The 112,799-nt window shown below is 41.1% G+C and carries 141 protein-coding genes, 3 pseudogenes, 1 riboswitch and 1 other annotated feature (1 of these 146 cut by a window edge); of the genes and pseudogenes, 17 read left to right on the top strand and 127 right to left on the bottom strand.

Going from position 1 to position 112,799, the window contains the following annotated elements; translation table 11 throughout:
• Positions 1–44 carry the beginning of an SDR family NAD(P)-dependent oxidoreductase gene (locus tag H538_RS0106180; protein WP_026676856.1) on the bottom strand. 748 nt of this gene lie to the left of the window's left edge, so only the first 44 of its 792 coding nucleotides appear in the window; its start codon is at positions 42–44; the stop codon falls past the left edge of the window.
• Positions 41–1,024 carry an MBL fold metallo-hydrolase gene (locus H538_RS23240; RefSeq protein ID WP_035350213.1) on the bottom strand — a complete coding sequence of 328 codons (984 nt, stop codon included), beginning with the start codon at positions 1,022–1,024 and terminating at the stop codon, positions 41–43. The genes H538_RS0106180 and H538_RS23240 overlap by 4 nt, the downstream gene beginning before the upstream one ends.
• A gap of 141 nt (positions 1,025–1,165) precedes the next feature.
• Positions 1,166–1,379 (top strand) — a binding site (T-box leader).
• Positions 1,380–1,438: 59 nt separating this feature from the next.
• Between H538_RS23240 and proC the strand changes: the two genes are divergently transcribed.
• A complete protein-coding gene (gene proC, locus H538_RS0106170; RefSeq protein WP_026676855.1) occupies positions 1,439–2,266 on the top strand; it encodes a pyrroline-5-carboxylate reductase in 828 nt (275 codons plus the stop codon).
• A gap of 6 nt (positions 2,267–2,272) precedes the next feature.
• Here the strand turns inward: proC and H538_RS0106165 are convergent, their stop codons facing one another.
• Positions 2,273–2,602: a DUF3889 domain-containing protein gene (locus tag H538_RS0106165; RefSeq protein WP_026676854.1), complete on the bottom strand. Its 330-nt coding sequence runs from the start codon at positions 2,600–2,602 to the stop codon at positions 2,273–2,275.
• A 162-nt stretch (positions 2,603–2,764) separates the two neighbouring features.
• Here H538_RS0106165 and H538_RS26010 point away from each other — a divergent pair, with 162 nt between their 5' ends.
• The 3 genes from H538_RS26010 to namA all read left to right on the top strand — a co-directional run bounded on the left by H538_RS26010 (position 2,765) and on the right by namA (position 4,950).
• Complete coding sequence (locus H538_RS26010; protein WP_154657914.1) at positions 2,765–2,923, top strand: hypothetical protein; 159 nt, start codon at positions 2,765–2,767, stop codon at positions 2,921–2,923.
• Positions 2,924–3,049: 126 nt separating this feature from the next.
• On the top strand, positions 3,050–3,829 hold the full coding sequence (locus H538_RS23235) for a glycerophosphodiester phosphodiesterase (RefSeq protein ID WP_081412591.1): 780 nt from the start codon (positions 3,050–3,052) through the stop codon (positions 3,827–3,829).
• A gap of 104 nt (positions 3,830–3,933) precedes the next feature.
• A complete protein-coding gene (gene namA / locus H538_RS0106150; protein ID WP_026676853.1) occupies positions 3,934–4,950 on the top strand; it encodes an NADPH dehydrogenase NamA in 1,017 nt (338 codons plus the stop codon).
• Positions 4,951–4,998: 48 nt separating this feature from the next.
• Here the strand turns inward: namA and H538_RS0106145 are convergent, their stop codons facing one another.
• The 9 genes from H538_RS0106145 to H538_RS0106105 form a co-directional block, all read right to left on the bottom strand.
• A complete protein-coding gene (locus H538_RS0106145; RefSeq protein ID WP_035350331.1) occupies positions 4,999–5,967 on the bottom strand; it encodes an NAD(P)H-dependent flavin oxidoreductase in 969 nt (322 codons plus the stop codon).
• Between the two features lie 173 nt (positions 5,968–6,140).
• Entirely contained in the window at positions 6,141–7,070 is a 930-nt protein-coding gene (gene rnz / locus H538_RS0106140; protein ID WP_026676851.1) for a ribonuclease Z, read from the bottom strand.
• Between the two features lie 11 nt (positions 7,071–7,081).
• Positions 7,082–7,732: a phosphatase PAP2 family protein gene (locus tag H538_RS0106135; protein ID WP_026676850.1), complete on the bottom strand. Its 651-nt coding sequence runs from the start codon at positions 7,730–7,732 to the stop codon at positions 7,082–7,084.
• A gap of 57 nt (positions 7,733–7,789) precedes the next feature.
• Positions 7,790–8,980, bottom strand: coding sequence for a DNA polymerase IV (locus H538_RS23230; RefSeq protein WP_035350211.1), 1,191 nt, complete (start codon positions 8,978–8,980; stop codon positions 7,790–7,792).
• Positions 8,981–9,230: 250 nt separating this feature from the next.
• A complete protein-coding gene (locus tag H538_RS25025) occupies positions 9,231–9,728 on the bottom strand; it encodes a MarR family winged helix-turn-helix transcriptional regulator (protein ID WP_051291334.1) in 498 nt (165 codons plus the stop codon).
• 147 nt (positions 9,729–9,875) lie between these two features.
• Complete coding sequence (locus tag H538_RS0106120; RefSeq protein ID WP_026676849.1) at positions 9,876–10,997, bottom strand: tripeptidase T; 1,122 nt, start codon at positions 10,995–10,997, stop codon at positions 9,876–9,878.
• Between the two features lie 41 nt (positions 10,998–11,038).
• The gene (locus H538_RS0106115; protein ID WP_026676848.1) at positions 11,039–12,586 is read right to left on the bottom strand and encodes an acyl-CoA carboxylase subunit beta; all 1,548 of its coding nucleotides are present in this window, start codon (positions 12,584–12,586) and stop codon (positions 11,039–11,041) included.
• On the bottom strand, positions 12,586–13,428 hold the full coding sequence (gene mce, locus H538_RS0106110; protein WP_026676847.1) for a methylmalonyl-CoA epimerase: 843 nt from the start codon (positions 13,426–13,428) through the stop codon (positions 12,586–12,588). The genes H538_RS0106115 and mce overlap by 1 nt, the downstream gene beginning before the upstream one ends.
• A 44-nt stretch (positions 13,429–13,472) precedes the next feature.
• Entirely contained in the window at positions 13,473–15,116 is a 1,644-nt protein-coding gene (locus H538_RS0106105) for an acyl-CoA mutase large subunit family protein (protein ID WP_026676846.1), read from the bottom strand.
• Between the two features lie 143 nt (positions 15,117–15,259).
• On the opposite strand from H538_RS0106105, the gene prli42 reads away from it, so the two are divergent.
• Positions 15,260–15,361, top strand: coding sequence for a stressosome-associated protein Prli42 (prli42, locus tag H538_RS26005; RefSeq protein ID WP_154657913.1), 102 nt, complete (start codon positions 15,260–15,262; stop codon positions 15,359–15,361).
• A 30-nt stretch (positions 15,362–15,391) separates the two neighbouring features.
• On the opposite strand, the gene H538_RS0106095 is transcribed toward prli42, so the two are convergent.
• The 13 genes and pseudogenes from H538_RS0106095 to H538_RS23220 all read right to left on the bottom strand — a co-directional run.
• Complete coding sequence (locus tag H538_RS0106095) at positions 15,392–16,351, bottom strand: aromatic acid exporter family protein (protein WP_026676845.1); 960 nt, start codon at positions 16,349–16,351, stop codon at positions 15,392–15,394.
• Positions 16,352–16,431: 80 nt separating this feature from the next.
• Positions 16,432–17,154: an amino acid ABC transporter ATP-binding protein gene (locus tag H538_RS0106090; RefSeq protein WP_026676844.1), complete on the bottom strand. Its 723-nt coding sequence runs from the start codon at positions 17,152–17,154 to the stop codon at positions 16,432–16,434.
• Positions 17,147–18,625 carry an ABC transporter substrate-binding protein/permease gene (locus H538_RS26940; RefSeq protein WP_026676843.1) on the bottom strand — a complete coding sequence of 493 codons (1,479 nt, stop codon included), beginning with the start codon at positions 18,623–18,625 and terminating at the stop codon, positions 17,147–17,149. The genes H538_RS0106090 and H538_RS26940 overlap by 8 nt, the downstream gene beginning before the upstream one ends.
• A gap of 235 nt (positions 18,626–18,860) precedes the next feature.
• Positions 18,861–19,220 (bottom strand): DUF488 domain-containing protein, encoded by a 360-nt coding sequence (locus H538_RS0106080; protein ID WP_026676842.1) that lies wholly within the window; start codon positions 19,218–19,220, stop codon positions 18,861–18,863.
• Positions 19,221–19,270: 50 nt separating this feature from the next.
• Positions 19,271–19,702 (bottom strand): BrxA/BrxB family bacilliredoxin, encoded by a 432-nt coding sequence (locus tag H538_RS0106075; RefSeq protein ID WP_026676841.1) that lies wholly within the window; start codon positions 19,700–19,702, stop codon positions 19,271–19,273.
• Between the two features lie 79 nt (positions 19,703–19,781).
• Positions 19,782–21,068, bottom strand: a complete 1,287-nt coding sequence (locus tag H538_RS0106070) for a dihydrolipoamide acetyltransferase family protein (RefSeq protein ID WP_026676840.1) — start codon at positions 21,066–21,068, stop codon at positions 19,782–19,784.
• A 27-nt stretch (positions 21,069–21,095) separates the two neighbouring features.
• Positions 21,096–22,079 (bottom strand): alpha-ketoacid dehydrogenase subunit beta, encoded by a 984-nt coding sequence (locus tag H538_RS0106065; RefSeq protein WP_026676839.1) that lies wholly within the window; start codon positions 22,077–22,079, stop codon positions 21,096–21,098.
• A 14-nt stretch (positions 22,080–22,093) separates the two neighbouring features.
• Positions 22,094–23,086 carry a thiamine pyrophosphate-dependent dehydrogenase E1 component subunit alpha gene (locus H538_RS0106060; protein WP_026676838.1) on the bottom strand — a complete coding sequence of 331 codons (993 nt, stop codon included), beginning with the start codon at positions 23,084–23,086 and terminating at the stop codon, positions 22,094–22,096.
• 37 nt (positions 23,087–23,123) lie between these two features.
• Complete coding sequence (gene lpdA / locus H538_RS0106055) at positions 23,124–24,545, bottom strand: dihydrolipoyl dehydrogenase (RefSeq protein ID WP_026676837.1); 1,422 nt, start codon at positions 24,543–24,545, stop codon at positions 23,124–23,126.
• Positions 24,546–25,670: a butyrate kinase gene (gene buk, locus H538_RS0106050; RefSeq protein WP_026676836.1), complete on the bottom strand. Its 1,125-nt coding sequence runs from the start codon at positions 25,668–25,670 to the stop codon at positions 24,546–24,548. It abuts the gene before it with no gap.
• 21 nt (positions 25,671–25,691) lie between these two features.
• Positions 25,692–26,792, bottom strand: coding sequence for a branched-chain amino acid dehydrogenase (gene bcd, locus H538_RS0106045; RefSeq protein ID WP_026676835.1), 1,101 nt, complete (start codon positions 26,790–26,792; stop codon positions 25,692–25,694).
• 30 nt (positions 26,793–26,822) lie between these two features.
• Positions 26,823–27,713, bottom strand: coding sequence for a phosphate butyryltransferase (gene yqiS, locus H538_RS0106040; protein ID WP_407636375.1), 891 nt, complete (start codon positions 27,711–27,713; stop codon positions 26,823–26,825).
• 139 nt (positions 27,714–27,852) lie between these two features.
• A pseudogene (locus H538_RS23220) lies at positions 27,853–29,556 on the bottom strand (sigma-54 interaction domain-containing protein); the annotation flags it as partial.
• 176 nt (positions 29,557–29,732) lie between these two features.
• On the opposite strand from H538_RS23220, the gene H538_RS0106030 reads away from it, so the two are divergent.
• A complete protein-coding gene (locus H538_RS0106030; RefSeq protein WP_026676833.1) occupies positions 29,733–29,978 on the top strand; it encodes a DUF2627 domain-containing protein in 246 nt (81 codons plus the stop codon).
• A 99-nt stretch (positions 29,979–30,077) separates the two neighbouring features.
• On the opposite strand, the gene spo0A is transcribed toward H538_RS0106030, so the two are convergent.
• From spo0A to H538_RS0105900, 26 genes are all read right to left on the bottom strand, one after another.
• On the bottom strand, positions 30,078–30,878 hold the full coding sequence (spo0A, locus tag H538_RS0106025; RefSeq protein WP_035350325.1) for a sporulation transcription factor Spo0A: 801 nt from the start codon (positions 30,876–30,878) through the stop codon (positions 30,078–30,080).
• Between the two features lie 293 nt (positions 30,879–31,171).
• A complete protein-coding gene (spoIVB, locus tag H538_RS0106020; protein WP_026676831.1) occupies positions 31,172–32,479 on the bottom strand; it encodes a SpoIVB peptidase in 1,308 nt (435 codons plus the stop codon).
• A 132-nt stretch (positions 32,480–32,611) separates the two neighbouring features.
• Positions 32,612–34,324, bottom strand: a complete 1,713-nt coding sequence (recN, locus tag H538_RS0106015) for a DNA repair protein RecN (RefSeq protein WP_026676830.1) — start codon at positions 34,322–34,324, stop codon at positions 32,612–32,614.
• A gap of 23 nt (positions 34,325–34,347) precedes the next feature.
• Entirely contained in the window at positions 34,348–34,797 is a 450-nt protein-coding gene (gene ahrC, locus H538_RS0106010; RefSeq protein ID WP_026676829.1) for a transcriptional regulator AhrC/ArgR, read from the bottom strand.
• 141 nt (positions 34,798–34,938) lie between these two features.
• Positions 34,939–35,760, bottom strand: a complete 822-nt coding sequence (locus H538_RS0106005; RefSeq protein WP_026676828.1) for a TlyA family RNA methyltransferase — start codon at positions 35,758–35,760, stop codon at positions 34,939–34,941.
• Entirely contained in the window at positions 35,757–37,661 is a 1,905-nt protein-coding gene (gene dxs / locus H538_RS0106000) for a 1-deoxy-D-xylulose-5-phosphate synthase (RefSeq protein WP_026676827.1), read from the bottom strand. The genes H538_RS0106005 and dxs overlap by 4 nt, the downstream gene beginning before the upstream one ends.
• 10 nt (positions 37,662–37,671) lie before the next feature.
• Entirely contained in the window at positions 37,672–38,283 is a 612-nt protein-coding gene (locus tag H538_RS0105995) for a CNNM metal transporter family protein (protein WP_026676826.1), read from the bottom strand.
• A gap of 729 nt (positions 38,284–39,012) precedes the next feature.
• Complete coding sequence (locus H538_RS0105990; RefSeq protein WP_035350208.1) at positions 39,013–39,894, bottom strand: polyprenyl synthetase family protein; 882 nt, start codon at positions 39,892–39,894, stop codon at positions 39,013–39,015.
• Positions 39,894–40,133 (bottom strand): exodeoxyribonuclease VII small subunit, encoded by a 240-nt coding sequence (locus tag H538_RS0105985; RefSeq protein WP_026676824.1) that lies wholly within the window; start codon positions 40,131–40,133, stop codon positions 39,894–39,896. Before H538_RS0105985 ends, H538_RS0105990 begins: the two co-directional genes overlap by 1 nt.
• Positions 40,134–41,477 (bottom strand): exodeoxyribonuclease VII large subunit, encoded by a 1,344-nt coding sequence (gene xseA / locus H538_RS0105980; protein WP_026676823.1) that lies wholly within the window; start codon positions 41,475–41,477, stop codon positions 40,134–40,136. It lies immediately after the preceding gene.
• A 27-nt stretch (positions 41,478–41,504) separates the two neighbouring features.
• On the bottom strand, positions 41,505–41,894 hold the full coding sequence (gene nusB, locus H538_RS0105975) for a transcription antitermination factor NusB (protein ID WP_026676822.1): 390 nt from the start codon (positions 41,892–41,894) through the stop codon (positions 41,505–41,507).
• Between the two features lie 77 nt (positions 41,895–41,971).
• The gene (locus H538_RS0105970; RefSeq protein WP_026676821.1) at positions 41,972–42,376 is read right to left on the bottom strand and encodes an Asp23/Gls24 family envelope stress response protein; all 405 of its coding nucleotides are present in this window, start codon (positions 42,374–42,376) and stop codon (positions 41,972–41,974) included.
• Positions 42,377–42,461: 85 nt separating this feature from the next.
• Complete coding sequence (gene accC, locus H538_RS0105965) at positions 42,462–43,820, bottom strand: acetyl-CoA carboxylase biotin carboxylase subunit (RefSeq protein WP_026676820.1); 1,359 nt, start codon at positions 43,818–43,820, stop codon at positions 42,462–42,464.
• 12 nt (positions 43,821–43,832) lie between these two features.
• Positions 43,833–44,336 carry an acetyl-CoA carboxylase biotin carboxyl carrier protein gene (accB, locus tag H538_RS0105960; protein ID WP_026676819.1) on the bottom strand — a complete coding sequence of 168 codons (504 nt, stop codon included), beginning with the start codon at positions 44,334–44,336 and terminating at the stop codon, positions 43,833–43,835.
• A gap of 227 nt (positions 44,337–44,563) precedes the next feature.
• Positions 44,564–45,103, bottom strand: coding sequence for a SpoIIIAH-like family protein (locus tag H538_RS0105955; protein WP_026676818.1), 540 nt, complete (start codon positions 45,101–45,103; stop codon positions 44,564–44,566).
• Position 45,104: 1 nt separating this feature from the next.
• The gene (spoIIIAG, locus tag H538_RS0105950; protein ID WP_051291332.1) at positions 45,105–45,812 is read right to left on the bottom strand and encodes a stage III sporulation protein AG; all 708 of its coding nucleotides are present in this window, start codon (positions 45,810–45,812) and stop codon (positions 45,105–45,107) included.
• Positions 45,749–46,396, bottom strand: coding sequence for a stage III sporulation protein AF (gene spoIIIAF, locus H538_RS0105945; protein WP_051291330.1), 648 nt, complete (start codon positions 46,394–46,396; stop codon positions 45,749–45,751). Before spoIIIAF ends, spoIIIAG begins: the two co-directional genes overlap by 64 nt.
• Positions 46,397–46,414: 18 nt before the next feature.
• A complete protein-coding gene (gene spoIIIAE, locus H538_RS0105940; RefSeq protein ID WP_035350319.1) occupies positions 46,415–47,596 on the bottom strand; it encodes a stage III sporulation protein AE in 1,182 nt (393 codons plus the stop codon).
• A 31-nt stretch (positions 47,597–47,627) separates the two neighbouring features.
• Positions 47,628–48,023: a stage III sporulation protein AD gene (spoIIIAD, locus tag H538_RS0105935; protein ID WP_026676814.1), complete on the bottom strand. Its 396-nt coding sequence runs from the start codon at positions 48,021–48,023 to the stop codon at positions 47,628–47,630.
• 32 nt (positions 48,024–48,055) lie between these two features.
• Positions 48,056–48,259 carry a stage III sporulation protein AC gene (gene spoIIIAC, locus H538_RS0105930; protein WP_026676813.1) on the bottom strand — a complete coding sequence of 68 codons (204 nt, stop codon included), beginning with the start codon at positions 48,257–48,259 and terminating at the stop codon, positions 48,056–48,058.
• A gap of 19 nt (positions 48,260–48,278) precedes the next feature.
• Positions 48,279–48,791, bottom strand: coding sequence for a stage III sporulation protein SpoIIIAB (gene spoIIIAB / locus H538_RS0105925; RefSeq protein ID WP_026676812.1), 513 nt, complete (start codon positions 48,789–48,791; stop codon positions 48,279–48,281).
• Positions 48,788–49,729: a stage III sporulation protein AA gene (gene spoIIIAA / locus H538_RS0105920; protein WP_026676811.1), complete on the bottom strand. Its 942-nt coding sequence runs from the start codon at positions 49,727–49,729 to the stop codon at positions 48,788–48,790. The genes spoIIIAB and spoIIIAA overlap by 4 nt, the downstream gene beginning before the upstream one ends.
• A gap of 117 nt (positions 49,730–49,846) precedes the next feature.
• Positions 49,847–50,404 (bottom strand): elongation factor P, encoded by a 558-nt coding sequence (gene efp / locus H538_RS0105915; RefSeq protein WP_026676810.1) that lies wholly within the window; start codon positions 50,402–50,404, stop codon positions 49,847–49,849.
• A 47-nt stretch (positions 50,405–50,451) separates the two neighbouring features.
• Positions 50,452–51,528 carry a M24 family metallopeptidase gene (locus H538_RS0105910; protein WP_026676809.1) on the bottom strand — a complete coding sequence of 359 codons (1,077 nt, stop codon included), beginning with the start codon at positions 51,526–51,528 and terminating at the stop codon, positions 50,452–50,454.
• Positions 51,529–51,539: 11 nt separating this feature from the next.
• Positions 51,540–51,971 carry a type II 3-dehydroquinate dehydratase gene (gene aroQ, locus H538_RS0105905; RefSeq protein WP_026676808.1) on the bottom strand — a complete coding sequence of 144 codons (432 nt, stop codon included), beginning with the start codon at positions 51,969–51,971 and terminating at the stop codon, positions 51,540–51,542.
• Positions 51,972–52,045: 74 nt separating this feature from the next.
• Positions 52,046–52,540: a YqhR family membrane protein gene (locus tag H538_RS0105900; RefSeq protein WP_026676807.1), complete on the bottom strand. Its 495-nt coding sequence runs from the start codon at positions 52,538–52,540 to the stop codon at positions 52,046–52,048.
• A 203-nt stretch (positions 52,541–52,743) separates the two neighbouring features.
• Here H538_RS0105900 and H538_RS0105895 point away from each other — a divergent pair, with 203 nt between their 5' ends.
• Positions 52,744–53,691, top strand: a complete 948-nt coding sequence (locus H538_RS0105895; protein ID WP_026676806.1) for a DUF1385 domain-containing protein — start codon at positions 52,744–52,746, stop codon at positions 53,689–53,691.
• Positions 53,692–53,712: 21 nt separating this feature from the next.
• Positions 53,713–54,057, top strand: coding sequence for an SA1362 family protein (locus H538_RS26425; RefSeq protein WP_026676805.1), 345 nt, complete (start codon positions 53,713–53,715; stop codon positions 54,055–54,057).
• Here H538_RS26425 and H538_RS23215 read toward each other — a convergent pair.
• The 5 genes and pseudogenes from H538_RS23215 to H538_RS0105870 all read right to left on the bottom strand — a co-directional run bounded on the left by H538_RS23215 (position 54,054) and on the right by H538_RS0105870 (position 59,861).
• On the bottom strand, positions 54,054–54,983 hold the full coding sequence (locus tag H538_RS23215) for a patatin-like phospholipase family protein (RefSeq protein WP_051291328.1): 930 nt from the start codon (positions 54,981–54,983) through the stop codon (positions 54,054–54,056). The genes H538_RS26425 and H538_RS23215 overlap by 4 nt on opposite strands.
• A 148-nt stretch (positions 54,984–55,131) precedes the next feature.
• Positions 55,132–55,563, bottom strand: a complete 432-nt coding sequence (gene mntR, locus H538_RS0105880; protein WP_026676804.1) for a transcriptional regulator MntR — start codon at positions 55,561–55,563, stop codon at positions 55,132–55,134.
• Positions 55,564–55,704: 141 nt separating this feature from the next.
• Positions 55,705–57,477, bottom strand: a pseudogene (locus H538_RS23210) (vitamin B12-dependent ribonucleotide reductase); the annotation flags it as partial.
• Between the two features lie 415 nt (positions 57,478–57,892).
• Positions 57,893–58,681 (bottom strand): annotated as a pseudogene (locus H538_RS23205) (ribonucleotide reductase N-terminal alpha domain-containing protein); the annotation flags it as partial.
• 343 nt (positions 58,682–59,024) lie between these two features.
• Complete coding sequence (locus H538_RS0105870) at positions 59,025–59,861, bottom strand: lipoate--protein ligase family protein (protein ID WP_026676803.1); 837 nt, start codon at positions 59,859–59,861, stop codon at positions 59,025–59,027.
• 173 nt (positions 59,862–60,034) lie between these two features.
• Between H538_RS0105870 and H538_RS0105865 the strand changes: the two genes are divergently transcribed.
• Entirely contained in the window at positions 60,035–60,415 is a 381-nt protein-coding gene (locus H538_RS0105865) for a rhodanese-like domain-containing protein (protein ID WP_026676802.1), read from the top strand.
• Positions 60,416–60,439: 24 nt separating this feature from the next.
• Here H538_RS0105865 and gcvPB read toward each other — a convergent pair whose 3' ends face one another.
• From gcvPB to gcvT, 3 genes are read right to left on the bottom strand one after another with little or no spacing between them, the layout of a single operon-like run.
• Positions 60,440–61,900 carry an aminomethyl-transferring glycine dehydrogenase subunit GcvPB gene (gcvPB, locus tag H538_RS0105860; protein ID WP_026676801.1) on the bottom strand — a complete coding sequence of 487 codons (1,461 nt, stop codon included), beginning with the start codon at positions 61,898–61,900 and terminating at the stop codon, positions 60,440–60,442.
• On the bottom strand, positions 61,900–63,240 hold the full coding sequence (gene gcvPA, locus H538_RS0105855; RefSeq protein WP_026676800.1) for an aminomethyl-transferring glycine dehydrogenase subunit GcvPA: 1,341 nt from the start codon (positions 63,238–63,240) through the stop codon (positions 61,900–61,902). The genes gcvPB and gcvPA overlap by 1 nt, the downstream gene beginning before the upstream one ends.
• A 36-nt stretch (positions 63,241–63,276) precedes the next feature.
• Positions 63,277–64,374, bottom strand: coding sequence for a glycine cleavage system aminomethyltransferase GcvT (gcvT, locus tag H538_RS0105850; RefSeq protein WP_026676799.1), 1,098 nt, complete (start codon positions 64,372–64,374; stop codon positions 63,277–63,279).
• Between the two features lie 228 nt (positions 64,375–64,602).
• A riboswitch (glycine riboswitch) is annotated at positions 64,603–64,690 on the bottom strand.
• A 136-nt stretch (positions 64,691–64,826) separates the two neighbouring features.
• Here gcvT and H538_RS0105845 point away from each other — a divergent pair.
• Complete coding sequence (locus H538_RS0105845) at positions 64,827–66,524, top strand: DEAD/DEAH box helicase (RefSeq protein WP_026676798.1); 1,698 nt, start codon at positions 64,827–64,829, stop codon at positions 66,522–66,524.
• A complete protein-coding gene (locus H538_RS0105840) occupies positions 66,493–67,284 on the top strand; it encodes a YqhG family protein (RefSeq protein WP_026676797.1) in 792 nt (263 codons plus the stop codon). Before H538_RS0105845 ends, H538_RS0105840 begins: the two co-directional genes overlap by 32 nt.
• Positions 67,285–67,340: 56 nt before the next feature.
• Here the strand turns inward: H538_RS0105840 and moaA are convergent, their stop codons facing one another.
• The 14 genes from moaA to H538_RS0105770 form a co-directional block, all read right to left on the bottom strand.
• Positions 67,341–68,357 (bottom strand): GTP 3',8-cyclase MoaA, encoded by a 1,017-nt coding sequence (moaA, locus tag H538_RS0105835; RefSeq protein WP_026676796.1) that lies wholly within the window; start codon positions 68,355–68,357, stop codon positions 67,341–67,343.
• A 115-nt stretch (positions 68,358–68,472) separates the two neighbouring features.
• Positions 68,473–68,658 (bottom strand): YqzE family protein, encoded by a 186-nt coding sequence (locus H538_RS0105830; RefSeq protein WP_026676795.1) that lies wholly within the window; start codon positions 68,656–68,658, stop codon positions 68,473–68,475.
• A 24-nt stretch (positions 68,659–68,682) separates the two neighbouring features.
• A complete protein-coding gene (locus H538_RS0105825) occupies positions 68,683–69,201 on the bottom strand; it encodes a shikimate kinase (protein ID WP_026676794.1) in 519 nt (172 codons plus the stop codon).
• Positions 69,198–69,593 carry a competence type IV pilus minor pilin ComGG gene (comGG, locus tag H538_RS0105820; protein WP_161627197.1) on the bottom strand — a complete coding sequence of 132 codons (396 nt, stop codon included), beginning with the start codon at positions 69,591–69,593 and terminating at the stop codon, positions 69,198–69,200. The genes H538_RS0105825 and comGG overlap by 4 nt, the downstream gene beginning before the upstream one ends.
• The gene (gene comGF, locus H538_RS0105815; protein ID WP_154657912.1) at positions 69,568–70,038 is read right to left on the bottom strand and encodes a competence type IV pilus minor pilin ComGF; all 471 of its coding nucleotides are present in this window, start codon (positions 70,036–70,038) and stop codon (positions 69,568–69,570) included. Before comGF ends, comGG begins: the two co-directional genes overlap by 26 nt.
• Entirely contained in the window at positions 70,017–70,346 is a 330-nt protein-coding gene (locus H538_RS0105810; protein WP_026676791.1) for a type II secretion system protein, read from the bottom strand. The genes comGF and H538_RS0105810 overlap by 22 nt, the downstream gene beginning before the upstream one ends.
• Positions 70,330–70,788 (bottom strand): competence type IV pilus minor pilin ComGD, encoded by a 459-nt coding sequence (comGD, locus tag H538_RS0105805; RefSeq protein WP_026676790.1) that lies wholly within the window; start codon positions 70,786–70,788, stop codon positions 70,330–70,332. Before comGD ends, H538_RS0105810 begins: the two co-directional genes overlap by 17 nt.
• Positions 70,785–71,093 carry a competence type IV pilus major pilin ComGC gene (gene comGC / locus H538_RS0105800; protein ID WP_026676789.1) on the bottom strand — a complete coding sequence of 103 codons (309 nt, stop codon included), beginning with the start codon at positions 71,091–71,093 and terminating at the stop codon, positions 70,785–70,787. Before comGC ends, comGD begins: the two co-directional genes overlap by 4 nt.
• A 13-nt stretch (positions 71,094–71,106) precedes the next feature.
• A complete protein-coding gene (locus tag H538_RS0105795; protein ID WP_081412587.1) occupies positions 71,107–71,856 on the bottom strand; it encodes a type II secretion system F family protein in 750 nt (249 codons plus the stop codon).
• Positions 71,853–72,143: a type II secretion system F family protein gene (locus H538_RS0105790; protein ID WP_026676787.1), complete on the bottom strand. Its 291-nt coding sequence runs from the start codon at positions 72,141–72,143 to the stop codon at positions 71,853–71,855. Before H538_RS0105790 ends, H538_RS0105795 begins: the two co-directional genes overlap by 4 nt.
• A gap of 5 nt (positions 72,144–72,148) precedes the next feature.
• Positions 72,149–72,532, bottom strand: a complete 384-nt coding sequence (locus H538_RS0105785) for an ATPase, T2SS/T4P/T4SS family (RefSeq protein WP_081412585.1) — start codon at positions 72,530–72,532, stop codon at positions 72,149–72,151.
• Positions 72,533–72,547: 15 nt separating this feature from the next.
• The gene (locus H538_RS0105780; RefSeq protein ID WP_026676785.1) at positions 72,548–73,015 is read right to left on the bottom strand and encodes a hypothetical protein; all 468 of its coding nucleotides are present in this window, start codon (positions 73,013–73,015) and stop codon (positions 72,548–72,550) included.
• A gap of 12 nt (positions 73,016–73,027) precedes the next feature.
• On the bottom strand, positions 73,028–73,564 hold the full coding sequence (locus H538_RS0105775) for a replication-relaxation family protein (protein ID WP_245595194.1): 537 nt from the start codon (positions 73,562–73,564) through the stop codon (positions 73,028–73,030).
• Positions 73,542–74,864, bottom strand: coding sequence for an FtsK/SpoIIIE domain-containing protein (locus tag H538_RS0105770; RefSeq protein WP_026676783.1), 1,323 nt, complete (start codon positions 74,862–74,864; stop codon positions 73,542–73,544). The genes H538_RS0105775 and H538_RS0105770 overlap by 23 nt, the downstream gene beginning before the upstream one ends.
• A gap of 290 nt (positions 74,865–75,154) precedes the next feature.
• Between H538_RS0105770 and H538_RS0105765 the strand changes: the two genes are divergently transcribed.
• Together H538_RS0105765 and H538_RS0105760 are read left to right on the top strand one after the other, a co-directional pair.
• Positions 75,155–75,358: a helix-turn-helix transcriptional regulator gene (locus H538_RS0105765; RefSeq protein ID WP_035350308.1), complete on the top strand. Its 204-nt coding sequence runs from the start codon at positions 75,155–75,157 to the stop codon at positions 75,356–75,358.
• A gap of 5 nt (positions 75,359–75,363) precedes the next feature.
• Entirely contained in the window at positions 75,364–76,029 is a 666-nt protein-coding gene (locus tag H538_RS0105760) for a hypothetical protein (RefSeq protein ID WP_026676781.1), read from the top strand.
• A 13-nt stretch (positions 76,030–76,042) separates the two neighbouring features.
• Here the strand turns inward: H538_RS0105760 and H538_RS0105755 are convergent, their stop codons facing one another.
• The 41 genes from H538_RS0105755 to H538_RS25990 all read right to left on the bottom strand — a co-directional run bounded on the left by H538_RS0105755 (position 76,043) and on the right by H538_RS25990 (position 104,092).
• Positions 76,043–76,756, bottom strand: coding sequence for an N-acetylmuramoyl-L-alanine amidase (locus tag H538_RS0105755; RefSeq protein WP_026676780.1), 714 nt, complete (start codon positions 76,754–76,756; stop codon positions 76,043–76,045).
• Positions 76,753–77,145: a phage holin family protein gene (locus tag H538_RS0105750; RefSeq protein ID WP_026676779.1), complete on the bottom strand. Its 393-nt coding sequence runs from the start codon at positions 77,143–77,145 to the stop codon at positions 76,753–76,755. Before H538_RS0105750 ends, H538_RS0105755 begins: the two co-directional genes overlap by 4 nt.
• A gap of 34 nt (positions 77,146–77,179) precedes the next feature.
• Positions 77,180–77,383, bottom strand: a complete 204-nt coding sequence (locus H538_RS0105745) for a hypothetical protein (RefSeq protein ID WP_026676778.1) — start codon at positions 77,381–77,383, stop codon at positions 77,180–77,182.
• Between the two features lie 11 nt (positions 77,384–77,394).
• Positions 77,395–81,243 (bottom strand): LPD38 domain-containing protein, encoded by a 3,849-nt coding sequence (locus tag H538_RS0105740; RefSeq protein ID WP_026676777.1) that lies wholly within the window; start codon positions 81,241–81,243, stop codon positions 77,395–77,397.
• A gap of 99 nt (positions 81,244–81,342) precedes the next feature.
• Positions 81,343–82,335, bottom strand: a complete 993-nt coding sequence (locus H538_RS25020; RefSeq protein ID WP_051291324.1) for an aggregation-promoting factor C-terminal-like domain-containing protein — start codon at positions 82,333–82,335, stop codon at positions 81,343–81,345.
• Between the two features lie 11 nt (positions 82,336–82,346).
• The gene (locus H538_RS25015; RefSeq protein ID WP_051291322.1) at positions 82,347–83,387 is read right to left on the bottom strand and encodes a M23 family metallopeptidase; all 1,041 of its coding nucleotides are present in this window, start codon (positions 83,385–83,387) and stop codon (positions 82,347–82,349) included.
• Between the two features lie 31 nt (positions 83,388–83,418).
• Entirely contained in the window at positions 83,419–83,547 is a 129-nt protein-coding gene (locus tag H538_RS25430) for an XkdX family protein (protein WP_081412584.1), read from the bottom strand.
• Positions 83,544–83,879, bottom strand: coding sequence for a hypothetical protein (locus H538_RS23190; protein ID WP_035350201.1), 336 nt, complete (start codon positions 83,877–83,879; stop codon positions 83,544–83,546). Before H538_RS23190 ends, H538_RS25430 begins: the two co-directional genes overlap by 4 nt.
• Positions 83,880–83,890: 11 nt before the next feature.
• A complete protein-coding gene (locus H538_RS0105715) occupies positions 83,891–84,667 on the bottom strand; it encodes a hypothetical protein (protein ID WP_026676776.1) in 777 nt (258 codons plus the stop codon).
• Between the two features lie 13 nt (positions 84,668–84,680).
• Positions 84,681–86,204, bottom strand: coding sequence for a hypothetical protein (locus tag H538_RS23185; RefSeq protein WP_051291320.1), 1,524 nt, complete (start codon positions 86,202–86,204; stop codon positions 84,681–84,683).
• A 12-nt stretch (positions 86,205–86,216) separates the two neighbouring features.
• Positions 86,217–87,707, bottom strand: a complete 1,491-nt coding sequence (locus tag H538_RS23180; RefSeq protein WP_051291318.1) for a phosphodiester glycosidase family protein — start codon at positions 87,705–87,707, stop codon at positions 86,217–86,219.
• A 15-nt stretch (positions 87,708–87,722) separates the two neighbouring features.
• Positions 87,723–88,274: a phage adaptor protein gene (locus H538_RS0105700; protein WP_026676775.1), complete on the bottom strand. Its 552-nt coding sequence runs from the start codon at positions 88,272–88,274 to the stop codon at positions 87,723–87,725.
• A gap of 90 nt (positions 88,275–88,364) precedes the next feature.
• Positions 88,365–88,592, bottom strand: coding sequence for a hypothetical protein (locus tag H538_RS0105695; protein ID WP_026676774.1), 228 nt, complete (start codon positions 88,590–88,592; stop codon positions 88,365–88,367).
• A gap of 13 nt (positions 88,593–88,605) precedes the next feature.
• Positions 88,606–89,052, bottom strand: coding sequence for a hypothetical protein (locus tag H538_RS0105690; RefSeq protein ID WP_026676773.1), 447 nt, complete (start codon positions 89,050–89,052; stop codon positions 88,606–88,608).
• A gap of 12 nt (positions 89,053–89,064) precedes the next feature.
• Entirely contained in the window at positions 89,065–89,328 is a 264-nt protein-coding gene (locus tag H538_RS0105685; RefSeq protein ID WP_026676772.1) for a hypothetical protein, read from the bottom strand.
• Between the two features lie 57 nt (positions 89,329–89,385).
• Positions 89,386–90,357: a N4-gp56 family major capsid protein gene (locus H538_RS0105680; RefSeq protein ID WP_026676771.1), complete on the bottom strand. Its 972-nt coding sequence runs from the start codon at positions 90,355–90,357 to the stop codon at positions 89,386–89,388.
• Between the two features lie 14 nt (positions 90,358–90,371).
• Positions 90,372–91,109 carry a hypothetical protein gene (locus H538_RS0105675; protein ID WP_026676770.1) on the bottom strand — a complete coding sequence of 246 codons (738 nt, stop codon included), beginning with the start codon at positions 91,107–91,109 and terminating at the stop codon, positions 90,372–90,374.
• A gap of 78 nt (positions 91,110–91,187) precedes the next feature.
• Positions 91,188–92,939, bottom strand: coding sequence for a portal protein (locus tag H538_RS0105670; RefSeq protein WP_026676769.1), 1,752 nt, complete (start codon positions 92,937–92,939; stop codon positions 91,188–91,190).
• 4 nt (positions 92,940–92,943) lie between these two features.
• The gene (locus tag H538_RS0105665) at positions 92,944–93,177 is read right to left on the bottom strand and encodes a hypothetical protein (RefSeq protein WP_026676768.1); all 234 of its coding nucleotides are present in this window, start codon (positions 93,175–93,177) and stop codon (positions 92,944–92,946) included.
• Positions 93,171–94,565, bottom strand: a complete 1,395-nt coding sequence (locus H538_RS23175) for a phage terminase large subunit (protein ID WP_051291316.1) — start codon at positions 94,563–94,565, stop codon at positions 93,171–93,173. The genes H538_RS0105665 and H538_RS23175 overlap by 7 nt, the downstream gene beginning before the upstream one ends.
• The gene (locus H538_RS0105655; RefSeq protein ID WP_026676767.1) at positions 94,555–94,989 is read right to left on the bottom strand and encodes a transposase; all 435 of its coding nucleotides are present in this window, start codon (positions 94,987–94,989) and stop codon (positions 94,555–94,557) included. Before H538_RS0105655 ends, H538_RS23175 begins: the two co-directional genes overlap by 11 nt.
• An 871-nt stretch (positions 94,990–95,860) precedes the next feature.
• Positions 95,861–96,307 carry a LuxR C-terminal-related transcriptional regulator gene (locus H538_RS0105645; protein ID WP_051291314.1) on the bottom strand — a complete coding sequence of 149 codons (447 nt, stop codon included), beginning with the start codon at positions 96,305–96,307 and terminating at the stop codon, positions 95,861–95,863.
• Positions 96,294–96,611 carry a hypothetical protein gene (locus H538_RS0105640; RefSeq protein WP_026676764.1) on the bottom strand — a complete coding sequence of 106 codons (318 nt, stop codon included), beginning with the start codon at positions 96,609–96,611 and terminating at the stop codon, positions 96,294–96,296. The genes H538_RS0105645 and H538_RS0105640 overlap by 14 nt, the downstream gene beginning before the upstream one ends.
• Positions 96,604–96,846: a DUF3310 domain-containing protein gene (locus H538_RS0105635; RefSeq protein WP_026676763.1), complete on the bottom strand. Its 243-nt coding sequence runs from the start codon at positions 96,844–96,846 to the stop codon at positions 96,604–96,606. The genes H538_RS0105640 and H538_RS0105635 overlap by 8 nt, the downstream gene beginning before the upstream one ends.
• Before the next feature lie 2 nt (positions 96,847–96,848).
• On the bottom strand, positions 96,849–97,175 hold the full coding sequence (locus H538_RS0105630) for a hypothetical protein (protein WP_026676762.1): 327 nt from the start codon (positions 97,173–97,175) through the stop codon (positions 96,849–96,851).
• 173 nt (positions 97,176–97,348) lie between these two features.
• Positions 97,349–97,489, bottom strand: a complete 141-nt coding sequence (locus H538_RS26000; RefSeq protein WP_154657910.1) for a hypothetical protein — start codon at positions 97,487–97,489, stop codon at positions 97,349–97,351.
• Entirely contained in the window at positions 97,490–97,741 is a 252-nt protein-coding gene (locus H538_RS23170; RefSeq protein ID WP_245595193.1) for a hypothetical protein, read from the bottom strand.
• Positions 97,738–98,145 (bottom strand): DUF1064 domain-containing protein, encoded by a 408-nt coding sequence (locus H538_RS0105610; RefSeq protein ID WP_026676761.1) that lies wholly within the window; start codon positions 98,143–98,145, stop codon positions 97,738–97,740. Before H538_RS0105610 ends, H538_RS23170 begins: the two co-directional genes overlap by 4 nt.
• A complete protein-coding gene (locus H538_RS25995) occupies positions 98,138–98,272 on the bottom strand; it encodes a BH0509 family protein (RefSeq protein WP_154657909.1) in 135 nt (44 codons plus the stop codon). The genes H538_RS0105610 and H538_RS25995 overlap by 8 nt, the downstream gene beginning before the upstream one ends.
• Positions 98,269–98,454 (bottom strand): hypothetical protein, encoded by a 186-nt coding sequence (locus H538_RS0105600; RefSeq protein WP_026676760.1) that lies wholly within the window; start codon positions 98,452–98,454, stop codon positions 98,269–98,271. The genes H538_RS25995 and H538_RS0105600 overlap by 4 nt, the downstream gene beginning before the upstream one ends.
• Positions 98,455–98,579: 125 nt before the next feature.
• Positions 98,580–98,879, bottom strand: a complete 300-nt coding sequence (locus H538_RS0105590) for a MazG-like family protein (RefSeq protein WP_026676759.1) — start codon at positions 98,877–98,879, stop codon at positions 98,580–98,582.
• The gene (locus tag H538_RS0105585) at positions 98,858–99,040 is read right to left on the bottom strand and encodes a hypothetical protein (RefSeq protein WP_026676758.1); all 183 of its coding nucleotides are present in this window, start codon (positions 99,038–99,040) and stop codon (positions 98,858–98,860) included. Before H538_RS0105585 ends, H538_RS0105590 begins: the two co-directional genes overlap by 22 nt.
• 11 nt (positions 99,041–99,051) lie before the next feature.
• Positions 99,052–99,456: a single-stranded DNA-binding protein gene (gene ssb / locus H538_RS0105580; RefSeq protein WP_026676757.1), complete on the bottom strand. Its 405-nt coding sequence runs from the start codon at positions 99,454–99,456 to the stop codon at positions 99,052–99,054.
• Between the two features lie 4 nt (positions 99,457–99,460).
• Positions 99,461–100,387 (bottom strand): DNA cytosine methyltransferase, encoded by a 927-nt coding sequence (locus tag H538_RS0105575; protein WP_035350197.1) that lies wholly within the window; start codon positions 100,385–100,387, stop codon positions 99,461–99,463.
• Positions 100,388–100,581: 194 nt separating this feature from the next.
• Positions 100,582–101,094: an HNH endonuclease signature motif containing protein gene (locus H538_RS0105570; protein WP_245595192.1), complete on the bottom strand. Its 513-nt coding sequence runs from the start codon at positions 101,092–101,094 to the stop codon at positions 100,582–100,584.
• A gap of 12 nt (positions 101,095–101,106) precedes the next feature.
• On the bottom strand, positions 101,107–101,904 hold the full coding sequence (locus H538_RS0105565) for a zinc-finger domain-containing protein (protein ID WP_026676754.1): 798 nt from the start codon (positions 101,902–101,904) through the stop codon (positions 101,107–101,109).
• A gap of 156 nt (positions 101,905–102,060) precedes the next feature.
• Positions 102,061–102,327: a hypothetical protein gene (locus H538_RS23165; RefSeq protein WP_035350195.1), complete on the bottom strand. Its 267-nt coding sequence runs from the start codon at positions 102,325–102,327 to the stop codon at positions 102,061–102,063.
• 12 nt (positions 102,328–102,339) lie between these two features.
• Positions 102,340–102,855: a replicative helicase loader/inhibitor gene (locus H538_RS0105550; protein WP_026676753.1), complete on the bottom strand. Its 516-nt coding sequence runs from the start codon at positions 102,853–102,855 to the stop codon at positions 102,340–102,342.
• Positions 102,852–103,700 (bottom strand): DUF4373 domain-containing protein, encoded by an 849-nt coding sequence (locus tag H538_RS23155; protein WP_051291312.1) that lies wholly within the window; start codon positions 103,698–103,700, stop codon positions 102,852–102,854. The genes H538_RS0105550 and H538_RS23155 overlap by 4 nt, the downstream gene beginning before the upstream one ends.
• Positions 103,701–103,707: 7 nt before the next feature.
• Entirely contained in the window at positions 103,708–103,890 is a 183-nt protein-coding gene (locus H538_RS0105540) for a hypothetical protein (protein WP_026676752.1), read from the bottom strand.
• 40 nt (positions 103,891–103,930) lie between these two features.
• On the bottom strand, positions 103,931–104,092 hold the full coding sequence (locus H538_RS25990) for a ribbon-helix-helix protein, CopG family (RefSeq protein ID WP_154657908.1): 162 nt from the start codon (positions 104,090–104,092) through the stop codon (positions 103,931–103,933).
• Between the two features lie 177 nt (positions 104,093–104,269).
• Here H538_RS25990 and H538_RS25985 point away from each other — a divergent pair, with 177 nt between their 5' ends.
• Both H538_RS25985 and H538_RS0105525 read left to right on the top strand, forming a co-directional pair.
• Positions 104,270–104,443, top strand: a complete 174-nt coding sequence (locus H538_RS25985) for a ribbon-helix-helix domain-containing protein (RefSeq protein WP_154657907.1) — start codon at positions 104,270–104,272, stop codon at positions 104,441–104,443.
• A gap of 61 nt (positions 104,444–104,504) precedes the next feature.
• On the top strand, positions 104,505–104,711 hold the full coding sequence (locus H538_RS0105525) for a ribbon-helix-helix domain-containing protein (protein ID WP_026676751.1): 207 nt from the start codon (positions 104,505–104,507) through the stop codon (positions 104,709–104,711).
• Here H538_RS0105525 and H538_RS26550 read toward each other — a convergent pair.
• From H538_RS26550 to H538_RS0105445, 13 genes are all read right to left on the bottom strand, one after another.
• Positions 104,706–104,900: a hypothetical protein gene (locus H538_RS26550; RefSeq protein WP_026676750.1), complete on the bottom strand. Its 195-nt coding sequence runs from the start codon at positions 104,898–104,900 to the stop codon at positions 104,706–104,708. The genes H538_RS0105525 and H538_RS26550 overlap by 6 nt on opposite strands.
• The gene (locus H538_RS0105515; RefSeq protein WP_026676749.1) at positions 104,890–105,072 is read right to left on the bottom strand and encodes a hypothetical protein; all 183 of its coding nucleotides are present in this window, start codon (positions 105,070–105,072) and stop codon (positions 104,890–104,892) included. The genes H538_RS26550 and H538_RS0105515 overlap by 11 nt, the downstream gene beginning before the upstream one ends.
• A gap of 335 nt (positions 105,073–105,407) precedes the next feature.
• A complete protein-coding gene (locus tag H538_RS23145; protein WP_035350191.1) occupies positions 105,408–105,665 on the bottom strand; it encodes an SMC-Scp complex subunit ScpB in 258 nt (85 codons plus the stop codon).
• A complete protein-coding gene (locus H538_RS0105505) occupies positions 105,662–105,856 on the bottom strand; it encodes a hypothetical protein (protein WP_026676748.1) in 195 nt (64 codons plus the stop codon). Before H538_RS0105505 ends, H538_RS23145 begins: the two co-directional genes overlap by 4 nt.
• A complete protein-coding gene (locus H538_RS25010) occupies positions 105,849–106,307 on the bottom strand; it encodes a DUF1653 domain-containing protein (RefSeq protein WP_051291310.1) in 459 nt (152 codons plus the stop codon). Before H538_RS25010 ends, H538_RS0105505 begins: the two co-directional genes overlap by 8 nt.
• Positions 106,297–106,569: a hypothetical protein gene (locus H538_RS0105495; RefSeq protein WP_026676747.1), complete on the bottom strand. Its 273-nt coding sequence runs from the start codon at positions 106,567–106,569 to the stop codon at positions 106,297–106,299. The genes H538_RS25010 and H538_RS0105495 overlap by 11 nt, the downstream gene beginning before the upstream one ends.
• A 79-nt stretch (positions 106,570–106,648) precedes the next feature.
• On the bottom strand, positions 106,649–107,278 hold the full coding sequence (locus tag H538_RS0105490; RefSeq protein WP_026676746.1) for an ERF family protein: 630 nt from the start codon (positions 107,276–107,278) through the stop codon (positions 106,649–106,651).
• Between the two features lie 123 nt (positions 107,279–107,401).
• A complete protein-coding gene (locus H538_RS25005) occupies positions 107,402–107,929 on the bottom strand; it encodes a hypothetical protein (protein ID WP_051291308.1) in 528 nt (175 codons plus the stop codon).
• 10 nt (positions 107,930–107,939) lie between these two features.
• Positions 107,940–108,425: a siphovirus Gp157 family protein gene (locus H538_RS0105470; RefSeq protein WP_407636374.1), complete on the bottom strand. Its 486-nt coding sequence runs from the start codon at positions 108,423–108,425 to the stop codon at positions 107,940–107,942.
• Positions 108,403–108,591 (bottom strand): hypothetical protein, encoded by a 189-nt coding sequence (locus tag H538_RS0105465; RefSeq protein WP_026676744.1) that lies wholly within the window; start codon positions 108,589–108,591, stop codon positions 108,403–108,405. Before H538_RS0105465 ends, H538_RS0105470 begins: the two co-directional genes overlap by 23 nt.
• Positions 108,581–108,805, bottom strand: coding sequence for a hypothetical protein (locus H538_RS0105460; RefSeq protein ID WP_026676743.1), 225 nt, complete (start codon positions 108,803–108,805; stop codon positions 108,581–108,583). Before H538_RS0105460 ends, H538_RS0105465 begins: the two co-directional genes overlap by 11 nt.
• A 123-nt stretch (positions 108,806–108,928) precedes the next feature.
• Positions 108,929–109,690 carry a phage antirepressor gene (locus tag H538_RS0105450; RefSeq protein WP_026676742.1) on the bottom strand — a complete coding sequence of 254 codons (762 nt, stop codon included), beginning with the start codon at positions 109,688–109,690 and terminating at the stop codon, positions 108,929–108,931.
• A 117-nt stretch (positions 109,691–109,807) separates the two neighbouring features.
• On the bottom strand, positions 109,808–110,017 hold the full coding sequence (locus H538_RS0105445; protein WP_026676741.1) for a helix-turn-helix domain-containing protein: 210 nt from the start codon (positions 110,015–110,017) through the stop codon (positions 109,808–109,810).
• Positions 110,018–110,171: 154 nt separating this feature from the next.
• Here H538_RS0105445 and lexA point away from each other — a divergent pair, with 154 nt between their 5' ends.
• Both lexA and H538_RS0105430 read left to right on the top strand, forming a co-directional pair.
• Complete coding sequence (gene lexA / locus H538_RS25000) at positions 110,172–111,173, top strand: transcriptional repressor LexA (RefSeq protein WP_051291306.1); 1,002 nt, start codon at positions 110,172–110,174, stop codon at positions 111,171–111,173.
• Between the two features lie 72 nt (positions 111,174–111,245).
• Positions 111,246–112,676, top strand: coding sequence for a recombinase family protein (locus H538_RS0105430; protein WP_026676740.1), 1,431 nt, complete (start codon positions 111,246–111,248; stop codon positions 112,674–112,676).
• Positions 112,677–112,799 lie beyond the last annotated feature (123 nt).

The following is a 112,799-nucleotide window of genomic DNA, read 5'->3' as shown; positions in this document are numbered from 1 at the left end:
GACGCGCCTGTAATGACAATCACTTTTCCTTGCCAGTTGTTCATGTATTCACCCCATGTTTGGTTCTCGTATAGTGAGTAATCCCATTTTTGTCTTTTTTCGCAATTGCTCCCCATTCTTCTAATAAATCGAGATGGCCGATCGTCTCTGACATGGTTAAATCCAATTCCCGTAAGTAAATGTGTGAAAAAAGCTTCTGACATAGTTCAAATGCCGTATGCTCGCCAACTATTAATTCATACAACCGATTCGCCCGCTCATCTTGCGCTTCCAGCCGTTCCTCGATGAGTTGCCCGACCGCAGTAATTTCCTTCCCGTGACCGGAATAAACGATCGAGACGCCAAGCTCTGCCACTTTTTTAAACGAAGTACGGTATTCAAGTAGCGGTTTAGGACGCGGAAGATTTGCCTGTAATGGCGGCTCAATTAAAGCATTGGAAGAAATATGGGCAATTAAAAAATCCCCGCCGACCATCACGCCGCTCTCTTTATGAAAAAGGGAAATATGGTCAGGAGAATGCCCGGGCGTTTCAATCACTGTCCACCCGGAAAGACCCGGGACTTCATCTCCGTCTTTTAAAACAATGTCCGGTTTAATTTTCGCCGAGTACGATAAATATTCATTTGTTTTTTCCAGTTCAGCCGGAATAAGATGTGGTGAAACTCCCATTTTTTTATAAATGGACTCATAAAACATTTTTCGTTCACTATAAAATTCCTCGTTTTGTTCAAGGTAAGGAATACTTTTTTCTGAGGAGATGACTTGTAGAGAAGCAATATCAAAATAGCCAAGACCGCCAACATGATCAGGATGATAATGGGTTAAAACAATCTGCTCAATATCATGTATGGATATACCATGGGCGTGCAGGTGATCAACAAGCACGCGGTGGGCCTCTTCCGTTTTCGGTCCACAATCAATCAACGTCAGCTTTTCCCCTTTTACTATGTACGCATTTACCTTTCCTACTTTAAACGGTGTCGGCAATTCAATTTTTGTAATTTTATCGGATAATGTGTTCATTTTCTTCTCCTTCACCTGATCTTTCTTTCTGTTTTCAGTATAGCAAGGAAAGGATGCCAATCAAATGAAAATGCATTTTTCTCTTGACATTTCCCCTCATTACCGTGCATAATATTTTTTAAAAAATCAAACTTTAACATATGAATGGTGTTGAAAGGGACTAGTAAATCAACCTTCGATCGAAAGAGAGTGGAATTCACCGGCTGAAAGATTCCATCGATACGAAATGATTGAACCTGCCCTGGAGCTATCGGGGATAGAACCCGATCGTCGACCTACGTTACAGGCAATAAAGCGGGCATTATTTAATGCCAATGAAGGTGGTACCGCGGATCAGTCTCCCTCCGTCCTTTTTATAGGATAAGGGAGACTTTTTGTTTTAAGTTTATGTGTTTTTATTCAGGAGGTAATGACATGATGCAGAAGCAAAAAGTTGCTTTTATAGGTGCAGGCTCAATGGCCGAAGCGATGATCAGCGGTTTACTCAAGCGGAACATGTATCATCCAGATGAAATCTTCATTACAAATCGTAACAATATAGAAAGGCTTACTGAATTAAAAAATAAGTACCGCGTAACCACTTCCACCAATAAAGAAGAGGTCGTAAAGGAAGCGGACATTGTTGTCCTTGCGATGAAACCGAAAGATGTAGTAGACGGCATTCAGGCCATAAAGCCTTACATTCATGAAAATCAATTGTTTATTTCTGTGCTTGCCGGTATTTCGACTGAAAGAATAACAAATTTGCTTGATGCCCATGTTCCTGTCGTCCGGGCAATGCCTAATACTTCTGCTGCCATCGGGTTTTCGGCAACCGGGATTGCCGCAGGAAAATACGCAACGGAAAAACATATTGACATCGTCACTTCCATCTTCGACTGTATCGGAATTACAACGGTTACAGAGGAAGAAGAGTTGCATGCAGTTACCGGTCTTTCCGGGAGCGGTCCTGCGTATATTTATTACATTGTCGAAGCAATGGAAGACGCCGCAAAGGATTTAAATATGAATGAAGCGGCCGCAAAAGATTTAATCGCCCAAACATTGCTTGGTGCAGCACATATGCTGAGAATGAGTAAAGACAACTGTCAAACGCTTCGCCGTAAAGTAACGAGTCCCGGCGGCACGACAGAAGCGGGGATCCAAACCCTTGACGCCTTTAACGTCCGTGAAGCCTTTCAGGCATGTATTAAACGGGCAGCGGAACGGTCAATGGAATTAGGCAAATTAAATGCGGAATAGTCATCGTTATCTTTCGGTTTTTTGAAACGAAATTGAACGCATTTGGTCCGTTCTTTCGTCAACAATGATTCGGACGATGACGCCCATTTCCCGGTTTCCTTTTTTTAGCCATAATTTAAATGTTTCCTGAAACGTTCCGTGTCCTTTCTTTTCTTTGCCCATATATAAATAATCCACTACGTCAAAATCGGAGTAACGTTTTTTTGTTTCTAAGACGGCTGTTCTTCCCCATTTACTATAAGAAACTTCTGCCCGCTCCAGGACAGGGATGGAAAAAGCATGAACCGGGGATAAACTCACTAATGAAAAAAGGAAAATAATGATGATTTTTTTCATATCTTTTGTATCCTTTCATTTAAAATCGATTATTTGTAGTGTATGGAAATGTATTTGACAATAAACGATGAATTCTATAAATAAAAGACAAAAGAAGAAATTGACAATCATTCCATCCCGTCCTATAGTTAAAATAAAAATACGTCTTTCGGGAGGAATCTTATGCGCACACAAGAAGAATCCAGACGTTATAATGAATTGTTTAAGGAATTTGAGCAGTTTACGAACCGACAGTTGACAAAAAAAGAAATAGAATTTCTTAAATGGATTGTAAAGAACGATTTGAGCGTAGAGCAAAAAACTTTCATTCCCGAAACATGATTAAAAAGAAGCTGAATTGTTTCAGCTTCTTTTTATTTATTTTTAAGGCAAAAGGGAAATGAAGAGCTAACGATTTGCCGCTAGATATCATAAGGTGGAAATAGAGAATAGAAAGGGGTGCTTCATATGACAAAAATTTTCGGACACCGGGGAGCCAGTAAAGAATGCCCGGAAAACACAATGATTTCGTTCCAAAGAGCTTATGAAATTGGTGTTCATGGGATTGAAACCGATGTCCAATTATCAAAAGATGGCATCCCTGTCATCATTCATGATGAAAGTGTTAATCGTACGACGAACGGAAAAGGCTATATAAAAAATTTAACAATCAATGAAATTAAGGCGCTGGATGCCGGGAGCTGGTTTTCAAATGTCTTTCGAAATGAGACGATACCAACCCTTGAAGAGCTCCTGCATTGGATTTACACGAAACCTTTACTTTTAAATATTGAATTAAAAAATAACCGATTCGCTTATGAAGGGTTAGAGAAAAAAGTATATGATCTTGTTTGTGCTTATGGGATGAAGGAGCGAACAATCATCTCTTCGTTTAACCATTATAGTCTGGTAAGAATGAGGGAAATTGATGATATGATTGACATCGCACCGCTTTACTCTTCCGGAATTTACGAACCGTGGCATTATGCGAAAAGTCTTGGGGCAAGAAGCGTCCACCCAAAATTCAGAAGTTTGCCTCCTTATATTCTTGAAGGCTTTCATTTTAACCAGATCAATGTACGCCCCTATACCGTCAACAACAAAAAATGGCTCATGTATTTTCTCGACTGGAAGGTAGATGCCATTATTACCGATAAACCTGATTTAGCCCTTTCATTATTAAACGGATTCATCCCTCCGCCTAAAAGCTTCTTGCATATGGTCTACAATAAATTAACCGGAAAATGAGCGATTCAATACGGAGCGCTCATTTTCTTTGAGCATATGAAAACAAAATCCAAGCAAACTATGTTATAAAAGATGTAATCCGTACATAAAAGGAGTGATTCATCATGTCGAGTAAACTATTTAGCCCACTAACGATAAAAGACGTCACACTTAAAAATAGGATTGTTATGTCCCCAATGTGCATGTATTCATGTGAAAAAGAAGACGGAATGGTAAACAATTGGCATCTGACTCATTATACGTCAAGAGCGGTCGGGCAAGTCGGGCTGATTATTGTAGAAGCAACAGCCGTTACCCCACAGGGAAGAATATCTCCCCGGGATCTTGGCATCTGGAGCGATGAACATAGAAGCGGTCTTCAACAGCTTGTTGAGATGGTTCACGAGCAGGGGGCGAAAATCGGGATTCAACTTGCCCACGCCGGAAGAAAGGCTGAGCTAGACGGGCCGATTATTGCACCTTCAGCGATCAGTTTCAGCGAAAATATGAAACGACCTGAAGAAATGACGATTAAGCAAATTCAAGATACGGTCCAGGCCTTTAAAGAAGGCGCAAGGCGGGCAAAAGAAGCCGGTTTTGACATTATCGAACTGCATGGCGCCCACGGTTATTTAATCAATGAATTCCTTTCACCGCTTTCGAACCACCGAAAGGATGAATACGGTGGAAGTATGGAAAAACGCTACAGGTTTTTAAAGGAAATCATTGAAGCGGTGAAAGAAGTCTGGAGCGGTCCGTTGTTTGTCCGCATTTCGGCAAATGATTATCATGAAGAAGGATATGGACCTGCAGATTATGCCATAATGGCTTCATGGATGAAAGAGCAAGGAGTAGACCTGGTGGACTGCAGCTCCGGGGCGGTCGTACGTGCGAAAATTGACGTATATCCCGGCTATCAAGTCCCCTATGCGGAACTTATAAAAAAAGAAGCGAATGTGCTAACAGGAGCAGTTGGTCTGATCACTAGCGGGATTCAGGCTGAAGAAATATTGAAAAACGAACGGGCGGACCTTATCTTTCTTGCCCGGGAATTGCTCAGGGATCCGTATTGGCCAAGAACGGCGGCAAAAGAACTCGGCGTGAACTTAACGCCTCCGAAACAATATGAACGGGGATGGTAAGAAAAAAGGAAGAACGATCACGTGGTCGTCCTTCCTTTTTTAAGATATCTAGAAACTTTTTGCATGCTTTTCCACTATGCCGTTCAATGCTTCTTCATATTCTTCCTTTAACTTGCGAACAATTTCAGCAATCGGAGCGATCTTTTTAATGGTGCTGACCCCCTGCCCCGCCGACCAGATGTCTTTCCATGCTTTTGCATCTGACATTTTCGAAAAATCAACGGCCGCCTTTTTCTGAAGTTGATCCAGGGATACTCCCGCTCTTTTAATGCTTGGGATAAGGTAATTTGCGTTCACTCCACTGAACGCATTCGTATAAATTAAATCTTCTAACGTGGAGCCAATGATCATATCACGATAATCGCTACTCGCAAAACTTTCAGTTGAAGCGATAAAGCGTGTACCCATATAAGCGAAATCTGCACCGAGCGTCCGGGCCGCAAGAATATCCCGGCCGCTTGAAATACACCCGGCAAGAATCGTCATTCCATTCCAAAATTCCTTTACTGCTCCTAAGAAGGCAAACGGATTAATCATCCCTGCATGCCCCCCGGCCCCGTTACAAACGAGGATCAATCCATCAACACCGGTATTCGCCGCTTTTCGTGCATGGACAAGGTTGCTCACGTCTGAAAAAACGAGACCGCCATATTGATGGACGATATCAACAACTGCCTTTGGGTCACCAAGAGATGTAATGACGATTGGAGGTTCATACTTCTCGATCAGCTCCAGGTCTTCCTCAAATCGTTTATTCGTTCGGTGTACAATAAAATTGACAGCCCACGGTGCAATCCGCCTCTTAGGATTTTCGAATCGCGCTTGATTTAATTCCTCTGTAATTTGCTTCATCCAATCTTCTAAAATCGCAGATGTTCGTGCGTTTAATAGCGGAAACGAACCAATGATTCCAGACTTGCATCCTTCAATTACCATTTCTGGACTGGATACGAGAAACATCGGGGCAGCGATAACGGGCAAAACGAGTTCTTCAGCCAGTTGAGAGAATGTTTTCATCTGTTCCATCCCTTTCCCTATGTATAAAATAAGCATAACTTATGGATTTTTCCTGGAATCACTATATCACTACTTATCAAAATTTTCAATTAATTTCTCTTGTGTTTGAAAACCATTAAGAAATTTTAAAGCCAGTGTCTTATCTGTAAAACGCGAAAAAAACACCCTCTTAACTAGAGAGTGTTTTTCTTTTTTAGCGCATAAACGCTAAAATCTTCTGCTATCGTTGTGTTTTCAAAAATGGTTTTCGCTTCCTCTAGCAGACGGTCTATTTCTTCTTTTTGATATCTTGAACTAATATGAGTCAATATTAATTGTTTTGCGCCTGCCCTTACAGCGATTTCAGCTGCCTGCTTTGTCGTTGCATGCCCGAACAATTGCGCATGCTCGCTGAGGTCGGCTGAAAATGTCGCTTCATGAACGAGGACATCCGCATTTTTAGCAAGGGCAATCGCATTTTCACAATAACGGGTATCTCCTAAAATGGCCACAACTCTTCCGGGAAGCGGAGACGTAAGGAACTCGCGGCTGTAAAGGACCAAACCGTCTTGCAACTTGACGTCTTCCCCGTCTTTTAATTTCTTATAAATCGGCCCCGGAGGAATCCCTTTTGCTTTTAATAAGCTGGCCTTCAGCTTACCCGGGCGCTCTTTTTCCTCGATTCGATAGCCGAAACTATCGATGACGTGATCCAGCTTTTTACTGAATACCCTGTACTCGCTGTCTTCAAAAATGAGGCCCTCCTCTATTTCTACCACTTCAAACGGATATGTGAGGTGTGTCTCGCTCACTTTCAGGCTTGTTTCAACAAACTGCCGTATTCCTTCAGGTCCGTAAATGACGAGCGGGCTGTCTCCGCTCTGAAATGAACGGCTTCCAAGCAAGCCGGGCAATCCGAATATATGGTCTCCATGCATATGGGTAATAAAAATTTTTTCTATTTTCCTCGGTCTAATCGATGTATGTAAAATCTGGTGCTGCGTCGCCTCGCCACAGTCAAACAGCCAGACGTTCGCACTCTGTAAAAATGTCAACGCAACGGCCGTTACATTTCGCTGTTTTGAAGGCATTCCAGCTCCAGTTCCTAAAAATTGTATTTCCATTCGTCTCCACCTTAAAGAAGTACTTTTATTCGTTTTTTGGCAAAAAAGTCGTATATGCCGATACAAGCTAAAAGCCAGATTCCTCCAACGGCAAATCCCGCTAATATGTCACTTGGATAATGCACTCCTAAATAAATCCTGCTAATGCCGACAAGCAAAATAAATAAAGCAGTAACTATGGCAATCCACCGTTTAACGATCACTCGTTCCTTTATAACCGAAATAATCAAATATGCCGCCATGCCAAAAAAAGCGATCGAAATCATCGCGTGGCCGCTTGGAAAGCTGTACCCTCCCGCCTCAATTAATGGATGAGAAGCAGGCCGCTCGCGGCCGAACCAATCTTTTAACAAATGATTTCCGTATCTGACGCCAATCAACGTGACAGCGAGCATAACCGGTTCCAGCATTCTTCGTAAAAACAGGAGAAAAATGACGGCAAACAGGGCTAAAAATAAATATTCATAGTATTTTGTGGCGATCGTTGTAAGAACAATAAAAAAAGAAGTCACGTTCTTCGTCTCAAAACCGGTAATAAAATGGATAACGGTTCGGTCAAACGATCGCACCAACTGTTTGTTGTATTGGAACGCTAAAAACAGAAACAACAATAAGAAAATAACGATAAGCGCCGATTTAAAATAGCGGGCGAATCGATTCAATTCAAATCACCAACCTATCAATTGCTTTAGGATGATTGTATGTAAAGGTGACGGGCCTTATTCCTTACACTTTTTATTGTTTCCTTTTTGAATCGCTTTATCTCCATACTTTTTTCGGATCGCATCCAATGCTTTCGTTAGATCTTCTCTTCTTTTTTCCTCATGGTAATGGAAAAGATCAAGCTGGATATAAGCCGAATCTCGTTCCACTAAATCAAGGGCTGTTACGCCGAGCAATCGAATGGGTTCACCGTTCCAATGTTTCTTAAAAAGCTGCCACGCGTTTTCATAGATTTTTTCTTTTTCTTGAATGGGGTTTTCTAGTTTTTTACTGCGAGTGATTGTATGACGATTCGCGTAACGAATGACAATTTGAATGGCAGAAGACACCACCTGTTTTTGCCTTAATCTCCTCTCAACCGACTCCGCCAATCTTGAAAATACAGCGCTTAGCATCGTCTGGCTCACCGTATCTTCTTTTAACGTCGTGGAATGGCCGATCGATTGATAATCATTAGCACTGTCAGGATCCACCTTTCTTTCATCGATCCCGTTCGCTCTCTCCCACATTTTGACACCATTGACGCCAAACCGCTGCTTCATCGCATAAGAATCTTCTTTCGCAAGGTCGCCTATCGTAAAAATGTCGTATTCGTTTAGTTTATGTTCCGTCTTTTTTCCAATCCCATGCATTTCCCCGACTTCTAACGGCCAGAGAATTTTTGGGATATCCCTCTTTCTGAGAATGGTAATGCCCATCGGCTTTTTCATATCGGATGCCATTTTCGCAAGAAACTTATTCGGAGCAACCCCGATGCTTGAAGGAAGGCCAAGTTCATCTTTCAATCGCCTTTGAATATCATAGGCAATGAAAAGCGGATCAGCTTTTACATAGGTTAATTCCATATAGCCTTCGTCGATTGAGACTGGTTCTACGAGATCGGTATATTCTCTCAGCAATTGAAACATTCGTGCAGACATCGCTTTATACTTTTGGAAATCTGGTTTTTTCACAAGCAGATGCCGGCATAATCGTTTCGCTTCCCAGAGCGGCATGGGCGGTTTGATCCCAAACTCGCGCGCTTCATAGCTGCAAGTGACGACAATGCCCCGCCGGTCTTCCACATCACCGGCAATTGCGAGCGGCTTACCTTGAAGAGACGGATCGAATGCGCATTCAACAGAAGCATAGAAACAATTCATATCTACATGCAATATGATTCTTCTTTTTTGATTTTGCTCGCCCATCTCTTCACCACCTTTTAGTCTCTGCAATGATTGATAACGCACGCAAACGAACATACATTCTTTTTCATTATTAGAATATCAGCCATCCGTTTAGTAGTCAATTAGTTACTTTTCTACATTCCCAATAAAAAGGGAGCAAGGGCAATAGCCGCCGCTCCCTATTACTAATAAATAAAAAAGGAATGGACAAAATGAACTTTTTCGCATCTCATCCACCCCTATCGGGCCACTAGTTATGTATGTATGCTTCTTATTCCGCTATGTTTTTCGTTGTGCTTTCTATCCACTTTACATATTCCCGGCCGTGAAAATGCTGGTTAATTTCTCTATGCAGCTCAATTAATTCAGCGATGAATTCTTTCTTCGTCTCATCTTCGAGCCATTTTTTGAAAAAACGATAAATTTTCAAATCGAGCTGTTCGGATTCTTTTCGCTTTTTCTTTCCTTCTTCCGTTAACATTACATAAGAAATCCGGCGATCATCGCTTTTTTTCACGACTTGAACGAGCTGTTTATCTTTTAATCGCTTAATAACTTGCATGACAGTGGATACATCCCAGAGACCAATTTTAGCGATTCTTGAAATGGTCACATCTTTCTCGAAAGAAACGATCCATAATATGTGTTGTTCCGCCTGCGTCAGGCCAAGAGCCTTTGCCGCTGTTTGCAATTCTTCTTCTAAAACCTTATACGTTCCCCTCATATAATTCAGCATCATATGCATGTTCGCTAGTTCGTTCATTGACATTCCCCTAACCCTCCTGATTCTCATCTCTCTACTCTTTATCATAATCTTCCAAACAGTTCTATTATAAAAATATTCTATAGACTATGTAAACAATTGTCAAATTCCTAATTAAAAATGGGCCTTCCGTACCAGAAAGGCCCATTTGTATTATTCACCTGCTGTTTCTTGTATGACTGCTACAACCATCTCCGCTGTTTTTACCAATTCCTCGATTGGCATCTTTTCATTTGTCGTATGAATTTCCTCATACCCGACAGCGAGATTGACTGTTGGAATATTAAATCCGGCGATCACATTGGCATCGCTTCCTCCACCACTGTGCAGTAGACGGTGAGGTCTTCCAATTCTTGCAGCCGCTTTTTTCGCAACTTCAACGACATGATCCCCATCGCCAAATTTAAATCCCGGATACATAATTTCGACTTCAACTTCGGCTCTTCCGCCCATTTCTTTCGCTACCGTTTCAAACGCCTCTTTCATTTTTGCAACCTGCGCTTCCATTTTTTCCGGAATAAGCGAGCGGGCTTCGGCGAGAATAAACACATGGTCACATACGATATTTGTTTGTGTTCCGCCTTCAAAACGGCCGATATTTGCCGTCGTTTCTTCATCTATTCGGCCGAGCGGCATTTTAGCAATTGCTTTTGCAGCAAGTGTGATCGCTGAAATGCCTTTTTCAGGTGCGACTCCGGCATGAGCCGTTTTCCCATAAATGTTCACTTTTAATTTTGCCTGAGTTGGAGCAGCGACGATAATATCTCCAACTTTTCCGTCACTGTCAAGGGCAAAACCGTATTTAGCCGTAATTCGCGTCGAATCTAGTACTTTCGCCCCGACTAAACCGGATTCTTCCCCAACCGTAATTATAAATTGAATGTCGCCGTGTTTTATGTTTTGTTCTTTTAATTGTTTTATCGCTTCGAAAATAGCAGCAAGCCCTGCTTTATCATCCGCTCCAAGAATCGTCGTTCCATCTGTCACGATCACTCTATCTTTAATGGATGGCTTTACGCCTTTGCCGGGTACGACCGTGTCCATATGGGAAGTAAAATAAATCGGATCAACCCCTTCTTTATTGCCTTTTAATGTACAAATAAGGTTGCCGGCGCCGTGTTCCGTTTTCGATTCCGCATCATCTTCGTACACTTCGACGCCAAGCTCAGTAAATTTTTGAATCAATACTTTAGAAATTTCCTTTTCATTTCTCGTTTCTGAATCAATTTGAACGAGTTCAAGAAACTCATCCACTAAACGTTTTTCGTTGATCATGCTGCCAGTCCTCCTATTGTTTTAAAGATGGTCAGGCTATTTTACAGCGGAATGTTCCCGTGTTTTTTCAACGGCCTGTCCTCCTGTTTTGTCTTAAGCATTTCAAGAGCCTGTATTAATTTGATTCTCGTTTCCCTCGGATCGATCACGTCATCGACCATGCCCATTGAAGCGGCCACATATGGATTGGCAAATTTTGTTCGGTATTCTTCAATTTTTGCCGCACGTGTTTCCTCTGGATTGCCGCTCTGCTCGATTTCCTTCGCGAAAATAATATTGGCGGCACCCTGCGGCCCCATTACTGCGATTTCTGCATTCGGCCATGCATAAACAAGATCGGCTCCAATTGATTTACTATTTAGCGCAACATACGCCCCGCCAAACGCTTTTCTTAAAATTACTGTAATTTTCGGAACGGTCGCCTCCGAATAGGAGTATAGAATTTTGGCGCCGTGCCTGATAATGCCGCCATGCTCTTGCTTGATTCCCGGGAAAAAGCCGGTTACATCTTCAAACGTAATGAGCGGGATATTAAACGAATCACAAAAACGAATAAAACGAGAGGCCTTATCCGAAGAATCGATATCCAGGCCGCCTGCCATCACTTTTGGTTGGTTACATACTAATCCTACCACTTCACCTTTTATTCTTGCAAAGCCGACGACGATATTTCTCGCAAATTGAGCGTGAACTTCCATAAACGAATGAGGATCCACCACTTGTTCTACAACGTTTCGCACATCGTACGGCTTCGTTGAATCAAACGGCACGCTATCTGCAAGATCCGGACAATAGTCATTTTCCCTACCGCAAGCTTTGCTTACGGGCTTTTCCTTATTGTTTTGCGGTAAATAAGAAAGGAGACGGCGTACTTCTTCCAATACTTCTTCTTCATTGTCCGCCATAAAATGAGCATTTCCGCTTTTCGTGCTATGTACTTTAGCACCGCCTAAATCTTCGGAAGTAATTTTTTCACCTGTTACCGTTTCAATGACTTTCGGTCCGGTAATGAACATTTGGCTCGTCTCCTTCACCATGAAAACAAAATCGGTGATAGCTGGCGAATAGACAGCTCCTCCGGCGCACGGCCCCATAATGACGGATATTTGCGGAATAACTCCGGAGTAGATCGAATTTCTGTAAAAAATATGGCCATATCCGTCAAGGGAAACGACACCTTCCTGAATTCGCGCGCCACCCGAGTCATTCAGTCCAATAAACGGCGTTCCGTTTTTCGCCGCCAGATCCATCACATTGGCGATTTTTTGTGCATGCATTTCACCGAGGGCGCCACCGAACACGGTAAAATCCTGGGCAAATAAATAAACAGGACGCCCGTGAATTTTTCCATATCCTGTGACAACCCCTTCTCCAGGGGCCTTCATATCTTTCAACCCAAAATCCGTGCATCGGTGTTCAATAAACGGATTTAATTCGACAAAAGTCCCTTCATCAAGCAATAAATCGATGCGCTCACGGGCAGTCAGCTTTCCTCGTTCATGCTGCTTATCGATTCGCGCATCTCCGCCTCCAAGCTCTATTTCTCTTTTTTTATCATAAAGTTCGCTAATTTTATTATAAATATCCATTACTTCTCGTCTCCTTTTGGCTTCTCACAAAGTTCAAACAATACTTTATGTGTGGAAGCTGGATGAAGGAATGCTACATTTGCTCCTCCCGCTCCTTTAACAGGCGATTCATTAATGAGTTGAACGCCATGTTCTATTAATTCTTCGATCCTTTTTTCGATTTCCTTCACCCCGAGGGCAACATGATGCACCCCCTGGCCGCGCTTTGCTATAAATTTAGCGACGGCGCTTTCCCCATCCATCGGCTCAAGGAGCTCGAGACGTGTTTGCCCGATGTTTAAAAAGGCAACCTTTACTTTCTGTGATGAAACTTCTTCAATGCCTTCAAGCTTTAATCCAAGCGTGTTCACATAAAATGGCAGAACTTCTTCAAGCGAGGAAACCGCAATGCCGATATGATCGATTTTTTCAGCTGGTTCCATTCCGTGAGAGCCAGCGATCCCATCTCTTTCATAAACCGCTTTTTCGATAAACTTCGCGGTTTCAATGGTTGGCGTACCCGGGGTAAATATTTTTCTAATCCCTTTTGACTCAAGAAACGGAATATCTTCCCAAGGAATCACCCCGCCACCGATCACGATAATGTCATCTGCACCCCTTGCCTTCAACAAATCAATAATTTCTGGAAACAATTCATTATGGGCTCCTGAAAGGCAGGAGAGCCCGATTGCATCAACATCTTCCTGAATCGCCGATGCGACGATCTGTTCCGGAGTTTGCCGAAGGCCTGTATAAATGACTTCCATCCCGTAATCTCGTAACGCCTGTGAAATAACGAGAGCACCGCGGTCATGTCCGTCAAGGCCCGGTTTTGCGATGAGCACACGTATTTTCTTTTTCATCTTTCCCCACTCCTGTCTTTTCATCTCGTTATACTAAACAGTGGCTAAATACCTGTGAATTCGCCAAATTCTTCTCTCAAAACGCCGCAAATTTCGCCAATCGTGCAATAATCTCGGACACAATCGATAATGAGTGGCATTAAATTATCCGTTCCTTGTGCTCCTTTTCGCAATGCTTCCAAGCGAGCGCTCGCTCGGTTTGAATTGCGTCTCAATCGAAGTTCGGCTAATCTCGCTTTTTGTTTTTCGCCAAGTGATGGGTCCACTCTTAACAGCTCCGGCTGCTTTTCGTTATTAATCGTAAACGAATTCATCCCGACTATAATTTCTTCCCCTTTTTCAATCGCCTTTTGCGTTTCGTAAGCGGTATGATGGATTTCGCGCTGCATGTACCCTTGTTCAACAGCTGATACCGCGCCGCCTAATTCATCAATTTTAGCCATGTAGCGGAGGACTTCTTTTTCCATTTCATTGGTTAAATGTTCAACATAGTAGGAGCCTCCGAGTGGATCCACTGTATCGGCCACACCGCTTTCATGGGCAATGATTTGTTGTGTACGGAGGGCAATTCTTGCCGATTCCTCCGTCGGCAATGCGAGCGCTTCATCTCTTGAGTTCGTATGCAAGCTTTGCGTGCCGCCAAGAACTGCAGCAAGCGCCTGAATCGTCACACGAACGATGTTATTATCCGGCTGTTGGGCCGTTAAGGTAGATCCGCCCGTCTGCGTATGAAAACGCAGTTGCCAGCTTTTAGGATTTTTGGCACCATACGTTTCTTTCATCAATTTTGCCCATATTCTCCTTGCTGCCCTGAACTTTGCCACTTCTTCAAAAAATTGATTGTGGGCGTTAAAGAAGAAGGCGAGCCTTGGCGCAAAATCATCGATATCAAGACCGGCACCTATAGCAGCATCCACATACGCTTTCCCGTTTGCGATCGTAAACGCCAATTCTTGCACTGCATTAGCACCTGCCTCGCGAATGTGATAGCCTGAAATGCTGATCGTGTTCCACTTTGGCACATGGTCTTTACAATATGCAAAAATATCGGTAATGAGGCGCATGGACGGTTTGGGCGGAAAAATATACGTCCCCCTCGCAATATATTCTTTTAAAATATCATTTTGAATCGTTCCTGCTAACTTCTCTGGAGGGACTCCCTGCTTTTCCGCGACGACAATATACATTGCCAGCAAAACGGATGCCGGAGCGTTAATCGTCATCGATGTGCTGACTTTATCAAGCGGGATATCCCGTAAAAGCGCTTCCATATCTTCCAATGAATCAATCGCTACACCGACTTTCCCGACCTCTCCCTTTGCCATTGCATGATCAGAGTCATAGCCAATTTGAGTTGGTAAATCAAATGCAACAGATAAGCCTGTTTGTCCTTGTTCTAGTAAATACAAAAACCGTTTGTTCGTTTCTTCCGCTGAACCAAAACCCGCATACTGGCGCATCGTCCAATATCTTGCACGGTACATGGTCGGCTGAATCCCTCTCGTAAAGGGATACTCACCTGGAAAACCTAATTCATCTACATCATATTCATGAATATCCGGTAAATAGAGACGGTCAACCGGTATATTCGAGCTTGTATAAAACTCTTTTTTTCGTTCGGGAAACCGTTCAATCGTTTTCTCCGTTTTTGTTTTCCACTGATTCAAACGTTCTTGCTGTTCACTCATGCAGGCAGCCCCCCAAAATCGAAATTTCGACAAATCGTATCATTACTACTTTCGTTCTTGAAAGCGTTTTTTCCTGCCTGTTTTTTTAAATTTATCGGCCGTTATGCTACTATAGACACATAGAAAATTGCTGGAGGTTATGTATGTCACGCAAATTAATGAAGACGGTAGTATATATTATGATTGGTTCCCTTGTCTTTACGACATTGTTAACAGGAGCAGCTTATTTCTTTAGTGCAAAATAAAAATAAGCCGATTGGTTTCATCGGCTTATTTTAATTGTTCCCGGGCTTAAACTCCCGCTTGATGATCAAATAGCGTTCGATTTCATTGAGCAAATAAAATAATTTTGCCCTTGTTTCAAATTCCTCTCTTTCCACAGGCAATGGCATTTGACGAAAGTCGCTTCTCATTTCATTCAATTCTTCAAGAAATAAAACAGCTGTATTTCCCGGATGGACGGCTTCACCTAAATTACCGAAAAAATCTCCAAGTTTTTTTCCTTGAACATAGCTTTTATCTATGGATGAAACAATCGGTAGCATCCGCTCAATAATTTCGAATTGCTTTTCCCGCATCTTAAAATAATGATAATAGACGTTTTCATCACGCAAGAAATGATTTTCAATGTCCCGAAAAGCAAGGTTTTTCCCTTCTTCGATGAGCCGGTCTGCAATCAGTATCTCTTTCCCATCCCACGTCGATTGGCCATTATGTAAGTAATTTTTAAATTCCATAAAAATGATTTTAAATTGGTCTTCTAGTTCACGCTGGCATCGCTTCAAGTCTTTTTCCATATTTGGCATGTATACATTCACGATGAGGGCGATTCCAATCCCGATCACAATCAGGGCAAGTTCATTTAAAAAAATGGTCCATGATAGCTTCTCAAGTGTATATAAATGCAAGATGATAACCGAACTTGTAACAAATCCTTCTTTCACTTTTAGGAAGACAACGGTTGGAATAAAGAGAAGGATAAGTAAACTAATGCTGAAGGGGTTATAGCCGAGTAATGAGAAAAAGACGAAAGCAAAAACCATGCCGATCATACAGGCGGCAAACCGTTCCCATGCGTTGATTAATGACCGTTTTTTCGTCACTTTTATGCAAAGGATAGCCAATATCCCCGCAGAACTATAAAAATTCAAGCCCCAATATTGGGCAATAGCTATGGCCGCCCCCGCTCCGATCGCGGTTTTAATCGTTCTGTAACCGATTTTGAATTTAGGCATTGTTGAACTCCTTCTATCGATGATGTCCCTTACATTCTATCCTTTCAACCATAAAATAAAAAGACCCGAATAGGGTCTTTTTATAATACTTTTTCAAGAAATGATTTCGCACGTTCTGTTTTCGGGCTTGCAAAAAATTCTGCCGGTGGCGCATCTTCAACCAGTTTTCCTCCATCCAGGAATAAGACGCGATCCGCCACTTCTCTGGCAAATCCCATTTCGTGTGTCACAATCGCCATTGTCATGCCGCTTTTCGCAAGTGACTTAATAACTTCCAACACTTCCTTGACCATTTCCGGGTCAAGTGCTGAAGTCGGTTCATCAAACAACATAATGTCAGGGTTCATTGCCAGTGCACGGGCGATGGCGACACGTTGTTTCTGGCCGCCGGATAGCCGGCTCGGATATTCATTTTCTTTTTCCGCAAGGCCTACTTTTTGCAGCAGATCACGGGCGATTTTTACCGCTTCTTCTTTTGACAGCTGGTTCACTTTCATCGGTGCATAAGTCAAATTCTCAAGCACTGTCATATGTGGAAACAAATGAAAGTGCTGAAACACCATGCCGATTTTTTTCCGCACTAGAGCAACATTTGTTTTCGGATTAGTAATTTCTTTGTCGTTTACCCACACCTGGCCGCTTGTTGGAGTTTCAAGCAAATTTATGCAGCGGAGAAACGTTGATTTTCCCGAACCGGACGGACCGATGATAGCCACAACTTCCCCTTGTTTAATTTCTGTGTCGATCCCTTTCAATACTTCATTGTTCCCGAATGTTTTATGAAGATCTTTAATCTTAATCACCGCGTCTCATTCTCCTTTCAAGCATGCGTCCTAAAACGGTTAAGATCATTACCATAGCGTAATAAATGATGGCTGCAATGATCAACGGTTCAAAATAGCGGTACGTATTCGAACTAACAATTTGAGCTCGGCGCATAATATCCATCGTACCGATGACGGAAATAATGGCAGATTCCTTCGTTAACGTAATGAATTCGTTCATTAACGCCGGCAAAATATTTTTCAACGCCTGCGGCAAAATGATTTGCCGCATCATTAATTTATAAGGAACGCCCAGTGCAACCGCGGCTTCGCTTTGCCCTTTATCCACCGCCTGGATGCCGGCACGGATGATTTCTGATACATATGCCGCGGAGTTAAGCCCGAACGTCAGAACTCCCGCTACAAATGGAGTGATTTTGTAATCCGTTAATTGCGGTGTGGCAAAATAAATAAGCACAAGTTGCAGAATAAGCGGGGTTCCCCGGAAAACCGACGTATACGCATCCGCAAACCATTTTAGTATACGAATTTTACTAATCTTAAATAGTGAAAGGATTGTTCCTAATATAAATCCGAGAACGATCGAAACGACGACAAATTTTAAAGTCGTTATAATTCCAGTGAATATAAACCCGATAGAAGGTTTAATCGCTCCGAAGTTAATAATGCCTTCATGTGATTTTTTCGCTTTTTTTCTTGGCTCAAACCATTTTTTTCGAAGTTTTTCGATTTCGCCGTTTGCCTTCATTTCTTTTAATTCATTATTAAATGCTTCAACAAGCGGACTGCCTTTAGGAAAAGCAATCGCCGAGCCTTCCGCTTTTACGCCGGGAATCGGAAATCCATTTAATTGACTGTACTTGTTTAAAAACTCGATCGCCGGGCCGTCTTCAATGACTGCCGCATCAAATCGGCCAGAAAACATTTCTTGCACGAGGTCAGGTATTTTGTTTCGCTTTTCAATCTTTTTAATTTTCACTTTTTTCGAGAGATCCTTTGCGATCCCTTCCTGAATGGATCCCAATTGAACACCGACCGTTCTTCCTTTAAGGTCATCAATCGTTTTGATTTTAGGGTTGTTTGTCACTATTAGTTGCTTTGCCGCATAATACGTATCGGAAAAATCAACCACTTTTTTCCTTTCTTCGTTTGCGGTCATGCCTGCCATGACGAAATCAGCCCGTCCCGCATTCAATGCAGGGATTAAGCCGTTGAAATCCATATCTTTGACGACTAATTTATATCCTAATTTATCGGTAATCTTTCTTGCGATATCGATGTCAAAACCAGTGATTTCTTTATTCCCCTTAGCAGTATCGATAAACTCATAAGGCGGATAGTCCGCTGATGTAGCCATAACAAGCGTTTTTTTGTTTCCCTCGGCATGGGCAACTGAACCGTTTTTTGAATGGAGAAAACCGAAGCTTCCCATGGCCGAAAGGAGAAATGAAAAAATAAGTGCAAAAATGATCTGCTTCTTTTTGAACATGTGTCATCCCCCTAGTTTTTGTCGAACAATTACTAATATTATGAATTAGGATTTGTATTCTGGCAAGATAAATATTCATAAATATTTATTCATTATACTGTATTTTAACACAAGAATACTGACATTCCCGTTTTTATATAATTCTGAATGTATGTTTATACAATTTCACGAATAAAAAACAGGATGTCGAAAAATGACACCCTGTACTATTCAAGGGAAACACATAATTTGTCATTTAAATTTTGCCTCCCTCCAATCTTTCTAAATATTCCTTTAAAACGACCGCCTGGTTATGCGTCTTATCTTTGGCAGCATAAAGAAGGGTAAGCGTCCCTTCCATTGCCCATTTTTTTAATTTCTGTACATCTTCCTTCTTTTCTTGAAGTTCTTTTTCATACTTCTTTTTAAAAACGGCAAATTTTTCGGGGTCGTGACCGAACCATGTTCTTAATTCCGTACTCGGTGCAACTGTCTTTATCCATTCGTCGAGACGGGCATTCTCTTTAGATACTCCTCTTGGCCAAATACGGTCAACAAGCACTCTTTTTCCGTCTTTATCGCTGAACTCTTCATAGATTCGCTTCGTTTGAATCATGACCCGTCACTCCTTTTTGCACAGAAAGAAGAGGGATTCCCCTCTTCTTTCTACTTGCAATATTGGTCAAAAGCAGCACGCAATTTATTTACGACTTCCATAGGATCATGTCCTTCAATTTCGTGCCGCTCAACCATCGTCTGAATTTCGCCGTCTTTTAATAAAGCAAATGAAGGTGAGGAAGGCGGATAACCGGTAAAATAGGAACGCGCCTTTTCTGTCGCCTCTTTATCCTGTCCGGCAAAAACGGTTACGAGGTAATCGGGCCTTACATCCTGTTTAACGGAAAATGCCGCAGCCGGCCGCGCGATCCCGCCTGCACAGCCACAGACTGAGTTAACCATGACAAGTGTCGTTCCTTTTTTACTTAATGCCTCTTCAACGGCTTCCGGCGTTTTTAGTTCTTCATACCCCGCTTCAATCATTTCTTTTCGTGCGGTTTCAACGACATCATTCATAAAAAGGTTAAAGTTGAAATCCATACTTCCACTCCTTTGAAAACATTCTGCTTTTATTTTATCCCTTTCTCTCCATAAAGAAAAGACGCCTGCTCGGCGTCTTTTAATAGATGGACGTATTTTCTGCTGTCATATTTTCGAGACGTTCTTTTACCCTTGCCAGGAAACGTCCGCAAACTAATCCGTCGAGGACGCGGTGATCTAAGGAAAGACAAAGATTGACCATATCCCTTACCGCGATCATTCCATTGTTCATGACAACAGGACGTTTAACGATCGATTCAACGGAAAGAATAGCTGCTTGCGGGTAATTGATAATCGGTGTAGACATGACTGAGCCGAATGAACCTGTATTATTTACAGTAAATGTTCCGCCTTTCATATCATCCGCTAATAAGCGGTTTGATCTCACCTTATCCGCAAGTTCTTTAACTTCACGGGCAATTCCTTTTATGCTTTTCTCATCAGCATGTTTAATAACAGGCACGTAAAGAGCATCGTCTGTCGCAACTGCAATAGAAATATTGATGTCTTTTTTCTGAATGATTTTATCTCCTGCCCACATGGAATTAAGCTGTGGAAATTCCTTTAATGATTCGACAACCGCTTTAATAAAGAATGGCAAGAACGTTAAATTGTAGCCTTCTTTTGCTTTGAAATCATTTTTCACACTGTTTCGGTAGTTCACCAAGTTCGTTACATCGACTTCAACCATCGTCCATGCATGTGGAGCTTCATGCTTGCTTTTAACCATATTGGCAGCAATTGCTTTTCTTACCCCGGAAACCGGAATTTCGATATCTCCAGGCATGCTGGATATAGAAGGTGCTGGCGTTTCACTTGTTATTTTTGTTTTTTCCGTTTCTTGTTTTTCGGTTGCACCTGCATTTGGAACTTGTTCTTGCACAACCGGCGCACTACCTGACTCTATTAGCTTCTGAATGTCTTTTCGGGTAATTCGGCCATTTAAGCCCGTACCGCTTACTTGAGACAGATCAATGTTATGCTCATTCGCCAATCGTAAAACGGCCGGTGAGTATCGGCTCTTTGCGGATTGATCCCCTTTAGGCGCAGAAACAGCAGTTTGAGTTTTTTCTTCGTTAAGGGCCTCTTCTTTTTTGGCTGTTTCTTGTTTTTCTTTTCCGGATTCTTCCGTCTCAATGTAACAAATTAATTCACCAACGCCGTACGTTTCTCCTTCGTTTCCAACAAGCTCTTTAATGGTTCCGCTAAAAGATGAAGGAACTTCCGCATTCACTTTGTCCGTCATTACTTCTGCGATCGGATCGTATTTTTTAACCGTGTCTCCAACATTAACAAGCCATTTACTGATCGTACCTTCTGTTACACTTTCCCCAAGCTGGGGCATTAAAATTTTTTCGGTAGCCATGTTTTATTCCTCCTGCCTGTCTTTCCATTAAAATTCAGCAAGTTCTCTCATTGCTTTTTCAATTTTTTCCGGATTGATCATGAAGTATTTTTCCATTGTCGGAGCATATGGCATCGCCGGTACGTCAGGTCCCGCCAGACGTTTTACTGGTGCGTCAAGATCGAACAGGCAGTTTTCCGCAATAATGGCCGCCACTTCGCTCATCACGCTTCCTTCTTTGTTATCTTCCGTAACGAGCAGCACTTTCCCAGTCTTTGAAGCCGCTTCAATAATCGCTTCTTTATCTAAAGGATAAACGGTTCTTAAATCAAGAACGTGCGCGGAAATGCCGTCTTTTTCAAGTTTTTCTGCCGCTTGAAGGGCAAAATGAACGCATAATCCGTACGTAATAACCGTAATATCTTCCCCTTCACGTTTTACATCCGCTTTTCCGATCGGAAGTGTATATTCTTCTTCCGGCACCTCACCTTTAATTAAACGGTAGGCCCGTTTATGTTCAAAGAAAAGAACAGGATCTTCGTCACGAATGGCAGATTTTAAAAGTCCTTTTACGTCATAAGGCGTTGAAGGCATAACGATTTTCAATCCCGGAACATTGGCGAATATCGCTTCTACCGATTGAGAATGATAGAGGGCGCCGTGGACACCTCCGCCATAAGGGGCACGTATCGTGATCGGACAATTCCAGTCATTATTGGAACGGTAACGGATTTTTGCCGCTTCGGAAATGATCTGGTTAACCGCGGGCATAATAAAATCGGCAAATTGCATTTCGGCAATCGGCCTCATTCCGTACATTGCTGCTCCAATTCCAACACCAGCAATCGCGGATTCGGTCAGCGGGGAATCAATCACGCGGTCCTCGCCGAACTCTTCAATTAATCCTGCCGTTGCACGGAATACTCCGCCCCGTACGCCAACGTCTTCTCCGACAACAAACACTTTTTTGTCTCGTTTCATTTCTTCTCTAATCGCTTGAGTTACCGCATCAATATATGAGATAACAGGCATTAACTATTCCCCCTTTACTCCGCATATACATGCCGCAGCGCTTCTTCAGGGTCAGCATATGGCGCATTTTCGGCATAATCTGTCGCTTCGTCGATAATGTTTGCAATTTCTTCGTGCAATTTTTTTTCCGAATCGTCTGTTAAAACGCCTACCTCTTTTAAATATTGAGCAAACGTATAAATGGAATCTTTCTGTTTCGCTTCCTCAACTTCTTCCCGGGTCCGATACGCACGATCATCATCATCGCTTGAATGCGGGGTTAACCGATAAGATACCGTTTCAACGAGGGTCGGGCCTTCTCCCCGGCGTCCCCGGTCTGCCGCTTCCTTCACCGCTTCATATACGGCAAGCGGATCGTTTCCATCAACGGTTACCCCTTTTATTCCGTAACCGATCGCGCGGTCCGAAACATTTTCACAAGCCAATTGCTTAGAAATTGGAACAGAAATCGCATATTTATTATTTTCGCACATAAAAATAACGGGCAATTTATGTACACTCGCAAAGTTCACGCCTTCATGGAAATCCCCCTGGTTTGACGAACCTTCGCCAAATGTTGTAAAGGTAACGAGATCCTTTCCGTCAAGTTTTCCGGCGAGGGCGATCCCAACTGCGTGAGGAACCTGTGTCGTTACCGGTGATGAACCTGTTACGATGCGCAGTTTTTTAGAACCAAAGTGCCCTGGCATTTGTCTCCCGCCGCTATTAGGATCTTCCGCTTTCGCAAAGCCGGATAACATTAAGTCCTTTGCCGTCATTCCAAACCATAAGACAACACCCATATCACGGTAGTACGGAAGAACGTAGTCTTTTTCACGGTCAAGTGCCATAGCAGCCCCTACTTGAGCCGCCTCCTGCCCCTGACATGAAATGACAAACGGAATTTTACCCGCACGGTTTAATAGCCACATGCGCTCATCAATTTTGCGCGCAAGAAGCATTGTTTTATACATTTCAAGAACGTCTTTATCCGTTAAACCAAGTCGTTCATGACGATTTTCCGCCATAAATGTAGCCCTCCTTTTTTCAAAACCAAGTTCCTTTTTAAAAATGAATCGCTTTTCCATCAACACTAAGAGCGGCCTCTGCCATTGCTTCAGAAAGCGTAGGATGAGGATGAATCGTATGGGCAATTTCCCACGGAGTCGCATCAAGCACCCGGGCAAGACCCGCTTCAGAAATCATATCCGTCACATGCGGCCCGATCATATGGCACCCCAGCAAATCATTTGTTGATTCGTCGACAACAAGTTTAATAAACCCGTCCGATTCCCCATAAACGAGCGCTTTACCGATTGCTTTAAATGGAAACTTTCCGATTTTTACGGTAAAGCCTTTTTCTTTTGCTTCTTTTTCCGTTAAGCCGACACTTGCCATTTCCGGATTGGAGTAAATGCATTTTGACACAAACGAAGGATCAATTGGATGAGTGTCGACCCCTGCTAAATGCTCAACAGCAACAATTCCTTCGTGTGAAGCAACATGCGCAAGCTGAAGGCCACCAATAACATCCCCTATTGCGTACATATGGCTCTCAGCTGTTTGATAATATTCATTCGTTTTGATAAAGCCATTCTCGACTTTAATCGCTGTGTTTTCAAGGCCAATTCCTTCAACATTCGCCTGCCGTCCGACGGAAACAAGAATTTTGTCTGCCGTAAATGATTTTTGTTCGCCTTTATGCTCGGCCGAAATTTGAACGTTATTCTCTTTTTGCAACGTTTCCGGAAGCACTTTGGCGCCTGTTACAAGCTTAATCCCTTTTTTCTTTAAAATTCGGGCCGCTTCTTTCGAAATGTCTTCGTCTTCTGTCGGGAGAATTCGATCGGCATACTCAATGACCGTCACATCCACACCAAAGTCATTTAACATGGATGCCCATTCAATCCCGATCACTCCTCCGCCGACGATAATGATAGAACCAGGGAGTTCCGTCAATTCAAGCGCTTCATCAGAAGTTATGACCTTCTCGCCGTCGATGTCAAGTCCCGGGAGGGTTCTTGGTCTTGAACCTGTAGCGATAATGACATTTTGTGGAACGAGAATTTCGTTTTCACGTCCATCATTAAACTCAACGGAAATCGATCCAGGCATTGGTGAAAAGATTGATGGCCCTAATATTCGGCCAATGCCTTCATACACCTCGATTTTCCCTTTTTTCATTAAATGTTTGATTCCATTGTGCAATTGATCGACAATCGCTTGTTTTCTCGCTTGCACTTTTTCAAAATTTAATGTGACGTCATGCACGCTTACTCCATATTCATCGGCTTTTTTTGAAGTGGCATATACTTCCGCGCTCCGAAGCAAAGCCTTACTCGGAATGCATCCTTTATGCAGGCATGTCCCACCAAGTTTTCCTTTTTCAACAATTGCTACCTTTTTCCCGAGCTGAGCGGCGCGGATGGCTGCTACATAGCCACCCGTGCCGCCGCCGAGAACGACAAGATCAAAATCTGTTGCCATTTATTCGGTCCTCTCCTTTAATCGGATCTCTTCCCTTAACGTAGTTGGGTATTCCTTCGCATGTTCCTCGCCTTTTAAAACCCGTAAAGCACCTTCAGCAAGGGCTTGAAGTTCATTTTCTCCCGGCTGGATAATAACGTCGCATATCCATTCGACACGTTCTGTAATTTTTTTGACAAACTCTTTTCCATATGCGAGTCCGCCCGTCAAAATAATGTAGTCAACTTGCCCTGATAACACCGTACTTGCCGCACCGATTTCTTTTGCAATTTGATAGGCCATTGCATCATAGATAAGTTCGGCTTTCTTGTTGCCTCCGGCGATCATCTTTTCGACTTTCACAGCATCGTTCGTTCCGAGGTAACCAACAAGTCCGCCCTGTCCGACCAATTTTTTCATGATTTCATCGATATAATATTCTCCTGAAAAACAGAGGTCAACAAGATCACCAATCGGCACTGTACCTGCCCGCTCCGGAGAAAAAGGACCTTCCCCGTGCAGGCCGTTATTCACATCAACAACTCTTCCATATTTATGAACTCCTACGGTAATGCCGCCACCCATATGAGTGACGATCAACCGAAGATCATTATAGGGCTTCCCAACCATTTTTGCTACCCGGCGGGCAACCGCTTTTTGGTTGAGCGCATGAAAGATGCTTTTTCGTTCTATTTCGGGAATGCCGGAAATCCGTGCTATAGGCTCCATTTCATCGACGACAACAGGATCTACGATGAACGCAGAAATATTGAGGAGCGTAGCAATCTCATAAGCAAGAATGCCGCCAAGATTGGAAGCATGTTCCCCGGCATAGCCTTTTCTTAAATCTTTCAACATCTCATTGTTTACTCTATATGTTCCGCCTTCAATGGGACGCAAAAGGCCTCCCCTTCCTACTACGGCACTGAGTTTGGAGATGTTGATTCCTTCATGGTCAAGCGCCTCCAGGATCGTTTTTTTTCGAAAATCATATTGATCAATGATCGAATGGTACGTATTGATCACATCGATGTCATGTCGTATTGTCTTTTCAAAAATGCAATGTTCATCATCAAAAACGCCAATTTTGGTAGAGGTTGATCCTGGATTAATTGTTAAAATGCGGAATTCTTTATGGTGAACCATTTAACCCTCCGTATTTTCCGTTTATCGCACACGATTGGAAAGAGCATGACGTTCATTTAATAAAAATTGGCTTCTTGAATTGCGCATTTTTTCAATACGTTCTTCTGCTAAACGATCAGCTGCAACATAAGTTGGGATTTGATCACGCTTAGAAATTTCTATGATTTTTTCAATTGTATCGTAAATCGTTTCTACTTTCTTCAAAGCACGTTCGCTATTGTAACCATTTAATTCGTCGGCTACGTTGATAACGCCGCCTGCATTAATGACGTAATCCGGTGCATAAACAATTCCCATTTCTTGAATTGCGTCACCATGTCTTGTTTCTTTTAACTGATTGTTTGCCGACCCGGCGATTACTTTTGCTTTTAATTGCGGAATCGTATCATCATTAATAATCGCTCCGAGAGCACATGGTGCAAAAATGTCACATTCAACACCGTAAATGTCTGCCGGATCGACCGCATCTGCTCCAAATTCTTGTACGACCCGGTCTACGGCTTCTTTATTAATGTCGGTTACAATTAATTTTGCTCCTTCTTCATGTAAATGTTTGCAAAGCGAATAAGCAACATGGCCGACACCTTGAACGGCGATTACTTTTCCTTCGAGTGAATCCGTTCCAAATGCTTCTTTGGCAGCTGCTTTCATACCGCGGTAAACTCCATAGGCCGTTACAGGAGATGGGTTTCCAGATGATCCAAATGCCGGTGAAATTCCCGTTACAAATGGCGTTTCCTGATAAATTAAATCCATATCTTCAACCGTAGTTCCTACATCTTCAGCAGTAATATAGCGGCCGTTTAAACCGTGAATAAAGCGGCCAAACGCCCTGAACATTTCTTCATTTTTATCTTTTTTCGGGTCGCCAATGATAACTGTTTTACCCCCGCCAAGATTGAGTCCGGCTGCGGCATTTTTGTAGGTCATTCCGCGCGCCAGACGAAGCGCGTCCTCAAGTGCCGCCTCTTCTGAATCATATGTCCACATTCTCGTGCCGCCAAGCGCCGGGCCTAACGTCGTATCGTGAATGGCAATAATCGCCTTTAATCCTGACTGTTTATCCTGGCAAAATACAACTTGTTCATAATCATACATCTCCATATATTTAAAAAGTTCCATTTTAATTTCCTCCTTGTGATTTCGCATGTTTTAACTTATAGATCGAACGGCAAGCGCAATCGAAAATAACTTACTTTCTGCCGAATCGGCTCTTGATGTTAAGACGATCGGCGCACGCGCTCCAGTGATGACTGCTCCAACTTTTGCCTTTGCAAAATAAATGAGAGATTTGTATAAGGCATTTCCTGTTTCGATTTGAGGAACAACCAGGATGTCGGCAACTCCAGCTACATCACCGCTAATTCCTTTATGCTCTGCCGCTTCTATCGATATTGCATTGTCTAATGCAAGCGGTCCTTCAACAAGACAATTTTTGATTTGTCCCCGTTTGTTCATTGCCATAAGGCAAGCCGCATCAAGTGTCGCCTGCATCGATGGATTCACCACTTCTACCGCTGATAAGACAGCCACTTTCGGGGTATCTACTCCAAGGCCGATGGCAAATTGTGCAGCATTCTCAATGATCTGCGCCTTTTGTTCTAGATCAGGCGCAATGTTCATCGCGGCATCGGTGATAAAGATAAGCCGATCATATCCAGGTATCTCAAACGCCGCAACATGAGAGAGAACTCTGCCTGTTCTCAGTCCGTGCTCTTTATGAAGCACTGCTTTTAATAAAGATGCGGTCGTTACCATTCCTTTCATGACGATATGCGCCTCGCCGCTGCTGACAGCTTTCACAGCCTCCAGTGCCGCACTATCTGCTGATGTATGGATAATTTTTAATTCATCGTTTTCTTCTAATTCAAATTGTTCTAAATGAAATCGAATTTTTTTGCTGTCACCGTACAGCAAAAATGATGCTAACCCTGATTGATAGGCTTCTTTTACTGAAGCGATCACATCTTCATCCTCTGCTCTAGCAACTGATACAATTTTTTTTGACGGAGAATGGGTGTTAAGATACATTCTTAGTTTCAATAGCTCTACCCTCCTTTAAAACACAATAAATGATACTGCAAAAAGTATGCCAAATTGAAAAAGAGGGTTTTGAAAGCGTTTACGTCCTTGAACCATGCAATTCATTTCACATCATGAAAAATAATGCATGCACAGTTTTTCAAACCGAATCGACCAATCCATACTTCTCAAGCTTATAATATAAATTCCGAAGTGAAATTCCTAATGATTTGGCGGTCTTTGTTTTATTACCATTAAACTTCTCTAAAGTTGCCTGAACAATTCTTTTTTCATAACGTTCCATTTGCACTGTTAATGGTTCGATAGACAATTCATGATTATTTTGTTCATTTCCCTTTACTAATTCCGGCTTGTCTTTTTCAATAAAGTTCATATGAGAAATATTAATATATTGTTCGTTATTATTCATATAAATGATGGCCCGTCCTAAAACGTTTTCTAGTTCACGCACATTTCCCGGCCAGTCATATTGATTGAGAAAATCGGCCGCCTCTTCAGTCACTCCCTCGATATTTCTTCCGTAATCTTGATTTAGCTTATGAATAAGGTGCTCGGTTAATAGAGGGATATCTTGCTTTCGCGAACGTAATGGCGGGATGTAGATCGGCATGCGATTTAAACGATAGTATAAATCTTCCCTGAACGAACCTTCCGCAATTTTCCGTTCGAGATTAACGTTTGTCGCCGCAATGACCCTAACATTGATCGGAATCGCTTTTGTTCCGCCCACTCTGCGAATTTCATTTTCTTGTAGTACCCTTAATAGTTTAGCTTGTGTATTGGGAGCTAATTCGCCGATCTCATCTAAAAAAATACTTCCTCCATTCGCTTCTTCAAATAATCCTCGTTTCCCCCCTCTAAGCGCCCCTGAAAAAGCGCCTTCAACGTAACCGAACAACTCGCTCTCCAACAAAGATTCTGCAATTGCGGCACAGTTTACCCTGATAAATTTGTTAAACTTCCGGCCGCTTGCATTATGAATCGCATGGGCAAAAAGTTCTTTACCTGTTCCCGATTCTCCTCGTAATAGTACGGTTGCAGGAGTTGAAGCGGCGAGTTTTGCCTGTTCAATGGCAAACATTATTTCTTCTGACTTTCCAATAATGTCTTCAAACGAATACTTCGCTTCTAATGTTCGTATAATTTGTCTTGCTCTTTGCAATTCTTCAGTCAGTTCTTTTATCTCAGACACATCTCGGATCACTCCAACACTGCCTTTTAAAATTCCATCTACAATTACCGGAGCAACATTGACAATCACTTCACGTTTATTTGGCCCAACTTTTAACCTTGCTCCGCGGACGGGTTTTCTCGTCTGCAATACTTGCATATGTATACTTTCGCCCTCTGATATATCGATGGCGGCTGGCTTTCCAATGATCTGCTCTTTTGTTAAACCAGTCAACCTTGTATACGCAGGGTTGATCATAATTCCTTTTCCTTTTTCATCGACGACAGATATCGCTTCTTCGGATGATTGGATGATCGCGTGGAGCATTGATTGTATGCTTTTTAAATTGGTTACTTCTTCAGCTAGATTAACGATTTCTGTAATGTCTTTGAATACTGCAAAAGCCCCTATTTTATTTCCACTTTCATCAATGATCGGGATCCTCGTCGTAATAATTTTCGTTCCATTGTCCAACATTTGTTCTCGATTGATTTCCGCTTCTCCATTTGCCAGGACGCGTGGCAGCTTGCTTGTCGGCAATACATCAAGAATAAATTTGCCAATGGCCTCTTCTTTCCGAATCCCTGTCATCCGTTCGGCACTTTTATTAAACAGGGTTACATTACGATCTTTGTCGATCGCAATCATCCCATCATGAGTAGCTTCTAAAATACTCCGCAATGTATTTTGCATACAAAACCCTCTTATAATTGCAATTTATTTCACATTCTTACTATACTTTTTTATGAAAAGTTTTGCAAGAATGAGTCATTCGACATTCTGTTAATGATTTTGTAAAATGGAGACAACACAGGGTGCTTTATTCTGCACTTCAAAGGAGAATTATGATGCAACGATTTATCGCCCTTATTATTATGGTCATTCCAGGCATCATCGCAGTCATAGGAATTAAATTGATGAGAGATGTCCTTTTTGGCGTTTTGCATTCGCCATTTATCAAACTCTGGCTGCAATTTTTAGCCGGCGCCATTTTTTTTGCTGTTGGTTTTGCATTTGTTGGAGGATTTATTTTTTATCGGGACCGCAAAAGAAACAAAGTGCAACCTAGATTTTCAAAAAAGAGACCCTTGTGAGGGGGTCTCTTTACTTCATTTGTATTTAGGCAAAAAACACCTTTAAAACATTTGATCAAATGTTTTAAAGGTGTTTTTTATAAGGCCGTTCTAATCCTTTCAAACGACGGACTTATGCTCGATTCTGAGTTTATCGGCAACCATCGCGATGAATTCCGAATTGGTCGGTTTTGCTTTTGACATGGAAACCGTATAGCCGAACAAAGAAGAGATGCTTTCAATATTTCCGCGGCTCCATGCTACTTCGATTGCATGCCGTATGGCGCGCTCAACCCGACTGCTTGTTGTGTTAAATTTCTTCGCAATATCAGGGTATAGAACTTTTGTAATTGAGCCAAGAAGTTCAATGTCGTTATAAACCATTGAAATGGCTTCGCGTAAATACATGTATCCTTTGATGTGTGCAGGAACTCCAATTTCGTGAATAATGCTAGTAATGCTTGCATCCAAGTTTCGGGGCTGTTTAACTGATTTGATGGCATTTGTTCGTGATGTTGATGCAGATCGTTGGACGGTCGACTTCTCACTTCCACAAATTTGGCGAATTTGATTCGCAAGATTTTCCATATCAAACGGTTTCAAAATAAAATACGACGCGCCTAAATCAACCGCTTTTTTTGTTACATCTTCCTGTCCAAATGCGGTTAACATAATGACATTTAATTGTGCGAAATTTTCATTTGAACGAATTTTTTCAAGTACGGCAAGCCCATCCAAATGCGGCATAATAATATCCAACACAAGTACATCCGGATCTTTCGTTTCAAGTAATGATAAGCATTCCTGACCGTTATAAGCAACACCGATTACTTCCATATCTTCCTGATTGGAAAGATATTCTTCCAACAAATTTATAAGCTCACGATTGTCATCCGCCAAACAAACTTTTATTTTTTGCACCATTATTCCTCCCCATACTTCTTGTTCATACGTTATAAATTCAACAATAAAACGCAAATTCCTTTATTTCAACCCCCTTTTTAGATAATTTTTTTTATTTTACTAAAATGGCTTTGATTTTCTTGAATTTACTCTTGTTTTCGACATTTTTCCTATTCATTCATATTTACCTGTGTCGAATTTTCTTTATTCAATTTATATTCTACAAGGAACTTTTAACCATGTCCATACGATAAAAGAACTATCCATTAAAATATTCAAAATTTTTATGTAAAAAAAACGAAAGACAAGCATTAGCTTGCCTTTCGTTTTTGGCCACTATATATGTCTATTCCAGCTTCTTTCAGCATCCATTCAATATGAACCCCGTAGCCCGAAGTTGGATCATTGACAAAAACGTGCGTAACTGCACCGATTAATTTCCCATTTTGAATAATTGGACTTCCGCTCATTCCTTGAACGATTCCTCCGGTCAACCGCAATAATTTAGGATCCGTTATTTTTATAACCATTCCTTTCGTTGCCGGGAATTTCTGTGGAATCGAGCTTACAACTTCTACATTAAAAGCCTGTACTTTAGAACCGTCCACGACGGTTAAAATTTTTGCAGGTCCCTCTTTTACTTCTTCTGAAAACGCGATTGGCAATGGCTCATCCCATTTGCCATTTGATATTTTTGATTGTAAATTCCCAAAAATCCCAAACTGACTATTTCTAAAAATCGTTCCTAATGTTCGATCATCATTTGAAAACCGTGCTAATTTTTCTCCCGGATGACCGTTGCTTCCTTTTTCAATTGACGTTACAGTTGACTTTACAATTTGGCCATTATTGACAACAATAGGGCGTTTTGTATCCATATCTGAAATAACATGCCCTAATGCACCGTATTTATGCGAAACGGGATCATAAAAAGTCAGAGTGCCAATGCCCTGTGCCGAATCCCGAATATAAAGACCAATTCGATAAGAGTGATCATTTTTATCTTTTAACGGCATCAAATGTTTATGAAAGGTTTTTTTATTGCGGATAATAGTTACATCAAGTGAGTGTCCGGCTTCTCCAGCTTTTTTTACAAATGGAGCAACATCGCTCATTTTCTCTATTGCTTCGCCATTGATTTTTGTAATAATATCCCCAACTTGTATATCTGCGAGTTCCCCAGGGGATTTATGTCCATTAACGGTTTGAACGAGATGGTGCCCGACAACAAGAACACCTAATGTGTTTAATTTCACTCCAATTGACTGCCCGCCCGGTATTACTTTAAATTCGGGCAATACGTTAACCCCCACTTTTTTTATAGGAAAGCCTGCTACATTTAAAGTGACCATTGAATCACCTTTTTCTTTCGCATCAATGGAAAAGGAATTCTTCTTCCCTTTTTCTGCTTTTCCTATCGAATAAACAGCGTTTTGTTTGAATTGGTTTTCCGCTTTTATTCCTGTAGGAAGGTGGGAAATAATTTTGCTTTGCCCTTGAAAAACATGAATAGAAGAAGGAAGGTTTACATAGTCCCTGATAGGCTCTAAAAAACCAACTCCTACTAAACATCCAAGGAGAATTACACCTACAATCCGTCTTATATAATCATTTTTCATTTTTCACTCTCCTCGTTGACTCACCCACACCTCCACCATGGCTGTAACTATAATTTTGCCTCAGACCCTTTAGTTTATAACTGTTTCAAAAGAAAAAAGCTATCCTATTTTGGATAGCTTTTCAACTGCTTCTTAAGATGATTTTTTTATTTCTTCGGCGAGTTCAATCAGTTCTTTTGCATGTTTAATCGTTAAATCCGTTATTTCTACTCCTGAAATCATACGGCCGATTTCTTTTACTTTTTCTGAAGTTTCCAAAAGGGAAACATTTGTCACTGTACGATCATTTAAAACATTTTTCGAAATGTGTAAATGTTGATCTGCCATTGCAGCGACTTGAGGTAGATGTGTAATACATAATACTTGTGAACCGACAGAAACTTTATATATTTTTTCTGCGATGGCCTGTGCTACTCTTCCGCTTACTCCTGTGTCTACTTCGTCAAAAATAATTGATGCAACATCTTGATGTTGTGAAAAAATGGATTTCAACGCTAAAATTACTCTTGAAAGTTCCCCTCCGGACGCTACTTTTGCCAGAGGCTTAAGCGGTTCACCTGGATTGGTTGAAATGTAAAATTCAACTTCATCAATCCCTGTTTTACCGAACCGGTCTATTAAAGGGGTTTTATAAGAAGCCGTCTCATTTTTAAATTGAATATCAAAAACCGTTTTTTCCATGTATAACTCTTTTAATTCACGGTGAATCGCTTCTTTTAGCTTGTCCGTCAATAGCTTGCGTTCATTGCTAAGTTCAAGCGCTGCTGTTTGCAACTCCACCATGATTTTCTCTAAATTGGCCTTTAACTTATCGATTCGTCCATCTTTATTTTTCAACAGCTCAAGCTCTTCCTTAATCTTCTTTCCATAATCAATGATTTCATTTACAGTATTTCCATATTTCCTTTTCAGGTTACTAATTTCATTTAACCTGCTTTCAATTAAGTTTAACCGTTTTGGATCAAACTCAAGCGTTTCAAAATAGGATCGTATGGCATACGAAACTTCTTCTAACGCATAAAAATGATTGGCCATATTTTCATGCATTTTTGATAATGATTCATCTAAATTAGAGACCGTTTGAAGATGCTCTAATGCGACGGACACATATTCAAGGCCTTTTTGGTCACCGTAAAGGTTAAAATACGCATCTTGAAGATTGTTATAGAGCTTTTCAAAATTTCCGAGCTTAATTCGCTCTTCCAAAAGTTCTTGATCTTCATTTGGTTTTAATTTCGCATTTTCAATTTCTTCAAGCTGGTATTGAAGAAGGTCGAGCCTTTGATTCATTTGCTGTTCATTTTTTGTTAACGTATTCAATTGCTTGGTAATTTCTTTATATTGTTCATAAATCTGTTTATATTGTAACAGCGCTTTGCTGATGATATCTTTACCAAAACTGTCAAGGAGATGGAGATGTTTTTCCGGCTGAAGCAAAAATTGGGTTTCATGTTGTCCATGAATATCAACTAATAGTTGTCCCACTTCTTTCAGAACGGAAAGTGTAACAAGCTTACCGTTTATTCGGCATACACTTTTTCCCGAGTCTGTAATATCACGTTTTAAAATAACCATTTCATCCGTAATATCAATGCCAAGTTCCATCACTTTCTCATGAATTGGATGACTTTGAGTGATATGAAAAAGTCCTTCAATCTCTGCTTTATTTTTGCCAAATCGTACAAATTCGCTAGAGCCGCGCCCTCCAATGAGCAAACCAATCGCATCAATGATAATTGATTTTCCTGCACCAGTTTCACCTGTTAAAACAGTTAAGCCTTTTTGAAAAGAAATCGTTAAGGAATCAATTATAGCAAAATTACGTATGGTTAATTCTGCTAACACTTCTATCACACCTTATCAAAAAATTACAACATATCTAGAAAACGTTGGGAAATTTCGGGGCTATATTCCCTCGAGCGGCAAATAATTAAAATGGTGTCATCACCGCAAATTGTTCCCATAATTTCTTCCCAATCTAAATTATCGATTAAAGCACCGATCGCATGTGCATTTCCCGGCAACGTTTTCATCACAATCAGGTGATCGGCGTGATCGATACTTACGAAACTGTCGACCAGGATTCTTCTTAATTTATGCAACGGATTAAACCGTTGATCTGCCGGCAAGCTATATTTATATCTGCCGTCACTCATCGGCACTTTCACAAGATGTAACTCTTTTATATCCCGGGAGACAGTCGCCTGTGTAACGTTAAAATTAGCCTGCCTTAGCCGATCAACAAGTTCGTCCTGTGTTTCAATGTCGTTATTTGCAATAAGTTCTCGAATTTTAATGTGGCGTTGGCCTTTGTTCACGTTTGTTCCACCTCATTTAATTTCTATTCGACACTATTCTTTATTCCTTTATCTTATAATATTGCATAAAACTTGTCACTTTCTTTTCGAAATCGATAACTTTCGTTTTTTAAAAAAGAACGGGAAGATTTTTCCCGTTCTTTAGTCCCGTTCTTTTTTGAAAGCGTGATGTGCATCTTCTACAACCTCATCAATTATACTTGCATTAAAAGACCGTTCTTCTTCCGGTGCTAAAGAAAGATGTAGTAAAAATTCGATATTCCCATCGCCGCCTGTGATGGGCGAATAGGATAAATGCAAGACGTGATACCCTTCACTCCTCGAAAAATCAACCATTTCTCGAATGACCCGGCGATGAGTTGCCGGATCGCGGACAATTCCTTTTTTCCCGACTTCCTCTCTTCCCGCTTCAAATTGTGGTTTGATCAGTGCAATAACGTCGCCATTTTGTTTTAAAATCGACTTTAATACTGGCAGTATAAGCTTTAATGAAATAAATGAAACATCGATCGTTGCAATATCGGGCAGGCCAAATTTTAAATGGTCACGTTCAACATAGCGAAAATTGGTGCGTTCCATAACTTCGACACGCTTGTCCTGTCTTAATTTCCAGGCTAATTGATTGTAGCCCACATCAAGAGCATAGACAAATTTTGCCCCATTTTGCAGCGAACAATCCGTAAACCCACCGGTAGAAGCCCCAATGTCGAGGACGACTTTATCGGTAAAATCGATGTTAAATTCTTTTATCGCTTTTTCAAGTTTCAAGCCTCCCCGGCTGACATACGGAAGCACATCTCCTTTAATTGTTAGCGGAGTGTCCCTGTCTATTTTCAATCCAGGTTTATCTATTCGCTCTGTATTGCTATAAACAAGCCCTGCCATGATCGACCGTTTCGCTTTTTCTCTCGTTTCACATAATCCCCGCTCAACGAGCAATACATCAACCCGTTCTTTTTTCATGTGAGTAATCCTTTTTTCGTTTTTCGATTGACCAGCCGTTTTACTCTCTCGACTGCAGCCTCGGTTGTTAAATCAATTTCATTAAGCAATTTATCGACACTGCCATGTTCAATAAAGCAATCCGGAATTCCCATACGGTCAACAAGTATATGGTCAAAGCCGCCATCATGGATATATTCCAGGACGGCACTGCCAAACCCGCCTTGCAGAACCGCTTCTTCAATTGTCAAAATCGGAAGTCCTTCATTTAGAAGGCTTAGCATAAGCTCCTCATCAAATGGCTTAATAAACCGGGCATTAATTACTTTAACGGAAATCCCCTGTTTCGCGAGAATTTCCCATGCTTTTAGCGCCAGCGGTATGGTTGTGCCGAACGTTAAGATGGCCGCTTCATTTCCTTCTTTCAACACTTCCCATGAGCCGATTGGAATGGTTTCAAATTCCTCATCCATTGGAACACCGGAGCCATTTCCGCGCGGAAGGCGAACGGCAATGGGACCGTTATTATATTGAATCGCGGTATACACCATATGTTGCAACTCATTTTCATCTTTCCCCATCATAATGACCATATTTGGAAGATTGCGCATAAATGCAATGTCAAATACGCCTTGATGGGTTTCGCCATCCGCCCCGACAAGGCCAGCCCTGTCAACGGCAAACACGACGTTCAAATTTTGCCGTGCTACGTCATGAACTAACTGATCATATCCACGCTGCAAGAATGTAGAATAAATCGACAAAACCGGCTTCATATTTTGTGTAGCTAGACCTGCAGCAAGTGTTGTTGCATGTTGTTCTGCAATTCCCACATCAATTAGGCGGTCAGGAAATTCCTTTCCGTAATCCACTAATTTTGAACCGACCGTCATTGCCGGAGTAATCACTACAATTCGGTCATCATTTCTTGAGATTTTTTGCAACGTGTCGCTCACTACTTTGCTATAGGATGGACCCGTTTGTTTTTCCGGCTTAATGCTTTCACCTGACTCGATTTTATATTGCCCTACACCGTGCCAATTTCCGGTAGCATCCATTTCCGCCGGAGCATATCCCTTCCCTTTTTTTGTGAGAACATGCACAAGTACAGGGCCTTTCGTTTTTTTGGCATATTTTAAATTATCCTCTAACGCTTCGAAATCATGGCCATTTACCGGTCCAAGATAAGTAAATCCTAACTCTTCGAAAAACATTCCAGAAACAAGCAAATATTTCAAGCTGTCTTTCACGCGCTCGGCTGTAGATGCCAGCTTCCCGCCAAAAGCGGGTATTTTACGAACTAGCGATTCCAGTTCTTCTTTTGCTTTATTATATTTTCTAGCCGTGCGCAGACGGCCGAGCACATTATGAAGAGCTCCGACATTTGGCGCAATCGACATTTCGTTGTCATTTAAAACAACAATTAAATCTTTTTGTTCATGTCCAATATGATTCAATGCCTCAAGCGCCATACCACCTGTTAATGCCCCGTCTCCTATAACGGCAATAATTTTATCATCAGTTCCTTTTAAGTCCCGTGCAATCGCCATTCCCATTGCCGCAGATAACGAGGTAGAACTATGCCCGGTCTCCCATACATCATGCTCGCTTTCAATTCGCTTCGGAAATCCGCAAAGCCCTTTAAACTGGCGAAGAGTATCGAATTGGTCCGCTCTTCCCGTCAATATTTTATGCACATAGGATTGATGTCCGACGTCCCAGATGATTTTATCTTTCGGGCTGTCAAATTCTTTATGCAAAGCTAATGTCAATTCAACAACACCAAGATTCGGGCCAAGATGTCCGCCTGTCATAGATAATTTTTCGATGAGAAAATCCCGAATCGCCTTTGCAAGCATCGTCAATTGTTCTTTGCTATATGTTTTTAAAAATTGAGGGTTTTGAATGTCTTCCAATTTCATGGAAAAATCCTCACTTTCCATATGAATTCCTTCTTTTCCCTTTTTTAGAAGAAGTGTCAAATAGTTTAATCTTTAATTTTTCCTCAAAAAAATAAATTAGTCGAGCGACTTGAAAAATAATCGTTGTCGCATGTTGTATTGCAAATGATTTGCCGAGCGCTTTTCCCCCGACCGTTACCGCCGCCACAACACTCGTGAACACTACAGATACGATATATTCAAAAAGAGAACCGCTCTTATGGCCGAGGTTGACCGTCAATTCAAGTACAACCGCGGCAGAGGCTGTTCCACTAATGATTCCAGATATATCACCAACAACGTCATTACAAAAATTGGCCACCCTGTCGGCATTTCTTGTAATATAAATCGCATGTCTCGCTCCGGCGACCCGTTCAGAGGCCATTGCATGAAAAGGAACTTCCCTCGCCGCTGTTGCGGCTACACCAATAATATCAAAAATAACGCCCGTAAGTATAATAAGGAAAACAATAAGCATTCCAATCGCCCACGTCACCCCGCGGAGCATTGACGTTGATATGACTGAAAAAAGAGCCGCTAACACTAGCGTGATAACGGCTATACCGGTACTCCATTTGATTGATTTATCGAATGAGTGTTTCATGAACAACTCCTTAAAGTCACTTTTTAGCGTTATGTATGGTGGAGTGGTCATTCAATAGGTAAACACTGCGGCTTAGGTCCAGTAGGTTTTCCCAGGCAGAAACGAAAATGTCGCCATCTTCGCGGTTTCCCTTTACTTCCGCCTTAACGCTGTCGCCAAACGTTAGACTAGATTGCCACTTAGTCCGCACTATAATCCCTATTGAATGTCTGAAGCGAACAGTCTAGGAGTTTTCCTCGGACAGCCCTTGCCATTTCCCTAGCCTCTTTTGCAGAGTTGATTTCATATGGGACAGAATAAACACCAGCGGCCAACTACTGTTTATTCCTTATGCCATAATCCCCTCAAACTCCACTCAAGGCAGGCTACGCTGCTTGCCTCAACCTCATACGTATAAAGGTGAAACAAAGACAGGTTTAAACCCCAATTCGCATGCAAGGTATTGCCACACAAGCCGCAAAAATGGGGGCCTCCGCGGAAGCAGGGTCATCGCCCACATGCCATTGTGGATCGCCCTACGACCTTAACTCCCAGCGTTAACCCAAGGCTGGGCGCCTCAAGCCAACACAAGGAACTTCATCGATGTGCCCTTTGACGGATTTTTAGCCCCGCCTTCAGGAATGGAGGACTGACTAGAATACTGCACCACTCCAAATTAACAATTATCATATCATAAAATGGATAGACCAACAATATAACAGTTTTGGAACTGCCGCTACTTTTATTCCATTATTGGTTCCTGTTAACAATGTAATCTGTTATTGCCTCTAATATGACTGTATTAATTCCCGTCTTTATTAATTGTTTTTTTGCTTCAAGCAAATGCCTGTTCAATTCTCTTGACGCGCCTTCGAGCGTTAAAAGTTTTGGATACGTGTTTTTATGATTATGTTCATCACTTCCAACCGGTTTTCCCATTACAGTAGCATCACCGATACAATCGAGAATGTCATCTTGAATTTGGAATGCAATGCCAAGATGAAAAGCAAATTTCCGCAAATGTTCCAATTGCGATAGGGTTGCATTTGCCAGCATTGCACCCGCAAGTATTGATGCCATAAGGAGCTTGCCGGTTTTCCGTTCATGGATAGATTGGAGCTCCTCAAGGGTCAATTCTTCATTTTCCGAATCGATATCAACCGCTTGTCCGCCAACCATTCCTTCAGGGCCTGCCGCTTCGCTAATCAGCTCAATGATTTCAAGTTTCTTCTCGGGGCTTATATTAGGTGCCGAAGCAATCAATTGAAAACTATATGTCAATAACCCGTCTCCGGCTAGAATTGCATTTGCTTCACCAAATACTTTATGATTCGTCAATTTACCCCTTCGATAATCATCATCATCCATAGATGGAAGGTCATCGTGAATTAAGGAATACGTATGAATCATTTCAATCGCACAGGCGATCTTCATCCCTATGGAGCTTTCTTTTTCAAACGCCTCAATGGTTGCCAGCGTTAAAATCGGGCGAATTCGTTTCCCACCAGCCTTTACAGAATAAAGCATCGCATCGATTAAAGGATTAGGGACGTTGATTTCATTTAAAGACAGAAGAAGGTGTCGATCGATCTCTTTTCGTTTCTTCGTCAAAAATTCCTGTAGCTCTTCCACTAATTTTCTTCCTCCTGAATGACAAAAGGCTTTAACTCTCCATCTTCTTGCAAGATTAAATCCATTTTCTTTTCAACGTTTTGCAATTTTGAATGACACAATTTCGAAAGATTCATCCCTTGTTGAAACAATTCAATGCTTTCTTCAAGAGGGACTTCCCCTTCCTCCAACCGCTCAACGATATGCTCTAATTGTTCCATCGCTTCTTCGAACGTCATCTCTTTTTTTTCTTCGGACATTTAGTTCTCCTCCATTCCCCAGACATGACAATCAAGTTTGCCGTCTTTCAACTGAACTTGCACGGTATCTCCCGGCTGAACGTGTTTTATTGATTTAATCAAATTTTTTTCCGGCGTATAGACAAGGCTATAGCCTCTTTCCATAATCGAAAGAGGATTTAATGCGTTTAGGCGGGAAATGATGTGGCTAAAATCAGATTGCTCACTTTTAACGATTTGTTTCATTTGCCGCACGATCGATTTCTTCAGCTTCATCTGCGCTTCTTTCGCTCTTTTCAATTGCAAGGCCGGCGAGAAATAGAGAAGCTGTTTCTGTTTTTGCTCGGTTTGTACGCGCTTTGTTTCGATTGTTCTCGCTGTTTCTTTATGAAGCGACTCGAGAAGCCGATCCAATTCCAGCTCTTTTTGTTTTACTAACTGCGTCGGATACCTGAAAGCGTACGATTTTTGAATCCTTCCTAATTTCTCGCGCAAGGATGCCGTTTGCTCAGAAACTGCCCGTTTTAACCGAAGCTTTCGTTGATTTAATCGGTCTTGTAATTCTAACAAATGAGGCACGGCCAATTCGGCCGCGGCTGTTGGCGTCGGAGCACGCAAGTCTGCGACAAAGTCGGCAATCGTAAAATCGGTTTCATGACCTACAGCGGAAATTATCGGAATGGTTGATTGATGGATAGCCCGGGCGACCATTTCTTCATTAAAGGCCCATAGCTCTTCAATTGAGCCTCCTCCCCTTCCAACGATTAAAACTTGCAAATGACGGGCCTTGTTCGCCGTTTCAATCGCCTTTGCAATCGAAGGTGCCGCACCGCTTCCTTGCACTAGAGCGGGGAATATCGTGACACGCGCGATCGGAAACCGCCTTTTGATCGTAGTCAAAATATCGCGAATGGCCGCTCCAGTTGGGGAAGTAATAACTCCAATTTCCATAGGAAAAAGCGGCACTGCCTTTTTTATTTCTTCTGCAAACAACCCTTCTTGCTCAAGCTTTTTCTTTAATTCTTCGTAAGCTAAAAAGAGGTTCCCAATTCCATCTTTTTTCATTGTTCTCGCATATAGCTGGTATTGTCCCTGCGGCTCATAGACGGAGATTTCACCTTGAATAAGCACCTTCATTCCTTCCTCCGGCCTAAAGGACAAAAAACGATTATTCCCGGCAAACATCACCGCATTGATTCTGCTCTGTTCGTCTTTTAACGTAAAATACAAATGTCCCCTGCTATGCATTTTTACGTTCGAAAGTTCACCGCGTACCCAGACATTTTGCAAATTCCCATCTTCTTCAAACTTTCGTTTAATATATCGGGTTAACGCGCTGATCGTAACATAACGGTCATTTTGCATGTTAAAACTCCCCTAAACTTGAATGGCTCATAGTTGTTTACTTATTTTAACAAGCACGCCATTAACAAACCTTCCTGATTCTTCACTCCCGAATACTTTCGCCAATTCAATAGCTTCGTTCATGGAAACATTAACCGGGATCTCTTCTAATTGTGTCATTTCAAAAGCGGCCATCCGAAGCACAACTCTTTCGACATTTGCCACCCGGTTTAAGCTCCAATTTTCTAGATGTTCAGAAATGATCCGATCAAGTTCATCTTTCTTTTCAATCGTCCCAAAAATAAGTGTATTCATAAATTCATCGTTCTTTTCATTATCATCACATACGTGCTCAATCGCCGCTTTTGGATCGATTTCGCTAACTTCTACCTGAAACAATGCCTGGAAAGCTTTTTCCCTTGCTAGTCTACGTTTCATTCCCATACTCCTTTTCGTTTTCAGCTCCGCCAATACCTATTAAAAAATCAAAGGGGATGATACCCCTTTGATTTTTATCAATATACTTCAGGTGCTTCCTGGAGCTTTTCCTTTGCATCGAATTGAACACCGACAATAAAGATGTTAATCTCATTTGCTTCCAGCGCTGTCATATTCATCAAAGCCTGTCGAATATGATCCTGGATATTTTGAGCAACTTCCGGTATGGAAACACCATAATTGACTACAACATAAACCGAAATGGTGATTCCGTCTTCTGTCAGTTCCACTTTGACGCCTTTCCCGTGCGATTTTCTTCCTAATCGTTCGGCTACGCCTGCGGCAAAGCTTCCTCTCATTGAAGCAACACCTTCTACATCCGATGCAGCAATGCTGGAAATTACTTCAATGACTTCAGGTGAAATTTCAACTCTACCTAGATCCGAGTGATGCTCTTCCATTTCAAATGTCATTTCATTCATGCTTACACCTCCAACTATCGGTTTTAAGCTTTGGCGTATTCGTTCAAAAACTTATGAACAGTTTTTGCGACTCTTCGCTTTACTTTTAAATTTTAACCTGAGACAAATCATGAAGTTCAAGAAATTTTGTATTAAAATGACCATTCACAAACGTTTCATGATTTAAAAGACGCAAGTGAAATGGAATCGTTGTATGAACACCTTCGATCACAAATTCGCTTAACGCCCTTTTCATACGGTCGATCGCTTCCTGGCGCGTGCTTCCGTACGTAATGACTTTCGCAATCATCGAATCATAATAAGGCGGGATCACATACCCCGGGTATGCGGCAGAATCGACTCGAACCCCGAGGCCCCCCGGCGGTAAATACATTTCAATTTTCCCCGGTGACGGCATAAAATTCTTATCCGGATTTTCGGCATTGATCCGGCATTCCATCGCCCAGCCGTTAAACACGACATCCTCTTGTTTAATCGAGAGTTTTTCACCGTTTGCGACACGTATTTGTTCTTTAATTAAATCTATGCCGGTTACCATTTCTGTAACAGGATGCTCCACCTGAATGCGCGTATTCATTTCCATAAAATAAAATTCGCCACTATTATGGTCATAGATAAATTCGATCGTTCCGGCACCATAATAATTAACGGCTTTAGCGGCCCGAATCGCAGCCTGTCCCATCTCTTCACGTTTTGCTTCTGTTAATGCCGGCGATGGAGTCTCTTCGAGCAGCTTTTGAAGGCGGCGCTGAATGCTGCAATCACGTTCTCCTAAATGGATAACATTTCCGTGTTTGTCGCCAAGCACCTGGATTTCAACATGTCGGAAATCTTCGATATATTTTTCAATATATACTCCCGGATTTCCGAACGCCGTTGCCGCCTCCTGCTGGGTAATGGAAAGTCCTTTTAAAAGCTCTGACTCGGAACGGGCAATACGGATTCCTTTTCCGCCGCCTCCTGCTGTTGCTTTTATTATAACAGGATAACCGATTTCTTTAGCAAGCTGAATGGCTTCTTCCTTGCTTTCAATAATGCCGTCAGATCCTGGAACAATCGGAACACCAGCTTCTTTCATCGTGGCACGGGCAACATCTTTAATTCCCATCCGATTAATGCTGTCAGGGCTCGGTCCGACAAAAATAATATTGCATTCCCCACAAATCTCGGCAAAATCAGCGTTTTCCGCCAAAAAGCCGTATCCCGGATGAATGGCATCGGTTCCAGTCAACGTTGCAACACTCATAATGTTCGTATAGTTTAAGTAGCTGTCCTTGGAAGACTTTGGCCCTATACAATAAGCTTCATCGGCAAGCCGAACGTGAAGGGCATCTCTGTCAGCCTCCGAATATACTGCAACCGTTTCAATATTTAGCTCCTTGCACGCACGGATAATTCGTACAGCGATTTCTCCGCGATTGGCGACGAGTAATTTTTTTATCATTTATCTTCACCTCTATTCCGCTTTTACTAAAAACAGAGGCTGCCCGTATTCCACCAATTGGCCATTTTCCACCAGGATTTCAACGATTTCACCGTTTACTTCGGCTTCGATTTCATTAAAGAGCTTCATCGCTTCAATAATACAAACAATCGAATCTTTTGAGATTTTATCTCCAACTTTTACATAAGCCGGGCTGTCTGGAGATGGGGATGAGTAAAAAGTTCCAACCATCGGCGATTCAATTTTATGTAAGTTTTCATTTTTGTCTTCTTTCGGTTCACTTTGCTGAACCTCTTTTTCTGCCGGTTGCGGCTGCATTTGGGTTGCTTGAGGAGCCGGCATTTGAGGCGGTTGAACAAAAATCGGCGTTTCCGCATTCGGGATTACTTTCGGTTCAACCGTCGCTTCATTTTTCTTTAAGACAATTTTTGTCCCTTCATTTTCAAACTGAAATTCATCGATGCTAGATTTGTCGATTAGTTTGATCAATTCCCTGATTTCCTGTATTTTCAACATAAAAATCCAACTCCTTCTTTCAACAAAAATCCTATTTAAAAAAGATAACTATAGGACAAACTTTTAAATTGGCACCTTCTATTGTAACCAGGTACTAGCATTAATAAATAATACCACATCCAATTCATATTGGATAGCTACCTACTATCATACTAACCTAAATTCCAAAAAAACTTAAGTGTTGTCTTTTTTTTGTTGACAAAAAAATAAAACCGGGAATTCCCGGTTCATTTTGCAGGCTGGTATTCTACGGCTACTACTCCGGTGCCAAGCTGCGCTTTTGCTTTATTCATTATTTCTACCGCCGCTTTTGCTGATGGCTTTTTATTTGCCTTCACGATAATTCTCACCTGGTTATTGTCCGTATCCGTATTGACAAGCACATCTTTATAGCCCATCGTTTCAATTAATGTTTCAAGCGTCTGTTCTTTCATCGATAATTTTTCTAACTTCTGTATTTCTGCCTGGGCTTGAGCTTGCTTTTCCGCAGATACGTTTGAAGAAGCTGCAATTGTTGTAAGGTGCTCTCTCAATTTGTCACGGTCTTCTTGGCGCTGCAGACGAAGGGCGGTAAATGAATCGCCTGAGTTGGCGAGCTCAACCGTGTTGCTTTTTGCCGCCTTTTCTTTTTGCGAAAGCTTGTCTTTTTCTTTATTAAGATACGCCATATCATCATTGTTCGCCGGAGCTAGAATGTAATAAACGGAAAGAACAATAATTAAACTGAGCATCGTCAACAACCAGACAGTCTGTTTTTTCAAAAGCATGTTATTCCCCCTCACTTTTTTTCGGTTCAACCGAAACACGATTCGATCCAATGTTAAACACTTTCGTTACCGCATCAATAATCATTGCCTTGACTTCAATGTTCTCCGCCCCTTCTGCAACGACTAATACCCCCCGGACGGCCGGTTTTTCAGTAGATGTGATAATCGGCTCCTCGCGGTCACCGTTTTTCACCATGACCACTTCGTCATCATCTTTTACATCTTCAATCGTTCGTTTTCCTCCATTTTTATCTTCTTCGTTGGTCGTTTGGCTCTGGCGATTTTTATTGCGCTCAACTAATTTTTTCTCGGACGTTTCTAGACTGACCATCACTTCAACTTTTCCTACTCCATGTATATGTTCAATCATTTCTTTTAATTGATTTTCATAATCTTTTTCATAATCCTGCATCTTTTTAGAAGAAAGTTTTGTATTGCCGATTGTTTGTTTTGTTTGATCTTCCTTACCTGTTGACATTGTCGTAAGCGCCGACTCTTCGGAAGGAGAAGAAGATGTCCATTTGCTGAGCAGCATAAACCCTAAGCCGGCAATTAATAATAGTAGAATAAATGTATGCGGCTTTCCGGGCTTTTTCTTTCCTACTCCAAACAGGTCCATTAACGATCCAAACTTTCCATTGTTTTTTACTGCGATGATCCTTCTCCTCCTTCCAAGTAAAAATGAATTTTCTCTTTTTCGATTTGCCATTTTTTTGCTAAATCATCCTGTGCCGGCCCCAGGTTTGTAGCCTCTTTTTGTTTTTCGTTCTTTGCCGGCAAAGACGTGTCAATTTGAACATCTTCTACGTTAGATACTGCAATATCTTTTTTAGAATCGCCTTTTGCCACAAATACATTAACTTCTTTCAACTGTTTCGGATCCAATTGATTACCCACGGCGGATCCGTCCTTTGCAATTAATTCAACCTTCTTTACGGCTAATCCATACTTTTTCATCATCTCCCCTGTGATTTGTTTCTTCATTTGCTCTTCTGTTATATTTAATACATATGCACCTTGTGAAGCTTGTATATCTTTTTTCTTCAAATCTATTGAATTTTTCATTTCCTCCTCATTCGCCTCTGAATGGATACCCATTGCTGAAAATACCTGGTTAATATCCGATCCCGCAAACTTTAAAATAGGGTTTAATATCGCAAGGATAAGAAGCAGACCGACGACCATTTTAATATATTTTTGAAAACTCGTATTCGGCAAAAGCAAGTCCAAAATCGTGGCAAATAAAATAATTAAAATGATGTTTGTTACCCATTCCGTAATCATTTTCATCATATCGATTCCTCCCTAATTCTACCGAATCATGAGAGAGAGATTTCCGCTTGCAACAATGACAGTGATCGCTAAAAAAAACATGAGGGAAACGGTTGCAAGAGCCGCAAAGATAAACATCACGCTTTTTCCAATAATTTCGAGACATTTAATAATCGGCCCACCGCCAAGAGGTTGAAGAATGGCTGCTGCCAGTTGATAAATCAAACCAAGAGCGAGCACTTTAATGGCGGGAAACAGTGCGATTAATAGCAAGATCGCAACTCCGACTACGCCAACCGTATTTTTGAGCAAAAGCGAAGCGCTCATTACCGTATCCGCTGCATCCGTAAACATTTTGCCAATGACTGGAATAAAATTACCCGTGACAAACTTTGCCGCTTTGATCGTAATTCCATCTGAAATTGCGGTTGTTGCCCCTTGTACGCTAATGACGCCAAGGAAAACAGTAAAAAAGACCCCGAGCGCACTCATTCCAACCGTCCGTAAAAGTTTAGCCAGTTGTGTCACTTTATAATGTTCAGATAACGTGCTGACTAAACTAAGTATCGCGGACAACAAGAAAAGCGGAAGGACAAAGCTGTTGATTAAAATTCCGCTTGAATTCACGAGAAATACAATAATCGGATGAAAGAATGAAACGGAGGCGACGCTCCCGATCGTTGCCATTAATGCAAGCAATAGCGGCATGAGAGCAATCATAAAATGCATCATGTTGGCGATCGCCTCTTTTACATAGTCAATAGCGACATGAAAGCTGTTTAGGGCAAAGATGATGATCACCATGTAAATGATCGCATAAGCAACTTTGCTGATGTTATGTTGTTCAAATGCGTTTTGAATCGATTGTAGCATCATGCTAAATACGGTGAGGAGAATGAGTGTGCCAAGCAATTTTCCGTGAACGAGCAGTTCATGAAATAGAAATTTCAAAATGCCTATCGCCCACTCTTTAAAGCTAAACGTCTTTTCTCCTTTCACAAAATCCATGAAACTTCCTTTTTGGCTTTCCGGCAAAAAACCGCCATATTCTTCTGCCACTTTTGTCCAATATTCTTTAATTTCATCGATTCCAAGGCTATTTAACTGCTCGTCGATCATTTCATCTTTCATTGATGCCGCCCTGGCGGAGGTCGTGTCCGTAAAGATGATGAAGACTGCGCACAAAAAGATAAAGAGGAACAGTATTTTTCTTTTCTTAATCTGGACCACCTCCCCGGCTCATTTTTCAAGCTTATTTCGGCAATAGTTGAACAACCGTTTCGATGATGACTGTTAAAATTGGCAGGGCCATGACGAGGATTAATATTTTTCCGGCGAGTTCAATCTTTGAAGCAATGGAGCCTTGTCCGGCATCTTTTGCTAATTGGGTACCGAATTCAGCGATGTACGCAATTCCAATGATTTTTAAGATCGTCTCAACGTACACCATGTTCAATTGGGCATTGGACGCAAGCTTCTCAAGCATTCGGAAAATAACGCTAATCTTGTCAATTAAGAAAAGGAAGATTCCAATCCCTACAACAAGTGTTAAAATAAAGGCAAAAGACGCTTTTTGTTCCTTCAGTACGAGAGCGAGAAAAGTAGCGATTAACCCTAGTCCTACAATTTGAATAATTTCAATGTTAATAACCTCCCTCTTTCAAGCGTACTTGCTAAAGTTTATTTAAAAAGAAAAACGCCTTTCACCTTTTGAAATAGATCGTCTAATAGTGAAATAACTAAAAACAATGCAACGACAAAGCCAATAAGCGTCACCCAGTGGGCATAATCTTCTTTACCGATCATTTTTAACACACTATGAAACATCGCTACAATGATCCCTAATCCTGCGATCTGAAAGACGATATTGACGTCAAAGCCCATTTTAAAATCCCCCTATTTTTCAAATGAGTAAAATGATCAGTAATAAACCCGTTAAGAAACCTAAACTTTTGAACATTTTTTCATATTTGACTTGCGCATCTTTCGCTTCACTTAATTCCCTTTCAAGATGAGTTAACGCTAACTTGATTTGTTTTTGTTGATTTTGCCGATCATGCCTGCCCAATGTAGCACCGAATTGTCTCAAAATCTCTAACTCATTATTTTTTAATGCCAATTGATGGCGGTTTTCGTTAATGGCTTCATCCCATGCTTGTTGAACGGTCGTCGATTTTGCAGTGAGCTTCTCGGACACCATTCGGAAAAAGTCCGAGGTCGGCCCTTGAAGCTGTTCGCTTAAATGCAAAAACGCCTCATCAAGCGGTATTAAGCCATACATAATCTCAGCTTCTAATGATTGTAGCGCTACTTTGAAATTTCGCAGCTGCTTCGTTCGGTCCGTTACTTTTTTCGCCAATTCAAATCCCATCCAGGTTGATGCTGCAAGAATACAGATTGCACCAAGCCAATTCATCGCCTAAGCCTGCTTTCTGTAATGTTTTCCAACTTTGAATTATAGATCGTTCGAACTGTGCCCGGACCGTTTAACCGAGTTAATTCTACATAGCGGTCAAAAAGTTCCATCTCAATTAGCTTTAATATCGTCGGCCTTTTCATAACGCTTTCCAGCGAAAATCCATGAGCCGTCATCATCATGACAACACCGGCATTCATCGCCTCTAAAATGGCTTCACTATCTTCTTTACGGCCGATTTCATCAACAATCAACACTTCAGGGCTCATCGAACGAATTAACATCATCATCCCTTCCGCTTTCGGACAGGCATCAAGAACATCGACCCGTTTCCCTAACGGATGTTGAGGGATTCCTTTCACGCATCCGGCAATTTCAGATCGTTCGTCCACAATTCCCACTTTTTTCGATGGGATTGCTTTCGGCTCGACCCCCATACTAACGATACGTGTCAAATCTCTTAACATCGTAGTTTTCCCTGTTTGTGGAGCACCAATAATTAATGTGTTAAGCCAGCGCCCGCTTGCGAATAAGTAAGGAACCAGTGAGTCAGCGACGCCCGTCTTAGCTCTCGCAATTCGAATATTGTATGAACTAATATCTCGAATGGCTTTCACAGTTCCTTTTTCCGTAATCACTTTTCCTGCCAGTCCAACTCTATGTCCACCGCGAATGGTGATATATCCTTGTTTCAACTCTTCCTCAAGCGCATAAAGAGAAAAGTGACTTAATTGATTGATTAACTGGGCACCGTCTTCACTTGAAACAACATATGGGCGCCCATACATTAACGGATATTCCGGTCTTCCATTCACAATGAATTCAAGAGGCTGGTTTAATCGGATGCGGATTTCCTCAATTTGCGCTTGTTTAGCTTCGGGATAGTCGGCTACGAGACATTTCATAGAATCCGGGAGTACAGCTAGTACATCTTTCAAAGCCACCACTCCATAAAAGAAATTAGTACTATAACCTATGGCTTTTCCAATCGTTTTATGACCTAGAAAAAAGAAAAAGCCTCATTCCGTATATTGGAATGAAGCTTTCTCTTTTCTTTATGCCCTTGATACGTATTGTCCGGTACGTGTATCGATTACTAGCTTGTCGCCCTGGTTAATAAAGAAAGGAACTTGGACAACTAATCCCGTTTCTAATGTTGCAGGCTTTGAACCACCAGATGCAGTGTCCCCTTTAATTCCAGGTTCAGTTTCAGTTACTTCTAGTTCAACCGTGTTCGGCAGCTCGACCCCGATCGTTTCACCTTGATAAGTCATAATGTGGACAGTCATGTTTTCAAGCAAGAATTTCAATTCATGCTCAATTTGTTTTGCCGGCAATTCAATTTGTTCATATGTTTCGTTATCCATAAACACATAAGAATCACCAGAAGCGTACAAATATTGCATTCTGCGGTTTTCAATATGAGCTTTCGCCACTTTTTCGCCGCCGCGGAACGTTTTTTCTTGAATGGATCCGGACCTTAAATTACGAAGCTTGGAGCGGACAAATGCTGCCCCTTTTCCCGGCTTTACATGCTGAAATTCAAGCACTTGCCAGATGTCCCCATCCACTTCAATCGTTAATCCCGTTTTAAAATCGTTTACTGAAATCATGTCTTTTCCTCCCTGTTTGCTAGCGGGCCAAAGCCGCCTTAAAAAACCTAATCTCCCAGGATAATTAAATCTTTTCGAGAATGCGTAAGTATTTCATTGCCATCTTTCGTAATTAAAATGTCATCTTCAATGCGCACGCCTCCTAAACCAGATATATAAATCCCCGGTTCAACCGTTACAACCATTCCTGGCTTAAGGACCATATCAGATTTAGCGGATAGCGAAGGGCCTTCATGAACTTCGAGCCCAATTCCATGCCCTGTCGAATGGCCAAAATAGTCACCATATCCTTTTTGCGCGATAATGTCTCTCGTTAAAGCATCCGCTTCTCGTCCAGTTATTCCTGGTTTAATCTTTTCCACTCCGTTTAACTGTGCCTCATATACGACATCATATATCGCTTTCAGTTCCTCAGATACTTGACCGACTGCCACTGTTCTTGTTATATCAGAACAATATCCTTTGTAGTATGCCCCAAAATCAAGTGTGACCAATTCTCCTTCTTGGATGATTTTGTCTGAGGCAACACCGTGGGGCAGAGCGGAGCGATATCCTGAAGCGACAATCGTATTAAACGAAGAAGAAGTTGCGCCATTTTTTCTCATGACAAATTCCAATTCATTTCGAACATCAAGTTCACTTATTCCCGGTTTAATGAAATTTGTAATATGTGAAAAAGCGCTGTCTGCAATCTCAGCTGCTTCCTTTAATATCTTAATCTCTTGTGAATCCTTTATCAAGCGCAATTTTTCAACGATGCCTGAAGTAGGCACAAAAGTGGCATTTATCCCGGATAATTCATTTTCATAAGTGCGGTATTCAGAGTACGTAAGATACTCTTGTTCAAATCCAAGCCGCGTAATCCCCAGTTCATGTGCAACTTTCGCCACTTCTATTGGAACCGATGATGTATGTAAAACGATATCAAACTCTTTTGCTTGCTCCTTAGCTTGATCCATATAGCGGAAGTCCGTGATCAATTTTGCCTCTTTTTCAGAGATGACGAGAACACCGGCCGTTCCCGTAAATCCGCTTATGTATTTACGGTTGCTTAAAGACGCGATAAGGATACCATCAATGCCAAACTCTTTAAATTCATATCGAAGTTTCTCTAAACGCTGCATAAGTTTTCCTCCTATTTTTGTGCTAACAATGCATCAATGGCAAGTTCATACCCTTTTAATCCAAAACCTACGATTTGTCCTATTACAACAGGCGCGATGACAGATTCATGCCTGAAAGGTTCTCTTTTATGGACGTTAGAAATATGTACTTCGACAACCGGGGTATTCACACTTGCAATCGCATCACGGATCGCATAACTATAATGTGTGAAGGCTCCGGCATTCAATACAATCCCAATATACTCCCCCATTGATCCGTGAATCCAATCAATGAGGTTTCCTTCATGATTAGACTGTCTGCACTCCACTTCACATTCTTTGCTTTTTCCGTAATCAATTATCCTTTTTTCTAACGTTTCAAGCGTATCGAAACCATATTGGTCAGGTTCCCTCTTTCCGAGCAAATTTAGATTAGGGCCGTTTAACACTAAAATGCGATTCAATTTAAGAGTTCTCCTTTAAATGAAAAATAGAATGTCACATGAACATTCTATCACAGCTCTATTTTTTTGAATAGTTAGCTACTTTTTTGATTATTCGTCCCATATCTTTCCGAGTATTCAAAGGAAATCGTCATTCCAATAAATAAACCATATAAAATAAAAAGACAAAGGGTGGTCACAACGGTATTTTTACCGATTTTATTCATTGGTTCAAGGCCCGGAAAGATTGGATGAAGGACATAAAATACAATAAACCAGAGTACTGTCCCATACAAAATACCGGCCCACATGCTTTTAACTTTTGAGAGAAGAAATCGGTATCCAATAGCTACGAGGATAGAAAGCAGGGCGAGAATAACAACCCCTATTAAATGACCGAGCCACTCGTTTTTCCATTTACCGAGGGCCCACGGCGCAAGAATAAGCGCCGGTCCGACTTTTGTGAAGTTAAGATAATACGCTAAAAATGCGATTAGGCTCCAAATTAATCCCCCGAAAAATCCAACGCTGATCACTCTGCTCATAAACGAACCATCAGTTTCCATTTGTTGTGATTTTTTGTCTTCCAATTTTTCCGCCTCCTTTTTTTCACATTATGTCCATTTCATTGATTTTTCTTGCATAAAAAACAAATAACCTACTAATAATCGGTGTAAAAATTAAATAAAATGGGAAAAATACAACTAAGAATGATCGTCAGCCTAGAGGATTAAGGTACTTTCCTGTAGAATAAAAGTACCTAAGGAAATTCAATATAGGTTGAGGTGTAAAAATGACAAAAGACAAAACACCGGCATATGGTGGTCAGGCAGTTGTAGAAGGAGTAATGTTTGCCGGTAAACATACGTATGTAACTGCAATTAGAAGAAATGATAATACAATAGAATTCTTTGAAGTGATCAAAAAAGAAAACATCTGGCTTAAACGGTTGAAAAAAGTCCCTATTATCCGGGGCATTGCCGCAATCATCGAAGCCAGTGCAAATGGTACAAAACATTTGAATTTCGCTGCCGAGCGGTTCGGTGTTAATCCTGGCGAAGAAGTCGAAAAACCCCGTGAAACATCAAAAGCTACTTTTTTTCTAAGCTTAGCAGTGATCGGAGTGCTCTCCTTTTTGTTTGGCAAGTTTATCTTTACCCTTGTGCCTGTATTTTTAGCAGCGGCTTTTAAACCAGTCATTTCTGGCCACATCGGTCAAAATTTGCTTGAAGGCCTATTTAAAATATTGTTTTTACTGTCCTATATTTATTTCGTCTCACTTACGCCTACGATTAAACGTGTGTTCCAATACCACGGTGCGGAGCATAAAGTAATTAATACCTTTGAAAACGGGCTTGATTTAACAGTGGCAAATGTTCAGAGTCAATCAAGGCTTCATTATCGTTGCGGGAGTAGTTTCATATTATTTACCGTTGTTGTTGGAGTAATTATTTATTTATTCGTTCCGACAGATCCGCTCTGGTTGCGGGTTTTATATCGGATTTTATTGATTCCGGTCGTTCTTGGTATTTCATTTGAAGTTTTGCAAATCACCAATAAACTACGGGAAATGCCAGTTTTAAAATTTCTTGGTTATCCAGGACTATGGCTCCAATTGTTAACAACGAAAGAACCAATGGACGATCAGGTTGAAGTGGCCATCCTTTCCTTTCAAGAAATGCTTAAGCGAGATGGCGAATATGAACAAACGGTACCGAATCAAAATGAAAAAATTGTTTAATTATTCAAGGAGGTGAACCTTTTGCATCGACAGTTTTTTAATCCGCTCATTTGGGTTATTGTGGCGTTGGCAGTAATTGGGCTTGTTTTTCATTCACCTCAAGGACTATTTACACGTCTGATCATTATTGCTGTAGTTCTTGCAATTGGTTTCTTTCTTTTCCAACGGCTTCGTCCAGGTGAAAAAGGGAAATATGCAAAAGCAGTGAGACAATCGAAGAAAAAATACGGAAATCACCTTTCAATTGCCAAAAAAACTACTTCCTCAAAAGCAAAGACTGCACCATTTAAAAAGCGAAAAAGAGAACATAATTTCACCGTTATTGAAGGGAAAAAAAATAAGAAAAAGAATCGGGCGTCTTTTTAAACCGTCCGATTCTTTTTCTTTTCTATAAACCGCGCTCTGCTTACGATCCAGCGATTTAAAAATTCGTCTGTTCGGTTAAACCCAAAATCGATTAATGATCGTTTCGTTTCTTCAGGCAGTTGAAAATCAATCATTGAAACTTTTTGCGCCGGTATAAAAACGATATCTCTTGCGTCTTGCTTCGAAATATGAAGATTATCATGGGCTTCCCTCATCGTTTCAAAAAGGGCATAAAACATTTCAAAGGCATTTCTAACACGATGCGAAGGAATTTCCTCAAGGTCGGAGCTCAATTGAAAACCTAGAATAGGGCGGATCGACGTTCTATCCTTCCGCTGAAAGAGCCAGATTGGAAAATTGCTCAATACGCCTCCATCGACAATATAACTCTTTTGTCCAAGCCGATTGTATAGCGTAATCGGATAGAAAAAATACGGTATGCTGCAGCTCATCCTGACGGCTCTGGCAATTGAAAAACGTTCCGGTAACAGTCCGTATTCCTCTAAATCGTCAGGTAAAACGACAAGCCTTCCTCTTGAGATGTCGGAAACAACAATTTTAAGCGAACCTTCCGTAATGTCTGCGAACGTTTCAATCCCTCTGGCATTTAAGGCGTCACGAATCCAATTTTCCAGGGCGTCACCTTTAAACAAGCCGAGTTTCCAATACACTTTCAACCAGTTCATAAAAGGAATAGGAATTAATGATTTTTTCTTATCCATAAATTGTTTTAAATCCGTTTGATCAACTAATGTTTCGATGTCCTTTGATTTGTAGCCTGCAGCAACGAGTGCAGCAACGAGTGCGCCGGCGCTCGTTCCGGCAACTCGATTAAACTCAATCCCCCTTCTCTCCACTGCATCTAAAGCGCCGATTAAAGCGATCGCCTTAATCCCGCCGCCAGAAAATACACCGTCAATGATCATCCTTTTCTCCCCCCATATCATCCTAAGCAGGAAGGGACGTACAATATTCTAAAAAAAACAAAAACCGCAAAAGCGTTTTTCATAGAAGGAAGGAGCCAGAATAAATGGACAAGGCGCCACTGAAATAAAAAAACAATCATGACGATTGTCAAGATTGTTCCTGTTCATTTCTTCTTTGCACTTCTTTAAGGTCTTCAACCCGTTTAGGGTCTTCCTCAAAATATTGAAGCAAATCCCCAATCCGGTCGATCGCGTTCCAGCTTAAGTGATGTTCAATCCCTTCAACATCCTGAAAAATATTTTCTTCTTCAACACCGATAACTTTTAAGAAATCTTCCAGCAATTCGTGTCTATATACAAGACGCTTCCCTAATTTTTTCCCGCTTGGGGTTAATACAAATCCACGGTATTTTTCATAAACGAGAAATTTCCCTTTATCAAGTTTTTGAATCATTTTCGTAACCGAGGAGGGATGGACTTCGAGGTTCTCCGCTAGATCTGAAACTCTTGCATATCCTTTTTCTTCAATTAATGAATAAATACGCTCAATATAATCTTCCATACTTGGTGTTGGGGGCATCTAAGTTCCCTCCCATCATTCATTTGTCAGCTTTTACTATTAAAATGATACTATACTCCAATGTGGATGACAAGTAAACATCGCATCTTATCTTTCATATAAAAGAGGCTGAACTAGAACGTTCAACCTCTTTCAACGGGATTACAACCCGCATTTTAATTGGGCATTGCAGTTCGTGCATGTATTGCAGCCGCCGATTTCTTTCACTTTCCCTTTGCGGCAGACCGGACATGTATTACCTACTTCATTGCCGATCGTGACGTCTGTTGCCCGTAAATCCGTGATTGTATCGACGAGGACGACTTTGCTTTTTTCGTCATCCGTACTTAAATTCATTTCCGTTTGTTCAAACGCTTCTTCCGCTTTTAACGTTAGCACCTGGGCGTCGCGGCTTCCGTCGACATAGACCGTACCGCCTTTCGCCCCGCCCCGGTATAGGCGTTCGTATACCTTTTCGACTTGCTCAACGGTATAGCCTTTTGGCGCGTTTACCGTTTTAGAGATGGAGCTGTCCACCCAGCGCTGAATGACGCATTGTGTATCCGCATGCGCTTCCGGCGTTAAATCCATTGCCGCAACAAACCATTCTGGCAAATGATTTTCATCTGCTTCCGGATGTTGATCCAAATATTCCTTCACAATATCCGCTTTGACTTCGATAAACTTCCCTAAGCGGCCGCTACGGAAGTAAGAGAATGAGAAGTAAGGCTCAAGTCCGGTACTCACGCCAACCATGGTTCCAGTGGACCCGGTAGGCGCGACAGTTAATAGATGTGAGTTGCGAATTCCGTGTTTCAGAACTCCCTGGCGAATATCTTCCGGCATCTTCTTCATATAGCCGGTATTGATAAACCGCTCGCGAAGTTCTTTTGTCTCTTCATCCGTTTTGCCAACAAGGAACGGAAAGCTTCCTTTTTCTTTTGCCAATTCGATGGACGTGCGGTAAGCCGTTGTCGCAATCGTTTCAAAAATTTGATCGACGAGCTTGTTTCCTTCTTCCGATCCGTAAACCGTCTCGCAATAAATGAGCAGATCATGCAAGCCCATTACGCCAAGGCCGACACGGCGCTCGCCAAGGGCCTGCTTGCGGTTTGGCTCAAGAAAGTAAGGCGTGGCATCGATGACGTTGTCTTGCATGCGGACACCGACTTCAACCGTTTGTTTCAGCTTTTCAAAGTCGACTTTCTTATTCTTTTTGTCTGCCATATTGCCGAGGTTCACCGCAGCAAGGTTGCAGACAGAGAATGGTGCAAGTGGTTGTTCGCCACATGGGTTTGTCGCAACAACCTTTTGACCGTAAGCTGTTGCATTTGTCATTTCATTGGCATTGTCAATAAAGAAAATGCCAGGTTCAGCTGAATACGTCGCACAAATGTTGATCAAATTCCATAGTTCTTTCGCTTTAATGCGCTTATAGATGCGGATGCCATAGCCCATTTCTTCCCAGACTCTTACATCCCCGATTTCATGCCATTTTTCATTGTAAGCTTTCATTTCTTCAGGCGTGTAATTTTCCACGTCAGGGAAACGGAGCATATACTCTTCGTCTTTTTCAACAGCTTCCATAAATTCTTTCGTAATCGTGACGGAGATGTTCGCTCCAGTTAAAAAGTCTGGATTATGGACGGAATATTTTCCGCCTTCACGAAGCATCATTTCCGCTTCACGGAAGACATCGTCATCAAAGCCGCCTTTGCCAGGAATCTCTTTATAATTTAAGATTCCTTGGTACATCGCACGCTCCGTTCCGGTAAGCGGCGTAAATTTTAACTTATCCTGGGCGACTTGCTTGATCTTCTCATCATTCGTATTCTCAATTAAATAGCGGAGAATCCGCGGGTTTTGCATTTTAGAAATGATGAAATCAATGATATCAGGGTGCCAATCCGCCAGCATGATCATCTGGGCTCCACGCAAATTGTTACTCTCCATTGGAGGGAATGGACATTTCTGCCATTCTCTTGCACTTTCATGCAAGTTCAGACTATATCATCAAAGAAGAAAATTTATTATGAGTTTTTTCTTTAGTTTTTCTTTAGTTCTTCTTTGTCTCGCGCCCCATAACCTCGTTGCCGATTGTTATGGTTTACTCGTTCCCTTTCTTTAATTTTAAACACCACCTCTTAAAATGATATCCACATTAAAGCTTTGGGAACTTTCAATAGTCGTTGAACGTTCATCTTCGTTTCCAAAGATGCTTCGCTGCTGATTGCCCATTGTTCCATCTTTAAGATTTTCTGCATTCACGCTCGCTGTTACCAGCCACGTTGTAGCTCCTAAAGCTTTAGGGTGTTCCAGCAATTCGCGAGATTAAGTCGCCATGTTGTTAACGACTGCCGCCCTGCTCAACCAAATGCGTCAGCTTCGCAATGTCATCAAGCCATGATACCGACCCGGATGACTTGCCGTTAACGCCGCGGGCAAGTGCGTTTTTCGGACGGAGCGTCGACCCGTTCGTTCCTACCCCGCCACCTCTCGACATGATTTCCATCACTTGTTTGCGGTGGTCAGAGATGCCTTCACGCGAGTCTTTCACAAACGGCATGACGTAACAGTTAAAGTAAGTGACGTCCGTTTTTGAACCGGCGCCGTAAAGGACACGCCCCGCCGGAATAAAATTCATTTCAGAGAGTTCCTTGTAAAATCGCTCAAATGATTCTTTTCTTTTTTCTTCCGTCGTTTCTACACTGGCAAGGCCGGTTGCGTTGCGTTTCGCTATTTGCTCATAAAAAATCTCAAGCGGTTTGTCCATCACGTCAAGCGGCCGGGTAATAATTCCTGTTTCCGCTTCTTCCGGCTTATCTAAAACACCTTTAAATTCGTCTTCTACACGAACCTGTGCTTTTTTCTCTTCCCAGTTAATGCCGACGATAATTCCAAGCCCTCTTGCTGGAAATTTCGGATCTTCTTTTACCGTCAAAACGACAAAATCGCCGATCTTTAACGTTTTCTTTTCGGTATCTTTGAAACTGTACCGATCAAGCATGACTAATCGGGACACGCCTTTATGCGTAATTTTCATATCGCTAGTAATTGGGTGTACCTGTGGGAATTGTTCGATATCCTTATTTAAGGATTCAATATTAATCCTTGAAGGATCATGTAATGCTACTCCCATCATTCTCCTCCTTTTAGGTTCGCTTTTAACGGCTAGAACTATTATTTCGCTAACCGTCCTCGCTTTCCCTTGTCAATCTTTCAAAAAATTATCAATATGTTGTATGTAAACACACTACCACTATACTATATATAGGTAAACCTATTGTCAAAAGAAAAATTCTGTCAAACGCAGAATTTGGCGAAAAACAGAGATAATAATAGAAATACGGAGAAATTGGGGCTCATTTACTTCCAAATTAAATGAATTCGCAATTGAAAAAGAAGCCCCATTCGAAAACCGTTGATAAAACAGATGTTTCATCTCATCTATAAAAAACCTTCAAAAAATATATTTTTTCGTTTTATCTCCTAAATGTCCAATCTTTATTTCGGTAACGTGATTCAGCTAACTGTTGAACCTCGCTTTCCTGGTCTTCTGTTAACGTGAATGGACATAATTCGATATTTAAGCCTTTTTCAAACCCTTCTTTAAAAGCTTTCTTTGCATCTTCTATTGTCACGGCTTTATCCGTTAATTGGTTAATAGCGACTGCTTTATTTCGAAAAGCCTTTTGCATTCGCTCACGCACCCGTTCGCTCGGGTAGTTAAATAGGTCAAACAGCTTGTCCTCATCTAACTCCAATAAAATTGAACCATGCTGTAAAATGACTCCTTTCTGCCGTGTTTGTGCACTTCCTGCAACTTTTCTGCCTTCGACAACAAGTTCGTACCAGGAAGGAGCGTCAAAACAAACGGCAGATCGGGGATTTTTCAGCCCCTCCCTTTCCTCCTCGGTTCTCGGGACAGCAAAATAGGCATCAAGCCCTAGATTTTTAAAGCCTTCAAGAATACCTTCAGAAATAACACGATAAGCTTCGGTGACCGACTGTGGCATCTGCGGATGTGCTTCGGAGACAATGACGCTGTACGTTAGCTCTTTGTCATGCAATACCCCTCTTCCGCCTGTCGGACGGCGAACAAAGCCGAGCCCATAATTGCGAACAGCTTCCAGGTTGATTTCCTTTTCAACTTTTTGAAAATACCCGATCGATAATGTAGCCGGGTTCCATCCGTAAAAACGGATGACAGGAGCTATCTTCCCTTCGCTATGCCATGTTAATAACATTTCATCCATCGCCATATTATAGGCCGGATCACAATTGCCTGAGTCGATAAATAACCATTGTTCTTTTTTCACTTTATGTCATCCTCTCATTCACGTACTCTAGTGTACCAAATACAAAAGAAAAACGCTCGCGTTTTTCTTTTGTATTTGTGGAAACAAATGTTTCCTCAAACGCAAAATTTTTTTTGATTCTCATTTAATAGATAGCTATAATTAGTATAGACATTGTAAAGGAGTGCAAAGAAATGGATTGGATCATTCTTCTGGTTTTAGTTGTAGCCTTAATCGCATATTTTGTTGGTACAGCCCTTTACCGGAAAACGTATTTACAAACATTAACCGAAGAGGACTTTCGAGCAGGTTACCGTAAAGCCCAGCTAATTGACGTACGGGAGCCTGATGAATTTAAAAACGGCCATATTTTAGGCGCGAGAAATATCCCTCTCACACAAATGAGGCAGCGGCTTGGCGAAATTCGAAACGACCAGCCAATTTACCTTTATTGCGAAAGCGGAATGCGAAGCGCAAGAGCTGCACAATTTCTAAAAAAGAAAAAATACAGCCAGCTTTATCATCTAAAAGGCGGTTTCAAAAAATGGACTGGCAAAGTTAAAAAATCTAAATAAAAATAGCCCGGAACCGGGCTATTTTTATTGTTTTTCGTAACGCAATATTGGTTTTCTGGCAGCAGTCGCTTCATCTAGCCGTTTAATAACTGTTGTATGCGGCGCTTCTTGAACGATTTCAGGATTTTCTTCCGCTTCTTTAGCGATTTGAATCATCGCTGCGATAAATTCATCTAGCGTTTCTTTTGATTCGGTTTCCGTCGGTTCTACCATAATAGCTTCCTCTACACTAAGCGGGAAGTAGATTGTCGGCGGATGATAGCCGAAATCAAGCAGACGCTTTGCGATATCAAGCGTACGTACGCCTAATTTCTTTTGCCGCTTGCCGGACAATACAAATTCGTGCTTACAATGCTGATTGAACGGCAAATCAAAATGAGGCTCTAATTTACGCATCATATAGTTTGCATTTAATACGGCATATTCCGATACGTTGTGCAAACCTTCCGGCCCCATCGTGCGAATGTATGTGTAAGCACGGACATTAATTCCGAAGTTGCCGTAATACGGCTTCACACGGCCGATCGATTGCGGACGATCATACTCAAACGTGAATGCATCCCCTTTTTTCATTAAGACAGGTTTCGGCAAGAACGGAATGAGCTCTTTTTTCACCCCTACTGGACCTGATCCAGGGCCACCGCCGCCATGAGGACCCGTAAATGTTTTATGAAGATTTAAGTGAACGACATCAAAGCCCATGTCACCAGGGCGCGTATAACCCATAATCGCATTCATATTCGCCCCGTCATAATAAAGTTTTCCGCCAGCTTCATGAACGATCGCAGCCATCTCTAAAATATGCTCTTCGAAAAGACCGAGCGTATTTGGATTGGTCAGCATAAGTGCGGCCGTATCTTTCCCAACCACACTACGCAGATCATCTAAATCGACAAGACCGCGCTCATCCGTTTTTACGGTTATGGAATCAAATCCTGCAACAGTTGCGGAAGCGGGGTTTGTGCCGTGAGCGGAATCAGGCACAATGACCTTTGTCCGTTCTTTATCCCCATTCGCTTCATGATAAGCGCGAATCATCATTAGCCCCGTCCACTCACCGTGCGCACCGGCAGCAGGCTGCAAAGTGACTTCATCCATACCTGTAATCTCTGCAAGGGTCGTTTGTAAGTTATACATCATTTCCATCGCGCCCTGAACCGTTTCTTCCTCTTGAAGCGGATGAATATGGGCAAACCCGGGATAACGGGCCACATCTTCATTAATTTTCGGGTTATATTTCATTGTGCAAGAACCGAGCGGATAAAATCCGGAGTCAACTCCATGATTCCTTTTCGATAATGCCGTATAATGGCGCATAATTTGCAATTCTGATACTTCAGGTAGTTCAGCATCTTCTGTTCGCATGTATTCGGAAGGAATCAACTCGTCAATGGACACTTCAGGAACGTCTAATGGCGGAATACTGTAGCCAATGCGCCCTTCTTTTGACAATTCAAAAATAAGCGGTTGATCTTGTGTATGCATTATAGTCCCTCCAATACAGTTGCTAATTGATCGATTTCTTCTTTCGTACGCAATTCCGTCACTGCAATTAACATATGATTTTCAAGCTCCGGATAAGTCTTGCCGAGGTCGTAGCCGCCAATGATTCCATGATCTAATAATTTTTTGTTTACTTCTTTTATTGGGCGATTGAATTGAACGACAAACTCATTAAAGAAAGGCCCTTCAAAAGGAACGTTAATCCCTTTTTCAGCCAGCGTTTTTTTTGCATAGTGCGCTTTTTGCACGTTCTGCATTGCAATTTCTTTTACGCCTTGTTTCCCTAGCGCAGTCATCACAACAGATGCAGCGAGTGCGTTTAACGCCTGGTTCGAACAGATGTTTGACGTTGCTTTATCCCGGCGGATGTGCTGCTCGCGTGCTTGCAATGTTAAAACAAATCCCCGTTTGCCATTTTCATCTACCGTTTGGCCAACAAGACGGCCAGGCACTTTCCGCATTAACTTTTTCGTTACGGCAAAATATCCGCAATGCGGTCCGCCGAATCCTTGAGGGATGCCAAAAACTTGCGCGTCACCGACCACGATGTCAGCCCCTAATTTCCCAGGAGGAGTGAGGACACCAAGTGAAAGCGGATTACTTGAAACTACAAACATCCCTTTTTCCTGATGGACGATCTGTTCGATTTCTTTTAACGGCTCAATTTGACCGAAGAAGTTCGGATATTGAATAATCACGCAAGCCGTGCTATCATCAACTACTTGTTTCAATTCTTCAAGATCGGTCACGCCATTTTCAGTGTCCACTTCAACGACTTCAAAATTTTGGCCGTATGCGTAAGTGGCAAGGACCGAACGCGATTCAGGATGAACGCTTTTTGAGACGATAATTTTAGTTCGTTTTGTTTGCGCTGCTGATAAAAGTGCAGCTTCTGCTAATGCAGTTCCGCCATCATACATGGAAGAGTTTGCGACATCCATGCCTGTCAATTCACAAATCATGGTTTGGAATTCAAAAATGGCTTGCAATTCCCCCTGTGAAATTTCCGGTTGATAAGGCGTATACGCTGTATAAAATTCCGAACGCAAAAGGACATGATTAACAATTGATGGAGTGTAATGATCATACACCCCCGCACCTAAAAATGAAGTATAGTCTTTCGTATTCATATTTTTAGCCGCTAATTGGGACATGTATTTAACAAGCTCAGGCTCAGGCAACGCTTCTTCAATTTCAAGGCTTCTTTTCAGACGCACTTCTTCCGGAATATCTTTAAACAATTCTTCCGTAGAAGAAATGCCGATCGCTTCCATCATTTCTTTTTTATCTTGTTCAGTCATTGGCAAGTAACGGAATGTCATTTTGATCCTCCCCTAAATCGTGGTTTAAAAAATAATTTAGCCCTTTTTATAAAATGGAGATTTTACTACGACTGCCCTCAGGCGTTTTTGTCTAATTTGGACTTCTACTTCGGTTCCAAGTTCAGCATATTCTGACTTTACTAGCGCAAGCCCGAGATTTTTCTTCAACGTTGGTGATTGTGTGCCAGTTGTCACCTCACCGATTTTTTCCCCGCCTTTAAATACTTCATAATGGGACCGTGGAATCCCTTTGTCGATCATTTCAATACCGACAAGCTTCCGCGCCACTCCCTCTTCTTTTTGTTTCATTAACGCTTGTTTCCCAATAAAGTCATCTTCTTTATTCAGCTTAACGGCAAAACCGATGCCGGCCTCAAGCGGACTAATATCTTTCGTGAGCTCCTGGCCATAAAGTGCGAGTTTAGCTTCAAATCGAAGCGTATCCCGGCTCCCTAGTCCACATGGCAAAACGCCATCTTCCTTGCCTGCTTCTAATATGGCCTTCCAGAGGTCGGCCACATCTTCAGGACGGCAATAAATTTCAAATCCATCTTCACCTGTATAGCCCGTTCGAGAAACGAGCGCTTTTTTTCCATTAATCAAAACGTCTTCTTTAAACTTGAAGAAGCCAATGGAAGAAAGGTCCGTATCCGTTAATGTTTGAAGAACTTTTTCCGCCAATGGGCCTTGAAGTGCCAATTGGGATACTTGATCTGAAATGTTCGTTAATTCAACTTCACCATCAAGATGGGATTGCATCCATTCAAAGTCTTTATCGATATTCGCTGCATTCACAACGAGTAAAAAGTGATTGTCATTTCGCTTGTAAATGAGAAGATCATCAACCGTGCCGCCATCTTCGTAACACATGGCCGTATATTGTGCACCGCCGTCTATTAACTTGGATACATCGTTCGTCACCATTTTTTGCAAATAAGAAAGCGCCCCGGTTCCTTTCACTTCAAATTCACCCATATGAGAAACGTCGAAAAGCCCGGCACGTGTTCGTACGGCTTCATGTTCCTCTTTTATGCTTGAAAATTGAACAGGAAGTTCCCAGCCGCCAAAATCGATGACTTTTCCGCCATAGTTTTTGTAAAGTTCAAAAAGTGGTGTACGCTTTAATTCTCCCATTGCTTCTCCTCCTTAGATTATTTTTTAAATTCAAACAATTAAAGTAGTATCATCAAGCAGTTAGAAAGCCGCTTTACTTTTACTGCAAAAACTAAAAAAGGACAGAAAAATACACCATCAGTGGCGTATTTCTCTGTCCTTATACCTGAAAGTTTCTCGCAAGCGGTTTTGAATCTCGCCGGAGTTTCCTCTTTGGTGGCTAAACTGAATTAGCACTCTCCAGAGATGCGTCAAACAAGAGTCTTTTTGCCTGAGAGATTCACACTATGCTTGCTCCTTCGGCGCTACATGAAGTAGTCTCTCCCCTTGCCTTCATTCGCAAGTATGCAATTTGGCAGTAACGACAATACTAAAAACATCTAAATTATTTACGTTTGTATAACACATTATTATCCTATCATTTTTATAACGGAAAAAGCAATCATCTTTTTAATTGAAAGGATCACCAATTGATGAATATCGACATTAACTTTCAAAGGGATTGGCATGACCAATTTCTCAAACGAATTGATGATGACGGACCGTGGGCGAACTGGGAACTGTACAATTTAGCATTGGAAGCCGAACGGCATTTATCCATACCGGAGTTCCTCGGACTTCAGGCGCCGAAACATCTCCCCCAGTTGACGTTTCTTCCCCATCAGTTAGAAGTTGCGAAAACTGTTATTGAGAAAATGAACGGCAAAGCGATTTTAGCTGATGAAGTGGGGCTAGGAAAAACGATCGAAGCGGGTTTGATCATTAAAGAATATATGATTCGCGGTCTTGCCCAAAAAGTTCTTATTCTCGTGCCGGCTTCACTTGTTTTGCAGTGGACTACGGAATTGAATCAGAAATTTTTTATACCGGCAGTCGCCCAGAAAAAATCGTATGTCTGGGAACAATGTGATATCGTTGTCTCTTCGATTGATACGGCGAAACGACAGCCGCACAGGGACATCGTCCTCAATCAAGATTATGACATTATCGTCATTGATGAAGCTCACAAACTTAAAAATAAGGCAACGAAAAATTACGAGTTTGTTCAGCATCTAAAAAAGAAATTTTGTTTATTATTAACGGCCACTCCGGTTCAAAACAAAGTCGATGAGATTTTCAACCTAGTCTCTTTATTAAAACCAGGGCATCTTGGGAATCAGGAAAATTTTGATAAAGATTTCCGGAACGATAAATATTCGCTAAAAAATGAAGAAAAATTAAAAGATCTGGTCAACAAAGTAATGATTCGAAACCGCCGTGAAGAAACAGGGTTAAACTGGCCAAAGAGGTACGTTCAATCGATCCCGATTACGCTATCGGAATCCGAACGGCTCCTTTATGACAAAATAACGGAGCTTAAAAAACTGCCTTATTTAAATCGCAGCAAATTTTCGGTCATTACGTTGCAGCGCGAAGTATGCAGCTCCCGGGAAGCCGCTTTTCTCACGATTAAAAATATGCTTGAAAAAAGCGAGGGGAATGCGTTTCCCGATCAGATATTAGTTTCTATAATGAAATTGATTGAAAACGTTACGCAAAATTCAAAAGCGCAAAAAGCGTTGGAACTCATCCAATCGATTGACGATAAAGTTATTATATTTACGGAATATCGAGCGACTCAGCTATTTCTGCAATGGTTCTTGCAGCAGCACGGCATATCTTCCGTTCCGTTTAGAGGCGGGTTCAAGCGCAGCAAAAAAGATTATATGACGCACTTGTTTAAAAACCACGCCCAGGTTTTAATTGCTACAGAAGCAGGCGGTGAAGGGATTAACTTGCAATTTTGCCAGCACATTATTAACTACGACTTGCCATGGAACCCGATGCGCATTGAACAGAGAATTGGCCGCATTCATCGGATCGGGCAACAGGGAGATGTTCACATTTATAATTTCGCGACGAAAGATACGATTGAGGAACACATTTTAAATTTGCTCTACAACAAAATCAACCTTTTCGAAAGTGTCATTGGCGAGCTGGATGAAATCTTAACGAAATTTGAATTGCGAAACATTGAAAATTATATTTCGGACATTCTCATTAACTCCGAAAGTGAAGGAGAAATTCGGGTAAAGATGGACAATTTAGCCTCTTTAATCAATTATGAAGGAGGCATTAAACAAAAAGGGTGGGAAGAACATGCAGCAGCAAGAGATTCATCGTTTTCTTGAACGGTTCTTCGTATCGAATGAGTGCGAGATCCTTGAAAAAACCGCTGACTCTTTAAAAGTCCAGCTTACAATTGAGCTCGATAAACTTTTGATGAACCGCCCGTTTTATTGGCATTATCTTGAGAAGACAGGAGCCGAACCAAACCCGATGACTTTAACACTCTACACTGGACAAGGACAGCCGGCGGACAGTAGCGGGGAATTCATTCACTTTGGCTCTCCCCGCTTGCATCAAATCTTTTCATCGACAAAAAAGCTCGCTTCTTTTATTCGCATGTACGAATCGGTTCCTCATTCCGGGATAAACATCGCCCTCAACCCGTGGCTTTGTATAAATGTAAAAATATCGTATCAATGCGATCGAAAAAAAGATATGATTCATTCTTACGGAATTCATTTAATTAACGGAATCATTGAGGAAAACTTTCATGAGAAACTTCAAACGATACGATTGTCGAAACGGATTCCTGACTATTGTTATACGCTCTCTCCTCTCATTAAACCGGTCAGCGGGTTAAAGCGATTGGAAAATATGATCATTGAAAAAATCCATGAAGACGACCATTCATGGGCCGAGGATGCGCGCATGAGATGGGCCGAAGACGAAGAGCTGCTTAACCGTTTTTACGAGGATATAGAAGAGAAACCCGAATATTACTATGGAGAAAAAGAAGCGTTACAAACGCAATACGAGCCAAAAATAACCGTCTCCATTATAAATGGCGGATTATTTTACCTGGCAAACAGTCAAAAAGGTTAAATTGATTTAAAATCAATTTAACCTTTCTCACTTCATGAATCCGCTTCGAAAACGGTTCATCCGCCGATATACGACATTTCGATTTTGTCTTTCCGGTATTTATATGATAAACGTTCCTCGGAATAACGATCGGTTCGTTTTTTCCATGTTTGATGGATCATTTTACGCAACTCTTCCTCCGAATAGCCGCTGCGCAATGGCGTTTTTACATCTAACCCGTTGGATGCGAACAGACACGTATACAGTTTTCCGTCCGCTGATAGTCTCGCCCTTGTGCAAGAGCTGCAAAACACATCGCTTATCGAGGAAATGATGCCTATTTCACCCCGTCCGTCAATGTATTCATATCTCGTTGCCACTTCTCCGAAATATTGACTTTCTATTTTTTTCAATGGAAGCTCTTTATTGATTTTTTCAATGATTTCTTTTTTCGTCATCACTTCATGGAGATTCCAGCCATTCGTCGTACCAACGTCCATGTATTCAATAAATCGCAATATATAAGGGGTATCTTTGAAAAAACGGGCCATCCTGACAATTTCATGGTCGTTTATCCCTTTACGCACCATCATGTTCACTTTTACTTGCAAGCCCGCAGCATAGGCCGCTTTCATCCCATCTAATACAGCTTGAACCCGGACGCCTCGCCCGTTAATCTTTCCAAAAGTATCGTCATCAAGTGAATCGAGGCTTACGGTTACCCTTTTCATGCCCGCTTTTTTTAAACTGGCAGCCAGCTTCGGAAGCAACACGCCATTCGTTGTAATCGCCAGATCTTCAAGCCCTTTTAATTGATGAAGACGTTCAAGCAATTCGGGCAAGTTTTTTCTAAGCAGTGGCTCCCCGCCTGTGATTCGGATTTTTTTCACGCCAAGACGGATAAACTGCCTGGCAAGCCATACGATTTCATCAAATGTTAGCAATTCCTCTTTTTTTAAGAATGGATAGTCCGATCCGAATATTTCCTCAGGCATACAGTATGTGCAGCGAAAATTGCATTGATCCGTGACAGAAATTCTTAAATCACAGAGCGGCCGATGATATTGATCTTTAATGATCGATTGATCCTCCATTTTCCATCACACTCATTTGCATTTGTTTCTTAAAACTTACCATAAGTTAGCGTGGAATAAAACAACCTTGAACTCATTAATGTTGACAAAAACAAAAATAAAAAAAACGGAAGCACTATCTTTTCTTCCGTTTAAACGCATAACCTAATGCTGTCGGGATTAACCCGAACAAAAAGGACAATGGGGGTTCCTTCGCCTTTCTTTTTTCAGTTCTTCGTTTCTTTCTAATCTCTTTTGGCTCCTCAATATAGCGTACAAATCGCTCGGTCGCCTGTTTTATATAATCATTTGAGGAAGGCATTTTATCACCACTTTTAAATCTTTTTTAATCAGCCTTCCCAACAAGCTTTAAATTTAATCCCGTAATGATTGAATCTGCCGCCTCAACCGGGGTCAGAACCGAAACATCCAGAGTAAAATGACATTGTTCATAAGCTGGCCGTCTCGCTTCATACAAGGCTCTCATTTCCTCTTTCCGATGTTTATTAAACAACGGCCTCGTTTGGTCTTCCTCAAGCCGTTTGACAATCACTTCAAAATCACAATGCAAATATACAATTGTGCCGGCCGCATTCATCATTTCACGATTAGCTTCTTTAAGAGGTAATCCCCCGCCAGTCATAATGACGGCATCGGCTTTCGGCAACAAAAGAAGAGCCTCGGTTTCATACTGTCTAAAGGCATGTTCTCCTTCTTGCCCGAAAATATCCGCAATCCGCTTTCCTTTCCATTCTTCAATATAATGATCCGTATCTATGACAGGCACCGAAAGCTTTTCCCCTAAGACGGTTCCGATCGTTGTCTTTCCCGCCCCCATAAATCCGGTTAAATAGATGGCCCTCAATTTAAAACTCCTTCCGCCCACTTCGTTATTTCATTTTTTTCTTTATTATAAACGATTTGAACGGATTTTGTTTTCCTTTCTTTTGTTTTCCCTCGTATTTCAATAATATATTTCATTTTAGCCCATTCACTAATTTGATAAGTGGCTGACCCTTCCTCATAATTCAGGATGCCGGACGTCTGGGCTTTTCCATCTTTGATGCTTTTCATAAGGTCAACGGCGCTTTTTTCAATGACCGTCTCTAGCTGTAAATTCTCTTGTTGATCCGATATAAACTGCCGCTCGCCTAAATAAAGCAGCAACTGGTGACCTGTCAGCATAACAAGCATCAGGCAAAAAACGAGAACCGTTGGAAAAATGATACCATTATGATTCAGCAAGGATTTTTTCATATAATAGATGCCCGATAAAAAATTTTCGATCATAGTGCTTCCCTGAAATATCTTGAATGTTCACATGAACTTCTATGCCGTTTGTAACAGACGGTTCAAAGCGTTTAATAGATTGAAGCCACGTTTCATGGCCGAGCCCTTTGACTTGCTTGCGGATGATTTGTCCATATTGAGAATAAGTTGCCGTCTCCCCGTCACTATTTGTAATCAATAATTGACGATTCGCCACTCGAATCGATGACGCACTTCTTATTTCTTTGCCAATCTCTGTGAAGAACAATTGCAATTCTTCAAGCCGTACGGCGGGTTCCGCGGGCGGACGAATTACTTTAATAAAAAGCGGGGAAAAAGAGGCGAGCACGACGAAGATGAGTAAAGCGATGATCGTTTCGATTAAGGTAAATCCATTTTTCGTCACTAAAATCATTTCTTGACAGATCCACACCTTTCATATTTCCTGCTATTCTTCCCATTAAATGATACACATATTTTCGGTTCGCCACCATTCGGGAGATAGCGAATAGTAAAGGTCGCTGTAGTCCCTTTTACGATTGGATCGGGAAGAGTAGAGTAAAGCATATAGTCATTAAGGCTATTGTGAAGAAGATCGATCGCTTCACTGTTTTGTTTGATTGTAAACCGTTCTTTATAGAGAGTGTAGAGCATCGGGACCGTCGATGCCGTGACAATTCCTAATATACTTAAAGCCAGAATCGTTTCTAATAGTAGATAGCCTTTACCATCTTTCAACATAAAAGCGACCCACCCCAAGCAGGATAACCATTCGATAATCGCCAACCGGTGTCTGAAAGTGCAGCGTACCCGATTCAATTACATTTCCAATACGATTGTAGGCAATTTGAAGCTTCATTGATGTTGAAAAAACGATGAAGTCTTGCGGAATTTGTTTACGTTTCAAGACTTGATCATTACCAAGACGGATTTCGTAATAATGTTCCTTTTGAAAAAAAATTAATGACGCTTTTTGTTCTGAATGGATCGCCGTTCGCTGTGTTAAATATACGTCTTTTTGTAATTCTTCAAAAAAGTATTCTACTTTTCTCGTTTCTTTCGATTTCTCATAAGAAAAAAGACCGATGGAAAGAACTGTAGCGAGGATCAGAAGAACAATCGCCATTTCAATGAGCGTAAACCCGCCATTTTTCACCTGTTTCTTTGCTAAGATGTCTATCATTTGGCAGGAGGCTTAACAATTCCATCTGCAAAAATTAATTCGCTTCCATCAGGACAAGTTACGTGATCCACATATCCTTCATCGACAAGATCTTGAAGATTGGCAAGCGGCTTTCCTTTATCCGCTTCATACGCCCCGACCTGGCCTTGCACGAGATCCACTGTCGCCTTACAACTCACATTTTTAACGACTTTATTATTTTTCGCCATGCTAGGCAACACGATCAACAGCAAAATTGATATGATTAAAAGGACAATCGTCATTTCGATTAACGTAAATCCGTCTTCTTTTTTTACTAGCTTCACTTTTATTCCCCTTTCATTTAATGGAGCTCATCAGCTCAAACATCGGCAACAGCATACTGACAAACATTAAGAAAACTGTACTGCCAATGATCAAAAACAAAACCGGCTGGGCGATTTGAAAATAACGGGTCACTTTTTCTTCAAATAGTTCCATCAACATGTCGCCATAGTCGATCAGTTCGGGACCGATAGTTCCATTTGCATGCCCATGTGCGACAATATGTGACAATTCCGGAACAAAGTATTTCTTCGCTTTTACAATCCGTTCAAAACCCTCACCACTTAATAGCTCTGTTTTCATGGCAATTGCCTCCTGTTGAAAAAAACGCAAATAATCGTTCTTTTCGAAAACGTTCAATGCTTCATGGATCGATAGGCCTCCTTTCAGTAAAGTTCCTAATTGAATCGAAAAGTAATGGGTAATTAAAAGCGGGAAAAATAAACGAAGAAGAGGCATTCGCTGCAACATTAAAACTTGTTTTGTCGGCTGGTAATTTCGAAACGTTGTAAAATAATAGACAAACAAAAGAAGGATGAAACTTAAGGCGAGTAATCCTATGAATGGAAGGGCATGGATGAAGGCGATAAACAGGCGGGTAAATAGAGGAAAGTCGATATTTAACGATTGATAAAGCGATTCAAATTGAGGAAACAAAAATTGTAAAAACACAACACCGATGATAATGACAATGATCATTAAAAATAGAGGGTAGCGAATCGTTTTTAACAACCGCCTTTTGATTTCTTCCCTTTTTCGCATCATTTCCCGCTTTCTGCTAAACTAAACGATAAATCTCCATGCTTCTCGGAAAAGGATAAATACCCCAACACATGCTCAGGAAACTTATGCTCTGCTAATACGGAATGAAGTGAGAAGCCTGCCCGTAAATACGTTAATATATCTTCAAATATGACTTTTACATCGGGTGATTGATGCAGTTGCACCATTTCAATTGCTTTTGGCAATGTATAACCTTTTTCCAGCAGTTGACCGAGTTTAATTAAAAATTCCGCTTGATTTTCTCTTTTCCACCTCTTATTCCTCTTCATATCCATTACTCCCCAATCCATTTTTCATAACTTGATTCGGGCAAAAAACCAAGCGCGATGCCTTGCTGAATGTAATGTTTAATCGTTTTGTACTTTACATGATCACCGAAACTCGCTCCTTCCATCCAACGCAAGACGTTTTCTAAATCCCGTTCCGCAAGTACTTCATAGACCCCCATCCGTTTCATCTTTCTTCTGCGAAAACAAACCGGATGGCATTCTTCTTTGCAGTATGGACATTTTGTTAGAACAAGGCGTTGAGAAACGACGCCAAGCAATGTTTGTTCAAGCTCACGATAGGTGAAACCTAATTCAAGAAGTCGATAAAGACATCCAACGGAATCCCTGGCGTGTACTGTACTTAACACTAAATGTCCTGTATTGTTAATAGAACACTTATTTTTTTAAATTGCATTTCCGATCTCTTTTAATACCCTTAAGAATAAAGGTGAAAGCTGAATCAAAATATATCCTAAACCGGCGTTTTGGATTGTAGACCAAGCTTTTTCGCTGTTGCCGAACATGAAGAAGAAGCAACCGCCGATCATAACTACAGAAGCGATAGGCAGCGAAATCGCCACTAATAATTGAACGACTGGATCAAGAGCATGGGCGATAATTGACAACGTAGTTTCTCCGATTACTTCTGCCCCTTTATCGAAAACGCCTGCTTGTTGTGCAGCTACTGTTATTGCTGTTGTTGGATCACTCGCATAGGAAGTCATCGTTTTTTCAAACATCGCTAGCGGAATTAACGCGGAACCTGCAGCAAGCGCCATTCCTTTTATATTCTTTTTCTTCTTCTCTTTATATTCGCCGCTCATAAAATCGCGGAAATTAATGGTTTTCGTCCTTCTTAAAGCCAATTGCATGGATACCCCTCCTTATTTAAAATCGGTAATCGTATACACATCGTTATCCAACCCATGACACAATTTTTTTAACTGGCCCCGGCGGTATTCAGTCGTAGTCAGCCAAATTAATTCAAAGTTTGTTAGCAAACCAGTTTCTTTAAACTTTTTGTACTTTTCAATTTTTCTTCGATTCACACTCATTTTTTGGGTACAGTCTACTTCAACGAAGTAATAACGACCATCTACAGTAAACATTGCATCCGCAATAATAAACCCAGTTTTTTTAGTACCTATTTTGGGTTCGTTTTTCCATGTTTCTGGCTGACCAAAGGCGATGTACAATTCGTTACGCATTAGATAATGTTTGGCTTGTAAGGTCTTTTTTCGTACAGTTTGGCTGCCGATCCGTTCTCTTCCTTCTTTGTTCAGATAATAAACTGTCTCCCCTTCACGAAACGAAGAGAGGAACTGTTTCATATCTGCTAAGACTTTCCGAGCGTTTCTGTCCCCGCCTAATTGGTGAATTCGCTGAATTTGACTGCGGCTAAGGTATCCAAGTTTCTTCAATGATAAGAGGATCGCTTCCTCCCTCATCTCCTTTAGCAATTGGCTCACTCCTTTCCTGGATATGTGGCTGAATAATTTCGTCTATTTGTTCACTACTGATGTAAGGCGTTTGGACAATGACACGCTGATCCGGCATCTGATAAATAGCGCGACCACGAATCATTGGTAATTCCTCTGCCCCAACCTCATCTAAAACAACCCGGGAAGCTGTGCCGTTTTGTACGCGAAAACAAAGTTTGGCATCGGAATTTTGCTTACACTGCCGGGGTATCACGTCACCAGTCGGGTATTGTGTGGCGAGGATTTGACGATAGCCTAAACCCGCTCCGAGCCTTGCGATTTGTGACATATAGGTTTGGCATTCTTCTTTAAGCTGCCTTTCCTCTTTTGATACAGCTTCCATAGGATTAAGCTCCCCGACTTCATCAACAATAACGAAGTGACGGTCATAACCTTTCGCCTCCTGTACTTTTCTGCAACCATTTTTCCTTAATTCTTGTTGCCTAGCTTTCATTTCATAGACAACCGCTTTTAGAGCATCCCTTGCTTCTTCCGGCTCCCCAGCAATATGAGCCACTTGTTTAAGGTTTTCGTACCCTCCAAACTCCATCAATCCCTTAAGATCGATTAACGTAAAACGAATCTTTTCAGGCTTTTTATGAATAAGTGAACAAATAAGCATATTTAATAAATTCGATTTACCGTATCGGGAAGTGCCACCTAGAACCAAATGAGGAATTTTTTCAAAGTCATGTTTAATTAATTCTGAGCGAGTAACGCCGAAAGGAACTTCCCAACCGCAGCATTGATTAAGTAAATCGTCAGAAAACATTAATTCCTCTGGCAAGGATTGTTCATACACTTTCACATGAAGCATTCCGTCATAGGACAGCTCTATTTCCTTCTGTATACGTTTTTTCTTGTTAAGCAAGGTCTTTAGTTGGGCATGGATGTTTTGTTTAAAATTGAGGCGTTTAAGGTCGTCTAACGAAATGTCTAGAATCTGCTTTTTGTTGTTTAGGCCATCCTGGATATGATCAAGCTTCTTTTCGAAGTCTTTTGAGGATAATCCTAATGGAATTCGATAAACATACTCCGTTCCCCATTCATGTTTTTTTCTTCGATAAAGTTGGACATTCCGCATAACTTTCTTTTTGTTTTCATCTTCAAAAACCACCAATCCGCAATTTTTAAAAATCCGTTGAAGCTTTGCTGCATCGTTTGTTAATCCGTTCTGTTTTAAATACGAGTAACCGACAATCGAACCCATCACCGCTGACGAGAGAATTGAAAAGAACACACACCACCCCTCCTTTAGCATTACGACAGTAATAGTCCCTAAAAAACGGAACAAGGAAAAATACTGTAGACAACTAGAATTACGTTTGATTTTTCAATTCCGATTAGTAATTCCCAAATAAGAAAAAGGGAAGGAACTACTAAAAGGAACTTGACTTAGGACCATGTACCGGAATGATTTTTGGAATTACTAAAGGATATGGGCGCGGAACTTGTCGCTTGCATGTCTCTTTTTGAATTTTCTAAGAGGACTAACCATTTTTTTAGCGAATAATCATAATGGGTGATGTTATGGAATTAAAATGTAAATTAGATGAGTTAATAAAAGAAAGGGGATTAAAGAAAGGTTTTATTGCTGAACAAGCAGGTATAAGCAAAACAACATTAAGTGTGTTAATATCCGGACGATCATTACCTACACTTACAGTAGCCTTTAAAATCGCAAAAGTATTGGGCTTAAAGATTGAAGAAATATGGATACCTAAAGGAGATTGAATAAAGTGAAGAAGGAGATCATAATTTTAGGGATGTTCTTACTTTCTGGATGCGCTTCACAAACTGATACAAATAACGCAGCCGCTTTAGAGAAAAAAGATAAACAAATTGAGCAATTACAATCAATGGTTAACGATTTAAAAGATACAGTTAAGGAGCTGAAAAAGGAAAAAGATAATAAACAATTGCAAAAACCTAAAAAAGAAGAAGTAGCAATAACAGATAAATCAGCAATTGAAGAACAAACTACAGAAAAAGCAAAAGAACAACAAAACAGGGAGCAGAAAACAGACTATTCGGACACTAATTTTATCAATACTGTTAAAACAAGTTATCCTGACTTAAAGAATGCTTATAATCAATTGAACAACGCTATTGCTGATAACTCTAACGATGTCGGTAATTTATTAAATGATCTTGGTTCAAAAGCAAATATGCTTCAACTTGAATTAAAAAACAACAAGCCAACCAACCAAAATTTATTCAATTACGCAGAACAAATGTACAATACCTTACATTTGGTTAAGCTTAATAGTGACCTTTCTAAAAATGATTTTGACTATAAAGGAGTTGTTTTAGTAAAAAGTAATCAGAACTATAATGACTTGAAAGTTAATATGCAATCTATAGATTTTTTGTATAAAAAAATAATAAACAATAGCCCCCGCTAAGCAGGGGCGTTTTTTATCTTACAAACGGCTTGTATCCTTTTTTCTCAAGTTCTTTTGCTAGAGAGTCAGCGTTCTTTTTGTCCTTAAATGCGCCAACTTGCACACGGTATAATTCACCGTCTTTTTTCTTTTCTACGGTAGTTTTTGGCTCCGTGTCTACCTTTGTCTTAGGCTTTAATCCCAAAGCCCTAGCAATTCCTTTAGCTTCAGCAGCAGCCACTTCTTTTAAATTGTCATCGTCTTTCAAAAATTTCGCATCCTTGCTGTCGATAAATAAATGCTCGAGCAACATAGCCGGCATCGATGTTTCACGGACCACCGCAAAGTTTTCCTTTTTCAATCCCGTGCCATGTTCCCCAAATCCGTGTTTTTTGTAAACAGCAAGAACTTCATCATGAACGATTCTCCGGTATTTTTCCGTTGAGCTGCCAGCGCCAATGGTTTTATAGACAAACGATTCAAATCCCGTACCGCCCCCGGCATTCACATGGTTTGAAATAAACAAATCGGCTTTTTTACCATTTGCAAAACGTGCCCGATCACTCAACTCAATAAAGCGATCATCTTCACGCGTTAAATAAACGGTAACATCCTCATATCCCCGAATTAATTCATCCCTTGTATATTTTGAGATTTTCAAAACAATGTCTTTTTCTTTTAATCCGTTACCTACACAACCTGAATCTTTGCCGCCATGCCCTGGATCAATAACAACAATTTTACTCATTTCACATCGTCTCCTTTTTCACTTTGATTTTCAATTACATGTAAACGATCAGTGATAAAATTAGGTACTTTCACGCCGATTTGGGCCAAGTTTTCAATAATAGACAGGCCTTCGTTTGCGACATAAAAAAGAACGGTACCAAAAGCAAGGACACCGTTTAATGTAAGTATTTTGTCGGTAATGTTGGCAACAATAATCACTACGAAAATTAGCATCTTTCGGGCATACCCTAGCCAAGCCGTTCTGCTTCGTAAAGATTTGTTTTTAAATGCCTTGACGATCCCAGTAATGATGTCGCAAAGCATTAAAACCACAAGCAAATCCAAGAACTTTACTTCACCGAAGAGATATGTTTTTGCAATTTCCAAATCATTAAATCGTACTAACATTTGAACACTCCTTTGTCAAAATAAAAAGAGCCGCTTAAAAGCGACCCTCGTCATCTTTATTTTGTTTGAATGGTTTTGAAAATTTACCTTTACCATCCTCGTGGTGGTAAATCCCAATTAAAACAAATAGAACAACGCCTAAAATAGCTCCTATCAGATGAGTCATTTCATAAAAAAACATTTCACCTATCCAAAAAGCTATAAGAATTAAGGCAATTAATACATGGCCCTTAGACATAAAGCCTCTCCCTATCTGACTAATTTATTTGTTTTATCGGCAATACTATTCAATTTCTTTTGCAATTCCCTTAACTTGTCTTGCCGTTCTTTAAACGGTAGACTTTTGTTGTTTTGAATTTGCTTCATGGATTTCCTTACGTCCGAAATTTGTCTTGATTGACGACCGAAAATTTTACGCAAACGTTCATTCAAATCATTAGAGCGTTCACCAGTTGCCTTGTAATCCGCATTCGCTCTATCTAGCTTTTCCTTCGTACTGTAGAATTTGTCTAATATATCGTTGCTATAAACCGGATCAGCAGTCACTTGACGTTTTAATGTTTCGCTAATTCTGTCTAACGGATTACCCCCGTTATCGCTCGCTGTTGCTGGGATTCCGAGATCAGCTATCACCCCTCCGTAAGAATTTGCTAAGTAATCAAGTTGCTTCGGTGATAAGTTTAATTTATCTCCTAACCATTTGGAAACTTCACTTGTTCGGCTATCATATTGATATTTCGGTGACAATCTCTGTAAATCACCAGGCACAATCGGACGACCGGCAAAATCTTTATTCGCTCGTAAATCTGTGAATGGCGCTAAAACACTTCTTGCTGGAGGTTTAAATGCATCCAAGATTGTATTGGAAAATTTTTCAAAGGCTTCCGGATCATCGTCTTGCCATTTTCTTAACACTCTTTCCACGTCTGAACCAAACAATACTCCCAATTCACGAGGTTTAGGAATCTTATAAAATGTCCCATCACCTTTAGGGATTAAGAAGTTCGTGTCTTTGATGAAGTTACTTAACTTTTGATAATTCGGGTCTTTATGATTGATGGCATAAAGCACAATGCTTGGCACTGTAATAGCTGTAAAAGCTTTTACTCCTGCTTTTACAGGGTTATCTTTAAACGCTCTATAGGTTTTATCTAGACCTTGAATAGCAGCATTTAAGTAAGGAATAATCGCGTCAGCATCTTTAGTAACGTTCCCATACTTATTAAAGTTTACTGTAACGTCATTCGCTTCATACAGACCCCTAACTTTACTATCATAATCACCGTTTTTGGCAAACCTTTTGTATTCCGCTAGACGTGGCGCCGTTTCCACTGCGTTGTTCAAGTTTTCGAGTGCAGCCAAGCCTTTTCCGAGTAGTGGTTTAATCCCTTTTTGTGGCAAGATTGAACGTTTGCTTTGTGCTAGAAGGTTAACGTCACTAGCGATAGGCGATGAATGACCGCCGCCGACAGCCTTGAACGAACGATAAAGCTCATCATTCTTTATGACACTAACAACGGCACCCAATAAGTCCTTCCCGAATGTAAACGGGTTACTTGTAGACTTAGAGTTTACATAGGCAGTTGGAATGTCTCGGAAAATATTACGTGTTAACGAGAAAATCGGGTTAATGCCGGTTGTTAAGTTTTTCATTACCCTTGTCACTTGACCAAGCGAATGAATGATGATGTTTTGTGCTTTTGGGTCAAGATTCGTTAGTGCATCAAGTAATGCGGGATCATGAACCCTTACATGGACTTTTTGGCCATTAACAATTCCAGAAACCACATTTCCTTTATTCAAGTCCGGTTTTTGATCAAAACCTTTATTGAAATTCTCTAAAAGTCCTTCAATTCCTTCTTTGTTCAGTGTTTCTAAGACATCTTTCGAGTCTTTCGTTGGAACAATTTCGGCCCATCCTTTGAAGGCTTCAGGATTTTTGGAAATATTACGAATCAGGGTTTGCATGACTTCATTTCGTTTGGCGGTTTTGATATAGTTCGCCGTATGTTCAATTGTCGATTCAAGCGGGCTGATAATTTGACGTTGTGATCCAGTCGCCTTTTTAACAGGATTGGTTTGGTTAGCAAAACCTTTCTTTGCACGCCCGGTGAATAAAGACCGTTCAATATCTTTAAAAGCACGGTTATTTGGCACATAATGAGGATTCGCTTTAAGGTATCCCTCCCATTGTTCCGGCGTCAAAATACCAGTGTCCACCAACCAGGCTTTCCCTAGTTGTTTATTATAATCATAATATTCTTTGGCTAGTTGTTTAAATTCCGGATGTTTTTGTTCGTATGCTTTAACGATGGCCGCTGACTTCTCCGGGGACATCTTCATTTCGTCAGGGAAAACCTTTTCGCCACGACCCATTCGGGTAATAGCGTGTTTATTAATCAAGTAATCTTCAAAGTCAACTTCTTTGCCTTTAGGAATCTTCTTGGCAATATCTTTTAAAGATTGGCCGATCACATTACCTTTAGAATCCACTACGTTTTGCGTAAGGATTTGTTTACTGATCATATCGCTGCCGCGTGAGTTCAACCCAAGTATATGAGTAGATTCCGAAGCTTTCAATTTATTTCCTGTGATTTTTTCGACCGCTTCATCAAACTGTTTCAAACGATGTAAATTGTCAACGCCCTTAATGTATGCCTTATTTTTTAGTTCGGAAAGTGGTATTTTGCTTACAACGGTTTTTGAAACAATATGTCCTCTTGTATCAGGAATAACGCCATCATTGTTTCTAAAAAAGTCCGGCATTTCCTTAACCTTGACCAACTTAGGCTGCGGCTCAGCTGAAATAGCTTCGAATTTTTCCGTTGTACTTTTAGATTTCGGCAGATTATCAGCCAATTTTGTTAGTCCTTTATTCGAAAGAACATTAACCGGTTGTTCCTTAGTTGCCCCTGTGGTTTCTATAGCGTTTTTAAGTTCTGCGATCGGATGGGTTTTAACCCCTTTATCGCTCGATTTTAGCTTACTTAGACCTTTAAGTAGTTTAGACCCTCCAATTTCAATTAAAGGGTCTGCGACGGCTCCTAAAACCGTTCCCAATGCGATGTTTTTTAGATGATCTTTACCCGAATAGCTTTCATGATCTAATGCCGCTTTTACTCCGCCACGAGCGCCTTCATAAATCGCTCCGGCCGCCGCTCCTTGCTTAGCAATTTGTAGCGCTTTTTTTGCTGTTGAAGCCTCTTTTAGTCCCTTTGCCCCTAACCCAACGGATTTCGCCGCTTTTATTGATCCTGTACCGGGCACAAGAAAACCCGCTAAATCTGACATTAGATCAATAGCGCCGCCTTCGCCGAATTTGCGAGTAGCGAATCTTTCGGCTTGTTTACCGCCTTGTTTCTTGTCAATGTATTCTAAAGCTCCTAATGTCGCCGAATTCAGTGTACGGGCGGCAGATCGATTAATTTCTTTAGAAGCATTACTGCGTTTGCGTTTAACTTCACCTGTAATAGCTTCTTTAAACGAGACATCATCAAAGGGGTTAAGAGCATGATAAGCGTTTTTAGAGGTCTTAGCTAGATCATGACCTAATCCTTCCCAAAAACCCTCTTTTTTCTTCTTCTTAGGTTTCGACTTTTTAGGCGGGTCAGCTAACCCATTTGCCTGCAACCTCTTATAATTCATTTCCTCACGCATCAAATCCTGCTTGCTCATGTTAATTTTATCGTTTTTTTTTGATGAAGAATCAAAAGGATTAATAATATCTAAGATTTTTTCGCCCGTTTTCTTTGCCTCTTTAATTGGATGACCGAAAACTTTCTCACCTATTTTTCCAATGTTTTTACCAAAATCAACAAAGCCTTTGACTTGGTTTTGCATGTATTTCCATTTCGCTTGATTCTCGTCATATTTTTTCTTCGACATGCCATATTTTTCAATTTCAGCAAGATGTTGTTGGTATTTTGCTTCCGCTTCTGCTTCTTTCATGCGTTGGATATAGTTTTCCTTCGCTAATGCTGCTTTTGCTTGCAGACGACCTACTTCCCCAGCACGGGAAATGCCGGAATCATACGAACCTTTTCCATACATCTGCTCGAATATTTTTTTGTATTTCTTATCATCGAATTTATAAGGCATAGACAAACCGCCTTTCGTAGGTAAAATAAAAAAAGCGAGCTTATGCCCACCTTTAATCAATAATATTTAATTATGGAATAATAACAACTCAAAACTAAATTAAAATAATCCAAATGATACTTTTGCTAATAAAGAACCGACCACCAATATTGGTAAAGCGTACCATTTATGAGCGTTCCAGAATGCTAACGCTTTTGCAGGCGTGCCGTATCGGTCTTTAACGTACTGCGCCATCATGACTAGCTGATGAACAGGATTGTTATAATTAAGTCCTGTTTTCTTCTCATAAGCCCGTCTTGTTGAGGATAAAAATTGCGCATATCCATACGCTGTGGATTTCGGATTTTTTGCTGTAGGATTATAAGAAGATTCACGGCGTACAATCTCACTCAACAAAGGAACCCAAGCAGGATCGACACCCATCTTGACGGCCGCCGCCATATTCTTTTGAAACGATTTAGGGCCGCTTGACGTGGTGTAATTAGCCCCGGATAATCCATTCATTTGCGCTTGATACATTTCTTTTTGAGCCGTTAAATTAGAATTCAACTCGTACATTCTCCAGGCGGCATCTTCACCGTAACGCTTTTTCGCCCAATCCAATTGCGCTTTTTGTGACGCACTCATGTGGTTGTATTGGTACTTTCTCCAGTTCTTTTCCCACTTCGCATCCGAACGACTAGCGTTATACTGCAAATCCCAATGGGAATCCGCTATTTTATCGCGGGCTTTTTGGAAATCAAACTGCTGTTGTCCCATGTACTCGTTAAACAGCTGTGATCGCCTGCGGTCATTAATGTCTTGATTCCGTTGAATCGAATTTAGGGCCATTTGCCCGATCTGCGACGCTTTTTGTGCATTTAAATCTGTAATTTGCCCCTGTGTTGCTAATGATAGCTTCGTTTGCTGATCAGCCGCTAATCCACTATTAGCAAGTCCTCTCGCTTGAACAACTGTGCTAGCCGTCATTTCATTCTGACGTTGTTGCCGTTGTAGATTGTTGAACGAATTTTGATAGAGTGGATCCAATTGTCTTGCGGCTTGAGTTGTTGCGCTATTGTAGGTCAAGGGTTTGTACTTATACTTGAACATGGCACCCTCCTTTATCTCAACCAAGGTGTAGGATCAATCCGTCTGTTGATATTTCCGCCCCTACGCACTTCGTAGTGTAAATGTGGTCCATCAGAATCCCCAGTATTTCCGGATATGCCGATGAATTGACCTCTGTTAACACGCTGTCCAACCTTAACCCCTACACCATCCATATGGGCAAAAAGATGTATATCACCATTTGCAGTCCTTATGGCAACTACATTTCCGTAGTTACCATAGCCTGACCCTTTTTTACCCCATCCGGAATAAACGACAGTTCCCGAAACGGTAGAAGCTAACTTTGTTCCTCGTGGGACGGCTATATCAACTGCACCATGATTTTCCCCACCGTTGCGACCACGATACCCGAAACCAGATGAAATTTTGTATTTGCCGTCTCTGGCATTTGGTATCCACCCCCCTCCTGACGACGAACTAAAACCCGAATATCCATCAATCTGCGTTTGATACATTTCTTTTTGCGCTTTCAGCGTTTGGTTCAATTCATACATTCTCCACGCAGCATATTCACCGTACTGTTTTTTCATCCAATCGAGTTGTGCCTTTTCTGTAGCACTCATATGGTTGTACATATATTTCTGCCACTCTTTTTGCCATTTGGCATCCGACCGGCTCGCGTTAAATTGTTTGTTCCATTGAGAGTCTGCTACATTTGCACGACTCTTTTGATAGTTAAATTGTTGTTGGCTCATGTACTCATTGAATAACTGAGAACGCCGACGGTCATTGACGTCTTGATTCCGTTGTACCAGGTTTTGTGCCATTTGAGCCATTTGCGCATTGCGTTGTGCGTTCAAATCTTTGATTTGCGATTGCGCGGCAATGCCTATTTTTGTGAGTTGGTCAGCCGCCAAGCCGGAGTGTGAAAGCCCTCTTGCTTGTGCTACCGTACCGGCTTGCATTTCATTGTTGTATTTTTGGGCCTGAACATTTCTAACGGCGTTTTGATACAATGGGTCAAGCTGATTTTTCGCCCACTTAGTTGCCGTATTATACGAAAGAGGAGAATATTTATACTTGAAACCTGCCATTCATTTCCCTCCTTTACATAAAAAAAAGAACCTACTCTACGTATGGTTCGCCTGTAATCCGTTCAAAATCTTCAATCGTTAAATCGTTGTAGAAAACAGCTTCTTTAAGTTGGTCTTTAGTTGCCCAATTGTATTTGTAAGCCAATTCCCAAAAGTTCATGCTGTGCCTCCTTTGAGTAGTTGAAGTTTTAAGTCAACCATTTCTTTTCCAAGGCTATCTTGAAGCGCCTTTGCCTCTAACCTTTCCAAGCGTTCGTTAGCAATCTGCTCCCCAAGTTGTTGCTCAATAGGTTTGTGGGCTTTTTTTCTGTTGATTAGTTCTTGTTGGTACGCTTCATCCTTAATTAATTCACCCGTATCATATTTAAAAATGAATGGATTAAAAAGGACTTCGTGGTTCTCATCAACCTCGATTTCAATGTCATCGGGATTTCCTCGGGTACTACTCCAACCCTGTACACGCTCACCATTCATAGACAAGTAGATTTTCATGCGATTCCTCCTTAAAACTCATAAACATAACGCAAGACCACGTCATTTGCCGAATTGTCACTTCCGCTATTATCGTCGTGTCCGGTGATGGTTGAATCGTTAATGTAAATTCGTTTGGCTGTAAGCGAGACGGTTTTATCCGACATCCCATAAACAATCGGGATAAGAAAACCACCGCCATTATCAATTTCTTTAAAAAACTTTGGAATGAAGGTGATTGCCCAGTCGAAATCGTTTTCCGTTGGCTTTGAACCTGGATCATAGTCGGACCAAATTAACACCCATCCGTTGCGGCATTCTGATAGTTTTTTCTTAGGCGTGATGGTTTGGTCACCGAATACATACAAGGCGCCTTTCCAGAGTTGCAATTGCGGGCCGCCGACATTAACCCATCCCTGCCATACCCCGGCCATCTTTGTGTTTCGCCATGTGCTTCCATCATTGCCAAAGGCGATTAGTTCGCCGTAATCGTTCCCCGTTGTTAAATACAGGCCTCGAAAGCTGTTTTCTTTGTTGGGATTGTTACGGGTATCTTTGTTCGAATAAAAGGTTGCCAGGTTGCCGTCGATACCGTAAATATTACCGTTTGTTCCGCCGAGCATGAACGGCATGCCGCCGTCATCCTTAGTGATCTTATACATTTGCGCTTTGTCTTTATCCGCCTTAAGATTAACGGATTTGTCTAAATCATTTACGGCTTTAATGAGTTGGTTAAACTCATCGTCCACCTGTTGAGACGATATCCTCGTCCCTGGTTGGAAATCATATTTGCGCGTATAAGTAGCCATCCTTTCACCTCACTTATGCGTTTTTTACCTTGTACTCTATAGTGATTCCATAAATCGTTATAGGCTCATCTAAATTATCGTTGGAAATCATGAGTTGTATGTTTTTTCCTTTTTTCCCTAACTTAATCACCGTCTGAAGAAGTTCAGAAAAATCCCATTCCGCCTCGTCCCAGTTACTTTCATCCCAAATTGCGCCCTCATTGATTGGTGTTTCTACAATGCCGGCATCGACAATCTGGAAATAATCGATAAAACTTTGAATGGCGTAACTCGTCTTAAAGCCGTCATATTGTTTAAACACCATCCAAAGCCGTTTGAATTTTTTATCCTGCACAGGTGTGTTAAGGTCAAGAATTTTTGTTCGGATGTAGAAGGCGATGGGAGCCCCGTCATCGTTGAAAATAGTGTCCTTGAACTTATGGATTAGCCCGGCATTGGTTGAGAAATACAATTCCCCGTCTTTTGTTAAAAACGAATTCGCTTTTATATTTGTCCACCGCACCCATGAGCCAAGAAGGACATCGTAAATCAAACAAGTGCCGTCAGGAAACGCTAAATAGTATTTGTTGTTATAAAAATGCCCTACTGCCTTTGATTTATCCGCTAAAGAATACTTGGCGAGTGTTTTTTCAATGGATTCACTCACGATTTTTGCGCTAATGTAGTTTTGATCGGTTGAAAAAAGCGCGTAAACGTGATCTTCTGCCAGATAAAACACGTTATTTCCTACGATTTGAACGGAATTTGGTGAAATACAGCCCGCAGGCACGTTTACCCGGCTTAATTCATAGTCTGTAATACTAGTCCCATCACCTCGTAATATCCACAAGCTACGCTTCATGAGGATTAAAAGCGCATCACGAAAGACTTTTAGCTGCACTATTTCGTCGTTTTCCTCTGGCGCTACATCAAAAAAGTAGGTTGCCGGCCAGTAATCGTATACAGCATAGCCTAAATACGGATCATGGTAACAAAAAGACACCCGATTTTTTACGGTCGGGTGTGCTGCAGCAAATATCCTGTCTTTTTTTATCGCCATACAGCGAAAATTTGTGAGATTGATAAGGTCGTTAGTTCCAGGGCTAGTTTGTTCATCTGTTGTCGGTACATGTGCAGTAACTTCTGCCACATCAGTACCGTTGTATCGCTTCAATTTCCCTTGATCCGCAAGTAAAACGACATCGTTAATGTTTCGATCTTTATACGTTATCATTTGCACGTTATTACTCGTCAAAAAGGTAGGCGATGAGGGAATTGAACTAAGCACGCCGTTGCTATCCTTGTTGAGCTTCAATAGTCCAACGGCTAATAATTCCGTTGTTCCGTCGTTTTTGTTGAACAGGTATAGCTTATTAATCGGGAAACCTGACGAATTAGGCGTATATCGGCTATACCCATACCGTTTGGATGCGTACCCACGCCCTAGTATAGCGTTTTGCGCGTCTACAAGGGCATTATCCGGGATGAGGTTAGGAGCGTCTTTGTCGTTGATGCCTGCCGAAAAGTCACGCATGGTCATTAATAGTTTGTTGGACAACCTAACCCCTCCTTAAATCTCTGCTTTCCACTTCAAAACAACGTTATTCGTACCCGCCGCAGGAGCCGCATTGAAATAGACGGTTAAATTGGTCGCATCTGCAGTTACATACTTAATACCTGCTGTTCCGGCCGCAACGCTTGCAGGAACCACCGAAAAAAAGTTAGGAATCGCTCCTAACCCATGTGGAATAGTTTTTGATGTGGACGTTCCATCGCCGTTATATGTCAACGTGCCAATGTTCGAGTCCTTTAAATCACGCCAAGCATACCAGTTCCCACTACCATCTGTTAGCGTTCGTCTCATCTTTACATTGTACAATGTAGCACTGTACGGGAATGCAATTTGCATAGCCGCGTTTGTTCCGGCATTAAAATGAAGGATACCCCATGAAACATCAGATGTCGGACGATTAGCTGCAGAACTACCTGCCCAGTAGAAACCGCTTGCCATTGAAGCGTTATTGCAATCAGTGATCCATGTTACGGTACTTGCAAGGTCCCCCATCGCAAGTAAATCAGCCGCTATATCCTTTATCCTCTTATTCACTAGCCCAATATCAGCACTCGTCGTCTTGAGTTTTTGCGGATTGATCGCCGGCTTTTTAACGTATAGAAAGTCCGGAACTGGACGTTCTGTTTTACCGTTGTCATCTATCGGATTATTTAGCATAACCCCACGAATTAACGTTTGCGAAGAGCCGCCTCCGTCCAAACAATAGGCGAATGTTGCCCCTTTCGCAAGGAGAATCCGAATCATATCGTCATATGTCATCCCTGTATTCTTTGAAGTCCGGCCTTCGCACGTCAAGAAAATAATATCCTTATTAGGTAACTGCGCTATCGCCTGTCGTGGGTTTGGCTGTATGGTGTTGGATTCGCTATTATAGACCGATGGATCAACTGCCGCCCCATTTATAATCATCGGGTAAAACCCGGTTAACGCATGCACTACACCATCGTCCAACAATTGGCTTGATGGTGTAGTAGGCGGGTAAGATATGAGCGTATTGTCGTCTTTAATCCCTAAAATGTGCCGATTATACGGGTTATTAACGTTCTCCTGCATAACCACACCATCTTTAATCTGCATACCCCGGGGTTGCAAAGTGGTCATATCAAACGTTGAGGCGTTGGCGGCAAACGACGTGATATTACGAGTGGCAAAATCCCTGGCCGATTCTCCCTGCCCAGTGTTGAATTGGTCTTTGGAAAAGCCATGTTGTAATTTAATGATATTGCCGTCTTTGTCCAGATATGGAATGGTCGTCAAATAATAATCTGTGTTAGATGTGGCGTCTCTCAACTTTTCGAAAGTGATCTCATCATAAAAAACCGTCTCCGCCAAGTTGGAAAAGACGCTTTCTAAATTCTTTTGGTCATTATCGAGCCTTTCCTTTAAATCGGTATATTTGACTCCGTTCGCATCTTCTCTCGCACGAACGGCCTCTAATTCGGTGACATTCACGTTTCTTCCTAATGATGTCGATTCAACGTAGCCCATATAGCCCCTCCTTTCTTAAATCATGAATGTAGGATTAATTCGATCAGGCTTTTGATTGCGGGCTACAAACTGCCCTAGTTCGCGCAATCGGTTGTTAAACTCCGAAAACGCCGCTCCATAAAGGTTTTCTTCTTCATCCTGGTACTTCGCTTTGGCTACCGCATAAAGTACCGGAAGATCATGAAACGGCATTGGTAACGCAGGAACGTCCTCCGGATTAACCAAATGCGGAAGGTAGGCGAGATAATACATATCAACAACCGTTTCAGTGATGTTCTGAAAACCGATAATGTTCCCCCATCGTTTATAACCCGATCCGTTCTGGTCAAGAAGGTCTAGTTCCTTGTATGGGCCGTTACTTCCGATGACATAGATCAATGTCATTAAATCGGCAGGTAAATCGTAATCGGATACCCCTTCTTCTAAAAAAAGAGTGGTTCGCTTTTCGTACCGCATAACATCAGAAGCTAAATCCAACGCACGATTTATCCACCCGAGCAAAGTTGACATGTCAAAAGTATCGTCAGTGTCCTTGTTGATCTCATCAATCATTTGTGAAAGGTTCATACTTTCACCCCTTTCAAGGCATAAAAAAAGCACTCAATGAATGAGTGCATGTTGAACTAAGAACTCCGTTAGTGGAACATGAAGGTTAAATTAAATTTTCCCTTCATACCTTAAAGCGTGGAAGTTTAACTTCCAACCGATAGATTGAGTTGAATCTAACAATGCTTGAAAATCATCATTTGTCAGAGGGAGTTCCTTATCAGCAAACTCTCCAAAAACATTATCAAAAAAATCTTGAGTTGTTTCACCCGGCATATAGCCGCCAACGATCATGTTGATATTTCCCTCAGCATTAATTAAAGATTCTTTTAAAGTCATCAAAACCCCCCCCTTATAGATACCATAATGCACGAGTAGCGTATTTGTATGTTTGGTCGGTTGCTGAATTGTTAATGACACGGAACGTCAAAAAGTGAAATGATATGGTTGTTTTTTTTAGACAAGCGCTAATCTGACCTCCTGAACTTGCATCATCTTGTATAGCAAGGTTTCCGTCATGATTAAACGGTTTTTGAACAAACCTAGCTATATACGAATGTGGCGTATTTGCTTCTACAGCGAAAGAAGCATACTCATATGGTCTTGCATCGTTGATAGCTTCCAGAAGTAAAGTAGCGCCCGCTGGAACCGTAAAATTTACCCCACCTATGTCCTTTACATCTGGTAATTTTGATCTTTTGGGAATAGCCTGCGCATCTTGCAGATTACTCCCCGTTAGCGTAACTTTCTGCGCATATGTTCCGTCCGGGTTTTGTTGATAATAATTCGGGTTTGACATCTATATCACCCCTTAAATTTCGGAAAACTTCTCCATGTTTTGTTCCGCTTCAATCGTACGGTTATACGAATCCTGCCATACTTCAGCGACAACACGTGGCACTTCAATCGGTTTGCCTACAGCCAAGTAAAATTCTTGACCATTAACAGATACCCATACATGTTTTGCCGGGTTGTTCCGATCCCTCGGAATCGTAATTTTTACTTTTTCCTGTGCTAATATCGCTTCACGTTCGGATTGCAGTTCCTTTTCGATCTCTTTTTGACTTTTAGCCATTTCATTTCCTCCTCATAATAAAAAAAGGAGAGCCGTAGCCCTCCTTAATTTTAGTTATTACACAATCGCACTTTCGTAACGAAGAATCGCCTTTTCTTGCAAACGAACAGCAGTAAACGCCGATTTCCAGGCAACCGTGCTGTAAAGGTTCATTGGGTTGGATGTATCGCTCGAATCTCCGTTAGAGTTTTTAACGATAATATCAGGCTTGGATGAACCCTGAATGTCCGGAATACCGTAAGCCCCTTCACCAATTACAATAGTTCCGTATACATCAATACCGCCTGCACCGGCGCCAGTGAATACAGGGGCAGTATTTGCTTCAAGGAAGTAGATGCCGTACATTTGCCCGGCGATACCTTGTTCTCGGTTTTTCGTGTCCACATAGGTGTTTTGGTCTTTCCATTCTTGAAGACCCATAATAACAGCAACTACTTCTGGATGAGTAAAAGCTAAATAGCCTTTCCCGCCGCTCGGTAGCTTAATTTGCTTAACGTTATTTTTAACCATGATGGTTCGGAGTTTGATAATGTCAGCAGCAGAAATTTTGTCTGTACCTGCTGCAATTTGGTTACGTGCCGTTTTGCCGTTAGCATACTTGACGTTAGTCCCTGCTGCCACAATGTCACGAACGATGGTATCCATTGAAAGTCCGGCATGATCACCAAACATTTGGGCAGTTTCCGTAATAATCGGGTCTAACCCTGTCATGTCAAGGAAATCAGATACTTTTGTCCATGCGCCGTATTGCTTAACAGTTGCCGTTACTTTGTTGATGGTTAAGTCAAGTGCATCAGGAGTTGTACCCTCTACGATGGCAGTAGTGCTCAGTGTAGGGAGTTCTAAACGTCTCCAAGATGTAGTTGCGCCGCTACGTTTCGGTATGTTTTGCTTTTTTCCATAATTCATGAAAACCACATTATCAATTAGTCTTTCGAGCATCGCCCGTTGATAAAATTCCGCTTGCTCAGCTGTTAAAGCGTTATAGCCTGCGCCTGATTGCGCATATGTTTGTACGTTACTTGCCATAAATAATCATCTCCTTAAAGGTTTTTTACTTCACCTCTTAGAACACGTTCTACTAGGCTATTAAAGTCCGATTTCCCCATTTGCTTAATGCTAGTGTTATGAGGGACATCGCCTCCGCTTAGTGGTCCTGGAGAGGCCATTTGATTTTGTTGTAACTTCTGAATTGCTGTTTGCTCGGATTGTCGAGCCACATTATCGTACATGTATGAACGATAGGCGTGGATTAAGGGAAGTCCTTCACGCTCCCGGATCGCCCACACTTCTGCCGGGATGTCTTTCGGCTGCACTTCAGGGTGAGCCTCAAAAAAAGATTCCATTTCCGAGTTGAATTTGGCTTCTTCTTCCTGTTTTGCTTTTAATTCGCGCGCAAATTGAATATCCGGATGGTTTTCCAGGAACTTATTCAACATGTTCGGGTCAATCCCGGCTTGCTGATACTCTTCCATTTGCCTTTGTTGTTCAGCTTCTTCAATCGCTTGAATCAACTCATCATGGGTTTGGTAGCCCGATAATTGAGCTAGACGATTCAAGTGTTGTTCGTATTCGGTAGCGCGTTGTTGTACTTTTTCGTAGTTGAGCCCCTTTTGGATATATTCCGGGGCCTGCTCGTAAGGAACTTTTACCGGTTCCTTATTGTATTTCACCTCAAAATACTGCTCCTGTGGTTCGGAAGCAGGCTCTTGTATCTGTTCTTGTTGCTGTATATTGTCTTGCATAGGTTCTTGGCTTTGGTTGGCCATAAATTCTTCCATTTGTTAAATCCTCCTTCGGTATGGTAGCCGAATATTTGCCCAGTTTACCGTCATATGGCAGGACAAAATAAAAACCACCTACTGTTGAGGCGGTACGACTTGTTGCATGATCTGATCTTGTAATTCAGGCGGTAATTTCTCGAAGTTTTTCTGTTGATGTTTCGGTAGTTTGCTTAATTCCTGGTCAAACGGATGAGGGGCGTTTTCTGCCTCCTGTTGTTGTTGCATCATCATTTGTTCTTCTTGCTGCTGTTGCATGAGCATTTGCTGTTGTTCTTGTTGTTCCTGCACCTCTTTTAAGAGGCGATCTTTAAACGGAATGACGTTTTTAGGCGCATAGCGCAAATATTGCTCTAAAGAAATCTGTTGTGTATCAAACAGTTTATCCAGGGATGTCATCATCAGCGATTCGCTGTAACTGGATGATGGACCAATGTCAATTTTCAATTTCATATCGACGTCGGCGTAATCCGTTCCAACGAAAGAATCGGTGTAGGATTCCCCTTCGTCATCCCTTAACGCAACGGTACGTTCCATATTGTAATAAGTCGTCCAGAACTCCAACCAAATCCGCCCGACGTCCTCCATCGCTTGGTAAAAACGTCTTTTCACGGCTTCAATCGGAATTCCGGACGCTTTTTGCAGCAACATAATGGCTGTCGCGTTCATCTGCGCCGTTGATTGCTCCCCTAACGCATTCTCGTTCGCTCCTGTGAGTTCCTTTGTAAACTGCATAAAGGATTCAACTAACGTTTGAGCGACCGGAGAAATGTTACCAGGATTTAAATATTGCACAACGGAATCTATCCGCCCGTTCACACCATTCACCGAGATAATTTCTCCAGGCTCATTGGTTGGTGTGTTTTGTACGAAACTACGATCTAAAACCAATTTAGGCCATCCTGTAAGCTGCACACTCAATAGTTGCATAGCCATAAGAAAGTTAATGCCTTTTTGGTTTGGGATGAGTCCTTCAGTATCCCCGATTCCAAATATGGACTTTCTGCGGCGCTCCCACTGCATGATAACAAGAGGATAAAGCTTTAATCGGGTGTTTGTTTTCGGCTTAATAACGACGTTCCCAACCACTTTCATGAAGAAAATGGAGCCGTTTTCCTTCCAATACTTCGTTAAAACGGTGCATTTGTCGCTTCCCTTCACTTCTTGCTTAGCCATGTCATACGCTTGGTCTTGTGTATCGCTATCAGGAAGGATTAACGCGACTAATTCCTTTGATAAACCATTGGATTCCGCCTCTTGCCGCACATTTGACACTAAATCACGGTGCGTAATAATGATATACGGCTGTTTTTGCACGTCATTGTTTTGCGGGTTCCCAGGGAAAAAGTTAACCGGGTCGATGATTTCGCCAGCGATTTCCCCTTTATACTTCATCACGTTACCGCCTGTTTTGGAATTATCCCAGTAATAGTGCCATATTCCTGTGCCCGTGTTAGCCGCAATCTCTAACGCTTCTTCGTTGAGTTTGTCTTGCTTGATGTTCTCCCAGGTCGCATCGGATAGACGGGAAAAACGCTCGGCACCTTCATATGGTCCTTCTTCGGTATCTAAATCCTCCGCAGTAAACACCATTTTAATGTTCTCGTTCATGACGGATGAGACTTTAAACTTCTCAATCCGGTTAATAATGTTGAACACCGGGCGAGGTAGGTTCTTTGTTTTCTCCGTTACCGGTGGCCACTGATCCCCGGAAAGGAAGCGTTCATATTCCGCCCATTTCTCGTGGAATCCCTGTTGTTTCTTATAGCTTAAAATCTCTTTGTACTGGTTCTGGACTACGCTTGCCAGTTCCATGATCTTATCTGACATCTACTCACCTACTTTCAGTCGGACCATTGAGCCATTCAGCCAGGATGTTTACCTGTTCTTTCTCCTGTTTCGACTGAATAATGGGCTCAATCGGGTTTTTAGGCATATCCATAGTCGGAGGCTTTTCGTTCCTCACTTCAATCTGCCATCTAAGTCCCAATTGCACACCCTTGTACGCAAAAAAACCGGCAGCAAACATGCTAACCGGGATGGTACACGCTAATATAATTGTCACCATGTCATGAATCCTCCTTGATTCTCGTCATTCGTGCGGAATGGGTATGGGATTTGCTTCTTAACAATTGGAATACTTGGAGTATATGGCCTGCTCATAAGCGCATACCGCCAGTCATCGTACGCATGATCTTCCGCATCAGTGTCAATGTCTTCAACCTTTGTTTCGCTGTACGGAAGGTTAGGAATCGTTCGTATGCTGTCTTTGCACGTTGAGAACACATAAAGCATCGGAATGCCGTTTTCGTCGAATTTTAGACGGTTATGCACCTGCATTTTGCCGTTTAATCGGTCGTTATCGGCTTTTAACCAGGTCACACCTTCTTTGAGCATGATGTCAGCCACACTTTCCCCTCTATCCTTAGACCAAATGGACGGATCAGCAAAGCCAATAATGTTTCCGTCTCCCGCTTCACGCTCTTTTATCCCTTTAGCGATCTCCGTAGGAGATAGTTTTAAGCCGACATTGGGTTCACCTGTACATCCATACCATTCTCTATAGCGATAAAGGCGACCGTCGTAATCAACTGCCCACCACCCAACGCTAAACGGGCGAGAATAGCCGTAGTCAAACGATCTAAATTTATGCCATCCGTCCGGAATCCTAAATGGCTCAATAACGTGAGTGTATCGTCTTTCCGGATTCGGGCTGTTCATCCATTCCGTAAATACTTGACCTTCGAATACGTTCCAATCACCAAATAAAAGGGCCTTTTTCAAAGCTTCGGGTTTTTGTTCTAATTCGAATATATAGTCATCGGTAATATGCGGATTGTCAGTTGCATAAGCAGGGATGTATTGAATCTTTTTGATCTGCGTTTTTCCTAATGTTTTGGATTCAATTTGCCGTTCATGAATTTTAAACGGCTCGCCTATATCGATAAAATACGCTTTTACCCATCCGTGACCTACTCCGCCCGGGTTAGACGTACACCTAACTTTCGGCTTAATCCCTAACCGTTTGTTAGCCCGTAGGCGTGTTTTCAGGTAATCGTACACCGTTTTTGAAAAGTGTGTGAGTTCATCAATAAATAACCAGTGGATTTCTGCCCCCTGGTATTTAAAACGGTCATTTTCACTTTGACAATAGCGGAACCGCAATTCCGATCCATTGATAAGAAAATAGGTTTTTTTCGAATCGTTGTACTTCCCTATTTCTTTTGGAATGCTATTCATTGCCTCCGCTATGAGTGTGTCACGTAATTCCGGGTATGTTTTACGGAATAGATAGGCATTGGTATTCGGATGCTCAAGACAAAGTTGTAAGGCTTCCATTACCGTCGCTTTACTCTTCCCTCCACCTGCTGCCCCTCCATATAGCACTTCATCAGCAGTCGACGAGTGGTACATCCCTTGTTTTTCTGTCGGCCTGTAATTAATTCTAATTTTCATCCCGATCACCACGAGGAATTGCACTTTCGATAATGATATTCTTATCCTCTTCGTTCGCTTCTCGCTTATCACGCCACACGTCCGGCTTGCGATTTTTCAACCAAAAAATTTGAGCCGTCGTGTCCGGCTGCACTTGTTTTCTCACCCTTTTAACTTCTATGCCGCCTTCATAGGTGATTTCGTCATATACATATCCTAATGCACGTTTTAATAAAGCATTTTCTACTTGACGGTCAATGACTTCCTTGCCACGTTTTAAGGCGTCACATATGTCACTGTACTTATTTTTCCATTCATATAATGTTTTTCTAGTTATTCCCATGTTATGGGCTATTTGCTCATCTGTAAGTCCGTCCCTAGCCCATCCTTCTATTTTAATTAGACCTTCATCCTCTAACCATTCATGATATTTACCTGTAGCCATTTACAATAGCACCGCCTCCCAAATAAAAATCATCGAATCATTTTATTACTCGTTCTCCTTTTACCATGAAGTTAAATTTCTTCTCACAATATGGACAGTTAGTTTTAACAGAATCAGAAGGTTTCGGGTCTGACTTCTTCCCCAGTCCTTTTAATTGATAAGTACGTAAAGGACTACAATTGTATATATCCTCTGTTAATTCGTAAACAGGTTTTAAACAATGAGGACAATATATCTTCTCCCCTTTATCGTACAACTTCTTTATCATTGCCTAACTTCTCCCCTTACACCTTCAAATAAAAAAGACGTGATCTACTCACGTCCTGTTAAACGTTTATTTACTCCCTACAGAGAGTGGCGTACTAAACGGCTCGTCAGCTACACCCAAGCACTCACCGAGGAACGTTTTACGACTACCGGTATTAAGTACAAGCGACCTCAGAAAAAAACATATTGTGCTTTGATAATGGGTCGATTTAATACGGCTTACTTCTCTCTAGGCAATAAATAAAATTTCCGACATTTTTTATATCTCTGCCACCCACCCGCTTGGCATTCATTGAGATATGTTTCCCACTTGTCCTGTTGTTTTGCGCCCTAACCCATCCACGTCAAGCGCGTGCCTCCGCCCCTAAAATGGCTTTCGGTTCCCTAGTGCCGTTTATATTTAAAGCCCTAGTCACTCGTTAGGACTGCACAAAAGAAAAACTACCCCTTATCGCTTAACCCCTCACACGAGAGGCGACCGGGCTAACCCCGATCCGACAATAACAGGTAGTTTCAACGAATAAGTATAACTTGTATGAAGTAAGTTCGGTGTTCCCTCCCTTCCTACATACAACATATTGATACTTTGATTATAGCTTCTTGTCTAACTCACATTCAATTTTCCTGTAATTCCTGCATTTTCCGCAATCTCTGCATTTTCCTTCATTCTCTTTACTATCTCATCTTTTATTGTGTAAACAGTTCGCTCGGAAAATCCCATGTGTTGCGATATGGAAACAATGTTCATTCCGTCTAACATACAATTTAAAACGGTGAGTTGCCGTGCATCTTCAATACAAGCCATGTTGTTTTCAATGAACTGTACCTTTGCTTCTAACTTAGTAAGTGTCCTTCGTTTTCTTTCCCGGTTGATTACTTCCCTACCGACTGTATCGCTGTTCCCGTTGGCTTTCGGTAACGAGGCTTCTATTCCATATTGTGTGGTACATGAGGTGTTTGCTGTTGCTAACTCTTCATGTAATCGGTCAATTTCTTTTATCATCCAATGATAATCACGTAGGGCATCCTCAATTTCTTTACGCTTCAGCACTGGCATCACCTTTCTTTTGTACCGCTACCCAACTAGATAACTCAAGAAAATCACGTCTGTTCCGTTCCGCTTCCTTCTCCCATTTGTCACGATCTTCAAGGGCCTGTTGGAGTTCCTGATAATTGAACTCATTCACGTTTCTTTCAAACAACAACTCGCCTTTTAATTTTTTGTTTTCCTCCCGCAATCGTTCCACTTCTTCGTATAACTCTTTCATCCAGTAATCCTGTTTCCTATGATGATACTTGTTGCCATCATACATATACGCCTTAATCCACGCTTTTATCTCCTGTAATTTATCCATTTGCACCCTCCAACACTTTAATTAATTCCTTCAAATACCACTCTGCCTTTCGTACATCCTCCACGCCGTTCTTGTATTGATACCGGGACATGTATTTCAAAACGTTGCCGAGCAAATAGCCTTCCAACTGGACCGGTGTCATCTTCGCTTTCATGTAATCAAATGTTTCAATGCCGCCTCTCTTGTAGTGGTCCGGGTTGATGTTGTCGAGCGCCGTTTCATAATTCATGTTCATCCCTACACCTCCGATTGAAATTTAAGTATTGATTGCAACGCATTCACTTGCGCCTGTATGGACTTTAACGCCTCAATGGATGCTTTATACTTACCTTCCGCTAAATCCCTCTTATGCTTTAAATCTGCCACGTTTCCGCGGGCTACATCTGAAACAAGGGTCACGCTCATTCCTTCGCTTTTCAATATCAATATTTCTTTAGAGAGGGCAAGACGATAATCCCTCTCTGTATCTGCTTTTTCTTTAGCAAGCCTGTATACTTCATTACCGGCCGCCGCTAAGCGGTGTGTTGCCTCATATATTTCTCTTGCGATTATGGAAAGCTCCATTACTTCACCTTCTCGTAATTATCGTAAGAAATCGATAGTCTCCAAATATTCATTGACCAACCTAGCGGGACTTTGTTAAAGCTGAATAACTTAAAATCACCTTTATCCCAATACTTACCGTACACAAATGATAAATATTTAGGTCGCGCCGGGCTTCCCCAATTTATTGTCATTTAATCACCTTCTTTTATGGAAATACATCCAGGTATTATAAGTGCCCATAAAGGAACCAAACTTTTCGTTACAATAATCCCTACAGACACCGGGATAGCTACCGAAAGCCATATTAGTGCGTAAGCTGTCGTTGGCTTCATTTATTCACCCTCTTCAATGCTTCCTGTTTTATATTCCACAATGTAAGTCTTGCCGTTTTGCATCGCTTCCGTAAAATCTTCGATGCTTTCTATCCTCTTGTTATGTTGAATGATTTTTGACGGAGGATTAGGGTACTCGTCGCACGGAAAAACGAATATTTGATGTGAGCCTTTCCAAGCTATCCACTCACAATTGTTTGCCCCAAACCAAAATGCTCGAATTTCTTCTGACCACTCACCTATCGTTTTCAACTTTTCACCTTCTTCGCTTTTCTCCGCAACTGCTTCAATTCATCCAGTTCAATCCACCCTCCGAACTTTTTGATATACTTAACCACTGACAATTTGTAAGGGTACTTTTTTTCAAATAACTTTCTTTTTATCGCAAAATCAGGAGTACATACCCCTTTGATATCAACAGCCTCAACTGCTCCACCCGGATGAACAACCTCAAAGTCAGCTACATATTCGATTTTCCGATAAGTTTTCCCGTTCTTTTTAAATGCTTCTTGAAGAACGTAACGCGGCTGTAACGTAAATGCTTCAATTTCGCCTTTAGCTTGCCGTTCTTTGAGGTAAAGGTAATATTGGGATTCGAGTTTCGAGTCAAACTCAATCCCATCTACTACCGTTTTCTTGGCCCCGTACTTACTCATGACCTTCAACCCTTTCCCGATACACACGCTCAATCTCTTCGTCCGTCATCCGTTCAAATGTACTGGTGTTCCATCCTAAAAACCACGCTAAAATGCTTATCATGTTCTCGCGCTCTTCCGGATTCATTTAAGCACCTTCCTCCTTAAAACCATTGCGCAGTATTCAAATGCGTGTGATTTTTCATCTTCCATTACACATTCGAGGAACTTCCCTTGCATATAAAGACCTTCCGAAATATCATGATATTGCCTTGCCTTTGCTTCAAAATCATCAACAATTTTTTCAATCTCTTTCGGGTCAATCGCCATCTAATAACCCCTCCAATTGTTTTATAAAGGCTTGCCGATCCAGTATCTTCACTTCCGTCATTTCATATATCCAGTCCCCGGGAGAGGATGCCTTCTTCCTCTCCAATAGGGTTTTGATTTCTTCTTCATGCCTGTGTATCAATTCTTGGATGTCCTGCATCCTCTCTTTCCTCTCTAACCTGTTCCGCTATTGCACAAGCCACCGCTGCCACTTGAATTAATTCATTGTATAAATCGTCTGCATCCGTTTCCTTTTCGCTGATAAGACCTTTTTGCATTGCTTGGCATACCTCTCCGTATTCCTCGCCAAGAATTGCTAACCATGTACCGTGGTGATGCCGCTGTTTTCCCCACTTTGATTCTTGTCTGTATCGTTCTAAACCAATATCAATCAATGTATCGTTTATGTCTTTTCTAAATTCCATTTCCCTCTCCCTTTCTGCGGTCGTTGATCTCGATGGGCGAGAACGTATAATTCCCCGCTTACCTCAATCATTGTCGGCATTCCTTTTCTTGGCCCGTCCTTCTTGATTTTCTTCACCTTTACTATCGGTCTGTACCGCTCGCCTATGGCTCTTTGTATCATGGGCGGCCGCCTCAAAACGGGAGCATTTCATCCGAAATATCAATTGGTGTGCCGTCATTAGCGAATGGGTCTGGCTGCTGTCCTCTGTTTTGCTGTTGCGAACGTGGCTCTAAAAACTGAACCGATTCCGCCACTACCTCCGTGATGTAAATTCTCTTGCCGTCCTTTTCATACGACCGGGTTTGAATACGGCCGTCTACTCCGGCGAGGGAACCTTTCTTTAAGTAATTGGCTACGTTCTCTGCAGCTTTTTTAAAGCAAACGATGTTGATAAAATCCGCTTCCCGCTCTCCTTGCTGATTCGTAAATGTGCGGTTAACAGCAAGCGTAAAGTTGCAGACGGCCACTCCTGATGGCGTGTAGCGTAAATCCGGGTCTTTTGTAAGCCTTCCAACCAAAATAGTGCGATTTATCATGTCTTTACCTCCCGATAAAATATGGTTCAATTGCCTTTGCTAATGCTCTTGTAACAACTGGCGAAACCGAATTTCCAATGTGCCGATAATTCGTTGTGTCTTTGTTAGCGAATTGAAAGTTATCCGGAATCCCCATTAATCTGGCGTATTCTCTAACAGTGAATGGCCGCATACCTTTGTATCCTGTTTTATCTCGAATAAGAGTAGTGCCGCGATCCCGGCCATAATGAGCTACACATGTATTTCCGATGTCGTCATCATCTTTGACGGATGGAAAATCACGATACTTACCTTCAATCCGATTGATGACATATTGCGGGATGTCTATTACCTCAATGTCCTCTTTGATATCCTTTATTGTTAGCTGACGGCTATAAATTTGGAAATCTGCCACATTCGGCATGTTATATGGTCGCTTGAATCCAATCACAAATAATCTTTTACGCCGTTGCGGGAGCCGGAAATCCAATGTATCTAATTCCAATTCGTAATAGTGATAAGGTGGCAGCTTGCGGAAGGTTTCCATCACAATCGGAAAATTTCTCACTTCCGGGCTGTTCTCCCATAGATATACTTCTGGCTGCACCAATGCAATAAAACGAAAATAGTGCAGAAACAAATCTCTGATACTCGCCCAATGAAATGCCTGTTTCCAGTTGTCCTTCCTTTTATTTTTATGGATATGTGCGGCTTTGCTGTATTCTTGGCAAGGGAAAGTGCCGGCTATTACTTGGCACTCCCTTAATGCCTCAATGGAAATATTTCTTATATCATCCTGTAAAATTCGATGATCATAGTTAGCTGCTGCTGTTTTGACCGCTGTTGATTCCAGTTCGTTTGAAATTACTGTTTCGTACTTGTCCGAAGCCAGTTTGAATCCTAAAGACATTCCGTCAATCGCCCCGGAAAACAATGAGCCTACCTTTATCATCCGAACCTCCGTTCCGCTTGTTAAAAGTCCTATTGACTGCTAGTGTATAGTTGGTGTGTTATGTCTATTTTGATACAACGTATTTTTTAAAAAAGTACGGTCTATGCTCTTTCTTTATGGATAGCTTGTCATCTTCTTCTGGATGTATGATGATGGTTTGCAGTGGTTCCCGATCAATTGACATGAATTCTTTCTCAACTACCCATCGCCTTCGCACGCTCTTCTTCTCCTTCCATAAATTTTTCAAAGGCTTCCTCTGTTGGATTGTGAATCAATCCTTCTTTCCATAGGTCAAAACGATCTTTCATGAAATGCGGGCCAAATTTCTTTTCATGTTCCCTTCGCCAATATTCTGCATACTCACGATCTGTATGGCATTTTGTGTGAAATTCTTTGGATAGCGGTACTAAATTTCTCCACCCACCGCGGCCGCCTTGCGAGCGAAAAACGATATGGTGCATTTCAATCTGAATATTTCCTGTTTCTGCACATCCGCCCCCGTAATGCAACAAGGCTTTTTCATAGTCAGTTTTCGAAATCTCGCCTCTTTTCTTTTTGTGCGGAATTTTTATCCCTTTGTACATCTCAACTTTCTTTTTCTTCTTCCTCTGTCGATTGAAACGTTTTTCTTTAAATGCCGGCTTTGGTTTTTCCTTTCTTTCTTTGATTGGTTTTGGAACAGGATGAAACTCATTGGCTAAATTCATCCGCTCACCACCCTACAGTACTGCTTTTAAAGCTGTTGTGATGGCTTCATACTTCCGTTTCAAATCATCAAATTCCCTCGAAAGTTGTTCATTTTCCGCTTTCCACATCTGCACAATTGATTCTTTTTCTTGTTTTAATCGTTCATTTTCTTCACGCAACTTCTGCCACTCAGCTTTGATTGCCGCCCATTCGGACATTGGTTTTTCATCGGATGCTGGCTGCTCTGGTTGTTCCTGCTTCGGTTCTTCGGCTTGCTTTAATACCGGCTTCCCACGTTCTCCTGTTAATCCCCATTCCTTTTTCATTTGGTAAAGCTTGTTGTGATTGATGGAAAACTTCTCTTCAATCCTGCGGTCGGAAACTCCTTTCGCTTTGAAATCAAGGTATATTTCTTTTGAAAATGGCATTTCCTTCTTCCTCCCCTTGTTTAGTTCATTACCTAACAGCCGTAATTCCTTTCCGATATCACATGTTGGGCAAACAGTTAAATAATCCTTTGAGCGTTCGTTTCTTTTAATCAATTTGCATCCTTTGCAATTCTCTTCAATCAAATCCCCAATTCTATAAATGATCTGTTTTCGATTCATAATAAGTCTGATATCCTTTTTTAAATATTCTGGAATGACTGTCATCCTCTCGCACTTTTGACAGGCGATCGTCTCCACATTCGGGTCCATGAAATACAGTTTAATGACATACGAACTTACTTTCTTAGGTGCGCCGCAGTTATCGCAAAAAGCTACATACGTTGTTGCTTTCTCCTTTACTACTTCATTTCGTTTGCAGGAAATACAACCACACCTTTTCATGAGGCAGCCCCCTTAGTCTTTTATTGACCACTTGCCTTCAAAAATTTGATCCCATAGTTCATACCACTCAAATTTTTCATCCATTTCTACTATGATTTTCGCCATTTCAAATTTCCCCTTTCGTTGTGTCACAATATTCATCTAATGCGCCCTAACTCACCGAATCCCATTTTCCCTCGGCTTACAGTAGCCTTTTTTCGTCCGATCTATCAAAAGAATTGCAACCTCATCTATATCTCTGTTAAAATAATCAGAGATGTAATTGAGGGAGTAACCTTCCCGCCAAAGTTGGTCAAACTCCTCAATTTCTTTGTAACTCCAGATGAAATCTAACTCTTCAAGGGCGATGTAAATGTTACATCGTCTTTTTTTCATGTATCGCTGTTCTAACCGGGTGATGGTCGTTGCTTCATTTGCTCCCAAAATGATCTCCTCTCAATCACTAATTAATTTTGTTTTATCGGTAAACCCTTCTATCATCTGTCTAATATCAGTTGGAAGAGCCTTTAATTCTTTTTGCCGTTTGCTCCGTGTTTCCCAAGCCATTCTAAATTGAGCTCTCAATGTTTCGGGATTTTCACTCAAACAGAGTTCACGCCAGGTAAATTGCTTCACCATTTCAACCACTTCATCAGGCAAGGATTCCATTGCTTTGCCCGGGTTATAAAGACCATACCGCCTAATAGCTTCTACAATTAACCCCCAAGCCTCCATAGCATCCAGTGTTCTTGGTTGTGTCAAATCCGCTGCCGCTTCTCTGATTTCGGATATTGTCGGAAAAAATTTTGATGTTGATAACACTTTTAGGAGAGCTTTTTCCGCAATATTGTAATCAATATCATTAAGTGCTTTTTCCCACAAAATCGCCGTGGGTTTCATATCCTTTTCTTGCATTGACGGAAAATTAGCAGTAGCGATAGCCAACAAATTGATAATTTCTTTTCTGTTCATGCTTCATTCACCCAATCTTGTAAACTTTGATAAGCTCTAGGTTTCATATCCTCAACTTTACTTTGTTTGTTTTGTTTTTTAATTTGCTCTTTAACTCTGACCACAAGTTGATCGAACTGTTTTCTTAATTTAGCCGGAGACAAGATATTTGTTTTCCAAAAACTATCTGATTGCGTCCAGTCGATTAAATACTTAATTTGATCTTCAGTCCGATGATCTGTTTCACGCATTAACCTAAATTCATTTGCCCATTTCTCTAAATCCGGCTTTTTTGCATGTTCGTTATTTTCAAGAATCTTAGCAAATAACTGTTGGGCCATCTCCATGTCGCAAGTTTCATACTTGTGACGATTAATCTTTTTTCCTTTACTTTCCTTTACTTTACTTTCCTTTACTTTACTTTGTGTACTTTTGCCGTCATTCTGTTGTCCCGCTGACGGATTAATGACGTCATTAACTCCGAAACTGCCGTCAATAAGTAGGTATTCTTCAATCACTTCGACGTCTTTTCTTCGTCTGACGATCTCTTTGTATCGTTTTTGTATACCCCTTGACGTCAATATGCCGTATTTTTCATACAATTCAACGTCAAAAACATCCCGCTTTAAACATTCACTAACTACTTTTTCAACGAGCGAAAAATCCGCTTTTATCTCGTCCGAAAATAGCAACATTTCATCTTCGGACCACCTGCACCAATAACCGTTGGCATAAATTCGTTGCATCAATTTAATAACGACGGCGAATCCCTCTAACTTATACTTGATCTCAACGAATTTTATTTTGTCGTCCATATGAACATCTAATGGAAAGTAGTCAACACCTTGTTTGTTTGGCCTTGCCATAATCACCTCACCTCGTTGATTCTAAGTACATCTCCAATTTGACCTTCAATTCTACTAATTCGTCACGATCAAGCAACACACAAACTTCTTCGATACCCTCTGGTTCATCGAGTTGCACATGTAAACAACCATCCTTAGAAACATGTATAAATCCAAAGCCGTCGTTAATTTTCACTTTAAATTCCTCCATTTTTACCCTCCTTTTTTAGCTTTTTAGTCGCCATTTTCGATCACGCCTCTTTTTCAAGTGTTTTTAAGCCGCGATCAATTAGGTCTCGTAGCAGTTTTGATCTGCTAAAAATACCGGTTTCCTTCTGAATTTCTGTAATCTTGTCGTATGTGTCTTGCTCAACCAGGATAGAAACCATACGTTTTTCTTGTTGTTCCGCCATCTACTCCCCTCCTTCCATCGAGGTTAAGAGGTTATTAACCTATTAACCTTATTCTATCAAATAGCAGGTAATCTGTCTATGTTTTTCCAAAAATACTTGACATATTTTTTGTGACATTGTATATATTAGTTAATAACTTATGACTTTAATATTTTATTAACTGTGGAGGGAAACATCATGGCGACTAAAAAGCCTATTATTAGTATTGTTTTAGATGAGGAAACCCTAGAAAAGGTCGAGGACTTCCAATTTGCAAACCGTATCAATTCAAGATCAAAAGCATTAAACGAAATCATCAAACTTGGCATCGAGCAGCTACAAAAAGAAATGAATGAGAAAAAGGAAAAATAATCACCCCTTTCGATGTGTTACCGTATTACGTAAATCCAAAAAAAGAAAAGGAGAATACACAATGGCCCATATGAGGAAAGATAGTTCAAAACCATCTACCACCATTTCATTGGACAAATTTCTTTTAGAGCGTGTAGACGATTATCGATTTTCAAAACGTAAAGACAATCGATCTGCCGCTATCGCTGACTTACTCCAAAAAGGATTAAAATATGTCGAGCTTATCGAGCGAAAGAAAGCCCGGGAAGCTGATAGGCTGCTTTCATAGAACATCGTGAGAGCAGCCCTTATTTTGTTGTTTAATGTAGCGTGATAAATTCCATATCCGTGGATCGTTCATTTTACAATCTGCATGCTTTCTCAAGTGTAATTCCCTGGCGGCCGCATACTTATCGTCTAGTGATTCGTGATTGATTATATGGACAAGCTGCGCCCTAGTTGCTGTACTAAAATCCATAACCGGCTCCTTTCGGCTTGCTGATCGCATCTTCAACCGACCACTTTTTGTACACGATACGGTTGTAAACGTTGTGATACTCAAGACCGTTATTCAGTGCGGTTTGAACCATATGCTCGTCCAATTTGTGACCTTTGATCACCCATTGGTTACCGTAGTAGGAATTTGTCATGGTAAACGTCCTCCTTGTGGATGTTTTATGGCTAACGCTCGGCGTAATTGTTCGTTTTCCCGCAGTAGCCGGCTGTTCGCTTCTATCAATCTACGATTCTCGCTTTTTATGCGCGCCAACTCTTTTGATAGACTCATGTAACCCTCTCCATATGAACGAAATAAGTAGTATACGTTTCCGATCCGTCAAAATCGTATTTGTTACCAATACGTTCACGGTACTTATAATCTTTTTTATTACAGTCCGCTCTTTAATCGGATGAACGCAGACGAATCCACGCCCTTCCAGTTCTTCGCAACGCTTAACAAGAGAGTATTTTGACTTATCGCTTACCCTTATTGCCATGTGTATATCACCGCCAGTAATGGGGCTGCGAGTAGAAAAGCTGATACTAATATTCCGATCCAATTTCTTTTTGGTATGTAAACTTGCCCTTGATGTGTGCAGATCGGATATTTTTCTTGAAGTTGATAGATTGCTTGTTTAACGTCCATAATGGGCGTATTTAGCGTTTCTGCCAGTTGGTTAAGGTGAATGCCCTCACCCTCCTGCAAAAGCAAGAGAGCGAGGATTTGAGACTGTAGAGAAGTCATTCGTTACCTCCGAAAAACAATTCAACGGCTTTTTTTGGTCCATCTTCCATATATGGCACACCATTCTCAATTCTCCAATTATCTTTATCAGCAAAGAACATAAAGACCTTATGATACTGTTTGCAAGTTGCCGCTCTTTCATTCGCTAAGCCGATTACAAAGTCTAGTTCTTCTTGCAATCTATCAGTCATCAGCGTCCCCTCCTTCATCCTTTTCATCGAACGCCATTTCAAAAATTCGTTTAAACATAGCAGCTTTATTTTTCGATTCATCAAAGTTTTCCCCACCATTATTCCAACCACAATTACAACAGCGTGTAACAAAGTTAATGCTAGTAGTGATTAATTCATCACTTTTGCAATTCGGGCAATGTTCATTAGACATTAGCGTTCCCTCCACATCCCCTTCCAACTTAAAGCGCTTTATCCATTCACCATCTTTAAAAACGAATCCGGTAAAGTTATAAATTTCACGAGCGAAAATATAACCATCCTCGTTTTGGTAAACGACTAACTTTTTATGTGCATCATTCGTGACATCTAAGATAATGTTTAAGACTTTGTATAGCCCGCCTTTAAAGTGACGATAATACCCACCGATTTTCAATGTGTCTTCGATTGATATAACGTTTTTAGTTGGCATCAGTCTTTTCTCCTTCCAAAATGTATTTGTTATCAATCATGCCTGCTTCCAGGTTCTTGTAGAGTTTGAAAAAATAATGCCGGTTCAATGTAGTCAATCGCTCAATTTCCCCTTGGTACGCTTTCAATGATCGAATCAGCCGGAAAACCATGTTCAATTGATTTTCATCGGCGAGATCACCTAATTGTTGTTTGAGAGCAAGAAAATGACATTCAATTCCCTTTAACTCCTTGTCACTGATGTAATTTTGCTTTAAACTCATGGTATACCCACCTTTTATTAAGGATGTATGGAGGAAAGAGGGACGCGGCGACCAACCTTTTGCCCCTCTGTTCTTCCGATCACGCAGATTCTTTCTTCGCATTTTGAAGAATTTCAATCGCTTTCTTCGCTTCTGAAACAGTGTATTGATTGATGTCTTTGCCTAATTGCATTCTTTGTTTAAGAGTTGCAACGGATTGGGCTTCGGTAATATTACAAGCCTTAGCAACATCTTTGATTAATTTTTCAATGAACCGTATTTGTTTATCGGTTGCAGGATTGTTGTTAGAATCGTTATTTTGATTCGATTTTGCGTTTTCTGTTGCTTCGTTTCCGTCGTCATCTAAATCACTCACAATTCCAAATGCAGCTGATAACGAGTATCTTCTTGCGTAAGTAGTGGCTGACCCTGCACCTTGCGCTGTTTTCTTATCCATTGGTAGAACGAAAGGGTCCATCTGGATGAACTCGCCGCTTTCATGCATGATTAGGGTCGTAACTCCTACACCGTAATCTGTTGTTACTGGCATTTGGGTATAGGACAACCCGTGTTTAGGAGCGCAATCGTGAATGGCTTTTACCGTACCATCAAGAGTTACATATTTAGATTTGAAGTGAGGATTATTACCATCCTTTTCGGGTTGTTTAACATCCTTTTGAAATGCCGCTAACGCTTTTGCTATATTCGCAATTGATTCACTTGTTTTCATAATCAAACTCCTTTCAATATGCGCCGTAAAGGCAGTCAGGCTCATTGGTTGTTACAGCCGGGATGTAATCCCCTTCTTCACTGACAATGAACCATTTACCGTCGATAAACTGCGGTTCCATCGTTAAGCCTCCTTTGTGAATTTTCGATTTTGACTTTGTTCTTGACGTGTTGCCCATCTGCAATTCGCTTTAAAATAGCCTTTGTCTCCATCAATTCGGTCTAACGTTGTGTCTTCTTCCCCGTATTCCTTTACATGATTTAAGTAATCCTCATACATGTCATTTTTGAAGTTTTCAAATTTTGACCATTCAGGGGAGAACATAATTCCTTTATCGATGTAATATTTTTTGTAAAGTGGGTTGTTTACTGCTGTACACCTACGTTTCATTGCTGCCCAAATTTCATAAAACCTCGTTTTCCTCATGCCGTGCTTCAAATTATATTTTTGAGACTTTCTTACCTCTTTACCATAACAACCACAACTCTTTTTCTTGCCTTTTTTTATTTCCCATCCCCATGCTGTAGTCTCGTTTCCACAGTCACATCTGCAAAGCCATCGAACGCCTCTTTCTGGATGTCTACTATGAATTTTAATTACAGTAAGCCTGTTGTATCTTCGACCTGAAATGTCTATTGGTTTCCCTGCCATCATTTCCTCCTTATTTAATCCTTAGTGACTTGCCTTGATGAATACTTGCCCATTCGTACTCATGACCGTTTTTTAAATGCTCAAGAATAAGTTTCTTATTAATTTTTGGTTGCATAATTAAATATTGAGAAGGAACTTTCGATTCATCAGGTATAGAAACACTCGGCGGGTTCTTCTGAATTGATATTGTAATGGTCGGCCGTTTGATTTTGTTTAGCCCTGCCAACTCTAATTGCTCCTGTAAGTATTGCTTCAATCCATTAACCTTCGTTTCTAACGCTTTCCTGCGGTCTGCTAGGCGCTTTTCTTCAGCTTTGATGGCTTCGCATTCGACATTGAAGGATTGCACCATTTTGGCAATGTTCTCGGCCTTATCCTCAATGGCATCCTCAATGGATTCGAGAGTATCTCGCAGGCTTTCTGTTTCCCCTTCTTCAATCATGTTTTGGATTTGCATGTAATTATGCGCAAGTTCATACAATTTCAATTTCTTCATCCTCCTCTGTGATAAATTCTTCTTCGTAAAATGGTTGCTCAAGACATTGCTTGCAAACAATTTGGATCAAGTCGCATTCTTCTCCGTCATAAATCATTTCTCCGCAGATTGAACATTCGCCGATCTCCTTCGGCTCGAATGGAAGATACCAGGAATCATACGGCATTCTGCTTTTCCCCTTCCCTAAATTGTTTTACTGTGTCAAGGAGCATTTGAAACGTTCTGGCTTCGGATTGACTACACCGTATAACTGCCCTGTTGAAGCCACGTGAATAATCATCAATTGGATTGTCATTTTGATAAAAGTTCTCCATTTTTTTCGCTTGTTCGATGTACCCTTCAATTTCCCTGAACAAGATTCCCCATTGCCACTCTTGCATGATCTATGCCTCCTTTTGGATTTCAGCTTGTCGCAACTTTTCAATCCGTCTTGGGATAACAGTTGCAAGCAAGAATTTGTAAACTTGCTTCATGACTTCTGGTGATGGTTGGTTTTTCGCCATTTAACTCGCTTCCTTTCCTTCCTTTTTTAATCGCTCAATGATGTATACTTGACCTTTGGGGGTAACTTTTGTTGTTCGGTTTATTTTCGAGCCGTAAGGCGTTTGGAACGCTCTTTGAATCACTTCAAAATATCCGGCTTCAATACCTCGCTGTGTTGGTTCAGTACGATCTTTTAAGATAAATCCCCATTCTCTTAATTTTTTATAAAGCCGCTTTTCTCCGATTTTAATTCCTTCATCAGAAGCAAGTTTCGCTAACTCTCTGACAAGTATTGAATCACTTGAAGCCATACATGTTTCAGCGAACATTACTAATGGTTTTTGTTCTTCAATGGTTTTTTCAGCAGCTGCACGCTTTTGTTGTTCATCTTTTAAACGAGTGGCAAGATCAATAAGCACATCAGGGTTAAGCAACGCCTTTTCAATCGTTTCTGGTGTCATGTAAGCTCCATGTTTCCTTATGGAAGGGATTACTTCGTGTGTAATCCATCGTTTAAATTGTTTTGCCTCCGGCTTTCGACTTCCTAAAATTAAGGAGTAAAGACCAGATTCATTAATAATAGTCATTTCTTGCTTTCCGCCAGGGGTGTCGGTTAAAGCGACATCCTTTTCATCAATATCTAACCGAGATAATGCATCACGACTATTTTTGATTTCGAGAACTTCAGTAACATCTTTTGCGACAAACCACGGTTCGTTATTTTTAATTACAGTCCTGACTTGGGCACTCCCGTAATTGAAAACTTTTTGTAGTTCGTTCATTAATTCGATTCCTCCTAAAAGGATTTTTTTGATTTGGGTTGAATTTATAATGTCAATTGGCAAAAAACTAATTTGTTCACCCTATTCTCTTCTGTTGAGATCACCATAACCCAAGTCTCATTTTTTGAGATTTCTATTTAAAAAAAATGATGGTTCTACAGATAACCCTTTTTTGCAAATTAGTTCGAATTCATCAACAGACATTATTGTTTGGCCGTTTATCAATCGATAAAACTTTTTTTCAGGGATACCCGCTTTATTGGCAACGAACTTAAACTTAATTCCTTGATCTTGAATATAATCTCGAATTTTTTCATTAACGGTCATCTTTTTCACCTCTCTTTTCTTGGTATTTGAGATTTATGTCTTAAATATACTTCTCATTTTCTGAGATGTCAATACTTTTTTCTTCGTTTTGAAGATTTTTTTCTAAAAATATGAGATTAATGGTATCATTATTTATGAATGAGGAGGAAAATAAATGTCTTTATTAGGAGAGCGTTTAAAGAAAGCAAGAGAAAACAAAAAGTTAAGCCAAATGGATGTTTCAAACATAACTAACATTAATAACAAAACTCTTAGCAGATATGAAAAAGGAGGTACTGAACCAGATATAAAAACATTAAAAATTTTAGCAGATTTGTATAATGTAACCACCGACTATTTAACAGGTCGTATCGATGACCCGCATTTATCCGTAACCGATATTATGGATGGACTCCCAAAAGATTTACGCGAAAGACTTGAATCAAGTATATATTTAGACAAGATCGACTTTAATCAAACATTTATCAATTCTATGCTTACAAATGTAATTATGACTTTGTTTGAGTTTTTAACTGAGTTAAATAACCTTATTGAAAAAAAACCGGATAATTTGATAAATGAAATTATTTTTGAAGCAACCGTCAGTGATGTAACAGAAATACTCCGTGACCCAAATACTTATTTTGACATAAAAACTATGGAAGAAAGTCTGTTTAAAGATAATAACTTAAGGTTTAAATTATTTTTAATAAATTCATTAGACAAGTACATTAACGAAAATATAAAAATGTTGAAAACCGATATAGGAAAAGAAGAACAATTCAAAACTATTCGTTTACCGGTGTTAGGTTATATCGCAGCCGGCCAACCGATACTTGCTAATGAACATATTGAAGAATGGACGGAAATACCTAACTTATGGAATTTGAAGGAAGGTCAGGTCTTTATTTTGAGGGTTAAAGGCGATTCAATGATCGGAAGCCGTATTTATGACGGGGATCGTGTTGTTGTTAAAATTCAACCTGATGTTGAAAATGGAGAAATCGCCGTTGTGAATGTAAATGGCGACGAGGCAACTTTGAAAAGAGTAAAGAAAACTCCTACAGGTCAGGTTATCTTGTACCCAGACAATCCAAACTATGAACCTATTTTAATAAATAATGAAAAAGCTCGCATCATCGGTAAAGTTATTCAGGTGATGTTTGAACCAAGTTAACAAAAGTAAATTAAATTAATACTGTTGTTTTCAAGCGATTTTTATTTAAATTATTTTTTAAAGGTGAGATAAATGAAAGTAGTAGCATATATCCGTGTGTCAACTCATGAACAAGCGGAAGAAGGATACTCCATACAAGCGCAAAAAAGGAGACTTGAGGCCTATGCGGTTTCTCAAGGATGGGACCTTGTACATTTTTATGTAGATGAGGGGATTAGCGCAAAAGATATCACAGGAAGACCAGAATTAAAACGGATGTTGAAAGGTGTTCAAGAAAAAGCATTCGATTGTGTTTTGGTTTACAAACTGGACAGGCTTACCCGCTCTGTCCTTGATTTACACGAATTAATTAATTTGTTTGAAAAACATGATGTCAAATTCAAGTCTGCAACCGAAGTATACGATACCACAACGGCGACCGGCAGATTATTCATCACTCTTGTAGCTGCATTGGCTCAATGGGAAAGGGAAAACTTGGGCGAACGTGTTAGTTTTGGTATGGAGCAAAAGGCAAGGGAAGGTAAATGGGTCGTGGCCATACCTCCCCTTGGTTATGATCGGGATGGGGATTACTTAGTAATTAATGAATCAGAGGCTGCTATCGTTCGCGAAATCTATAATTTATACCTGAGTGGTATTGGGATCAGTAAAATGGCATTAACACTAAACAAACGTGGTCTAAGACATAAATCCGGCAAGCCATTTACTGCCGAATCATTGCGTTACATTTTAAGTAATCCTGTTTATATTGGAACCCAACGGCATAACTACCGAGTTAATAAAGAAAGATACTTTGAAAATGAGAATGTAATTCCTAAAATCATAGATAAAAATATATATGATCAAGTTCAGTTAATAAGAGAAAAAAGACATCACGCTCACCCGCGCCGGGCTAACAGTCCATATATTTTTTCAGGTGTCGTAAAATGCAAACGTTGTGGTCGCCCCCTTAATGGGAGCTATGGTATTGCAAGAGGGAAAGAAACTTATCGATATCACTGTGCGAATCGAAAACTTGGTTTATGTGATTTGCCAAGCATCGCCCAGAACTTTTTAGAGCCTCAATTTAAGGCGTTTTTTGATCAATGGGATAACTTTGAGGTATTGGATGAAGCGCTCACAGAAGAAGAAAATAAAAGCGCCAACAAGAAAAAAATAGCGAGCATACAAAAAGAACTAAAAGAAATAGAAAATCGTAAATCAAAGTGGCAATATGCTTGGGTAAATGAAATGATTACGGATGAGGATTTTAAAAGTAGGATGAAGGAAGAGAATGAAAAAGAAAAAATGCTCCTGAGTGAATTAGAAGCATTAGACGAAAGTAAAACAACCCACAATATAAATATATCAGAATTACTGATGGATATGAAAGAAAACTGGGATAACATGTCTTTGCCGGAGAAAAAACAATTTGTTCAGATGACCGTCAAAGAAATAGTGGTTGATAAAGTGTCTACAGAGAAAAAACCAGAATCTGTTTCAATTGAGGTTAAATTCCATTGATTGGATAGTGTTCTATTAACATGACTAGATGTCCTGTATTGTTAATAGAACACTTATTTTTTTAAATTGCATTTCCGATCTCTTTTAATACCCTTAAGAATAAAGGTGAAAGCTGAATCAAAA

Source organism: Fictibacillus gelatini DSM 15865 (assembly GCF_000430745.1).
Classification (GTDB): Bacteria; Bacillota; Bacilli; order Bacillales; family Fictibacillaceae; genus Fictibacillus_A; species Fictibacillus_A gelatini.
The sequence above is the reverse complement of the archived record's forward strand: the minus strand, read 5'-3'. Positions and strand labels throughout refer to the sequence as shown.

Coding starts and splice junctions, on each gene's coding strand:
- H538_RS0105895 (WP_026676806.1), top strand. CDS start 52,744: ATGACAAAAGACAAAACACCGGCATATGGTGGTCAGGCAGTTGTAGAA.
- H538_RS0105685 (WP_026676772.1), bottom strand. CDS start 89,328: ATGGCTAAAAGTCAAAAAGAGATCGAAAAGGAACTGCAATCCGAACGT.
- H538_RS0105445 (WP_026676741.1), bottom strand. CDS start 110,017: ATGACCGTTAATGAAAAAATTCGAGATTATATTCAAGATCAAGGAATT.
- H538_RS23155 (WP_051291312.1), bottom strand. CDS start 103,700: ATGGCAAGGCCAAACAAACAAGGTGTTGACTACTTTCCATTAGATGTT.
- H538_RS0105675 (WP_026676770.1), bottom strand. CDS start 91,109: ATGGAAGAATTTATGGCCAACCAAAGCCAAGAACCTATGCAAGACAAT.
- H538_RS0106060 (WP_026676838.1), bottom strand. CDS start 23,086: ATGGCGGAAAATCGTCATGAACGACTTGGTTTAACGGATAAAGACGTT.
- H538_RS0105970 (WP_026676821.1), bottom strand. CDS start 42,376: ATGAATGAAATGACATTTGAAATGGAAGAGCATCACTCGGATCTAGGT.
- mntR (WP_026676804.1), bottom strand. CDS start 55,563: ATGCCCCCAACACCAAGTATGGAAGATTATATTGAGCGTATTTATTCA.
- H538_RS23230 (WP_035350211.1), bottom strand. CDS start 8,980: ATGGGCGAGCAAAATCAAAAAAGAAGAATCATATTGCATGTAGATATG.
- H538_RS0105610 (WP_026676761.1), bottom strand. CDS start 98,145: ATGAGTAAGTACGGGGCCAAGAAAACGGTAGTAGATGGGATTGAGTTT.
- H538_RS0105995 (WP_026676826.1), bottom strand. CDS start 38,283: ATGAAACACTCATTCGATAAATCAATCAAATGGAGTACCGGTATAGCC.
- spoIIIAG (WP_051291332.1), bottom strand. CDS start 45,812: ATGGCAAATCGAAAAAGAGAAAATTCATTTTTACTTGGAAGGAGGAGA.
- H538_RS0105755 (WP_026676780.1), bottom strand. CDS start 76,756: ATGAGTAAAATTGTTGTTATTGATCCAGGGCATGGCGGCAAAGATTCA.
- H538_RS0105750 (WP_026676779.1), bottom strand. CDS start 77,145: ATGTTAGTACGATTTAATGATTTGGAAATTGCAAAAACATATCTCTTC.
- H538_RS0106165 (WP_026676854.1), bottom strand. CDS start 2,602: ATGAAAAAAATCATCATTATTTTCCTTTTTTCATTAGTGAGTTTATCC.
- H538_RS0106120 (WP_026676849.1), bottom strand. CDS start 10,997: ATGATCAACGAAAAACGTTTAGTGGATGAGTTTCTTGAACTCGTTCAA.
- H538_RS0105565 (WP_026676754.1), bottom strand. CDS start 101,904: ATGAAAAGGTGTGGTTGTATTTCCTGCAAACGAAATGAAGTAGTAAAG.
- H538_RS0106095 (WP_026676845.1), bottom strand. CDS start 16,351: ATGCCTAAATTCAAAATCGGTTACAGAACGATTAAAACCGCGATCGGA.
- H538_RS25990 (WP_154657908.1), bottom strand. CDS start 104,092: ATGGCGGAACAACAAGAAAAACGTATGGTTTCTATCCTGGTTGAGCAA.
- H538_RS0105680 (WP_026676771.1), bottom strand. CDS start 90,357: ATGGCAAGTAACGTACAAACATATGCGCAATCAGGCGCAGGCTATAAC.
- H538_RS0105575 (WP_035350197.1), bottom strand. CDS start 100,387: ATGATAAAGGTAGGCTCATTGTTTTCCGGGGCGATTGACGGAATGTCT.
- H538_RS0105690 (WP_026676773.1), bottom strand. CDS start 89,052: ATGTCAAACCCGAATTATTATCAACAAAACCCGGACGGAACATATGCG.
- moaA (WP_026676796.1), bottom strand. CDS start 68,357: ATGGAGGATCAATCGATCATTAAAGATCAATATCATCGGCCGCTCTGT.
- H538_RS0105810 (WP_026676791.1), bottom strand. CDS start 70,346: ATGTTGAAAGATGGTAAAGGCTATCTACTATTAGAAACGATTCTGGCT.
- H538_RS25005 (WP_051291308.1), bottom strand. CDS start 107,929: ATGGCAGGGAAACCAATAGACATTTCAGGTCGAAGATACAACAGGCTT.
- H538_RS0105495 (WP_026676747.1), bottom strand. CDS start 106,569: ATGAGTTTAAAGCAAAATTACATCAGTGACAAGGAGTTAAAGGGAATT.
- nusB (WP_026676822.1), bottom strand. CDS start 41,894: ATGAAACGTAGACTAGCAAGGGAAAAAGCTTTCCAGGCATTGTTTCAG.
- H538_RS23175 (WP_051291316.1), bottom strand. CDS start 94,565: ATGAAAATTAGAATTAATTACAGGCCGACAGAAAAACAAGGGATGTAC.
- H538_RS0105700 (WP_026676775.1), bottom strand. CDS start 88,274: ATGAACCTTTCACAAATGATTGATGAGATCAACAAGGACACTGACGAT.
- H538_RS0105460 (WP_026676743.1), bottom strand. CDS start 108,805: ATGCAAGAGTGGCAATGGGGAATCTTGTTCAGGGAAATTGAAGGGTAC.
- comGD (WP_026676790.1), bottom strand. CDS start 70,788: ATGATAGACATCTTAGCAAAGAAACAGGTGAAAAATGGCGGGTTTACG.
- H538_RS0105450 (WP_026676742.1), bottom strand. CDS start 109,690: ATGAACGAACTACAAAAAGTTTTCAATTACGGGAGTGCCCAAGTCAGG.
- H538_RS0105515 (WP_026676749.1), bottom strand. CDS start 105,072: ATGACAAATTCCTACTACGGTAACCAATGGGTGATCAAAGGTCACAAA.
- H538_RS0105570 (WP_245595192.1), bottom strand. CDS start 101,094: ATGAATTTAGCCAATGAGTTTCATCCTGTTCCAAAACCAATCAAAGAA.
- rnz (WP_026676851.1), bottom strand. CDS start 7,070: ATGGAAATACAATTTTTAGGAACTGGAGCTGGAATGCCTTCAAAACAG.
- H538_RS0105830 (WP_026676795.1), bottom strand. CDS start 68,658: ATGCCTTCCTCAAATGATTATATAAAACAGGCGACCGAGCGATTTGTA.
- H538_RS0105865 (WP_026676802.1), top strand. CDS start 60,035: ATGGATTGGATCATTCTTCTGGTTTTAGTTGTAGCCTTAATCGCATAT.
- xseA (WP_026676823.1), bottom strand. CDS start 41,477: ATGCAAAATGACCGTTATGTTACGATCAGCGCGTTAACCCGATATATT.
- H538_RS0105780 (WP_026676785.1), bottom strand. CDS start 73,015: ATGCAATTGGCTTTAAGAAGGACGAAAACCATTAATTTCCGCGATTTT.
- H538_RS0105665 (WP_026676768.1), bottom strand. CDS start 93,177: ATGGTGACAATTATATTAGCGTGTACCATCCCGGTTAGCATGTTTGCT.
- H538_RS0105505 (WP_026676748.1), bottom strand. CDS start 105,856: ATGACTGATAGATTGCAAGAAGAACTAGACTTTGTAATCGGCTTAGCG.
- H538_RS0106115 (WP_026676848.1), bottom strand. CDS start 12,586: ATGGATATTTATAATAAAATTAGCGAACTTTATGATAAAAAAAGAGAA.
- accB (WP_026676819.1), bottom strand. CDS start 44,336: ATGTTGAAAATACAGGAAATCAGGGAATTGATCAAACTAATCGACAAA.
- H538_RS0105590 (WP_026676759.1), bottom strand. CDS start 98,879: ATGGAATTTAGAAAAGACATAAACGATACATTGATTGATATTGGTTTA.
- H538_RS0106145 (WP_035350331.1), bottom strand. CDS start 5,967: ATGAAAACATTCTCTCAACTGGCTGAAGAACTCGTTTTGCCCGTTATC.
- ssb (WP_026676757.1), bottom strand. CDS start 99,456: ATGATAAATCGCACTATTTTGGTTGGAAGGCTTACAAAAGACCCGGAT.
- H538_RS0106105 (WP_026676846.1), bottom strand. CDS start 15,116: ATGAGTGAACAGCAAGAACGTTTGAATCAGTGGAAAACAAAAACGGAG.
- H538_RS26550 (WP_026676750.1), bottom strand. CDS start 104,900: ATGGATTTTAGTACAGCAACTAGGGCGCAGCTTGTCCATATAATCAAT.
- accC (WP_026676820.1), bottom strand. CDS start 43,820: ATGATAAAAAAATTACTCGTCGCCAATCGCGGAGAAATCGCTGTACGA.
- namA (WP_026676853.1), top strand. CDS start 3,934: ATGTCGAGTAAACTATTTAGCCCACTAACGATAAAAGACGTCACACTT.
- H538_RS0105840 (WP_026676797.1), top strand. CDS start 66,493: ATGCAGCAGCAAGAGATTCATCGTTTTCTTGAACGGTTCTTCGTATCG.
- H538_RS25985 (WP_154657907.1), top strand. CDS start 104,270: ATGGCGACTAAAAAGCCTATTATTAGTATTGTTTTAGATGAGGAAACC.
- H538_RS25015 (WP_051291322.1), bottom strand. CDS start 83,387: ATGGCAGGTTTCAAGTATAAATATTCTCCTCTTTCGTATAATACGGCA.
- comGG (WP_161627197.1), bottom strand. CDS start 69,593: ATGAAAAAATCCTTGCTGAATCATAATGGTATCATTTTTCCAACGGTT.
- H538_RS23240 (WP_035350213.1), bottom strand. CDS start 1,024: ATGAACACATTATCCGATAAAATTACAAAAATTGAATTGCCGACACCG.
- H538_RS23180 (WP_051291318.1), bottom strand. CDS start 87,707: ATGGGCTACGTTGAATCGACATCATTAGGAAGAAACGTGAATGTCACC.
- H538_RS0106005 (WP_026676828.1), bottom strand. CDS start 35,760: ATGAAAAAAGAACGGGTTGATGTATTGCTCGTTGAGCGGGGATTATGT.
- H538_RS23145 (WP_035350191.1), bottom strand. CDS start 105,665: ATGACTTCTCTACAGTCTCAAATCCTCGCTCTCTTGCTTTTGCAGGAG.
- H538_RS25010 (WP_051291310.1), bottom strand. CDS start 106,307: ATGCCAACTAAAAACGTTATATCAATCGAAGACACATTGAAAATCGGT.
- lexA (WP_051291306.1), top strand. CDS start 110,172: ATGTCTTTATTAGGAGAGCGTTTAAAGAAAGCAAGAGAAAACAAAAAG.
- H538_RS0105670 (WP_026676769.1), bottom strand. CDS start 92,939: ATGTCAGATAAGATCATGGAACTGGCAAGCGTAGTCCAGAACCAGTAC.
- H538_RS0105740 (WP_026676777.1), bottom strand. CDS start 81,243: ATGCCTTATAAATTCGATGATAAGAAATACAAAAAAATATTCGAGCAG.
- H538_RS0106075 (WP_026676841.1), bottom strand. CDS start 19,702: ATGGATTTCAACTTTAACCTTTTTATGAATGATGTCGTTGAAACCGCA.
- spoIIIAC (WP_026676813.1), bottom strand. CDS start 48,259: ATGGGCTTTGACGTCAATATCGTCTTTCAGATCGCAGGATTAGGGATC.
- proC (WP_026676855.1), top strand. CDS start 1,439: ATGATGCAGAAGCAAAAAGTTGCTTTTATAGGTGCAGGCTCAATGGCC.
- H538_RS25995 (WP_154657909.1), bottom strand. CDS start 98,272: ATGAATCCGGAAGAGCGCGAGAACATGATAAGCATTTTAGCGTGGTTT.
- H538_RS0105490 (WP_026676746.1), bottom strand. CDS start 107,278: ATGAAAACAAGTGAATCAATTGCGAATATAGCAAAAGCGTTAGCGGCA.
- bcd (WP_026676835.1), bottom strand. CDS start 26,792: ATGGAACTTTTTAAATATATGGAGATGTATGATTATGAACAAGTTGTA.
- H538_RS0105635 (WP_026676763.1), bottom strand. CDS start 96,846: ATGAACATGAATTATGAAACGGCGCTCGACAACATCAACCCGGACCAC.
- H538_RS23215 (WP_051291328.1), bottom strand. CDS start 54,983: ATGATCATTGACGGTGTATTTTCTGGCGGCGGGATTAAGGCGATCGCT.
- H538_RS0105795 (WP_081412587.1), bottom strand. CDS start 71,856: ATGATGCGAAAAAGGGAAGAAATCAAAAGGCGGTTGTTAAAAACGATT.
- H538_RS0106065 (WP_026676839.1), bottom strand. CDS start 22,079: ATGCCTGTTATCTCATATATTGATGCGGTAACTCAAGCGATTAGAGAA.
- mce (WP_026676847.1), bottom strand. CDS start 13,428: ATGAAAAAGAAAATACGTGTGCTCATCGCAAAACCGGGCCTTGACGGA.
- H538_RS23190 (WP_035350201.1), bottom strand. CDS start 83,879: ATGAAAATCTACTTGTCTATGAATGGTGAGCGTGTACAGGGTTGGAGT.
- spoIIIAB (WP_026676812.1), bottom strand. CDS start 48,791: ATGAATTGGCTTGGTGCAATCTGTATTCTTGCAGCATCAACCTGGATG.
- H538_RS26010 (WP_154657914.1), top strand. CDS start 2,765: ATGCGCACACAAGAAGAATCCAGACGTTATAATGAATTGTTTAAGGAA.
- H538_RS0106080 (WP_026676842.1), bottom strand. CDS start 19,220: ATGATTCAAACGAAGCGAATCTATGAAGAGTTCAGCGATAAAGACGGA.
- lpdA (WP_026676837.1), bottom strand. CDS start 24,545: ATGGCAACAGATTTTGATCTTGTCGTTCTCGGCGGCGGCACGGGTGGC.
- gcvPA (WP_026676800.1), bottom strand. CDS start 63,240: ATGACATTCCGTTACTTGCCAATGACTGAACAAGATAAAAAAGAAATG.
- H538_RS26940 (WP_026676843.1), bottom strand. CDS start 18,625: ATGTTCAAAAAGAAGCAGATCATTTTTGCACTTATTTTTTCATTTCTC.
- buk (WP_026676836.1), bottom strand. CDS start 25,670: ATGGTTCACCATAAAGAATTCCGCATTTTAACAATTAATCCAGGATCA.
- H538_RS0105525 (WP_026676751.1), top strand. CDS start 104,505: ATGGCCCATATGAGGAAAGATAGTTCAAAACCATCTACCACCATTTCA.
- H538_RS0105985 (WP_026676824.1), bottom strand. CDS start 40,133: ATGTCCGAAGAAAAAAAAGAGATGACGTTCGAAGAAGCGATGGAACAA.
- H538_RS0105910 (WP_026676809.1), bottom strand. CDS start 51,528: ATGCAGCGTTTAGAGAAACTTCGATATGAATTTAAAGAGTTTGGCATT.
- H538_RS0105430 (WP_026676740.1), top strand. CDS start 111,246: ATGAAAGTAGTAGCATATATCCGTGTGTCAACTCATGAACAAGCGGAA.
- H538_RS0105715 (WP_026676776.1), bottom strand. CDS start 84,667: ATGGCTACTTATACGCGCAAATATGATTTCCAACCAGGGACGAGGATA.
- H538_RS0105955 (WP_026676818.1), bottom strand. CDS start 45,103: ATGCTTTTGAAAAAACAGACTGTCTGGTTGTTGACGATGCTCAGTTTA.
- efp (WP_026676810.1), bottom strand. CDS start 50,404: ATGATTTCAGTAAACGATTTTAAAACGGGATTAACGATTGAAGTGGAT.
- H538_RS0106030 (WP_026676833.1), top strand. CDS start 29,733: ATGCAACGATTTATCGCCCTTATTATTATGGTCATTCCAGGCATCATC.
- H538_RS0105640 (WP_026676764.1), bottom strand. CDS start 96,611: ATGGATAAATTACAGGAGATAAAAGCGTGGATTAAGGCGTATATGTAT.
- H538_RS0105655 (WP_026676767.1), bottom strand. CDS start 94,989: ATGGCTACAGGTAAATATCATGAATGGTTAGAGGATGAAGGTCTAATT.
- H538_RS26000 (WP_154657910.1), bottom strand. CDS start 97,489: ATGAAGCCAACGACAGCTTACGCACTAATATGGCTTTCGGTAGCTATC.
- H538_RS0105465 (WP_026676744.1), bottom strand. CDS start 108,591: ATGCCGTATGATTCCTGGTATCTTCCATTCGAGCCGAAGGAGATCGGC.
- H538_RS0105550 (WP_026676753.1), bottom strand. CDS start 102,855: ATGAACAGAAAAGAAATTATCAATTTGTTGGCTATCGCTACTGCTAAT.
- gcvPB (WP_026676801.1), bottom strand. CDS start 61,900: ATGCATACACAAGATCAACCGCTTATTTTTGAATTGTCAAAAGAAGGG.
- H538_RS0105745 (WP_026676778.1), bottom strand. CDS start 77,383: ATGTCTAAGGGCCATGTATTAATTGCCTTAATTCTTATAGCTTTTTGG.
- H538_RS0105695 (WP_026676774.1), bottom strand. CDS start 88,592: ATGACTTTAAAAGAATCTTTAATTAATGCTGAGGGAAATATCAACATG.
- H538_RS0105845 (WP_026676798.1), top strand. CDS start 64,827: ATGAATATCGACATTAACTTTCAAAGGGATTGGCATGACCAATTTCTC.
- prli42 (WP_154657913.1), top strand. CDS start 15,260: ATGTCACGCAAATTAATGAAGACGGTAGTATATATTATGATTGGTTCC.
- spoIVB (WP_026676831.1), bottom strand. CDS start 32,479: ATGAAAAATGATTATATAAGACGGATTGTAGGTGTAATTCTCCTTGGA.
- spoIIIAF (WP_051291330.1), bottom strand. CDS start 46,396: ATGATGAAAATGATTACGGAATGGGTAACAAACATCATTTTAATTATT.
- H538_RS0105585 (WP_026676758.1), bottom strand. CDS start 99,040: ATGATACAAAGAGCCATAGGCGAGCGGTACAGACCGATAGTAAAGGTG.
- H538_RS0106070 (WP_026676840.1), bottom strand. CDS start 21,068: ATGGCTACCGAAAAAATTTTAATGCCCCAGCTTGGGGAAAGTGTAACA.
- H538_RS0105540 (WP_026676752.1), bottom strand. CDS start 103,890: ATGGAGGAATTTAAAGTGAAAATTAACGACGGCTTTGGATTTATACAT.
- H538_RS25025 (WP_051291334.1), bottom strand. CDS start 9,728: ATGTCAATGAACGAACTAGCGAACATGCATATGATGCTGAATTATATG.
- H538_RS0105600 (WP_026676760.1), bottom strand. CDS start 98,454: ATGGCGATTGACCCGAAAGAGATTGAAAAAATTGTTGATGATTTTGAA.
- gcvT (WP_026676799.1), bottom strand. CDS start 64,374: ATGGGAGAATTAAAGCGTACACCACTTTTTGAACTTTACAAAAACTAT.
- H538_RS23235 (WP_081412591.1), top strand. CDS start 3,050: ATGACAAAAATTTTCGGACACCGGGGAGCCAGTAAAGAATGCCCGGAA.
- H538_RS0105765 (WP_035350308.1), top strand. CDS start 75,155: ATGGAATTAAAATGTAAATTAGATGAGTTAATAAAAGAAAGGGGATTA.
- H538_RS25430 (WP_081412584.1), bottom strand. CDS start 83,547: ATGAACTTTTGGGAATTGGCTTACAAATACAATTGGGCAACTAAAGAC.
- H538_RS25020 (WP_051291324.1), bottom strand. CDS start 82,335: ATGTTCAAGTATAAGTACAAACCCTTGACCTACAATAGCGCAACAACT.
- dxs (WP_026676827.1), bottom strand. CDS start 37,661: ATGAAATTGGAAGACATTCAAAACCCTCAATTTTTAAAAACATATAGC.
- H538_RS0105790 (WP_026676787.1), bottom strand. CDS start 72,143: ATGAAGAGGAATAAGAGGTGGAAAAGAGAAAATCAAGCGGAATTTTTA.
- H538_RS0105630 (WP_026676762.1), bottom strand. CDS start 97,175: ATGGAGCTTTCCATAATCGCAAGAGAAATATATGAGGCAACACACCGC.
- H538_RS0105470 (WP_407636374.1), bottom strand. CDS start 108,425: ATGAAGAAATTGAAATTGTATGAACTTGCGCATAATTACATGCAAATC.